Below are 110,886 nucleotides of genomic sequence, written 5' to 3'. Positions count from 1 at the left end.
TCGCGTTTCTGGAAAACTTCGTGCAACGCGAATGGGTCCTCCTTGCCTCGCAACGTGACGGCAGCGCCATCCTGCGGCTTTTCCAGGCTTCGCTGAATGCCGCGGCGCCACCTCTGAACGCTACGCAGCAATCGCGTCTTGCCGTCATGTCCGCCGCCATCGCCAGCACGGTCGCGGTCGCGCCGCCGGACGCGACACGCAGCCGTACGGAAAAGACGGTTACGATCGACACCGTGAAGCTCGATGGGTCGAACCGGGATCCGGCGGCCGATATCGCGACCGCGAACGGCATATTTGCCAGCTGCAATGTCAGGTTCGTGCCCGGAGTGCAGCAGCCTGCGACGCCCGCGGACACAACGGCGTGGATCGGGGCCGACCGCATCCTTCAGGAAGGCACCTGCGGCGCGCCAAGTGTCGAGGAACGACGACTGATCAATGGCGCAATGACAACCTTTGGCCTGTCTGCCCGGATACGCACATTCTACGTGCCGACGCTGAGCACTCATAACCGCGCCGATTCCTGTCCTCCCGGCATATCGACCGCACTGGCGAGCCGGGCCGCGTATGTGTCGAACGACGCAATGGGACGGTCGTTGGCCCATGAGATGGGTCACATTCTGCTCGATTCCGGAGCTCACCGGAAGGCCGTGACCAACATCATGACTTCGACGAACGAGGCGCCGCTCGGCGAGACGATCGACGATGGACAATGCAATACAATCTACAGGAACGCGTGAATGAACGCTCGTTCGCACAGCGGCATCGAACAGGACAGCGCGCTTATTCCGCGCACTCGACGGTCCACAACCGATCTGTTGCGCGCCGCCTCCGGCGATCCCGCGCGGCCGCTCGATACGCAGGTGCGGCGTCCGCTCGAGCAGCGGCTGAACTACGATCTCGGCCACATCCGCATTCACAGCGGCAGGGCTTCGGACGCCGCAGCCGATCGGCTGGGCGCGCGGGCCTACGCTCTGGGACGGGACATACATCTGGGTGCCGAATCGCGCGCACTCACCGCCGAGCGACGGGAGCGTTTGCTGGCGCATGAGGCGGTGCACACGGTGCAACAGGGAGGTGCCAGCGTCTCGCCGCACGATGGTCTGTGTGTCAGTCGTCCATCGGATCCAGCAGAATTGGAGGCCGCGCGCATTGCCGACACGCCGACCTCCGGCGGAACGGGCATCACTGCAGTGTCTCCCCAAGTTCAGCGAGACCTGACCGATCCGAGGAAGAGCCTGGACGGACAATTCGACCTCAACCTGAAAACGGAATCTCATCCCAACGCGAAGAGCGGAATGTCGGGCACGATCAAGTTTAGGGCGTACGACACCGCGCCCGACGCCGCAAAGATCCGGTTGCTCCAGATTGCCCGTGTCGAGGATCTGGACACCGGCAAGGAGCACGAATGGAAGGGGGATGAGGCGAACCGCATGAAGGTCATGACCAAGGTAGACGCGAAAAACGAAGTTGATCCCGGCTTCTTCGTCGACGTCGTTCACAAGAACCGCGCCCCGCGAACCGCAAAGACCGATGCGCCGGTGCTGCCCTATTACATCGACGACTATCCGGCAGCAGCGAACCCGGACAACAAGGATGGCAGCAAGCGTGGAAAGACGATCACCGAAGCGTCGCTGCGGGACTGGCCGGGCACGACCATCAGATCCCGCTTCTCGTTCGAGACGGCCGCGAAAGCGCCCGACACCGGATACGTCTACGCCGCGCTGAGGTGGGGCTTTACGCTGAGCGATCCCGCCAAGGGACTCGTCGAAAACGAGCATGCGACCGCCAGAGCTCTGGCGTCGCCGACCATGGGCGCGGCCGTCTCCGCATTTGACGACTTCTACCAGAACCCAGGCACCGCGAAGGCTCCGAAATGACAGGCTTCCCCGGTTCACCCAAGACGTTGCGCGGCGGGCTCGTGCTGGTGGACCCGTCATCCGGCGCGGTCAAGCGGGTGATCACCCTGCAGTATACCCCCGACCAGGTGTCGCGCACCTTGCAAGTGCAGGGCATCGGCGAAGCCGGCGACCGCTCCGAGGCGTTGCGGCTGAAGGGCCCGGCGGTCGAAACCTTCAAGATCGAGGCCGAGCTCGATGCCTCCGACCAGCTCGAATTCCCCAACGACAATCCGAACACGGTGAAGTTCGGACTGCATCCCCAGATCGCAGCGTTGGAATCGATGATCAACCCGTTGGCCGGAGACCTGATCGGGGAGAACTCGCAGGCGAGCTACGGGACCATCGAGATCGCGCCGACTGAGGCGCCGATGGTGCTGTTCGTCTGGAGCGCGCAACGCGTGGTGCCGGTGCGCGTCACCGAGTTCAGCGTCACCGAGGAAGCCTTTGATCCGAACCTCAATCCGATCCGCGCCAAGGTCAGCCTCGGCTTGCGCGTGCTGTCGGTGAATGACCTCGGCTTCGCGCACAAGGGCGGGGCGCTGTTCCTCGGCTACCTCCAGCGCAAGGAAATGCTGTCGTCGAAGGCGCCGTCGAGCGGGCTCGATGCGCTGGGCATCGGAGGCATCCCATGACGGACGCGGTCAAGACGCTCGACGCGTTGCTGCAGAGCTCGGCTGCCGGGGCGCAACTGTTCCCGCCGACCAGCCGCTACTACGGTCTCGACTCGACGTCGCTGACCAGCGCCGACGGTCGCACCATCAAATATTTGCGCCGCCGTTTCGTGCCGCAAGCCTCCCGCTTTGCAACGATCAAGGAGCACGTCGTCGCCGACAACGACAGGCTCGATAATCTGTCGGCCCGCTATATCGGCGACCCCGAGCTGTACTGGCGGCTGTGCGACGCCAACAATGCGATCCGTCCCGACGAATTGATCGAGACCATCGGGCGTTCGCTGCGCATCACGCTGCCGGAAGGCGTTCCTGCACCGAAAGGAGCTCGCTAGATGGCCGGCAGCATCCAGCTCTCGCTGCTGATCGGGCCCGGCGTGCCCGTGCCGGCGCTGGCCGACGTCATCAACGCGCTCGACAGCGTGCAGGTGACGAGCTCGTCCGACTCCAGCGGTTTTCAGCTCAGCTTCAAGATCGGAAAGAAGTCGCTGCTGGAAACCACGCTGCTACCCGCGGGCTATTTCGATCCGATCGTCACGCGGGTGATCATCATCGCCACCGTCAACGGCCTGCCCAACGTGCTGATGGACGGCGTCGTCACACGCCAGGAAATCTCGCCCAGCAACGACGTCGGCAAGTCGACGCTGACCATCACCGGCGAGGATCTGAGCCGGATGATGGACCTCGTCGAGATGCCCTTCATGCGCTTTCCGGCGATGCCCGTGGTGGCGCGGGTCTACGCTATCCTTGGCAAATATGCCGTGCTCGGCATCGCGCCGGTCGCGATCCCCCCGATCGTGCCCGACATGACCAATCCGCTGGAGGAGCTGCCGAGCCAGAACGGCACCGACCTCGCCTATGTCAGGGAGCTCGCCTACAAATGCGGCTACGTGTTCTATGTCGAGCCTGGCCCCTTGCCGGGATCGAGCATTGCCTATTTCGGGCCTGACATCCGCATCCCCGCGCCGCAGCCGGCGCTCAATGTCAACATGGACGCGCTGACCAATGTGGAGTCGCTGAGTTTTAGCCTCGACGGCACCGCCAAGAAGATCGTCGTCATCACCATCTTCGATCCGATAACGAAGAAGGTTCCGATCCAAATTCCGCTGCCGAACGTCAGCATCCTGCGTCCGCCGCTCGGCGCGCGGCCGACCCTGCCGAGCAAGCTCGAATTCGCCGAAGGCATGGCGTCGCTGACCCCGGACGCCGCAGCGAATTTTGCCCTGCGGATGCTGCTCTCGGCCAACGATTCCGTTACCGGCAGCGGCTCGCTCGACGTGCTGCGCTATGGACGCGTGCTGCGCTCGCGCATGCTGGTCGGCGTCCGTGGCGCCGGGCTCGCCTATGACGGGCTCTATTACGTCAACAGCGTCACGCACAACATCAAGCACGGCGAATACAAGCAGAATTTCAACCTGTCGCGCGACGGGCTCATCTCCAACACACCCGCGGTGCTGCCATGACCACGACAACGACCTCGCCGGAGATCCGCACTTACTACGGAAAATATCGCGGCACCGTCATCAACAATGTCGATCCGCTGTTGCGCGGACGACTGCTGCTTGAGGTGCCTGACGTCACCGGCCTCGTGCCGTCGAGCTGGGCCGAGCCCTGCGTGCCGCTGGCGGGTCCGAGCGGTCCGCCGATGGGTGTCTACATGGTGCCGCCGATCGGGGCGGGGGTATGGGTCGAGTTCGAGCGCGGTGATCCGTCAAAACCGATCTGGGTCGGCTGTCGCTGGGGGCTGCCATCCGACGTGCCGCCGCTCGCGCTCGCCGGTCTTCCGGTCTCGCCGAATATCTGCATGCAGACGCTCGGGCAGAACATGCTGATGCTGAGCGACATGCCACCGACGCCTGCGACCGGCGGCATCATTCTCAAGAGCCTGACGGGGGCGACGCTGGTCGTCAACGATCTCGGCATTTTCATCCAAAACGGCAAGGGCGCCTCGATCACGCTGATCGGGCCTGCCGTCGATATCAACATGGGTGCTCTGACCGTCATCTGACGGAGCGCGCGAGCGAAAGGCAGGCCGATGCCAGGACCCATTCTCCATCTCGGTGCGACCGTGCTGTGCGCGCATGGCGGCCAGGCGATGCCGACGGTGCCCGTGCCGCGGGTGACGGTGAGTGGCCAGCCGGTCGCCACCATTGTCGCGCCCTATGTGGTGGCGGGCTGTCCGTTTCCGCCGGTGTCGGGCGGCCCGTGCGTCACCGGTCAATGGGTGGTCGGCGCGGTTCGGGTGCTTGCGATGGGCCAGCCGGTGGCGATTCAGACCGGGGTCGCAGTTTGCGCGCCGACCGGAACGCCGCTGCTGCCGGTCGTCGTGCAGCCCCGTGCGATAGCGACGTGAGGCGATCATGAACCTCGCTTATCCCTATCAGCTCTCACCGCTCGGCCGTACCGCCGAGACATCAGATGCGCGGCACATCCGTGACCTCATCGAGCAGGTGCTGTTCACCATCCCGGGCGAGCGGGTGATGCGCCCGGATTTCGGCAGCGGCGTCGCCCAGCTGGTGTTCGCGCCGAACTCGGTCGAGCTCGCGAGCGCGACACAGATGCTGATCCAGGGATCGCTGCAACAATGGCTCGGTGAGCTCATCGTCGTGCAGGCCGTCCGGGTCGAAGCCGAGGACGCCGTGATGTCGATCACCGTCCAGTACAGCATTCGCAGCAACGACCAGGTTCAGGTTCAGACCTTCACCCAGCCGGCCGGGGGTGGACCATGATCTTCCACTGCTGCGATGAACTCAGGCGCGACAAGGTCGCGGCGCATCCGACGCTCAACGGCATAGATTATCTCGAGGTCATCGATCACGAGCTGCCGCTGCTCGATCCGCTGCGCCAGCGCACGCTGCTGGTCTACTGCCTCAAGCCGCTGCCGGCGGGGTTTTCGAGCGGCAACGTCGTGCTCACCGGCGGCGAGCGGGTCAGGAACATCGCGGTCGAATGGGCGGCCGTGGCGTCGCCGCTGCCGGCGCAACTCTCGGCGCCCGGCGAAGCCGCGACATCGGCGATCGTGGCGGCCAGAGCCAATCCAAAAACCATTCTGGTGGTGCGGGTGGCGGAACCCGGCGATTTCTCCACCTACACACTGCGCTTCGTCGCCTCTGCCCTGGATTCGTCGCCGCCCGCAAATTTCGATCCGCAGTTCGGCGCGATCGATTTTTCGTTCAAGGTCGAGTGCCCCTCGGACTTCGACTGCAAGCCGGTCTGTCTATGTCCGGAAGCAGAGTCGGATGAGCCCGATATCGACTATCTCGCCAAGGACTATGGCTCGTTCCGGCGACTGCTGCTCGACCGGATGTCGCAACTGGTGCCGCAATGGCGCCAGAGCAGCGTCGCTGATACCGGCATCGCACTGGTCGAGCTGTTGTCCTATGTCGGCGACCATCTCAGCTATCAGCAGGACGCGATCGCGACCGAAGCCTATCTCGACACTGCGCGGCGCCGTATCTCGCTGCGCCGGCATGCGCTGCTGGTCGACTATCCCATGCATGACGGCTGCAACGCGCGGGTCTGGATCCAGATCCAGGCGGATGCGGCAAGCTCCACGCTCACCCGCGCCGGCACGCAGTTTTTGACGCGCTGTCCAGGCTTTGCACGCGGCATCAAGAGCGGCTCCAGCGATCTGGAGCAGGCGATGCTGCTGGCGCCGACGGTATTCGAGCCCCTGCGCGACGATAATGCGCCGACCGTGTCGCTGTACAAGCTTCACAACAACATCTCATTCTACACCTGGGGCGATGAGCGGTGCTGCCTGCCGCGGGGCGCGACCAGCGCGACGCTTGCGGGATCGCTGCCGAACCTGAAAGCGGGGGATGCGCTGCTGTTCGAGGAGGTGCTCGGACCGCACACGGGCCTTCCCGGCGATGCCGATCCGCGCCATCGCCACGTCGTTCGCCTGACGTCGGTGTCGCCGCTGCCGCCGGCAACGCTCACCGATCCCCTGACCAATGCAGCCATCACCGAGATCGCCTGGGGGCAGGACGATGCGCTGCCGTTCCCGCTCTGCATATCTGCCGTCACCGACGAAGGGCACGGCTCGAAGACCCTGACCGATGTCAGCATTGCCCGCGGCAATCTGGTGCTCGCCGACCATGGCTGCACGCTGGGGGCGGAGTCGCTCGGCAGCGTGCCGGCGCCGACGCTGTTCGTCGCGCCGGATCAGGGCTGCGATGGCTGTTCGCCGGCCGCACCCATCGAGATTCCCGCGCGCTTCCGCCCGTTCCTGCAAAAGGCCCCGCTGACGCAGGCCGGCACCGTACTGGTGAAGGCGGGCTCAGGGCAAGGCACGGCCAAACGTCAACCGTTCGATCCGGCCGCTTCGGCCGCAGCCGCCATGGACTGGGACATGTCGGATGTGCTGCCGCAGATCACGCTGTCCAGCGTGACCAACGGCACGCCGGCGACGTGGCAATCGCATCGCACGCTGCTCAACAGCGCGGCTGATGCCAACGACTTCGTCGTCGAGGTCGACGATGACGGTGGCGCAGCCTTGCGCTTCGGCGACGACGACCACGGGGTCCGGCCGGAGACCGGCACGCAATTCAGCGCGGTGTATCGGATCGGCAATGGCGCCGCGGGCAATGTCGGCGGCGAGGCGATCTTCCATGTGGTCGCTACGCAGGCTGATCTTGCGGCGATTACCGGCGTACGCAACCCGTTGCCGGCGGTCGGCGGCGTCGACCCGGAAACGGCCGACGACGTCAGGCGTAACGCGCCGGAAGCGTTTCGCCGGCAGGAGAGGGCAGTCACGCCCGAAGACTATGCCGAGGTCACCGAACGCTATCGCGGCGTACAGCGGGCCGCGGTGACGACGCGATGGACCGGGAGCTGGTACACGCAGTTCATCAGCGTCGATCCGATCGCCGGCGTCGATCCGCACGCACTGTCGACCGATCTCCTGCCGTTCGTGGACCGTTATCGCATGGCGGGCGAGGATCTCGAGTTCAACGATCCGCATTACGTTTCGCTCGAGCTGAAGCTGAACGTCTGCGTGCAGCCCGATTACTTCCGCGCCGACGTCAAGGCCCGGCTGCTCGATGCGCTCAGCAACCGTGTGTTGCCGGACGGCCGCCGCGGCCTGTTCCACCCCGACGATTTCAGCTTTGGTGACAGCGTCTATCTGAGCGAGATCTACGCAACGGCCCATGCGGTGCCCGGCGTCGCTTCGGCGCAAATCGTGATGTTCCAGCGCCAGGGTACCGATGATCCGACTTTTCTCGCCAGCGGCCAGCTGCCGATCGGCCGGCTGGAGATCGCGCGACTCGAGAACAGCCTGAACTTCCCCGAGCACGGTGTGCTCCGTCTCGCACTGAGCGGAGGCAAGTAGGCCATGAGCGCGGACACCACCAGTGACTGCGGCTGCTGCTCCGGCGTCGAGGTCGATACGCCCTCGGCAAAATTCAATCGCCCCGGACTGCCCGCGATCGCGTACCGGGTCGGCACGCATGCGGATTTCAGGCAGACGCTGCTGTCACGCCTGTCGAGCACCGATTTTCCGGCGCTGGCGCCGCTGACGACGCGCGCGACGGACGACTACACCATTGCGTTGTGTGATTCCTTCGCCGTGCTGGCCGACGTGCTGACCTTCTACCAGGAGCGTATCGCCAACGAAGCCTATCTCGTCACGGCGACCGAGCGCCGTTCGGTGCTGATGCTGGCGCGGTTGATCGGATACCAGCTCGCGCCCGGCGTTGCGGCCAGCACGGCGCTGGCCTTCACGCTGGAATCGGCGCCCGGCCTGCCGGCGCTGGCGGCGCAGCCCGTCACCATTCCGGTCGGCACCCGTGCGCAGAGCATTCCCGATCCGAACCAGGATCCGCAGACCTTTGAGACGATCGCGCCGGCGGCTGCGCGCGTGGAATGGAACGCGATCCCTGCGCAGCAGTCGGAGCCGGTACTGTTCCGCTCCGGCCTCGGCGAATTGTACATCGCAGGCACGACCACGCAATTGGCGGCGGGCGATGGCCTTGTCGTCGTAGGCATCGATCGCGAAAATAACTCCACCAGCGCGCTGTGGGACGTGTGCTGGATCGCGCGCGTCGACGTCGATCTCGCCCACGATCTGACGCACATCGTGCTGTCGGAGCCGCTGAAAGCCGCGTGGGACCCGAACGATCCCGGCCCGCAGGGCATCAAGGTCTATGCCTTCAGGCAGCGCGCGGCGCTGTTCGGACACAATGCGCCGGATGCGAACCTGATCCGCACCACGAGCAACAGCCAGTTGTTCGAGCCGACCTCCGACGGAGCCACGACCTACGAATGGATAAACTTTGCGATCGACACGACGAGCAAGACGGTCGATCTCGACACCGCCTATCCCAAGGTCGTGGCGGGGAGCTGGTTCGCACTGGCTGGTAACGACGACAGCGGTAATCGGCACGTCGAGCTCTATCGGGTGATGTCCGTCGTCGAGCTGTCGCGCGGCGCGTTCGGCCTGAGCGGGAAGACCTCGCGCCTGACTCGCGACGGAACCCAGAACCTCGCCGCGTTCAACCGGCGCGAAACCCAGGTGCTGGCGCAAACCGACGAGCTGACGCCCGTCGAGCGTCCCTTGACCTATCCGGTCTATGGCAGCACGCTGGTGCTGGACGAGCTTCAGCCGCTTTTGGTGCCGGACCAGCTCATCGCCGTCAGCGGCAAGCGGCAGCGCGTCGTTATTGGTGCTGCGACATCAGGCATCTCGTTCCCGGATTTTCCGAGCCGTAAGCCGCTGCCCGGCGAATCCTTCGTCCTGCGCTCGCCGCCGGTTGTCGTCCTCAACAACGGCGTGCTGCCCGCGCCGCCGGAGTTGCTCGATCCCGCCAGAGCATCGAAGCGGCTGCTGCTGTGGCACGTGGAAGATCGCGACGGCACGGCGATCGACATCCGGGCGCCGGTCAACGCGCTAAAGCTCCAGGGCGCGTTGAAGGACGATGCCGTCGTCAGCGAGATCGCATCGATCGCCCACGGCCCATTGTCCGTCCAGAGCGACCGCGATCGCACCACGCTGACGTTGAAGGCACCGCTCAGCTATTGCTACGACCGCTCCACCGTGACTGTTAACGCCAACGTTGCGCCGGCGACCCACGGCGAGACGGTTGGTGAGATCGCAGGCAGCGGCGATGCGGCTGCGCTGAACCAGACCTTCCAGCTCAAGCAATCGCCACTGACCTACGTGTCGTCGACCGATCCCAGCGGGCGCGCATCGACTCTGCAGGTCCGCGTCAACGATCTCTTGTGGCACGAGGTGCCGTCGCTCTACGGACACGACCGGCTGGAGCGGGTCTATGCCGTCCGCCAGGACGACGACGGCAAATCGACCATCCAGTTCGGCGATGGGCGGCAGGGCGCGCGGCTGCCGAGCGGCCTGAACAATGTGCGGCTGGCCTACCGCAAGGGCATCGGCATCGCCGGCAATCTGCGTGCGGGTCAGATCTCCATGCTGCTGACACGCCCGCTCGGGGTCAAGAGCGTCGTCAATCCGAGCGCGCCGAGCGGCGGGCAGGATCCGGAGGCGCTGACTGACGCGCGCGACAACGCACCGCTGCATGTGCTCACCCTGGAGCGGGCGGTGTCGATCCAGGACTACGTCGATTTCGCACGCACCTTCTCCGGGATCGCCAAGGCCTATGGCGTCTGGATCGAGGATGTCCGTGCCCGTGGCATCTATTTGACGGTGGCGGGACCGGATGGCGCCGCGATACCGCAGGACAGCGCCACCATGACAAATCTGGTCGCAGCACTTCGGCGCTATGGCGACCGGCTGATGCCTTTGTCGGTGCAGAATTTTGGCGCCGCGACCTTCAAGCTGAAAGCAAAGGTCAAGGTCGACGCGGACGCCGACTCTGAGAAGGTATTCGCCGCGGTGACGGACGCACTACGCGCGGCCTTCGCCTTCGACAGCCGCGCCTTTGGCCAGCCGGTGACCATCGACGAGGTCTACGCGACGATCCAGAACGTTGCCGGCGTCACGGCTGTAGACATCGACCAGCTCTACCGCACCGACACGGGGCCTGCGCCCTCCGAACCGCAGGCGCGGCTGCTCGCGAGCCTCCCCGATCTCAAGGGGGGCTATGTGACCGCCGCCGAGCTCTTGATGCTTGACCACGCGCCGCTCGATCTCGGGGTGATGTCATGAAGTTCAATGCGCAGGAGATGTTCGAACTGTTGCCCGCAATCCTGCGCATCCGGGACCGCTCCCACGCGCTGGTCACGCCGGGTCTGCTCGATCCGGCCGACCGCGTCGCGCTCGCCGACCTCCTCGCCAAGGTCGCCGGCGGCACGCCGCTCACGGTCTCCGAGGCGGAGCAGCTCGACCTCCTGCAAACGAACGCGCTCGGCGGTCCGCTCGCTAGCCTGCTGGCCCTGTTCGCCGAACAGGTCGCGGTGTTGCAGGAGGATCTTGACCAGCTCTATGACGATCAGTTCATCGAGACCTGCGCGGACTGGGTCGTTCCCTATATCGGCGAGCTCGTCGGTAGCCGCGCGCTGCATGGCATTGCCGGGATAGCGAGCCCACGCGCCGACGTCGCGCATACCATCGCCTATCGGCGTCGCAAGGGAACCGTGCCTGTCATCGAGCAGGTCGCGCGCGACGTCACCGGCTGGGACGCTAGCGCGGTAGAGTTCTTCCAGCGCCTGATCGTGACCCAGTACATGAATCACATCCGGCCGCAATGCGCCGCCGTGCCGGATATGCGGCGCTGGGAGCCCCTGGAGCGGGTCGGCACCGCCTTCGATCCGATCATGCGGACCATCGATGTCCGGCGGATCGCGCGCGGGCGCGGGCGTTACAACATCAAGAACATCGGCGTGTTCGTGTGGCGGCTCAATGCCTATCCGCTGAGCAAATCGCCCGCCGCGCGGCTCGATGCCAGGCGCTGGCGCTTCCATCCGCTGGGGATCGACCAGCCGCTCTACACCCATCCTGCGACCGAGGACGACATCACCGACCTTGCGACGCCGTTGAACGTGCCGCAGCCGATCAGCCGCCGCGTGCTCACCACGCGCCTTGCGGATTACTACACCGGCGCCGACAACATCGCGCGGAGCGTCAGGTTGTATGACGACTCCTCCGGCAGCATGCAGCCGATCGACATCGCAAAAATCCGCATCTGCAACCTGTCCGACAGCGGTGCGACCTGGGCGCATCTGCCGCCCGCCGGCATCTATGTCATCGATCCCGTGCTCGGACGCATCGCCGTTCCCCCAGGTCTTCCCGCCGGCGTGCAGGTGAGGGCTGATTTCCATTACGGCTTCAGCGCGGATATCGGCGGCGGCGAGTACGAGCGCGAGGCGTCGTTCGAGACCGCGCAGACGCCGCCGCAATTGCTCCGCGTACCCGGCGATTTCGCAACGATCCAGGCCGCGCTGAATGCGCTCAGTGGCGCCGGCGTGGTCGAGATCACCGACAGCGGCCGCTATGCGGAAACGCTTAGCGGCATCAACGTCAGCGCGGACAAGCGCATCGAGTTGCGCGCGGCCAACAACCATCGCCCGACGTTGATCCTGGGCGGGCCGATGACGCTCGCAGGCGGCGCGCGTGCCGAGATCCGACTGAACGGCCTCCTGATCTCAGGCGCCGGTCTTCAGGTTCAGGCGAGTGCAGGTAACGCGTTGCGCAAGCTTGCCATCACCCATTGCACGCTGGTACCGGGCCTGTCGCTTTCGGCTGACAGCACGCCGGTCTCGCCGACACAGCCCAGCCTCACGGTTGGTGCGCTGGACCTCGAAGTCACGATCGACCACACGATCACCGGCAGCCTGCGCATCGATCCTGTCGCACAGGTGAGCGCGCGCGACAGCATCATCGATGCCACCGCGACATCAGGCGTCGCCTATGCCGCGCCTGACGGAGGCGCGCCGCCCTTGCCGGGCGCGCCGCTGTCCCTCGATGCCTGCACCGTGATCGGCAAGGTTCGTGCGCTGAGCCTGCCGCTGGTGTCGAACAGCATCGTGATCGCCGACACCGTCACCGGCGACAAATGGACGGCGCCTGTGATCGCCGAGCGGCGCCAGGAGGGCTGCATCCGCTTCTCCTATGTGCCGCTGTCGGCGCGGGTGCCGCGCCGCTATCAGTGCCTGCCGGAATCAGCGCCGAGGCCTGAGCTCGCGACGCCGCGCTTCGCGTCGCTGCGTTACGGCTTTGCGGCCTATTGCCAGCTCGCACGCTTCTCCGGCGAGCGGCTCCTGACCGGCGCCGACGACGAGGCCGAGCCCGGGGCGTTTCATTCGCTTTACCAGCCGCAGCGCGAAACCAATCTGCGCATCAGGCTGGAGGAATATGTCCGCGTCGGCCTGCAATCGGGAATTTTCTACGAAAGCTGACGCAATGATTGTCGAGCGAGGGAGTGTTCCATGAGTGGCGATTACAGCCGGCAAGCCTTCGACCCGCTGAAGAACTACAGCGCCGTGTGGCTGCAACAGGGGCGCCCGCTCACCGACCGGGACTGGAACGAGCAGAGCGCGGCCGTCAACCGGCGTGCGCAGGCCGGCACGCTCGATGCAAGCGGCCCGGTCCTGGTCTCGTCCGAGACGCCCGATGCGTTCAAGATCCTGCCGGGCCTGTCGATTGCCCGCGGCCGGATGTATGTCGACGGCCTGCTCGCCGACAATCACGGCACCGGCCTGCAGAAATGGGACACCGAGCTCGCCGAGCTCTTCGGCGTCGACGCCATTCCCTTCGACAAGCAGCCATATCTGCCCGGCGCCACGCTGCCACCCGTCACCGGCGGTCCCTACCTGATCTATCTCGACGTCTGGAATCGCGAGGTCAACCAGTTCGAGGATTCCAAGCTGGTCGAGATCGCGCTCGGGGTCGACACCACCACGCGGCTGCAAACGGTCTGGCAGGTCAAGTTTCTCGGGACCCCGGCCGGTACCACTTGCGCTACACCGGTGGACGAGATTACCGCCTGGGGCACGACGACGGCGCCATCAGCTGGACGGCTGACCACCGCGACCGCGCCGGTGCCCAATCTCGATCCGTGCCTGGTGCCGCCGGCGGGCGGCTACAAGGGCCTCGAGAACCAGCTCTACCGCGTCGAGGTGCATGCCCCGGGTCCACTCGGCACCGCGACGTTCAAATGGTCGCGCGACAACGCCTCCGTCGAGGCGCGGGTCACGCGCCTGATCGACCAGTTCAACATCGTCGTCGACAGCGTCGGCAAGGACAGCGTGCTGCGGTTTTCCGACGGTGACTGGATCGAGATCACCGACGACTTCCGCGAGCTGAATGGCCTCGCCGGCGAGCTCCACAAGATCAAGGTCGGCGGCGGCGTGGACGATGCGACGCGCAAGATCACGCTCGACAAGCAATTGACGGCCGGCTTCCTGGGCCCGGTGGACGGGCAGGGCAATCTCGACGCCACGCGCAACGCGCGCATCCGCCGCTGGGACCAGAAGGGCAAGATCCTGGCGCAGAACGGCAGCACGCAGACCGATCTCGACGCCGCCACCAGCACCGGCGCGATTCCGATCCCGACCGGCGGGCTCCAGCTCCGGCTGGAGGATGGCATCATCGTCTCGTTCTCGCTCGATCCGGCCGGCGGCAATTTTCACGTCGGCGACTACTGGGTGTTCGCGGCGCGCGCGGCGGATGCCTCGATCGAGATTCTCAACAACGCGCCGCCGCGCGGCATCCATCACCACTACACAAAGCTCGCGGTCTACACCCCGCCGTCCGGCCTGGAAGACTGCCGTCCGAAGAAGCCCGTCGACGAGGAGGCGTGCTGCTGCACGGTCGTGGTGTCGCCGGGCGAAGATATCCAGGCGGGGATCGATTCCTTGCCGGCAGCCGGCGGATGCGTGTGCCTGAAGACCGGTATTCACCCCCTTCGCAGCGGATTGCTGATCGCGCGCAGCAACGTCAAACTGGTCGGCGAGAGCCACGGTACGATCGTGCGCAGTGGCGTGTCGGGCACGGTTTTGACCATCGGCGGACCGGCCGCCGTGATCTCGGGCGTCGAAATCTCCATGGTCGCGTTCGAACAGCAGCCGGAAGGCAATGGCGCTCCTGTCGTCGCAGTAACGAATGTCCGCGCCAGCGCGATCCTCGATTGCGAGATGCGTTCGAAGGCCGGGCAGCTCGCGATCGGCATTCAATTGGCCAATGTCGCCGAATTCCGGATCGCCCGTTGCCGGATTGACGGCGTGACGACGGCGATCTTCGGGTCTGGCGTGCAGACCAACACCTTGTTCATCGATGACAATGTGATCGACATCGGGATCGAGGGAACGCCGCGGGTGCTGACCTCGGGCATCGTGCTCTCGGCCATCGGCGGCCCCTGCCGCATCGCCGGCAATTCGGTCGAGGGCGCCATCAGCGGCATCGCGGTCAACGGTCAGATCACCGACAACCCGCAGCCGAGCGCCAGCAACATTATCATCGCGCAGAACGTCATCGCCTGTCAGGCCGCGCCGGCACAGCCCGCGGGCGGCGCATCGGTATTCGGGATCGACCTTGCCGCACATTCCAGCATCGTGGCGCAGAACCTCGTCAAGATTCCGGTGGCGAGCAGCGCGCACGGCGGCATTCGCGTGACCGGCGACAATATCGACGTGGTCGACAATCAGGTTGCGTCCGACACGAAGCCGGAGAGCAGCAGCTTCTTCGGCATCATGATCGGCGACAGGGGCGCGTTGACCAACGATATCCGCGTCGCCGGCAATTATGTCGACGGCGGCCAGGCCGGGATTTTCGCCAATACGGTCACGACGCTCAGCATCGAGAGCAACATCGTTGAAACCGCCAGCGATGGAAAGAGCACGGGCATCGCCCTCGGATCGGTCAGGGACGGCTTGGTGAAAAGCAATCGCGTGACGGCGGGAGGGCTCGCAACCCTTTGCACGGCCGGCGGGCCAAACCGGCTGATGGGTAACTCGCTGTCCGACAGCGACACCGGCGTGGCGTTGCGGCGCGAAGTTGCGCCGGTCGTTACTCAGAACCGCATCGATGCCATGCGGTCTGCCGGCATTCAGTGCGGCGGCATCACCGGTCGCTGCGAGATCGTCCAGAACCGCATCACGTCCTGCGGTTTCAGAAGCACATCCGGTGCCGGCATTCAGATCACACAGGTTCAGGGTGATCTGCATATCGACGGCAACGAGATCATCGACACGGGTCTCTCGCCGGATCGTCAGACCGTCGCCCCTCTGGCGCTGGGAATAACGGGATCGCTGGTGCTGGAGGCCTGCATCTCGAACAACTATGTCGGCTACACGGATCCCGCGAGCCGCCCGGTCACTAACGAAGACCGGGCGCTGGTCATGTCGTGTCTGGAGGAAAGGCGCGATCAGTTCGGACCGGCCGGCTATCCGATCCAGATTCTCGGCAACAAGTTCGTCGGTCCGGGACGGAGCGCGTTGGTCGAGATACAGGAGCAGGGCACGGGCGACGTGCGCCCGCGTTTCGAGCGGGTGTTCTTCTCCAACAATTATTGCCTGCATAATCCGCCGTTGGGGGTCGACATCCCGCGCACCGCGGCCACCGTCAACCTGTTCGGCCGCGTTGCGACCGTGATGGGCAACCAGGTCAAGGCAATGCGAGCGACGCCGACCGGGGCGATCTTCCCGTCGTTCAATTTCAACAGCATGCCCGGCCCGTTCGTCGGCAACGTCATCTCGGGCGGCGTCACCCTGCATGCCGACTTCCCGGCGCCGCAAGCCAACTTCAACCTCACCGCCTGACGGCCGACAGGAGCACGCGATGGACCTCGAAGAGATGCTGAAGGAGCACCAGCGCTGGCTGGAGAAGGCGCACAAATCCCTGACCTCGGCCGGCGCGGCCGACCTCACGCAATCGCGCATCAATCAGCTCCATGCGGGGATAGCCGAGCTTGAACGGCAGAAGGAGCGGGAAGTGCAGCGCTACGACACGGCGATAGCCGCCTTGCAGCGCGAGCTTGCGACCGTTTCGGCGACGTCGCACGAGGGGGCGTCGAAGCCGGAGAAAAAGCCATCGAAGACCGCCAAGGCGAAGAAGGGCAAGAAGTGACGCACTGAAGTCTTGGCGACCGGTTGCGTCTCTTGTCTAGGTCATATCCGGCAGCCTTGTGTCTTTGTAGACACATCTGGAAACAAAAGACCGGTGGCTTGCAAAGCCTGGGGTTCCCGAGGCTTTGCCGGGTTCCACCGAGCGGCTATCGTCCCCGGACAATCAGGGGTTGGGGCATATAATGCAATGCAGGTGTCTGACGGCGCGCCAATGCGTTGATCGCAGCATCGCGCAATGCAGCTCTTCAAAATCCCGTCCTCCAACGCCGCGCCGATTGGCGCTCGTCATCGGACTTGCGCTTGCGGTCGTTCCAATCCACCTCGCCGGCGCCGCGGATTATTCCGCCGGCGGAGGCACCGCCAACGGGGGCGGGGGCAGCGCCACGGCGGTCGGCCAGAACGCCATGGCGACCGGCGGCTTTGCAGTGGCGCTTGGCGCCTTCTCCGCTGCGGATGGAGGGCACGCGATCGCTGTCGGCAGGGTAAGCAAGGCTGATGGGGATTTTGCGATCGCATATGGAGCCTTCTCCCACGCAGTCGGCGATCTAGCCGCAGCAGTGGGTGTGGGCGCTCTCGCAACGGGCAATAACGCTGTGGCGTACGGCAGCAGTGCGAGCGCCAGTGGTGACCAGGCCGTTGCAATCGGCGTCGTCAGTAACGCCAACGGCTTGAACGCGGTCGCGTTGGGCTCCAACGCCAGTGCGGCAGGCGCGACTGCGACCGCGCTAGGCGCAGGCGCCGGAGCGAACGGCAGTCAGGCCACTGCAGTCGGTTCGAGTGCTGCGGCTGGCGGTGTGAATGCCACGGCGATCGGCCAGAACGCGATCATCAATGGCGATAACGCAACGGCCCTCGGTCAGAATTCCTTCGTCTTCGGCGTCACCGCGACCGGGCTTGGCCAGAACAGCGTTGCCAGTGGCGCCACCGCGACCGCGGTCGGCCAGAGCGCCAATGCGGTCGGCACCGGCACCACCGCGCTCGGCCAGGGCAGCGGTGCCTTCTTCAACAATGCGACCGCGATTGGCCAGAACGCGAATGCGAACGCCGTCGGCGCCACTGCCGTCGGTCAGGGCAGTCTCGCAAGCGCCGTCAATGCGACCTCGATGGGTCTGTCGGCAAAAGCATCCGGCATCGGCGCAACCGCGCTCGGCGCCAATTCGCAGGCGACCGCCAATGGTGCGGTTGCGATCGGGCTCAGTTCAGCCGCCACCGGCGTCAATGCGATCGCGATCGGCAACGGCGCGGTTGCGACCGGTTCGGTCGCGATCGGCAATCTCGCCTCCGCCGCCAATGGCGGTGCGGCCTATGGCGACAACAGCGTGGCGACCGGCAGCAATTCGGCAGCACTCGGTCCCAACACGAACGCGACCTTCGCCAACTCCACCGCGATCGGCAACGGCGCGAGCACGAGCGCAGCCAACCAGGTGTCGATCGGCACGGCCTCGAACACCTACCGCATGCAAGGCCTCACCTCCGCGGCGAGCCTTTCGGCACAAAGCGGTGCGGTCGCGCTGGTCACGACCGATGCCGCCGGCAATCTCGCGACGACGAGCTTTTCGCCGACCGCGATCGGCTCGCTCCAGAACGACGTCACGGCGCTCCAGGGCAGCGTCAGCACGTTGCAGACCCAGATGCGGCAGGCCTTCGAAGGCACCGCGATGGCGATCGCGATGGGCGGCGGGGCGCTGCCGGCGGACAAGAGGTTCGCGATCTCCAGCAACTGGGGCACGTTCCGCGGCCAGAACGCGGCGAGCTTCGTGGCGCAGATGCGGGTCAGCGACAATGTCGTGCTCAATGGCGGCGTCGCGGCGGGTTTTGCGCAAGGCGGCGTCGGCGGCCGCGCCGGCGTGACGGTTGCGTGGTGATCATGCGTGCGTTCGCGTTATGGAGAGGGGAGGTCGGCGCGTTGCTGCTCGCCGGCCTGCTCGCCGCCACGCCCGCGCTGGCACAGCGTCCGGTGCAAGCACAGCAGGCGGCGCAGCCGCCCAAGCCCGCCAACATCGATCGCAACGGCGTCATCATCCTGGTGCGCTCGGCGCTGCTCGCGCTCGACCACGCCAACAAGACCGGCAACTACACCGTGCTGCGCGACCTCGGCGCGCCGGGCTTCCAGGTCAATAGTGCGGCGAAGCTTGGGGACATATTTGCAAAGCAGCGCAACGACAAGCTCGATCTCTCCGGCATCGCCGTGATCGAACCGCAATTGTCGCTCTTGCCGCAAATCGAATCCAACGGCCTGATGCACATGGCGGGGTTCTTTCCCTCGGTGCCGTCGCAGGTCAATTTCGAACTGATGTATGCTCCCGTCGACGGCCAGTGGCGGTTGTTCGGCATCTCCGTGTCGATCGGTCAGGCGGCTCCCGCGGCGCCCGAAGCGCCGGCCGCACCGCAAGCGGGTGCTGCGCCCCCAGCGGCTGCAAAGACGGCGGCACCGAAACAGGCGCCCAAGCAATAGGGGCGGGCGGCGAGCCGCGCCCCGAACGACGGGAAGGGGAAACATCGCATGCGCACCTTTCGGCCTCTGGCGATCTCGACGATAGCAGCCTGCCTCGTCCTGGCCGCGCAGTCCGCCATCGCCGCGACCGTGGTCGCGCTCGGCGCCAGCAACACCTACGGCAAGGGCGTCGGACGCGGCGAGGCTTATCCGGCGCAGTTGCAGCAGATCCTGCGGGCCAAGGGGCACAACGTCACCGTCGTCAATGCCGGCATCAACGGCAACACGACGGAACAGATGCTGGCGCGGTTCGACAGCGCTGTCCCGAAGGGCACCAGCGTGGTGATCCTGCAACCCGGAGGCAACGATCGGCGCAAAGGCAAGAGCGACACCAACGCGAACATCGCCGCGATCGAAAGCCGCGCAGCCGCGCGCGGCATCAGGGTCGTCATGATGTCGAATGGCATGCTGCACGGCCTGCCGCATCAAGCAGACGGCCAGCACCTCACCCCGGAAGGTTATCGCCTGCTCGCGCAGGCCATCGCGAGCCAGGTCGAGGGCGCGCTCGGGCGGTGAGGGCGCCGGTGCAAAATTGCTGAGTATTTTCCGAATCTTCTCGAGCTGTAACCGCTCGTTGCCGGTCCACGGCCGCTCTACTGTGCATGGGGTTGTTTTCGATGTTTTTGCCGGTAGGCGGCCCTTTCCCTAAAAATTTCTCTTTACAGAATTCGGATTTATGGTATTAATTTGCCGGACGCTGGCCGAGTGTCCGGAATTCCCGAGGAGCGGACATTCGATTGCTTCTCCGGTGTTGATGCGCTCTCTCGCTGGTTCAGCTCTTCGGGACCAAGAACCGGCGCCCCAGCTGCTTACCAAGAGCTTATTTTGCAGCGGCGCTTCGCACCCTGCCATGCGATACTGATCGCATCGACCCGGGAACCCCGATGCAAACTTCTCACCCAGCCTCCCTGCGCCGCGGCCTGATCGGCGCTGTGCTGCTTGCCGCGGTCACGGCAGTAGGCTGGCTCACCTACGTCCTCGCGCTCGATGGCGGCTTCGTCCGCATGCAGCGCGAGGCCAATGACCGCCTAACGCTGATCGCGAGCACCTTCGATGCGACCGTCGCGCGGTTCCGTTACCTGCCGGCGGTGCTGTCGCTCGCCGATCCGATCCGCACGCTCTATCGCGACCCACAGGACGCAGCCGCCATTGCCGCCGCCAACCATTACCTGCAATCGCTGAATCAAAAGGCGGGCGCGGCCGAGCTCTACGTGCTCGACGCCAACGGCCTTGCGCTTGCCGCCAGCAATTTCGACCAGGACTCCAGCTTCGTCGGACAAAACTACGCGTTCCGTCCCTACTTCCAGGACGCGCTGCGCGGCGGCGAGGGCCATTATTATGCCGTCGGTGCCACCACCGGACAGCCCGGCTATTTCCTCTCGCATCGGATCGAAGAGGCCGGCCGGACCATCGGCGTGGCCGTGGTGAAGATCGATCTCAGCCCGCTCGAATTGGATTGGGCGCGCGCCGGCGACCTCGTGGCGATGAAGGATGAGAACGGCGTGATCTTCCTGGCGAGCCGCGCCGACTGGAAATATCGCCCGCTGTCACCGATCCCGGCGAGCCGCATTGCCGAGCTCAATGCCGCGCGCCAGTTCGGCCAGGCGATCGACGCCGCGCCGGTGTTCGTGGTCGATGGCGACAGGTCGGGCGTCCAGGTCGGTCGCGCGCGCGGCCGCGACGATGTCGAGCCCGGCCAATACGCTCTTCAGGTCCGCGCCCTCGACCAGGGCTGGACGCTGTTGCTGTTCTCGGACGCGGCGGACGCGCGCCGCCATGCGGCCACCGTCGCCACCGCCGGCGTGCTCGCGCTGCTCGCCGCGCTACTGGTGGCCGTCGTCGCCGATCAGCGGCGGCAGGTGATCCGAGCAAAGCTCGACGCGCATGACGTGCTCGAGCAGCGCGTTGCCGAGCGCACCGAAGAGCTGCGCAAAACCCATGAAAGCCTGGTGCAGAGTGCAAAACTCGCGAGCCTCGGCCAGGCGCTGGCCGGCGTCGCGCACGAGATCAACCAGCCGCTCGCCGCGCTTAACACATACGTCGCGAGCAGCCGTGTCCTGCTTCGCCGCAACGAGGTCGAGCGCGCCACCAGCAATCTCGACGTCATGTCAGCGATCGCCGAGCGGATGATGGCGCTGATCGCGCATCTGCGCATGTTCGCGCGCAAGGAGACCGGCGCGCGCAGCGTGGTCGTGCTCGGTGCCGTGATCGACAACGCGATCCGCCTCCTGCAATACAAGATCGACAATGAGCGCATCGAGATCGTGCGCACCATGCCGGCCGAGCCGCTCCACAGTCTTGCCAATCCGGTCCGCCTGGAGCAGGTGGTCGTCAATCTGCTGTCGAATGCGATCGGCGCGATGCAGGGGTGCGAGCGACGCGTTCTCAAGGTCACGCTGGGTCGCCGCGACAGCCTGGCCGTGATCGAGATCGCCGACACCGGCGTCGGGATCGCGCCCGAACATCTGAAGTCGCTGTTCGACCCGTTCTTCACCACCAAGGAGATCGGCGAGGGGCTTGGCCTCGGGCTCTCGATTTCGTACGGAATCGTCAGGGAGCTCGGAGGAGAGATCTTGGTGGACAGCGTACCGGGCGGTGGCTCGACCTTCACGGTGGTCATTCCCGCGATCGACGGTAGCCCGGCCGCGACGCAAGCGGAACTGCAGGCATGAGCGGCGCGGTTCTCGTCGTCGACGACGAAGACATCGTCCGCGACTCCGTGCGGCAATGGCTGGAACTCGGCGGTTTTGCGGTGCGCACCGCCGCCGGTGCGGAGGAGGCGATGCGGCTCCTCAAGGAGAGCCCGCCCGACGTGGTGCTCAGCGATTTCCGCATGCCGCAGATTTCGGGGCTCGAGCTGATGCGCGAGGTTCACCGCGCCGACCCCGACATTCCCGTGGTGCTGCTGACCGCCCATGGCGACGTGCCCCTGGCGGTCGCCGCAATGCGCGAGGGCGCCTACGATTTCCTGCAAAAGCCCCATGATCCCGAGCAGCTCTCTCTGGTAATCGCGCGGGCCGTTGAGCGGCGGCGGCTGAAATTGCAACTCGGCGAGCTCGCTGGCAGGCTCGCGGCGAGTGGCGCGATCGAGAGCCGCCTGATCGGCCTGTCAAAACCGATGGCCGCGCTACGCGCCAGCGTGCTGGAGCTTGCCGGTCATGACCGCGACGTCATCGTCACCGGCGAAACTGGAACCGGCAAGGAGGTCGTGGCGCGTGCGCTCCACGATCTCGGGCCGCGCGCGAAATTCCCGTTCGTTGCGGTGAATTGCGCGGCGATCCCGGCCGAGCTGTTCGAGAGCGAACTGTTCGGCCACGAGGCCGGCGCCTTCACCGGCGCGCGGGGCAGCCGCATCGGCAAGTTCGAGCACGCCTCCGGCGGCACGCTGCTGCTCGACGAGATCGAAAGCATGCCGCTGCCGTTCCAGGCCAAGATCCTGCGGGCGCTGCAGGAACGCGCGATCGAGCGCGTCGGATCGAACAGGCTCGTGCCGATCGACGTGCGGGTCATCGCAGCCGCCAAGGGCGATCTCGCCGCCGAGAGCCGGGGCGGGCGCTTTCGTTCCGACCTCTATTTCCGCCTCGCCGCCGCCGAGCTGCAACTGCCTGCGCTGCGCGAGCGCGGCAACGACGTGCTGCTGCTGTTCGAGCATTATGCTGCGGCCGCAGCCAAGGGCGCGGGCCGAGCGCTATCGCCGCTCCGTCCCGACGATCTCGATGCGCTGCTCGCGCATGACTGGCCGGGCAATGTGCGCGAGTTGAAGAACGTCGCCGAGCGCTATGCGCTGGGGTTAGCTGCGACCGGCCGCAGCGTCGCGGAAATCCTGCGGCGCGGTGAGCCAGGCGCGCCGCGGCGCACGCTCGCCGACCGCGTCGCGGCCTATGAGCGGACGTTGATCGAGGCCGCCTTGCGCGAGCATGACTGGTCGATCGCCGACGTCACCGAGGAGCTCGGCGTTCCCCGCCGAACGCTGAACGAGAAGATGGCGAAATATTCGCTGGTCCGTCCGGGCCGCAAAGACGGTTGAGCGCAGCGGCCATCGGCGGAAATCCGCCGATTGCGCGATTTGCGTCGGCGGATTTCCGCCGACGGCCTGCCGCCGACCACGATCGTTCCCGGCGAAATCATCCAAAAACGCGGGCGAATTGCGCTGATTGAGCGCCGTGCGCCGCTGGCACGGTCGTTGCTGAAAGGGCGCGGAGACCATCTGGTCGTCCGGGACGACGTCACCTTGCGCATCAACAAGCAAGCCGGCCGTTTCCCGCAGGGAACACCAAGCCTTTGGAGGACGTCGTGAGTTCACAGGAAGCCTCGATCCAAAACCTTGCGCCAGCTGGCGCCGAGCCCCGCAGCGATCTTGCCGACATGAAACGCCGGTTGCGCGCGATCTTCGTGGGCTCCGTCGGCAATCTCGTCGAATGGTACGACTTCTACGCCTATGCGGCCTTCGCGCTTTACTTCGCCAAGGCATTCTTCCCCGACGGCGACGAGGTCGTGCAGCAGCTCAATGCGGCCCTGCTGTTTGCCGCCGGCTTTCTGGTGCGGCCGCTCGGCGGCTGGCTGTTCGGCCATCTCGCCGACAGCTACGGCCGGCGCAATGCGCTGATGCTGTCGGTGGTGATGATGTGCTTCGGCTCGCTGATCATCGCGCTGACGCCGACCTATGCGACGATCGGGATCGCCGCGCCGATCATCCTCGGCCTTGCGCGCATCCTGCAGGGCCTGAGCCTCGGCGGCGAATACGGCACCAGCGCCACCTATCTCACGGAAGTCGCCGACGAGAAGAACCGCGGCTTCTATTCCAGCTTCCAGTATGTGACGCTGATCGGCGGCCAGCTCTGTGCCATCCTCGTGCTGCTGCTGCTCCAGAAGGTGTTCTTGTCGACCGAGGAGATCCGCGCCTGGGGCTGGCGCGTGCCGTTCGCCTTCGGCGCCGTGCTCGCCGTCGTCGCCGCGTTGATGCGCAGCAATCTGCACGAGACCGACGCCTTCAAGAGCAGCCAGGCGGTGGCCAAGAAGTCGAGCTCGATCCGAGCGCTGATGAACTATCCGCGCGAGGTCTTGCTGGTGGTCGGGCTGACCATGGGCGGCACTGCGGCGTTCTACACCTACACCACCTATATGCAGAAGTTTCTCCGCCTCTCGGTGAAGCTCAACGACGACCAGACCACGATGGTGACGGCCGGCAGCCTCATCTTCGCGATGGCTCTCCAGCCGATCTACGGTGCGATCTCCGATCGCATCGGACGCAAATGGCTGCTGATCGGCTTCGGCGTGTCGGGAACGCTGTTCACCATCCCGCTGCTCACCAGCCTCCAGGCGGCGCATGACGCGTTCACCGCCTTCCTGCTGATCGCGGCGGCCTGGATGATCGTGTCGGGCTACACCGCGATCAACGCGGTGGTGAAGGCCGAGCTGTTTCCGACCAGCGTGCGGGCGACCGGCGTCGGCGTTCCCTATGCGCTCACCGTCTCGATCTTCGGCGGCACCGCGGAATCGATCGCGCTGTGGTTCAAGTCGATCGGGCACGAAAGCTGGTTCTACTACTATCTCACCGGCTGCATCGCGATCTCGCTCCTGGTCTATCTGACCATGCGCGATACCAAGAAGCTCTCGGCGATGGACCGGCACGAATAAGAGGGGCGACCGCGGCGCGGGTCTCACGTGCCTGCGCCCGGCTCCAGCGCTTCGCCCATCTCGAGCGCATGCGCCATCGCCTCGTGCAGCGCGTCGCGGTTGAGCTCGCCTTCGGAGAGGCTGATCACGACGCAGGCGACGCCGTTGCCGATCAGGTTGGTCAGCGCGCGGCACTCGCTCATGAATTTGTCGATGCCGACCAGGATCGCGATCGACTGGACCGGGATGTCGGGCACGATCGAGAGCGTGGCCGCCAGCGTGATGAAGCCGGCGCCGGTGACGCCCGAGGCTCCCTTCGAGGTGATCATGGCGATGCCCAGGATGCCGAGCTCGTGCCAGATCGTCAGATTGGTGTTGGTCGCCTGCGCCAGGAACAGCGTTGCCAGCGTCATGTAGATGTTGGTGCCGTCGAGGTTGAAGCTGTAGCCGGTCGGAATGACCAGGCCGACGACGGAGCGCGAGGCGCCGAGATGCTCCATTTTCTGGATCATTTGCGGCAGCACCGTCTCGGAAGATGAGGTGCCGAGCACGATCAAAAGCTCGTCCTTGATGTAGGCGATGAAGCGGATGATCGAGAAACCGGCCACGCGCGCGATCGCGCCGAGCACGATCAGCACGAACAGGATGCTGGTGAGATAGAAAGTGCCGATCAGGGCAGCGAGGTTGAGCAGCGAGCCGAGGCCGTAGGCGCCGACGGTGAAGGCCATCGCGCCGAATGCACCGATCGGGGCGACACGGACGATGATGCGGATGATGCCGAAGAACATTTTTGCGGCCTTGTCGATGGCCGCCGCGATCGGCTCGCCTGCCTTGCCGAGGAAGGCGATGGAAAAACCCGACAGGATGGAGATGAGGAGCACCTGGAGCAGGTCGCCGCGCGCGATCGCGCCAAGATAGCTGTCGGGGATGATCGCCATCAGATGCGAGACGATGCCTTCTTCCTTGGCTTTGGTGACGTAGGTGGCGACGGACTTCGGGTCGATCGTCGCGGGGTCGATGTTGAAGCCGTGCCCGGGCTGCAGCACCTCGCCGACCAGCAGGCCGACCGCGAGCGCCACCGTCGAGACCGTCTCGAAATAGATCAGCGCCTTCAGCCCGACGCGGCCGACGCGCTTGAGATCGCCCATCGAGGAGATGCCGTGCACCACCGTGCAGAAGATCACCGGCGCGATCATCATCTTGATTAGTGCGATAAAGCCGTCGCCGAGCGGCTTCAGCTCCTTGCCGAGGTCGGGATAGAAGAAGCCGACGAGAATGCCGAGTGCGATCGCGATCAGGACCTGGACGTAGAGGATGCGATACCAGGGCTGGTGACGGTGAGCGGCGGCCGGCCGGAACGCTTCTGTCGTCATGGGCTCTCCCCGATGGAGTTTTGAAACCATCATGGAGTGGCGCTGTTGCGGCCGACAATCACAATTTCGTCGACGTGGGATATCCGCTATGCGAGCGCCCGGATCTCCGCCTCGATGGCGTGAGCGGCTTCCATCAACATCTCGGCCACCTCTCGCTCGCGGCGCGGCTCGAGCCGCAGACTGACGGCGGAGACCGTAATGGCCGCGGCGGGGCGCGCATCATGAGCCTTGATCCACATCGATACCGATCTGGTTCCCTGCACGAGCCCGGTTTCGCGCAGATTGTAGCCCCTGCGCCGCGCGGCGGCGATCTGGGCGAGCACCGCCGGTCCGTCGGTGCGGTAGGCCGCAAATCGCGGCTCGTTGGCGGCAACGATGCGCCGCGCTTCCTGGGCGGGCAGCGCCGCGAGGATGGCAACGCCGGCACTGCTGACGCCGAGCGGCCGGCGCGCGCCGACCTCGATCGACAGCACCTGGATCGGATAGGTGCCGATCCTGCGATCCACGCAAAGCGTGTCGTTCCCGGTCCGCACGGTCAGAAACAGCGTGTCGCCGATCGCGGCGGAGGTCCGTTGCAGGACGGGATCGGCCGCCATCAGCAATGGCGAGCGCCGCGGGCGGGCCAGCGCCAGCTCGGGCACCTGATTGCCGATCGCGTAGCGTCCGCTCCTGCCGTGACGTTCGACGATCCCTTCCTCGATCAGCACGTGAATGATCCGATGTACGGTCGGTCGCGTGAGCCCGGTCGCCTGCACGACCTCGGCGAGCGGCACGCCGGCCTCGCGGCCAGCAGCAAGAATGCGCAGCACCGCGAGCGCGCGCCGGATCGCCTGCGCGCCCGGCCGCGGTTCCGTTTCGTCCGCCGCCGATCCTGTCCGTGTCTTGTCCATAATGTGGACAAGATCGGCACAATTCCATCGACAGGTAAAGGGGACGATTGAAGAATTGCGCCGGATCGAGGGGCCGCAAGCCGTCGCGATCGGCACCAACGAGAACAGGGCGGGGCAGGAATCCGCCGCAGGGTCCGGGAGGATGAGATGAAGATGCTCTGGATAGCCGCAGCTGTGATCGCAGCCGTGCTGGCAGGTCCCGCCGCTGGCCAGCAATGGCCGACACGCAACGTCAAGCTGATCGTGCCTTATCCCGCCGGCGGCAATGTCGACAGCGCGGCACGCATCATCGCCGACAAGCTCCAGGAAAAGCTCGGCCAGCCCTTCATCATCGAGAACAAGGCCGGCGCCGGCGGCATGATCGCGGGCGAAGCCTTCGCGAAATCGCCGCCAGACGGCTACACGCTGTTCGTCGGCGCCAACGGCCCGGTGTTGTTCGCGACCGAAATCAACAAGCGCGACGCCTATAGCTGGAAGAAGGATTTTCTGCCGATCTCGACGATCTCGATGACGCCGCTGGTGCTGGAAGTGCATCCGTCCGTCCAGGCCAAGACGTTCAAGGAATTCATCGACCTCGCCAAGCGCGAGCCCGGCAAGCTGACCATGGCCTCGCCCGGCCCCGGCACCACCAACCACCTGCTCAGCGAGCTGATGCAGTCCAACCTCGATCTGCAATGGGTCACCGTGCACTACCGCGGCAACGCGCCTGCCATCAATGATTTGCTCGGTGGGCAGGTGCAGTTCGCGTTCGACCAGCTCACGGTCAGCCTCCAGCACATCAAGGCCGGCCTGTTCCGCGCGCTCGCCGTCACCAGCCCGCACCGCCTGAAGTCGCTGCCTGATGTCCCGACCTTCACTGAACTCGGCTACAAGGACTTTGACGGGCAGACCTTCACCGGGCTGTTCGCACCAGCCGGCACGCCGCCTCCGATCGTCGAGAAGCTGCAGGATGCGCTCGTGACGATCCTGAAGGACCCCGCCGTGGTCGACAAGTTCGACAAGCTGGGCGCCGAGGTCGTGGCGATGACGCCGGCCGAGTTCACCGCCTATCTGGAACGCGAGGATGCAAAGTGGATCCCCGTGGTCCGCAAGGCGAACATCAAGGCCGACTGACCGATGCAGATTGATCCCGCCGATCTCGGAGCGGAGCGGATCTACCGGTTGATGACCGGCATCGTGGTGCCGCGTCCAATCGCCTGGGTAACGAGCCTTTCCGGCAAGGGCGTGCTCAACCTTGCGCCGTTCAGCGCCTTCACCTTCGTCTCGCAGAAGCCGCCGATGCTGGCGATCAGCGTCGGCCGCAAGGGCGGCGACTACAAGGACACCGCGCACAACATCCTCGATACCGGGGAATACGTCATCCACATCGCGGATACGGCGCTGATGAATGCGGTGCACGAGAGCTCGGTCGAGCATCCGCCCGAGGTCAGCGAGGTTGAACTGCTCGACCTCGCGACGCTGCCGAGCGATCGCATCAAGGTGCCGCGGCTTGCCGTTGCGCCGGTCGCGATGGAATGCGTGTTCCGGCAATGCCTCGAGTTCGGCGAGGCGCGCAGTCGCTTGATTGTCGGTGAGGTTGTGATGTTTCACATTCGCGACGGTCTCGTCAGCAACGGCAAGGTCGAAACCGAGGCGCTCGACCCCATCGCCCGCATCGGCGGGCCGCGCTATGCGCGCCTTGGCGAGATCGTGACGCTGCACACCGTCTTCCAAACCCCGAAATCGACCGACTGAAACCTGCAATCGCGCCGGCCTGCTGCGCGGCCATGAAAGATGATTGGGAACGACAATGCGTCTGGTGAGCTACCTCGTGCATGGAGAGCCGCGTTACGGCGCGGCGGTTGAGGGCGGCGTCATCGATCTGACGAAGCGGATCGGTCGCGACTTCTCTGACGTCAAGGCATTGATCGCGGCGAACGCGCTGACGAAGGCGCAGGCGGCGGTGGCCGGACAAAAGCCGGACTTTGCGCTCGACGATGTGGTCCTGCTTCCGCCGGTTCCGGCACCGGAAAAACTCTGGTGCATCGGCGTCAACTACGCCGAGCGCAACGCCGAATACAAGGACAACTCCGACCTGCCGAAATATCCGAGCCTGTTCGTGCGCAGCCCGTCCTCGATGGTTGGCTCCGGCCAGCCGATCGAGAAGCCAAAGGTATCCGAGCAGCTCGACTATGAGGGCGAGCTCGTCATCGTGATCGGCAAGGGCGGTCGCCACATTCCGCGCGAGGCAGCCTGGTCGCACATTTTCGGGATGACCCTGTGCAACGAAGGCACAGTGCGCGACTGGCTGCGCCACGGCAAGTTCAACGTCACGCAAGGCAAGAATTTCGATCGTTCCGGCAGCATCGGCCCCTGGATCGTCACGGCGGACGAGCTCGATCCGCGCGGTCCGCACGACATCATCACGCGCGTGAACGGCGAGGTGCGCCAGCAGGACACGACGGAACGGCTGATGTTCCCGTTCGATTTCCTGATCGCCTATCTCTCGACCTTCGCCACCCTGAAGCCCGGCGACATGATCGTCACGGGAACGCCGACCGGCGCGGGTGCGCGCTTCGATCCGCCGCGCTGGCTGAAGGCGGGCGACGTCATCGAGGTCGAGTCGTCACGCATTGGCGTGCTGCGTAACGTCGTTGCCGCGGAGCAATAGCATGCTCGACGCCGCCACGATCGCAGGCCTTGCGGCACGGCTGGACGAGGCTGAGCGCACCAAATCGCTGATCACCATGTTCACGCGCGACTATCCAGATCTCACGATCGAGGATGCCTACGCGATCCAGCGTGCCTGGACGAGGCTTCAGCTCGACCGCGGCCGCATCGTCAGGGGACACAAGATCGGCCTGACATCGAAGGCCATGCAGAACGCGGTCGGCATTGCCGAACCCGACTACGGTGTGCTGTTCGCCGACATGTTCTATCCGGACGCAGGTCCCATTCCCTTCGATCGCTTTCTCGCGCCGCGGATCGAGGTCGAGCTCGCCTTCGTGCTGAAGGCGCCGCTGCGCGGGCCGGATTGCACGATCTTCGACGTGCTCAATGCGACTGACTACGTGACGCCGGCGCTCGAGATCCTGGAGACGCGCATGCATCGCGTCGATCCAGAGACGGGGAAGGCGCGCAAGGTGGTGGACACGATCTCGGACAACGCGGCGAATGCCGCGCTCGTGCTCGGCGGCCGGCCGTTTCGTCCCCTTGAGGCGGATTTGCGCTGGATCGGCGCACTCTTGTTCCGCAACGGCGAGGTCGAGGAAACCGGCCTTGCCGCTGGCGTGCTCAACCACCCGGCCAACGGCATCGCTTGGCTTGCCAATCGGTTGGCACCGCATGACGAGCATCTCGCGGCCGGCGAGGTCGTGCTGGCGGGGTCGTTCACGCGCCCGGTGGACATCCGGCGCGGCGACACGTTCCACGCGGACTATGGCGCGTTCGGCTCGGTCTCATGCCAATTCGTCTGACCCGGTAAATCAGGAGGTTAGCTCATGACGGCTCATCAGCGGCGCAAGAGCATTCACATCGGCGGCTTCAAGCATGCCAACCCGATTCCAAATGCCTGCCGCATCGGCAATCTCGTGATGTCCGGCGTCATCCTGGGCCGCGATGGCGCGTGCGGAGCGATGCCGGAGAGCCTGGAGGCGCAATGCGCCAACATGTTCGCGCACATGAAGGCGACGGTGGAAGCCGCGGGCGGGACCACCGACGATATCATCAAGATGACGGTGTGGTTGAAGGACCGTTCGCAGCGCGGCCCGCTGAATGCTGAGTGGCTGAAGATGTTTCCGGACGAGCATTCGCGCCCGGCGCGCCACGCACTGCCGATGGACATGGAGGGCGGCGCACTCGTGCAGTGCGACTTCACCGCCGTCATCGATTGAGGGGACTTCGCATGCCGACCTATCTGCCGTTCGATCCCAATCCGCGCCGCCCCGCCAGGCTGCCGCCGCCGAAAACCATCGACAGCCAGTTTCACGTGCTGGGCCCGGTGGAGAAATATCCGGTACGGCCCGGCGCGGCCTACCAGATGCCGACCGCGACCTGGGAAGCGGCGCTGCGCATGCACAAGGCGCTCGGCATCGAGCGCGGCATCATCGTGCAGACCACGACCTACGGCGCCGATCATGCCGTCGTGCTCGACGGCCTTGCCGCGATGGGGCCGAATTATCGCGGCTGCGCCAATGGGCTGGTGTTTGCCGAGGCGAACGACGCTTATCTTGCGAAGCTGCACGACGCCGGCGTCCGCGGCGCGCGCTTCAGCTTCCGCCAGGAGCTCGGCGCTGTGCTGTCGGATGCGGATTTCGCTCGCGCCATCGCGCGGATCCGTGAGCTCGGCTGGTACGCAAAAATCCAGCCCGAGAAGGATGGCATCATGTCGAGCGCCGAGAAATACCAGTCGCTCGACGTGCCGGTGCTGATCGACCATATGGCGCGTCCCGAGCCCGTGCGCGGCAAGGACGATCCCAACCTGCGCAAGATGCTGGAGCTGCTCGCAAAGGGCAACTTCTGGGTGATGCTGTCGCTCGGCGAGAAGACCTCGAAGGCAGGCCCGCCATGGGACGACGTGATCCCGATCGCGCGGGCCTATATCGAGGCGGCGCCCGACCGCTGCGTCTGGGCGAGCGACTGGCCGCACCCTGTCTCGGTCGTGCAACCGCCCAACGATGCCGACCTGCTCGAGCTGATGTATCGCTACGCGCCGGATCAGGCGACGCTGGAAAAGATCCTCGTGCACAATCCCGCGAAGCTGTTTGGGTTCGACGGCTAGGGCCGGATAGCTGGTCCGGCGCGCGGGTGGGGAGCAAGGCCAGTGAACGCCTTCTGCAACGAAGATATTCGAATGGATGAGAGTTGTAGGTATTAAGTTACCATCTCTTATGCCCCGTTTGGGTCATGTCGTTCATGTGGGCATCGTCTAGGTGATTGGACGATGTGTTCATGCCGCCCCTTTGAGATGTTCGTCGCCCCAGCCGCCAGGTTGATGACGCAATGACCGCCGTTCAACCGAGCAATGTTCGGTGCGCGTGCTGCGGGGAGCACTCGTCACAAGCACTCCCACCGGCCAGCAGCGAATTCGGCGCCTGCGATCTCGATCACCGCCCGCCTGAGACGATGCGCTCCACCATGGAGAGCTGGCTCCAGGAATGTCTGCATTGCGGTTACGTCGCAGCCGACCTCGGTCAAGCCGGGGAGAGCGATCGCCGGCTGGTCAAGACCGATCGATATCAGGTGCTGCGTCACGGGCCCTATGTCTCGCGCCTGTCGGGCCGCTTTCTGCTTCGCGCGGTGCTCGACTCGCTCGGAGGCCATCGGGAGCGCGCCTTCGCCAACGCGATCTGCGCAGCGTGGGATGCGGATGATCGCGACCTCCGGGAAGCCGCGCGATCCTTGCGCAGGCGCGCGGCGAGCTACCTGAAGGGGCATGACGAAAACTCGGTCGAACTCAAGCTGAGGCTCCTGGACGTCCACCGGCGTGCTTCGGACTGGAAGAGTGCGGACCTGATGGCACGGCACCTGGCGGGGCAGGGGCTGGACACGCAGATGTCAGCAATCCTCGCGTTTCAGGTCCGGCGGATCCACGCCAAGGACGAAGCCGCTTACACCGTCGCGCACGCGCTGAGCGGCGACCTCGGAGCCGAGCACCGGCTTCGGATCCTGCGCTAGGGATTCCCGGCGCGCCGGCGGCGCGGTCGGTTTACCAAGGGGCGTATTTTCCGCTCCGCGGCCTATCGCCGAACCCGTGCCGTTGGTGTAACTTTCCCGCAACAAGAGCGGCCTTTCTGCTCGCCAAATCAAGTAAAGAGGGCTGAGAGGGAGGCCCAAAGGGAGCCCAAGGGCGAGTTATGAGTCGCGTGGGACTGGTTCCTCTGCTGGAGATACAGCCATGGTCGTGGCGGGCGTTTGCGCTCGGCGCCCTGGTCGTGATGGCGTCAGCGGTTTTTCAGGGCGTGTGCGTTCTCCTTGGCGCCGACCTTTATTTCGCGGCCTTCCTGCCCGGCATCTTCGTCGTGGGAATTCTGGTTGGCGCTCCCGCCGCGGTGTTTGCCATTCTGCTCAGCATTCCCTTGGTGTGGTGGGCGTTCATGCCGCCGTTCTTCGAGTTCAGCCCGCTGACCATTGCCTATGCGCATGACATCAACCTGTTCTTCCTGTTCAGCGTGCTGTTGATCGGCCTGGCTGACCTCTGCCGCCAGACCGTGGCGATCATCGGCCGCGGCGATCTGAACGCGACGAGCGAGAACACCGCACCGCGCTCGCGGTGACGTGGCCGGCGCGCAACAGTTCGGAAACTATCCTCCCGCTCTTCTTCCGCCGCTAACTTTTCAAAAATTGTTCTGTCGCACCTTCGGCTCCGGAATGGACGAAGGGGAGTTTGGGACATGAACGGACAAGCCATCCTGGAGAATGTGCGCCGCTACCGTGCGATCGCCTCGCTGCATCGCCAGACGGCGGCGTTCCGGCCGCGTCAGAGCTGGTCCCTTTTGGAGCAGGCCAGCGAATGGGAATCGCGCGCGCTTGCCGAGCTCGAAGCTTACTTTGCCGGCTGCGAAAGCCGCTGGTCGGCGACGGAATTGGCTGCGGCCTGACCGGCGCCCTGCCGCCGCAGCAGCAAGCGCAGCAAGACCGCAAGCAGCGCGGCCATCGCGACCCCGCCGATGGCGGGGATCAACTGATGGCTCGCAGCATCGTTCGCACCATAGAACGCCTTGAGACCCGCGGTCTGCAGCATCCCATAGGCGCCGGCGATGAAGATCAGTCCATACATGGTGCCCCGTTCGCCTGAGCTGCCCATCCGCATGAGATCGGGAAGCAGCAGCGCCAGGCCGATCCCAGCAATCGGAAGGTCGTAATCATAGGCGTAGGGGCTGAGCATCACCGACACCATGGCGGCGATGCCGAGCGCGGTGCGCGTCGACAAGTTGCGCAGCACCGCAGCGACGATGGCAAGCAGCGCGAGGCCGGCCGCGACGACCTGTCCCCAGAACGCCAGCGCCGGCGGCACGCCGAGCGTATGCAGCGCCGCGTAGACCGAGATCATCCGGAACAGCGGATAGTCGCCATGTTCGAGATAGGTCGCCGAATCCCTGACGGCGCCAAGCAGCGCGGTCCAGATCTGCGGCCCGAGCACCGCCGTGCAGAGCGCGGAGCTCGCCAGCACGCCGGTCGCGGCGACGGCCAGCGTCATCCAGCGTCGGGTGATCAGGAGATAGAACGCCATCGCCACGGCGAGATGCGGTTTGATCACCATGGCCGCAAGCGCAAGGCCGGCGAAGACCTTGTTCGACGTTTCGCGCCGCTCGCCATTGAGGCAGACGAGGCCGACCAGTCCTGCGGTCAAGAATCCGTTCTGGCCGCAGGCAAGCGTGACGGCGAGCGTAGGAAACAGCACGACCAGGACCAGCGCGAACGCGTTGCCCGCAATCGACCGCAGCGTGATCAGGAAGAAGACGAGGGTTGCGGCCGTGAACAGGAAATAAGCGAGCCCCACCGGCAGGAGCGCGAATGGCGCGATCAGCAGGCTGAATTGCGGCGGATAGGTCCATGGCATGAAGTTCGAGACGCCAAAGGCCTCGATCTGCATCTGCAGCAGGCGGTCGAGCTGATAGGCCTGATGCAGGTCGCCGAGCCAGACGCGCTGCGCGACGATGTGGAAGTCGTCGAAATCGACGAGGCCGCGCTGCTCCAGCGATCCCAATCGGGAGAACCACGCCGTCTTGGCGAGAACGCTGATCGCCACCGCCCCGAGCACGAGGCGTGTGTACATGGTACGCTTGGCTTCCGAGGATTGCGCCAGCTCTAGTGTCTTCGCAAATCCCTTGACCAGCATGAATGGATGCCCTTTTGGCAGAAATGACTGTCCGTGCTGCTGCAAGCCCCGCGCTCGCGTACAGCGCTGCGAATTGCCAATGATTGCTGGATATTTCTTAAGAGAAATGCACTTTCGGGTTGTAGAAATGGAATCTGCAACACGGGCGGACGGTTTAGGCTTAACGAAGCTCTAAAATTCTCCCGCAGAGATCGACCGGAGCAGCGCGTTGGGAACCTGCGGAACCATCCGGGCGTCGATGCGGGCGTTGCCTGACTGCGCAGCGCATATGATAGCAAAGCGCGTGGGCCGAATCGTCGGTGCATCGGCCAGGGGCGCGCAATGGCAACTTTCAACCGCATCTTCACGACGCAACGGCTGCTGCAGATCATCTTCGTGCTGACGGCAACGCTGATCATGAAACTGATGAGCTGAACGCGCCTTCGCGCTACCGCCCGCGCAGCTCCGGCACGTCGGGCAGGTAGGCAGATCCCTCGGATCCCAGGAAATCGAACATCGCCTGCGCCGGCGGCAGCAGGATCTTGTCGCTGCGGCGGATCACGTACCATTGCCGCACGATGGGCAGGCCCGCGACGTCCAGGATAATGAGCCGGCCCTCCGCGAGCTCGTGTGCGACCGTGTGCGCCGAGATGAATGCGATGCCGAGACCGGCGATGACCGCCTGCTTGATGGTCTCGTTGCTGCTCATCTCCATGCCGATGATCGGTTCGAGATCGGAGCGCTGAAACATGCCCTCCATCAGCGTGCGCGTGCCCGAGCCGGGCTCGCGGGTGAGGAAGGTCTCGTGCACGAGATCGGTGAGGTTGAGACCCCGGTCCTTGGCGAGCCAGTGTCCCTTGCGGGCGACGATGATATGCGGATTGCGGCCCAACTGGCGGACGTCGACGGTGACGTCGGCCGGTGGCCGACCCATCACCGCGAAGTCGAGATCGTAGCCGTGCATGGCCTCGCGGATTTCCTCGCGATTGCCGATGGTCAGCTTGATCTCGATCTTCGGAAAGCGTTTTGAGAACTCCGCGATCGCGTGCGGCACGAAGTATTTTGCGGTGGAGACTGCGCCGAGATGCACCGTGCCGCCGGTGCGGCCCGCCAGAAGATCGAGCGCGCCCTGGCAATCCGCGATCGCCGCCTCGACGCGATCGGCGAGCGCCAGCACCTCGCGCCCCGCAGCCGTCAGCAACATGCCGTCACCGGTCCGCTGCACCAATGGCAACCCGGCGAGATCCTGCAACTGACGGAGCTGCTGCGTCACTGCCGGCTGGGTCAGGCCGAGATGGGTCGAGGCGGCGGTCACGCTGCCCTTGGCCGAGAGCGCCGCAAGCGAGCGGAGCTGCCGGATCGTCAGATGCCGGAGCTGCGTCGCCGGGTGGGTATTATAAGAAAATTCTTTGGCGCTCATTATGAATAGAAATTTTCCTTATTAGGCCGGCTCTGTCAACTTCTTCCGTGCTGGGACCGACCGCCCACCCTCGCGAGAGCGGGGCAACCAAGGCGGCGGCCGCAAGGGGACGGACGCAGATGACCGGGCAACTCAGGCTGGACGACTATCTTCAGCGGTATTCTGAAACCGCGCCGCATGCGCTTGCCGTTGCCGCGGCGGTCGATGCCATCGCGGCGGCCGCGATCGAAATCGCCGACCTCACCAGCACGGGACAGTTTTCGGACGCGTCCGGCCTGACGACGGGACGCAACAGCGACGGCGATTTGCAGCGCGACCTCGACGTCCAGGCCGACGCCATCATCCGCCGCTGCCTCGTCAGGCAGCCGATCGCCGCGCTCGCCTCGGAAGAAATGCGCGAGCCGCAGATGATCGACCGTCAGGCCAAGATCTGCGTCGCGATCGACCCGCTCGACGGCTCGTCCAACATCGACATCAACATGACAGTGGGCACGATCTTCTCGGTCCTGCCCGCGCCGGATGATCTGAGCCTCGCGTTCCACCAGCGCGGCACCGCGCAGCTCGCGGCCGGTTTCGTCACCTATGGTCCGCAGACTTCGCTGGTGCTCACGCTCGGTGAAGGTGTCGACGTCTTCACCTACGACCGCGCGAAAAAATGCTTCCGCCTGGCGCGTCGCGGCGTGCAAATCCCTGAGACAAGCGAGGAGTTCGCGATAAACGCCTCGAACCGTCGACACTGGGATCCGCCCGTTCGGGCCTTCGTCGACGAATGCCTCGCCGGCGTCGACGGCCCCGCCAACCGCAATTTCAACATGCGCTGGATCGGCTCGCTGGTCGCGGAAGCCTACCGCATCCTCACCCGCGGCGGCGTGTTCCTCTATCCGTCCGACGCGCGGCCCGGCTATGGCGACGGCCGCCTGCGCCTGACCTACGAGGCACATCCGGTCGCCTTCATCATGGAGCAGGCCGGAGGCGTGGCCTCCACCGGGCGCGAGCGCATCTTGGATCTCGCCGCGCACAATCTGCACCAGCGTGTGCCCCTGATCATGGGATCGCACCACGAGGTGCGCCGCGTCGAGGAGCTGCATTGCGATCCGCTTCTCGTCGCCAGTGTCTCGGCGCCGCTGTTCGCGCGGCGCGGCTTCTTCCGGCTGTGAGCGAGGTGTCGCATGTCCCGAAAGCATCCGATCATCTCCATCACCGGCTCTTCCGGCGCAGGCACGACCTCCGTCAAGAAGACCTTTGAGCAGATCTTCTTCCGTGAGCGCGTCAACGCCGTCTACATCGAGGGCGATGCGTTCCACCGCTATGACCGCGCCGAGATGCGCGTGCGGATGGCGCAGGAGGCCGAGCGCGGCAACAAGCACTTTAGCCATTTCAGCCCGGACACGAACCTGTTCGAGGAACTGGAGCGGGCGTTCCGCGACTATGGCGAGACCGGCACCGCGACGACGCGGCACTACGTCCATGATGCCGAGGAATCCGCATTGCACGGCGCTGCGCCCGGCACCTTCACCGAGTGGAAGCAGCTCCCGGAGAATTCCGACCTGCTGTTCTACGAGGGGCTGCATGGCGCGGTCGTCACCGACCGCGTGAACGTCGCGCGCTATGCTGACTTAAAGATCGGCGTCGTGCCGGTCATCAATCTCGAATGGATCCAGAAACTGCACCGCGATCGCAGCGCACGGGGTTATTCGACCGAAGCGGTCACCGACACGATCCTGCGGCGCATGCCGGACTACATCCATTACATCTGCCCGCAATTCACCGAGACCGACATCAACTTCCAGCGCGTGCCGACGGTGGATACGTCGAATCCCTTCATCGCGCGCTGGATCCCGACGCCGGACGAATCGATGGTCGTGATCCGCTTCAAGAACCCGCGCGGTATCGACTTCCCCTATCTGCTCTCGATGCTACCGCAAAGCTGGATGTCGCGTGCGAACTCGATCGTGTGCCCGGGCGCCAAGCTCGACCTGGCGATGCAACTCATCCTGACGCCGCTGATCATGCAGCTCATCGAACGCAAGCGCAGCCTGAAGTGAAGAACGGGAGGATCTGATGAACATCTCGGTCCACGCCGAAGCCGATACCACCGCGGTCAGTCATCGCGATCTCGCCAACGCCGTCCGCTTCCTCGCGGTCGACGCCATCGAGAAATCGCAGTCCGGGCATCCCGGCTTGCCCATGGGCATGGCCGACGTCGCGACCGTCCTGTTCTCGCGCTTCCTGAAATTCGACTCCGCGCATCCGAACTGGCCGGACCGCGACCGCTTCGTGCTTTCGGCGGGCCACGGTTCGATGCTGCTCTACGCGTTGCTCCATCTCACCGGCGGCGCCGTCAGCCTCGACGACATCAAGGCCTTCAGGCAATGGGGCTCGAGGACGCCGGGCCACCCGGAATACGGTCACACACCGGGTGTCGAAACCACCACCGGCCCGCTGGGGCAGGGGATCGCGACTGCGGTCGGCATGGCGCTCGCCGAGCGCATGGCGAATGCACGGCATGGCGACGGTCTCGTCGATCATTTCACCTATGTGATCGCGGGCGATGGCTGCCTGATGGAAGGCATCAGCCAGGAAGCGCTCTCGCTCGCCGGCCATCTGCAATTGTCCCGCCTGATCGTGCTGTTCGACGACAATGGCATTTCCATCGATGGATCGACGTCGCTGTCGACCTCGGACGATCACCTCGCCCGCTTTGCCGCCTCGGGCTGGTCGGTGCGCCGCGTGGATGGCCACGATTCCGAGGCGGTCGCCCAGGCGATCGCTGAAGAGCGCGCGACCGAAAAGCCGTCGCTGATCGCGTGCCGCACTATCATCGGCTATGGCGCACCGGACCGCCAGGGCACCGAGAAGGCGCATGGCGCGCCGCTCGGCGCCGAGCAGACCGCGGCGGCGCGGCGGGCTTTGGAATGGGACTATCAGCCCTTCGTCGTCCCGATCCCGATCATGAAGGCATGGCGGATGATCGGGCAGCGCGGGCAGGTCGATCGCCTCGCCTGGCTTGATCGCTACGAGGACGCGACGCCTGCGCAGCGCGAGCAGTTCATCGAGGGCAAGGCGGTGGCCCTGCCTGATACCTATGCCCAGGCCTCGGCAAAATTGCGCGAGAGCTTTGCGACCGAGCGCCCAAAGCTTGCGACACGACAGGCGTCGCATCAGGTGCTTGACGGCATTGCTGCCACCATTCCGGGCCTCGTCGGCGGTTCGGCGGACCTGACGCATTCGAACCTGACGCATGCCAAGAGTCAGCATCCGGTCAAGCGCGGCGCGTTCGCCGGCGATTACATCCACTATGGTATCCGCGAGCATGGCATGGCGGCCGCGATGAACGGCCTCGCGCTGCATGGCGGCTTCATCCCCTATGGCGGCACGTTCCTCGCGTTCTCCGACTACAGCCGGCCGGCGATCAGGCTGGCGGCGCTGATGAAGCTCCGCGTCATCCATGTCATGACCCATGATTCCATCGGGCTTGGCGAGGACGGCCCGACGCATCAGCCGGTCGAGCATCTCGCCGCGCTGCGCGTGATCCCGAATCTCCTGGTGTTCCGCCCCGCCGACGCGGTGGAGACACTGGAAGCCTGGGAGTGTGCGCTGGAGGCGACGAGCCGGCCCTCGGTGCTGTGCCTGTCGCGCCAGGCCTTGCCGACCTTCCGCAGCGATGCGCGCGGCAAGAACCGCGTCGCGCGCGGAGCCTATCTGGTCGTTACGCCTGACGGCGGTCGCGATGTCACGCTGATCGCGACCGGCTCGGAGGTCTCGCTTGCGATCGAGGCCGCCCGCCTGCTTGCGACCGAGCATATCCGCGCGGCGGTGGTCTCGGCGCCGTGCTTCGCCCTGTTCGAAGAGCAGGACGACGACTATCGCGCGCGGGTGCTCGGAGTTGCGCCGCGCGTCGGCATCGAGGCGGCGGTGCCGGGCGACTGGCCGCGTTGGATCGGAGCGGACGGCGAATTCGTCGGCATGCGTGGTTTCGGGGCCTCCGCGCCGGCACCCGTGCTTTACCGCGAATTCGGCATCACCCCACAAGGCATTGCAGAAGCGGCCAGGCGTTCTGTCGCCCGTCGCACAGAGGGAAAAGCAATATGAGCTTGCGTGTCGCCATCAACGGATTTGGACGCATTGGACGCAACGTGCTGCGCGCGATCATCGAGTCCAAACGTAACGACGTCGAGGTGGTCGCGATCAACGACCTCGGCTCGGTCGAGACCAACGCGCATCTCTTGCGTTTCGACTCGATCCACGGCCTGTTTCCTGGCGAGGTGAAGGTTGCCGGCGACACTATCGATGTCGGCCACGGTCCGATCAAGGTGACGGCGGTGAAGGACCCAGCGCAACTCCCGCATCGCGCGCTCGGTGTCGACGTCGCGCTCGAATGCACCGGCCTCTTCACCACGCGCGAGAAGGCGGCCGCGCATCTTCAGGCCGGCGCGCGGCGCGTGCTAGTTTCAGCGCCGGCAACCGAAGTCGACCTCACTGTGGTGTTCGGCGTCAATCATTTGAAGCTCACGAGCGACCATATCGTGGTCTCCAACGCGTCGTGCTCGACGAACTGCCTCGCGCCGCTCGCCCAGGTGCTGGATGAGACCGTGGGCATCGAAAAAGGCTTCATGACCACGATCCACTCCTACACCGGCGATCAGCCGACGCTCGACACCTTTCACAAGGACCTCTATCGCGCCCGCGCCGCGGCGCTGTCGATGATCCCGACATCGACGGGCGCGGCCAAGGCCGTCGGCCTGGTGCTGCCGGAGCTCAAGGGCAAGCTCGACGGCGTCGCGATCCGCGTTCCCACCCCGAACGTGTCCGTGGTCGATTTCAAGTTCGTCGCGAAGCGCTCAACGACCGCGAAGGAGATCAACGACGCGGTCACGTCAGCGGCGGGTGGGCGCCTGAGGGGCGTCCTCGGTTTCACCGACGCACCCAACGTCTCCACCGACTTCAACCACGATCCGCGCTCGAGCATCGTCCATCTCGACCAGACCAAGGTCATGGACGGCAATCTGGTGCGGGTGATGAGCTGGTACGACAACGAATGGGGCTTTTCCAATCGCATGGCCGACACCGCGGTCGCGATGGGCCGGCTGATCTGAGCTGCGAGAACAAAGACAAGCGAACGGAGACCTCCCTTGGCACGCATTACCCTTCGGCAACTCCTGGATCACGCGGCGACCCATGGTTACGCCGTGCCGGCGTTCAACATCAACAACATGGAGCAGGGGATCGCGATCATGCAGGCGGCGGCGGCCGTCGATGCTCCCGTCATCATCCAGGCCTCGCGCGGCGCGCGCAGCTATGCCGGTGATCTCATGCTCTCGCATATGATCGACGCGCTGGAGCGGACCTATCCCGATATCCCGCTCTGCATGCATCAGGACCACGGCAATGACGAGGCCACCTGCGCCAGCGCCATCGCACACGGCTTCACGTCTGTCATGATGGATGGCTCGCTGAAGGCCGACGCCAAGACCGCGGCCGACTACGACTACAATGTCGCAATCACCCGCCGCGTCGTCGATCTCGCCCATTGGGTCGGCGCCTCCGTCGAGGGCGAACTCGGCGTGCTCGGCTCGCTCGAGCATGGCGGCGGCGAGCAGGAGGACGGCCACGGCGTTGAGGGCAAGGTCAGCCATGATCAGTTGCTGACCGATCCCGACCAAGCGGTGGATTTCGTCCGCGCCACCAAGGTCGATGCGCTGGCGATTGCGATGGGCACCTCGCACGGTGCCTACAAGTTCAGCCGCAAACCGGATGGTGACATCCTGGCTATGCGGGTGGTCGAGGAGATCCATCGCCGCCTGCCGAACACGCATCTTGTCATGCACGGCTCGTCCTCGGTGCCGCAGCCGCTTCAGGACATGTTCAACCAGTTCGGGGGCGAGATGCCGCAGACCTGGGGCGTGCCGGTCGAGGAGATCGTCCGCGGCATCAGGAGCGGCGTGCGCAAGGTCAATATCGATACTGATTGCCGCCTGGCGATGACGGCCGTGTTCCGCAAGGTCGCCGCCCAGACGCGCAGTGAGTTCGATCCGAGAAAATTCCTCAAACCCGCGATGGACGCGATGCGCGACCTCTGCCGCGAGCGCTTCGAGCAGTTCGGTACCGCCGGTCACGCCAGCAGGATCAAGGTCACTCCAATGAGCGAGATGGCGCGACGATACCGCGCCGGCGAACTCGATCCGCGCATCGATATCAGCGAGCCGGTCGCGGCCTAACCATTCATAGAGAGAAGAGCAGGAGAGAGCCATGAACGCACATGCAGGCACCGTCCGCGGCAAGGAGCGCTATCGCTCGGGCGTGATGGAATACAAGCGCATGGGCTATTGGGAGCCGGATTATGTGCCGAAGGACACCGACGTCATCGCGCTGTTCCGCGTGACGCCGCAGGATGGTGTCGACCCGATCGAGGCGTCGGCCGCGGTTGCGGGTGAATCATCGACCGCGACCTGGACGGTGGTGTGGACCGATCGCCTGACGGCGGCGGAAAAATATCGCGCGAAATGCTACCGCGTCGATCCGGTGCCGGGCTCGCCGGGCTCGTACTTCGCCTACATCGCCTACGACCTCGACCTGTTCGAGCCGGGCTCGGTCGCGAACCTGTCGGCCTCGATCATCGGCAACGTCTTCGGCTTCAAGCCGCTGAAAGCACTGCGGTTGGAAGACATGCGCTTCCCGGTTGCCTATGTGAAGACGTTCCAGGGACCGCCGACCGGCATCGTGGTCGAGCGCGAGCGGCTCGACAAGTTTGGCCGGCCGCTGCTGGGCGCGACGGTGAAGCCGAAGCTCGGACTCTCCGGCCGCAACTACGGCCGCGTGGTCTACGAGGCGCTGAAGGGCGGGCTCGACTTCACCAAGGACGACGAGAACATCAACTCGCAGCCCTTCATGCACTGGCGCGACCGCTTCCTCTACTGCATGGAGGCCGTCAATCGCGCGCAGGCTGCGTCGGGTGAGGTGAAGGGCACCTACCTGAACGTCACCGCGGGGACGATGGAAGACATGTACGAGCGTGCGGAGTTTGCCAAGGAGCTCGGCTCGGTCATCGTCATGATCGACCTCGTGATCGGCTACACCGCGATCCAGTCCATGGCAAAATGGGCGCGGCGCAACGACATGATCCTGCATCTGCACCGCGCCGGCCATTCGACCTATACGCGGCAGAAGAGCCACGGCGTGTCGTTCCGCGTCATCGCCAAATGGATGCGGCTCGCCGGCGTCGACCACATCCATGCCGGCACCGTGGTCGGCAAGCTCGAAGGCGATCCCAACACCACGCGCGGCTACTACGACGTCTGCCGCGAGGACTTCAACCCAATGAAGCTCGAGCATGGCCTGTTCTTCGACCAGCCCTGGGCGAGCCTCAACAAGATGATGCCGGTGGCGTCCGGCGGCATTCACGCCGGCCAGATGCATCAGCTGCTCGATCTCCTCGGCGAGGACGTCGTGCTGCAATTCGGCGGCGGCACGATCGGCCATCCCATGGGGATTGCGGCCGGCGCGATCGCCAACCGCGTGGCGCTGGAAGCGATGATCCTCGCCCGCAACGAGGGACGCGACTATGTGCACGAAGGGCCCGAGATCCTGGCCAAGGCCGCTCAGACCTGCACGCCGCTGAAGGCCGCGCTCGACGTCTGGAAGGACGTGACCTTCAACTATCAATCCACCGACACGCCGGACTTCGTGCCGACCGCGCTGGAAACCGTCTAGGGAGACGCAAGATGAAACTCACACAAGGCTGCTTTTCCTTCCTGCCCGATCTGACCGACGACCAGATCTATAAGCAGGTGCAGTACTGCCTCGCCAATGGCTGGGCGGTGAACATCGAGTTCACCGACGATCCGCATCCCCGCAACACCTATTGGGAGATGTGGGGCCTGCCGATGTTCGATCTCCAGGACGCCGCAGGTGTCATGATGGAGCTCGCTGAATGCCGGAAGGTCTATGGTGATCGCTACATCCGCATCAGCGGTTTCGACTCCAGCCACGGCTGGGAGTCGGTGCGGATCTCCTTCCTGGTCAACCGGCCGCCGCGCGAAGCCGAGTTCGAGCTGGTCCGGCAGGAAGTGGCCGGCCGCGCGATCCGTTACACCACGGTGGGAAAGCCGGCCGCATCGGCCGCGCCGTAACACCATCCGTTCTCCGCGCGGAGCTCTCCCTGCTCCGCATCCTTGGCGGACAACTGCTTCGCCGCCTCCCTCGCGGCGAAGCGCTTTTTTCAGGACGGTCCATGCTTGATGTGCCCCACGCGTCGTCGACCGACAGCAGCGAAACCGCCTTCGACCTGCGCAAGGAGGCCGAGACTGCCGGGATCACGGAGACATTGCAGCAGCTCGAGCAGGAGCTGATCGGGCTCAAGCCGGTGAAGAGCCGGGTGCGCCAGATCGCTTCGCTGCTGCTGATCGAGCGTATCCGGCAGCGGGCGGGTCTCGTGTCCGCGCCGCCGACCCTGCACATGTCCTTCACTGGCAATCCCGGCACCGGCAAGACGACGGTCGCGCTGCGCATGGCGAAGATCCTGCACGGCCTCGGCTTCGTGCGGCGCGGGCAGGTGATCTCGGTGACGCGCGACGATCTCGTCGGGCAATATATCGGCCATACCGCGCCGAAGACGAAGGAGATCCTGAAGAAGGCGATGGGCGGCGTTCTCTTCATCGACGAGGCCTACTATTTGCATCGGCCCGATAACGAGCGCGACTACGGCCAGGAGGCGATCGAGATCCTGCTTCAGGTGATGGAGAACCAGCGCGAGGACCTCGTCGTCATCCTCGCCGGCTACGGCGAGCGGATGACGAGCTTCTTTGCCTCCAACCCCGGCTTCCGTTCCCGCATCGCCCATCACATCGAATTCCCCGACTATTCGGAAGCCGAGCTGCTGTTCATCTCGGAATTGATGCTGAGAGAGCGCGGCTATCGCTTCTCGAGCCAGGCACGGGAGGCGTTCGAAAAATACATCGCGATGCGCAGGACGCAGCCGTTCTTCTCCAACGCGCGCTCGATCCGCAACGCCGTCGATCGTATCCGGCTGAGGCAGGCTGACCGCCTGGTCTCCGACCTCGATCGCATGCTCGGTATCGCCGACCTCGAAACCATCGAGTCCGCCGACGTGCTGGCGAGCCGCGTGTTTACCGGCGGAGCTGATGCCGTGAGGAGCACCAAGCCATGACCAAGGAGATCGTGATCGCACCCTCGATCCTGGCCGCGAATTTTGCACGGCTCGGCGAGGAGATCGCCGCGATCGATGCCGCCGGAGCCGACTGGATTCATTGCGACGTGATGGACGGTCACTTCGTGCCGAACATCAGCTTCGGTGCCGACGTGATAAAGGCGATCCGCCCGTTCACATCAAAGACGTTCGACGTCCACTTGATGATCGCGCCCGTGGATTCCTATCTCGAAGCCTTCGCGAAAGCCGGCGCCGACATCATCACCGTGCATGCCGAAGCGGGGCCACATCTCGACCGCTCGCTGCAAGCGATCCGCGCGCTCGGCAAGAAGGCCGGCGTCAGCCTGTGCCCGTCGACGCCGGAGAGCGTGCTCGACTATGTGCTCGACCGCCTCGACCTGATCCTCGTCATGACGGTCAATCCCGGCTTTGGCGGCCAGTCCTTTCTGGGATCGCAGATCGAGAAGATCCAGCGCATCCGCGCCATGATCGGCGATCGGCCGATCCAGCTCGAGGTCGATGGCGGCGTCACGCGCGACAATGCGGCCGTGGTTGCCGCAGCCGGTGCCGATACGCTGGTCGCGGGTTCCGCCGTGTTCCGTGGCAACAGCGGTGCCGACTACGCCAACAATATCGCCGCTATCCGTGTCGCGGCGGAGGCAGGCCGTGTTCCAAGGCGGAACCATGGTTCGGCGCCGACAGCGCGTGCCGACGAGGGCGAACTCGTCCGCTAGCCCAAGGCGGTGCCATCGCATCGGCGTGACCGGGGAACACCGTCGCTACGGCTGACCCATCCCGAAAACGAAAGAGCCGCCGGTCGATCGCCTGGCGGCTCGGTCAGTGTCGGGCTTCCGCGCTGATGCGGCGGCCCAGGTGTACCGCCGTTACCTTGTTTGCGGCCATACGCGCAAGCGTATACGCCGGGTCGCCCGATCCGGCTGTGACCTGTGCCACACACAGGGCAACTTTCTCATTCGATCGGCATTGAATCCGCGCTGCGCAAACTCTCGCGGATTTGACGCAGAGCAAAGCGACTTCGCTAACACCCATGTAAAAGCCGATTCAAACAGCCGTGCGCTGCAAATGTTTCGCACAACCGCAATGTCTCTGACGTAATCCGGAGGAATAAGCCGGACATGAGTGGGAGGGAGAGTCTCATGGAAAACGTCCGCCGTTACCGGGCACTGGCGTCTCTCTGCCGTCAGCAGGCGGCCTACCGTCCGCTACAGAGCTGGGATCTGCTCGGCCAAGCCGAGCATTTCGAACATCTCGCCGAAACGGAACTGAAGGCGCATTTCGACGCGTGCAATGCGCAACGGGCCAATGACGAGGCTGCCGCAGCGAAGTGGGAAGCCCACGCAGCGGCATGAAGACCGTTCGCCTCCCCGATCTTAGTGTGACATCAGTGTCGGCACCGTCATGGATTGCAGCATGGCGCGGGTGACGCCGCCGAGAAAGCTCTCCTGCAATCGCGAATGGCCGTAGCCGCCCATCACGAGGAGGTCGAGGGATTCGTCGGCCGCCAGTGAGAGGATGGTCGGCTGGATATCGGCGCGTACAGCCGAGAGGCTGACGATGCGTGTCGAGAGGCCAAGCCTTGCGAGATGTTTTGCAAGTGCGTCCGCCGAGGCCTCGCCGGGGGCGGACTCGGCTTCGTTCACTGCGATGATGGCAATCTCTTCGGCCCGCATCAGGAAGGGCATGGCATCGCGCACGGCGCGCGCGGCAACACGGCTGCCGTCCCAGCACACGCCGATCCGCTCCGTCTTGAATGACCCGCGATAGATATGCGGCAGGAACAGCACGGGGCCGCCCGACTGGAACAGGATCTCGCGCGACAGGTCGTTGTCGAACGAACCGTGCTCGGGATCCGGCTGCAGCACGACGCTGAGATCGTAAAGCCGCGCCATCGCGCCGACGGCGCTCGCGGCGTCCGCCGGGATTGCCCCGAGCGGAAGGCAGGAATAGGCGATGCCGGCGTTCTTGGCTTCGGACTCGAACACCGAAAGCGCCGTTGCGGCCCGCTCCATCGCGCGTTCGCGTTCCATCTCGAACACCGCCGCGACCGCAGCGCCGCCTTCCATGACGTAGGCCGTCGAGGTCGCGACATAGCCGACCGACACGGCGTCGAGATGGGCGTTGAGGTTAGCGGCCAGCGAAATCGAACCGTCGATCACGGGCCGCATCGGCCGTTCGGTCGGGATATGGACGAGGATGTCTTTGATCATGGCGCTTCTCCGGCCAGCATGTCGACCAATCATTGTCCTGCGTTGGCAGGCGCACCTTGAGCTGCGTCAAAGCCGCAAGGTGAATCTGCTTGCGGCCGCAGATCGCACCCTTCTCTTCTTTGCCAAGAATTAATCATCTGGACGGGACGCCGTAATGTCGCGCGATCCATGTTGGGGACAAGGCGACTATAGACCCAACATGGACATTTCGACATGAACGATCACGTCAATCCCGTTTCCTCCAACATGCGCAGCGTTCTCCGGCCGCGCCGACTGGCGCTTCTCGGTACAGTGGCCGCGCTCGGCGTCGCAATGCTTGCCTCAGCACCCGGCGGCAGCTTCATCAATGCGGCCGCGTTCACGTCGCCCGCTCTGGCCGCGGAAGCGAGCCAGGCTCCGGTCGGCTTTGCCGATCTCGTCGCCAAGGTGAAGCCCGCCGTAATCTCGGTGCGCGTCAAGATCGATCAGGACAACGACAAGAACGCGATGTTCCAGCAGAACCGGATGGAGTCGGACGAAGACTCGCCGTTCGACCAGTTCTCGAAGCAGTTCGGCTTCCGCGGTCCCAACGGCATGCAGCAGTTCAGGAACGGCATGCCGCAGCGCCATCGCCAGGTCACGGGTGAGGGCTCCGGCTTCTTCATCTCCGCCGACGGTTATGCGGTGACCAACAACCATGTCGTCGACCACGCCGAGTCCGTGCAAGTGACCATGGATGACGGCACGGTCTATACCGCGAAAGTGGTCGGTACCGACCCGAAGACGGATCTCGCGCTGATCAAGGTCGAGGGCAAGAAGGACTTTCCGTTCGTCAAGTTCGCGGACGCTCGACCGCGGATCGGCGACTGGGTGGTTGCGGTCGGCAACCCCTTCGGCCTCGGCGGCACGGTGACGGCAGGCATCGTCTCGGCCAGCGGCCGCGACATCGGCGCGGGCCCCTATGACGATTACATCCAGATCGACGCGCCCATCAACAAGGGCAACTCCGGCGGTCCGGCGTTCGACATGAATGGCAACGTGATCGGCGTGAACACCGCGATCTTCTCGCCGTCGGGCGGCTCGGTCGGCATCGGCTTCGACATTCCGGCGCAGACCGCCAAGCTTGTCGTCGCCCAGTTGAAGGACAAGGGCTCGGTGACCCGCGGCTGGCTCGGCGTGCAGGTGCAGCCGGTGAACGCGGACATCGCCGACAGCCTCGGCCTGAAGGACGCCAAGGGCGCGATCGTCGACAATCCGCAGGATGGCAGCCCTGCGGCGAAGGCCGGTATCGAGGCCGGCGACGTCATCACCGCCGTCAACGGCACCGCGATCAAGGATTCGCGCGAGCTCGCCCGCACCATCAGCGCGATGGCGCCGGGAAGCTCGGTGAAGCTCGACGTCTGGCACAAGGGCGCGGCCAAGACCGTGACACTCACGCTCGGCGAACTGCCGAATGAGCGTCAGGCCAAGAACGACAAGTCGGGCGGCAAGGCGGATGAAGGGCAGGCCCAGCCGGGTACGCCGCGCCTGGGCCTCGGTCTCGCGCCGGCGGGCGAGGTGCAGGGCGCCGGCCAGAAGGGTCTCGTGGTGACGCAGGTCGATCCGGAGGGACCGGCGGCGCAGCGCGGCATCCAGACCGGTGACGTCATCCTCAATGTCGGCGGCAAGGCCGTTGCCAGCGTCGCTGACGTGCGCTCCGAACTCATGCAGGCCAAGTCGGCCGGCAAGCGCAGCGTGCTCTTGCAGGTGAAGAGCTCGGACGCGACCAAGTTCGTCGCGGTGCCGCTGGCCTGATCAGGCGTGCGATCCAGCCAGGGGCGGCCTGCGGGCCGCCCCTTTCATTTGTCCGGTGGATAGCTGGTCCAGTCCCGATAACATTCGCGTTAACGTGAGTTGGTTGACTGGGTTCGGCCGAGAATCATTGCCAGATTGGAATCGGGCGCGCGCTTCCAGTCCGTGAACCGGAGCGGCGCTCGAATTTGATCGGTACCGACGATGGTTCGATTGAAACCCCGGGGCGTAGGCGCGCTGTTCGTGCTGCTCCTTGTGCTAGGCACCCAGACGGCCGCGGTGCGAAGCACGTTCGCGCGTGACGACGGGCGTTACGCGGACTCTCCCCTCAAGCCCTGGTTCGACAGTCTGCGGAGCCATCTTGGCCCGTGTTGTTCGGATGCCGACGGCGTCGCAGTCGCCGATCCCGACTGGGAATCGCATCAGGGGCACTATCGCGTGCGGCTCGACGGTCAGTGGATCGAGGTGCCGGACGATGCCGTCATCACCGAGCCCAACCGGGCCGGGCGCACCATGGTCTGGCCCGTCCGGACCGCATTCGGGATTGCGATCCGCTGCTTCATGCCGGGCAGCATGATCTGAGGCGAGTGGTCAGCGCGAACGCTTCTTCGACGTCTTCTTCTTCGAAGACTTCTTGGCCTTCTTCGGGACCTTCTTGCCCTTCTTGCGCGCCTTCGACAGGCCGATCGCGATCGCCTGCTTGCGGCTCTTCACCTTCCCGCCACGGCCACCACGACCGCTCTTGGCAGTGCCCTTCTTGTAGCGGCGCATCTCGCTCTCGACGTCTTTGCCGGCGCTGGGTGAGTAGCGGCGTTTCTTTGCCTTGCGTGCCATGAGCAAATCTCCCTCGGGGCTGGAGAAACCGCTCCTGTTGGGCAAGGTTCCCAACGAACGACCTTGCTCAGAACGAGTTCGCGAGCTGGATCTCGGCTTCCAGCGCCTGGATGCGCCGCGCGGCCTCCGTAAAACTCAGGTCCCGCGCGTACTGGCTGGGCTGATACGCCTCTTCCGAGAGCCGCCGCAGCCGCAGGCCCTGGGTGCGGGTCATCTGCTCGGCGAGCTGAATTTTGGCGTCGTATTTACCTTCCATGCGCATCTGCTCTCTCCTTCGCTCAATCGTGACTTGACTATATGTTCTTATTTTGTTCTAACAAGCCATGGACAACAGAATTAATGAAATTCGTCGCAAGATCAGCGCGTTAAGGTCTGAGATAGTCGACCTTGAGGCCTCTGTCCGCGACCTCATCACCCGTGACCAGGATTGCAGCGAAAGCGCGCACGCGCTGCTCGGCATGCGCGTGGAACTGAAGCGGCTGATCGGCGACTGGAAAGCCGCCGGCGGCGGGGATCTCCTGCCCGATATCAGGGAGCGGGTGGACCTGCGTTCCGTGAAGAAGAACGTCGGGCTGAAGCAGGCGGTCGCGCGCCGCTGACAATTTTGGGGGCTCGCCGTGGAAGAGGACCCGGACGCGTACCGGATTCTGAAGCTGCGGGCCGAAATTCTCGAACTTGGCTCGGCGATCCGCCAGCTGCAGCGCGCCGGTCTTGACGACGCCGCAGCCCAACTCCTGATCACGCGTAAGCGGGCGCTGCTGGATCATCTCGTGAAGACGGATCGGGCCTGCACGAGTCCGGTCCGGCCTTGAGGCCAATCGTCGATCCGATGATCTGAAGCAGACCATGAGCGATGTGGTCGAGGACTGGTGTCTCTTGCGACTTCGCCTCGGCGGAGAACGGTGCGGCGGCGAGGCCGCTCGCCACAAGCACGGCGAGTGGGAGCTGGATCTCCATGAGCAGCCTGTGTTGAATTGACGCAGGGGCAGTCGCTGCTCGCGGCCGTTCCGGACAAGCCGTCCGCGCGCGAGTCACGATCGCTTCAGGTTTCGTTATCTTCGGTGAGGATGAACACCACCCCGGTGAGCGTGGCGCCGATCGCAAATGTGGTCACCAGCGAGACGACGAAGACGAGAATCGCCGGACTTCCGCCATGTTGGAGCAGCGTAGCCACGAGCGGATTCATGAGGATAAGGGCTAGGCCAAAGACGAGGCCCAATGCCGCCCCCATCATCGCATGTGTCATCAGTCGGATCGCGCCTGCCGTCGAAACCAGTCCGGATGACTTCTTCGTGCGCATCAGCCACCACCATTATGGCTGCAAACGTTGGACATGCCCGCTGGTTCCAAAACGAGGGGAACTTTCCCGGGCGTGATTGCCCGTCTTCTTCATCCGACGTTCATACGCGGACTGAAAGACTCAAGGCTGGCAACCACGGGGAAGCTCGATCATGGGTCAGGTAATCTATCTCTATCGATCGCTCGCCTATCGGAATGCCGCGGCCGATATGCTGCGCAAGGCGCGCACGCTGCCGCGCGGGTCGGAACGACGCGCGGCCCGCCGCTACGCCAGAGCGCTACGCGAGTTGGCGCAAACCGAGGCATGGCTGGAAGGGCGGCTCACGGATGCGCCGACGGTGATGCAGGATGTCAGGGTGCGGGCGCGGCGCTAAAGCGCTATGGCTCTAGGTTGAATCGTCATCGCGCTTTTGCTCTTTAGTTTGAGCATGATCTTTTCGGAAACCGCTGCGCACTTTTCCGGATCATGCTCTAGCCCGAGGCGCGTTGCAGCGTGCCTGTGATGACGCTGTCGAACGTCTCAGGCGTCACCAGCGGCATCTTCCGCGTCAGCGGTACCTCGAGACGGCAGAGCAGGCCTTCGCTGCGCCAATCGAACGTGGCCTGCCCGCCGAGCTGAGACTCGACGCTTGCGAGCAGGCTTTTGGTGCCGAATCCGCGCACCTCCGGCGGACTCACCCGCGGACCGCCGGCTTCGTCCCAGGTGAGGGCCAGCATCGTGTCGTCCGCCTCCCAAGAGATGGACAGCCGACCCGATCGCGTCGACAGCGCGCCATATTTCGCTGAATTGGTGAAGAGCTCGTGCAGCGCAAGCGTCAGCGTCTGCGCGGTGACCGGCGCGAGCTGCACCTCCGGTCCGGTCAGCCGGACTTGTCCGCCGAGCGCGTAGGGCGCCAATTCCTCATCGATCAGTTTGCGCAGTTCGGCGCCTTGCCAGCTCGATAGCGAGAGGATCGTGTGCACGCGCGCCAGCGCGTTGATGCGTCCTTCGACGGCGTCGACATAGGTCTTGACGTCGTCGGCGCGGGTCAGGCGGACGATCGACTGCGCCAACGCCAGCGCGTTCTTGGCGCGGTGATCGACCTCGCGTGCGAGCAGATTTTGCCGCGCCTCCGCGCGCTTGCGCTCGGTGATGTCGACGGTGACGCCGCTCACACGCACCACGCGGCCGCTTCCGTCGAGCGTCGCCGCCGCCGTGCCGACGCACCAGCGCACGTCGCCGTCGGGCCGGTTGACGCGGAATTCCGCTTCATAGGCGTCTGCACCCTTGTTGAACGCGGCGATCGCCAGGCGGAACTGGTCGACGTCGTCAGGATGCAGCAGCGCCTGGACGTTGGCCGAGGTGACGTTGAAGGTCTCGGGCGTGACGCCGAAGATGCGATACTGCCCCTCGTCCCACATCCAGTCGCCGTTGATCCAGTCCCAGTCCCAGGATCCCATCTTGCCAGCGGCAATCGCCATGCTGCGCCGCTGCTCGCTCTCGATCAGCTTCGCCGTCGATTTCTCCAGCTCCGCGGTGCGAGCGCGCACACGGTCTTCCAGCTCCTGGTTCAGCCGCTCGAGCTCGCGGGTCTTGCGGTAGAGTTCGGCGAACACCTTGATCTTGGCGCGCAGGACTTCTGGTACCACCGGCACCGGAACGTAGTCGACCGCGCCCATCTCGTAGCCGCGCAGCCGGTCGATGTCGCTGACCTGGATCGCCGAGATGAAGATCATCGCGATCTTCTGGAAACGCGGGTGCTCGCGGATCATGGCCGCCAGCTCGAAGCCGTCGAGCTCCGGCATGCAGACGTCGACGAGGATGACGGCGATTTCGGTCTTCAGGAGGATCTCGAGCGCTTCGCGGCCCGACGACGCGATCACCAGGTTTTCCCCGAGCTCCTTCAGGATCACCTCGTAGGCGAGCAGCTTTGCGGGCTGATCGTCCACGAGGAGGATGTTGACCTTGTCATGGTCCATGGAGCGGAGCTCACTCAACGATGCAGCCACATGCGGATGGCAAGCAGCAATTGATCGGTATTGACGGGTTTGGCGAGATAGTCGGACGCGCCGGCCTCGAGGCATTTCTCGCGGTCGCCCTTCATCGCCTTCGCGGTCAGCGCGATGATCGGCAGACGGGCGAAGGCCGGATTCTGCCGGATGACGCCGATGGTCTGATAGCCGTCCATCTGCGGCATCATGATGTCCATCAGCACGATCGCGATCTCCGGATTGGATTCGACGAGCGTCACCGCTTCGCTGCCTGTGGTTGCCGTCAGCACCTTCATGCCGCGGCGTTCCAGTACGCTCGACAGCGCGAAGATGTTGCGCGCGTCGTCGTCGACGAGCAGCGCCATCTTGCCGATCAGGTCCTCGTCGGAACTGTTCAGCTTCTCCAGCATGCGCTGTTTCTCGATCGGAAGCTCCGTGATCACGCGATGCAGGAACAGCGCGGTCTCGTCGAGCAGCCGCTCCGGCGATTCGACGCCCTTGACCACGATGCTGCGCGCCATGGTGTGGAGCTCGGCGTCTTCCTCCGCCGAGAGTTCCCGTCCCGTGAAGACGACGACCGGAATGTTCGAAAGCAGTTCGTCGTTGCGGATTTCGTCGAGCACCTCGAAGCCGGTCATGTCGGGCAGGCGGAGATCGAGCACCACGCAATCGTAGGGCGCCTCGCGCAGCGTCGTCAGCGCGCCGGCACCGGTATCGGTTGCTACGATCTCGATGTCGTCGTGATGCAGCAATTCGCGGATCGAGAGTTGCTCGGCCTCGTTGTCCTCGACGATGAGTAGCCGCTTGCGGCGGGGCCTCGCATATTCCTTGATCTGCGCCAGCGCAGCAGAGACGCCTTCGGTCGTGGTCGGCTTGTTGACGAAGGAGAATGCGCCGCGCGCCAGCGCGTGCTGGCGATCCTCGTCGAGCGTGATGATCTGTACCGGGATATGGCGCGTCAGCGGATTGTGCTTGAGCTGGCTCAGCACCGTCCAGCCCAGCATATCCGGCAGGAATACGTCGAGCGACACCGCGCTCGGCTGATATTGCTTGGCGAGCTCGAGCGCCTCCGCGCCGCGCGCCGCCACCAGGACCTTGAAGCCCTTGTCGCGGGCGAGGTCGATGAGAATGCGAGCATAGTGCGGATCGTCCTCGACGATCAGGAGGATGGTATCGCCGGGCTCGAGATCGAGACGGTCGTCGGGCAGCTGCTCGATGACGCGTTCCGGTGTGGCCGCCTGCGCCTGGAGCGCGGGCGGCTGGCCGGGCGTCGGTGCCGGAGTCCGCGGCGCCAGCGTCGGGCCCGAATATTTCAGCGGCAGATAGAGCGTGAAGGCCGAGCCCTTGCCCGGCGCGCTGCGCAGATGAATCTCGCCGCCGAGCAGGCTCGCAAGCTCGCGACTGATCGCAAGGCCGAGTCCGGTGCCGCCATATTTGCGGCTGGTTCCGGCGTCGGCCTGCTGGAAGGCCTCGAAGATCAGCTTCTGCTTTTCCAGGGGGATGCCGATGCCAGTGTCGGAGACCTCGAAGGCGATCACGGCCGGCGCGCTGTTGAGCACCGGGTGATCGGGGCTCCAGCCGCCCAGTGCGGCCTCGACCTTCAGCTTGACGCCTCCCTCGGCGGTGAACTTGAAGGCGTTGGACAGGAGGTTCTTCAGGACTTGCTGGAGGCGCTTGGAGTCGGTGACGATGCTGCGTGCGAGGTTCGGATCGACGTCGATGTTGAACGACAAATTGCGGTTTTCGGCCTCGTGCCGGAACGGCCGACCGACCGTCTCAAGCAGGTTCGAGGTCAAAATCTCCTCGGCGTCGACGGTGACTGTGCCGGATTCGATCTTGGAGAGATCGAGGATGTCGCTGATGAGGTTGAGCAGATCGGTGCCGGCGCCGTGGATGGTGCGGGCGAACTCGACCTGCTTGGCCGAGAGGTTGCCGTCGGGGTTGTCGGTCAGCTGCTGTCCAAGGATCAGGATCGAGTTCAGCGGCGTGCGCAGCTCGTGGCTCATATTGGCAAGGAACTCGGACTTGTATTTCGATGTCAGCGCGAGCTCGGTCGCCTTTTCCTCGAGCGCGCGGCGGGCTTGCTCGATTTCCTGGTTCTTGCGCTCGACTTCCACGTTGCGCTCGGCGAGCTGCTGCGCCTTCTGTTCGAGCTGGTCGTTGGTCTGCTGCAATTCGCGCTGCTGGGTTTGGAGCTCGCCGGCGAGCTGCTGCGACTGCTTGAGCAGGCCTTCGGTCTGCATCGTCGCCTCGATCGAGTTGAGCACGATGCCGATGGAGTCGGTGAGCTGCTCGAGGAATGTCATCTGCGAGGTCGTGAACGATGTGAGCGAAGCGAGCTCGATCACGGCCTTGACCTGGTTCTCGAACAGCACCGGCAGTACGACGAGGTTCTTCGGAACGACGCGGAACATCGCCGAGTTGATCGGCACGACGTCTGTCGGAATTTCCGCGACCACGCGCGGCCGCTTGTCCAGCGCGCATTGCCCGATCAGGCCTTCGCCGAACTCGAGCATCCGCCGATAGGGATAGACGCCGTCGCCGGCATAGGAGGCGAGCAGCAGGAGATGCGGATTGTCCTCGTTCTCGACCTGGTAGATCACACCGGTATGCGCGTTCACCAGCGGCGACAGCTCGGAGAGCAAGAGGCGGCCGACCGTGGTGAGGTCGCGCTGGCCCTGCAGCATGTTGGTGAATTTCGCGAGGTTCGTCTTCAGCCAGTCCTGCTCGGTGTTCACGTCCGTCGTGAGACGGAGATTCGTGATCATCGTGTTGATGTTGTCCTTGAGCTCGGCGACCTCGCCGCGGGCGTCGACCTGGATCGAGCGGGTGAGGTCGCCCTTGGTCACGGCGGTCGCAACTTCCGCGATCGCGCGGACCTGCGAGGTCAGGTTGGCCGCCAGAAGGTTGACGTTGCCGGTGAGGTCCTTCCAGGTACCGGCGGCGCCGGGCACGTTGGCCTGACCGCCGAGGCGGCCTTCGACGCCGACTTCGCGCGCCACCGACGTCACCTGTTCGGCGAAGGTCGCGAGCGTCTCGGTCATGTTGTTGATGGTGTCGGCGAGCGCCGCCACCTCGCCCTTCGACTTCACCGTGAGGTTCTGCTTCAGATCGCCGTTGGCCACCGCGGTGACGACCTTGACGATGCCGCGGACCTGCTCGGTCAGGTTCGCCGCCATGAAATTGACGGTGTCGGTGAGATCCTTCCAGGTGCCGGCGACGCCGGGCACCTGGGCCTGTCCGCCGAGCTTGCCTTCGGTGCCGACTTCGCGCGCCACGCGCGTCACTTCGCCGGCGAACGCGTTGAGCTGGTCCACCATGGTGTTGATGGTGTTCTTCAGCTCGAGGATTTCACCCTTCACGTCGACCGTAATCTTGCGCGACAGGTCGCCGCGCGCCACGGCGGTGGTGACTTCGGCGATGTTGCGGACCTGCGTGGTGAGGTTCGCGGCCAAGAGGTTGACGTTGTCGGTGAGGTCCTTCCAGGTGCCGCCGACGCCTGGCACCACGGCCTGACCGCCGAGCCGGCCTTCGGTGCCGACCTCGCGCGCCACGCGCGTCACTTCGGCGGCAAAGGAGCGGAGCTGCTCGACCATCGTGTTCAGGGTGTCCTTGAGCAGCAGGATCTCGCCGCGCACGTCCACCGTGATCTTCTTGGAGAGGTCGCCGCCGGCAATGGCGGTCGCGACCTCGGCGATGTTGCGGACCTGCGCCGTCAGGTTCGAGGCCATGAAGTTGACGTTGTCGGTGAGATCCTTCCAGGTGCCGGCCACTTCGGGCACCTCGGCCTGGCCGCCGAGCTTGCCTTCGGTGCCGACCTCGCGGGCGACGCGCGTGACTTCCGAGGCGAAGGCGTTGAGCTGGTCCACCATGGTGTTGATGGTGTTCTTGAGCTCGAGGATTTCGCCCTTCACGTCTACGGTGATCTTGCGGGACAAGTCGCCGCGCGCCACGGCGGTGGTGACCTCGGCGATGTTGCGGACCTGGGCGGTGAGGTTGCCCGCCATCGAGTTCACGGAGTCGGTGAGGTCTTTCCAGGTGCCGGCGACGCCGGGCACGTTGGCCTGGCCGCCGAGGCGGCCTTCGGTGCCGACTTCGCGCGCGACGCGCGTCACCTCACCCGCGAAGCGGTTGAGCTGGTCCACCATGGTGTTCAGCGTGTCTTTGAGCTGAAGGATTTCGCCGCGCACGTCGACAGTGATTTTTCGTGACAAATCTCCGCCGGCGATCGCGGTCGCCACTTCGGCGATGTTACGGACCTGGGCGGTGAGGTTGCCTGCCATCGAGTTGACGGAGTCGGTCAGATCCTTCCAGGTGCCGGCCACGCCAGGCACGTCGGCCTGGCCGCCGAGCTTGCCGTCGGTGCCGACCTCGCGCGCCACACGCGTCACCTCGCCGGCGAAGGCGTTGAGCTGGTCCACCATGGTGTTGAGCGTCTCCTTCAGTTGAAGGATTTCACCCGACACGTTGACGGTGATCTTCTTCGATAGGTCGCCCTTGGCGACCGCGGTTGCGACTTCGGCGATGTTGCGGACCTGGCCGGTGAGGTTCGAGGCCATCGAGTTGACGGAGTCGGTCAGGTCCTTCCAGGTGCCGCCGACGCCGCGCACGACGGCCTGTCCGCCGAGCTTGCCTTCGGTGCCGACCTCACGTGCGACGCGCGTGACTTCGCCTGCGAAGGCGTTGAGCTGGTCCACCATGGTGTTGATGGTGTCCTTCAGCTCCAGGATTTCACCGCGCACGTCCACGGTGATCTTCTTCGACAGGTCGCCGCCGGCAACCGCCGTCGTCACCTCGGCGATGTTGCGAACCTGCGCGGTCAGGTTCGAGGCCATCGAGTTGACGCTTTCTGTGAGGTCCTTCCAGGTGCCGGCGACGCCGAGCACGTTGGCCTGGCCGCCGAGGCGGCCGTCGGTGCCGACCTCGCGCGCGACGCGCGTCACTTCGCCGGCGAACGCATTGAGCTGGTCGACCATGGTGTTGAGCGTTTCCTTCAACTGAAGGATCTCGCCCGAGACGTTCACCGTGATCTTCTTGGAGAGATCGCCGCTCGCGATCGCGGTTGCGACGTCGGCGATGTTGCGGACCTGGGCGGTCAGGTTCGACGCCATGAAGTTGACGTTGTCGGTGAGGTCCTTCCAGGTGCCGGCGACGCCGGGCACCTGCGCCTGGCCGCCGAGCTTGCCTTCGGTGCCGACCTCGCGCGCGACGCGCGTCACTTCGGAGGCGAAGGAGTTGAGCTGGTCCACCATGGTGTTGATGGTGTCTTTGAGCTCCAGGATCTCGCCGCGCACATCGACGGTGATCTTGCGGGACAGGTCGCCGCGGGCCACCGCAGTCGTCACGTTGGCGATGTTGCGCACCTGCGCGGTGAGGTTGCCGCACATTGCGTTCACGGAGTCGGTCAGATCCTTCCAGGTGCCGGCGACGCCGGGCACGATCGCTTGTCCGCCGAGCTTGCCGTCGGTGCCGACCTCGCGGGCCACGCGCGTCACTTCGGAAGCGAAGGAGCGGAGCTGGTCCACCATCGTGTTGATGGCTTCCTTGAGCTGCAGGATCTCGCCGCGGACGTCGACGGTGATCTTCTTGGAGAGGTCGCCGTTGGCGACCGCGATCGTCACCTCCGCGATGTTGCGAACCTGATTGGTGAGGTTGTTCGCCATCGAGTTGACGCTCTCGGTCAAATCCTTCCACACGCCGGTGACTTCGGGCACCTGCGCCTGGCCGCCGAGCTTGCCTTCGGTGCCGACCTCGCGCGCGACGCGCGTCACCTCGGAGGTGAAGACGCCGAGCTGCTTGATCATGGTGTTGACGATCGTCGCCGACTGCAAAAATTCGCCGCGCAAGGGCCGGCCGTCGACGTCGAGCTTGACGGTTTGCAGCAGGTCGCCTTGCGCCACGGCGGCAACTGCACGCGTCACCTCGCGCGTTGGCCACAAGAGATCGTCGATCAGCGTGTTGACGGAGCCTTCCATGTCGGCCCAGGAGCCGGAGGCAAGGCCGAACCTCACGCGCTGCTTGGTCCGGCCCTCGCGGCCGACAACCTCGCCGACCAGCTCGAGTTGCTGCGCCATGCGCTGGTTGGCGGCGATGATCTCGTTCAAGGTGTCGGCGATCTTGCCGTCGATGCCGAGATACTCGCCGCTCATGCGTACGGAGAAATCGCCGCTGCGTATCGCCTGTAGCGCGAGCAGCAGCTCCTGCCGCGAATCCGGCTCCTCGGCACCGTTGACTTTTCGTTTGGGGGCGCGACGACCGGATTGCGAAGCCGTTCCGGGATCAAGGTCGCTCATCTCATTCCCCCCGCAGATGCCGCTGAATCAGCAAGCAGATTTGCAAATAGAGCGTCGGAGAAATCCCAGATCAAGCGGTAACCTGGGAGTATCGAAGAAACGGAACCTACCGCGCTCAGCCCGGCGCAAATAACGAATTCGTGTGGGAGAAGTTCCAGGTGTTACGAAAGAGGCAGCCTTCAGAAGGGGTTCCGCCGAGGAACTGGAAGGCCGCCCAAGCGTTATAGACCTTCGCCCGCGTTGGCGAGCGCCGCTGCGACGTTACGATCTCGTAAGAACGGTTGCGGATCGGTTTTTTCCGTCCCACCTTTTCTCCATGAAGCAATCGGACATTTTTAGGGATAACGCCGAGAACTGCCTGCACCTCGCGGAGCGCGCCGAAGGCCAGCCGGCCTTCAAGCGTTATCAGCGGATGGCGGAGGCCTGGACGGCCCTTGCCGAGGAGCAGGATTGGCTCGACGGCGAAATCCCCCCGGTCGCGGCGCGCAAACCGCAAAGGCGGCCGGCCGCCTAGTCGCTCTCGGTTTCGTGAGTCATCGTGTGAGACCGCTCACGGAGCAGGCGCGACCTAACTTGCAATGATCGGAGACAGCAGGTCGCCGGTCAGGTCTATCGATTCCAGAAGGAGGATTGCAATGGCTCCGCGTCTGGTTCTTTTCACGCTCATCATCGCCTTCGGCATGTCGGTCGCGTTCGCGACGGTGACGACGGTTCGGCAGGTTCATTTGGCGAATTCGTCGTCGCAGAACGTGACGCATTCCTCGACTCATATTTAGCTTAGGCTTGGAGTCCTTTCGCGAGCTCTTCGCGCCCGGTGCGCTCCGGAACATTTGCCCCTCCGGTGCGTAACCGCGTTGAACCGAGAGCGAGAGGAAACGTCATGGCGCATTCCGACCACGGCATCATCAAGGACCAGCGCGGGGAAGATCAGCCGCGGGACAAGCGTCGTGCGCAAACCGTGCACAAGGCGGAGCAGAAGGGGTCGCCGTCGCGCGAAGCGACGCGGGATCCCAAGCTCGACGACGCCGGCAAGACTCCCGGCCCGGGCAGGACGCCGGATGATTCCGGCACGCCGCCGACCGGCTGACGCTTCAGGAACGAATCCTCAGCCCACGAGTCAACCACTTGCTTTCGGCTTCATTCCCCCGGTGGGCCGAAGGCTATCTCCAAGGACGACCTCGGCACGCCCGTGTCGGGGTCGTTTGCGTTTGGCCGACAGGCGTTCGTGGATCTCGCCGGATCTGATCAATCGTCGGAATTGCCGTTCTCGCCGGCCTGGATGTGCCCCTCGGGTCCGCGACCGAACACACCGAAGTCGCTCGACTTGGTTCCGGCGGACGCATCGAGGCCGATGCTTGCAAGTCCAAGCTTGAGCAGTTCGCGGACGGCCGCCGCCCGAGTCGGCATGCGGTGCTTGAATCTGAAATCGTCAACAAGGGCCAACTCTTCAGGCGACAGCATTACCTGAAGGCGCTCGGCGCGGAGATCGTTCATGGGGACCACGCAAAGTTAGCAAGTTGAGTAGTTTGCTCAACAAACCAACTTCGCAAGAGTTCCCAGGGAGTCGCGAAACACCCCAAATTAGCAAAATTACCAAATAAAATCAATAAGTTACACTTGAACAAACAGCGAGGGTCGTGCATTGTCTGACCAAGGGGTGAGGAGAGACACCATGGCGGAAGAAGTCCGACTGCCCCGCAAGCTATCCGAGGAACCGAACGCGCCCGAGCCGCGACGGCCAAGCCACCAGCAAGTCATCGAACAGCTCGACCGCTGGGCCAACAGCCCGGGCCTGCAACCGCCGAGGACAGCAGATGCGTAGGCGCTCCGAACCCCACACATTCGAACAGCGCCTCGAAGCGCAACGGCTTCGGCTCGAGCGCGAGCTTGCCCGTGCGCCGCGCGACAAGCGCGATGGCATCGTCGCCCGCATCGAGCAGCTTCAGACCGCGGCCGAGATGTATGACTTCTTGAAGCTACGAGAAGCGGCTGTGACCGTGCGCTGAGGGGGCACGCTTGACGGCGCTGCGGTGATGCGTGACGCGGAGATTTCGGCGCAGCAACCACATCGACACCGCCACGCTGCCCCAGGCGATCAGCGCGACGATGAATGCGCCGAGGACGCTGGTCGGGACCACGATGGAGAACAGCGCGGCAAACGCCACGAGGCCTGCGCTTCCCAATCCGGCACCCGCCGCATCCAATGCCGCAGCTTGCCGACCCCGCCTGTCGCCACGCAGTTCCTTCTTCTGCTTGACGCGCCGCTCATGCCGCTCGACCAGCGTCGCGCTTGCACAGAAGATGGCGGGCAGGGCGAGAAACAGTCCGCCGACGGCTGTTCCGAACCGCGCGCCCACGATTCCAGCGAGAACAGTCGCCGCACCGCCGAGCGCGAACCGAACGGCATATTCCTGCCAATGGGTCGCTTGGAGCGAGGAGAGCGACAGCTTGATCAGCATCAGCGCCCGCCTCCAAAGCCAGCGAGCAAGCCGAACGCGACGAAGAGCCAAACGGGAAGTGAGACGATCGTTGCCGGAAGTGCGTTGATGCGGCTGCGCATGAGCAGTTGGCAGACAACCAGGCTGTAGCAGGCCAGTGCGACTGCACCGTACATCATCGTCCAGCTTTCAGCGGCGGCGTATTGCGCGCCATGCCGGACGACGGCGATGCCGAGCGTCGCTAGTGCCACCGACGGCGCTGCGCCCAGCAGGCCCGCAAAACTCTTGGGCCGAAGCATGTCGCTCAAGGTTGCAAAGGCCGACACGATCAGGCCTCCGGCGATGAAGCGGATGACATACTCGGTCATTGCGATCTTCGCTCTTTGCGCGGCCGCGTCAGGGTCAGTGGGCGTAGCAGCCGTTCCACGGTGACGCCGAGCGCAAAGCCGGCCAGCACGTCGCTGGTCCAATGCGCGAGCAATGTGATGCGGGTCAGCGACAATCCAATCGCAAGGCCGCGTGCGAGGTGCCGCCGGCCGGGCGGCAGCAAACCTGCCGCGGAGGCGAGGGCACCCATATGCGTCGCGTGGCCGGATGGAAATGCGTCGCGCGCTCGTCCCGATGTCGGGATACCTCGCCAGTGGCCGCGCACCGTCAATCTGTCAGGCCTGGTCTGATCGAAGACCGATTTCAGAATGTGCGTGAGGACGGTGGTGACGAGTGATACAGCCAGCAGATGGTTCGCGATCGGCTTGGCCTCCGGTCGCCGTCTCTGCGCATACAGCCAGCCGGCAATGGAAAGTGCGAGAAGAACGTGCTCGTCCGCGCCCCAGGTGAGCGTCTGCGCGGCCCGCTCCACGCCGGGGCTCACATGGGCCGAGATCTCGTTTGCGACTGCGACGTCTGCTCTGGTTGGTTTGACGGTTGGAAAAGCCATCGTGCTTCAGCGGCAACCATTTCTCCGTGACAGTTTTGTAAAACCTGCGTGCGGAGGAATGTTCCTTTTGACCTGAACCGAGAGGCTGGTGGTGCGCTCGCACCGGGACCATTTTGTTTCTCACCGGCACGCAGGTGCGCAGAAAGGATGCTGGCGAAAGGCCGACATCTTCGTCGTCGGTTCGCGAGGTGGACGAAGGATTTTTCGATCGGGCCACCGTGTGCTAGTCGGCAGGATTGCGGCCGGTGCGCGGGTTGAGCGGATCGGTCGGCGGCCGCCGCAATCGCTCGGGCAGGAACGGCTCGCCCGGTTGCGCCGTGGGCATCGCGCGGACGTCGGCGTGACGCTGCGCCCGCTCATGCGGTGTCTGGTTGGAATCGATGCGCCACTTCACGTCGACGCCGTCGACGGGATCATTGACGCCGTGCTGGATGTCCCTGTAGTCGCTCATGGCTCACCTCATTCCTTGCCTGGCACGATGCACTCAAACATCTGTTGTGCGGCGCCCTTGATGACATTCGTTCGGATCGCCCTTGATGAGGTGCGGATAGAATTCTGCGATGCAGACGGTTGTTCCAAAGCGCCAGAGCGCACGCGGCAATCTGCGCCGGAACGATCGCATCGCGCCAAGGTTGGTCCAAGCTATTGCAAGCGAGGGAGATTTGAGATGATGGACGAGAGCGAAACGGGCACACTAATCGGTAGTGACAAGGTCGAGGGAACCTCCGTGTACGGGATCGATCGGAACAAGATCGGCTTGATCGAGCGCGTGATGATCGACAAGAAGAGCGGCCGGGTATCCTACGCCGTGCTGGGATTTGGCGGGTTCCTCGGACTCGGCAACGACCACTATCCGCTGCCGTGGCAATCGCTGAAATATGACAAGGCGCTCGGCGGCTATGTCACCGGAATCACCGAGAAGGAATTGCTGGGCGCCCCGCATTATGGCGAGCAGGCCGAATGGAATTGGGGCGACGATGCCAAGGTGCGCGCGGTGAACGCCTATTATGGCGTGCCATTCGCCTGAGGCGGTATACTGAGGAGCTTCCGATGAGTAAGGAGAAGCCGACCGACGATCCCCGCAACCAGAACGACTGGGGATCGCATGCACAGACGGACAAGCCCTGGAAGGGCAATCCGGACAAGGAGCAGCGCTCCGACGACCCGAAGCTCGATCTCGAGAAGTGGCACAAGACCAGGACGCATTGAGCGCATCAGGTCCTCGATACCGAATGGCCGGGTCCGTGCCCGGCCATTCCCATGTGCGCATGCATTCACCTCACACTCCGCCAATGCGAGCCTGTGGCCGCGCCAGTTCGAATTCTCCAAACCGTCGTCCTAGTGAAAGCCGGGACCCAGTATCCCAACTGCCAATTGTCGCGACGATTAGGACTGCCAGTTGTTCCGACAACAAAACCCTGGGGTTATGGGCCTGGCTTTCCGCCAGGACGACGTGAAGGGTATTGCACCCTGATCAGTCTGGAAAAGGAACTGATTTGAAGAGCAACGCAAATCTGCGTTTCCGTCCTCTTCCCCTCGTCTCCAATTTGACAGTTCTTTTTTGGAACTTTATGGTTGGTCGCAACATAGCCGAAACGCCGCTTGCCGTTTCCAAACGAGCGCGGCCTAAGGAGGAGGCGACCTTGTCCAAGCGCAATGCCACTGCCGCGATCATCGGTGCCGGCGATTTCATCGGCTCCGAGATTGCCAAGAAGTTTGCCGCCGAGGGCTTCACGGTCTTCGCGGGTCGTCGCAACGGAGACAAGCTGGCGCCACTCGTGAAGGATGTCGAGGCCGCCGGCGGCGAGATCCATGCGCGCTCGCTCGATGCGCGCAAGGAGGAGGAGATCATCTCCTTCCTCAATGACGCCGACAAGCACGCGCCGCTCGAGGTCTGTATCTTCAACGTCGGCGCCAACGTCAATTTCCCGATCCTCGACACCACCGAGCGCGTCTTCCGCAAGGTGTGGGAGATGGCCTGCTATTCCGGCTTTCTCGCGGGCCGCGAAGCCGCCCGGCTGATGCTGCCGCGGGGTGGCGGCAACATCTTCTTCACGGGCGCGACCGCCTCGTTGCGCGGCGGCAGCGGCTTTGCCGCCTTTGCCAGCGCCAAGTTCGGCCTGCGTGCGGTCGCGCAGGCGATGGCGCGCGAGCTGGGCCCGAAGAACATCCATGTCGCCCATCTCATCATCGATTCCGGCGTCGACACCGAATGGGTGCGGCAGCGCCGGCTCGAAGCGCTCGGGCCGAACGCGCTCGACAATCCCGACCTGTTGATGCCGCCATCGGCCGTGGCAGGCGCCTATTGGCAGCTCTATCAGCAGCCGAAGAGCGCCTGGACGTTTGAAATGGAGATCCGCCCGTTCGGAGAGAAATGGTGACCGCGGTCGGGAACAGCGGCTAGACTGGCGTCACATAACAGCATCCGGGAGGGAAACTACGTGAAGACCGCGATCACCGAACTGTTCGGCATCGAGCATCCGATCATCCAGGGTGGCATGCACTTCGTCGGCTTTGCCGAGCTCGCATCCGCCGTCTCCAATGCCGGCGGGCTCGGCATCATCACCGGACTGACGCAGCGGACCCCGGAATTGCTCGCCAAGGAGATCGCGCGCTGCCGCGACATGACGGACAAGCCGTTCGGCGTGAACCTCACCTTCCTGCCGACCTTCGCCGCGCCACCCTATCCCGAATACATCGCCGCGATCATCGAGGGTGGGGTGAATATCGTGGAGACCGCGGGCCGCAGCCCCGAACAGTACATGCCCGCGCTGAAGGCGGCCGGCATCAAGGTGATCCACAAATGCACCTCGGTGCGTCATTCGCTGAAGGCCGAGCGGATCGGATGCGATGCTGTCAGCGTCGACGGTTTTGAATGCGGCGGTCATCCCGGTGAGGACGACATCCCGAACATGATCCTGTTGCCGCGCGCGGCGGAGGAGCTGAAAATCCCCTTCGTCGCCTCCGGCGGCATGGCCGATGGCCGCAGCCTCGTCGCAGCGCTGTCGCTGGGCGCAGCCGGCATGAACATGGGCACGCGCTTCATTGCGACCAAGGAAGCCCCCGTGCACCAGAACGTCAAGAACGCACTGGTCGCGGCGAGCGAGCTCGACACGCGCCTGATCATGCGTGCATTGCGCAACACCGAGCGCGTGTTGAAGAACGCCAATGTCGATCGTCTGCTCGAGATCGAGCATGAGAAAGGCGAAAAGCTCAAGATCGACGACATCCACGACCAGGTCGCGGGCGTCTATCCAAGAATCATGCTCGAAGGCGAGATGGATGCCGGCGCCTGGAGCTGCGGCATGGTCGCAGGCCTCATCCGCGACATCCCCTCGTGCAGGGAGCTGGTCGACCGCATTATGAGCGAGGCGGACGAGATCATTCGCGGCCGCCTGATGGGCTTTCTCGACGGCAAGGCGGCCGCGCGCAAGGTCGCCTGATTCTGCATTCGACGTATGACGCTTTCGACGGGGATCGCGCTGCAAGCGCGGTCCCCGTCTTGCCGCGTGCGACGGCGATCAACAACGCGTGTCTTGCCTGACCTCGAAGCCTGCTGTTTCCTCACGGCACGGCTACCGAGTCATCTTTCCCATGCAGAGCGAATATCGAACCGTCCGGCGACGTGACCTGCTTGCACTGATCGGCACGGTCGCCGGCAGCGCGGCGATGTATCATGCGATGACCAGTCTCGGTTTCGCGTCGGAGTCGCGCTACAAGGGGCCGATCCGGCTCGAAGGCGATCCGAAAGGGACAACTGTCCTCGTGCTCGGTGCGGGCCTCGCTGGCATGACTGCGGCGCTGGAATTGCGCAAGGCGGGCTACAAGGTCCAGATCCTCGAATTCAATGCCCGCGCAGGCGGCCGCAACTGGACGATCCGCGGCGGGGACAGTTTTACCGAGCTTGGCGGATTCAAGCAGACCTGCGAATTCGAGGACGGGCTCTACATCAATCCCGGCCCGTGGCGCATTCCCCATCACCACCGCGCGCTGCTGGACTATTGCAAGCGGCTCAACGTTACGCTCGAGCCGTTCAACCAGCTCAATCACGCGGCCTATCTCCACTCCGTTCGCGCTTTCGGCGGCAAGCCGCAGCGCATCCGTGCCGTGAAGGCCGACTTTCAGGGGCAGATCGCCGAGCTGCTCGCCAAGGTGACGCAGCAGGGCAAGCTGGATGAGACCGCCTCCAAGGAAGATCAGGAGATCCTGTTGCAGGCGCTGCGCTCCTGGGGCGCGCTCGACAATGGCTATGGCTACAAGGCCAATCTGATCTCGGCGGAATTCCGCGGCTATGCCAGGGATCCCGGCGGCGGCTTGGCGGCAATGCCGGAGGCGAGCGAGCCCGTTGGTCTGTCCGAAATCCTGAAGTCGCGGCTTTGGCGCTATCTGCGCGGCTTCGCGCACTACAATTTCCAGACCACGATGTTCCAACCGGTCGGCGGCATGGACATGATCGGCAAGGCCTTTGCGAAGGAGGTGGGTGATCTCATCCGCTTCAACGCCAAGGTCACGGAGATCAAGCAGGACGATCGCGGAGTGACCGTTAGCTATGTCGATGCCGCCAAGCCGGGCGCCGTGCAGCGGGTGCAGGCCGACTGGTGCCTCTGCACGATCCCGCTCTCCATCCTCAGCCAGCTGCCGATCGATGTCAGCGCCGCCATGAAGTCGGCGATCGATGCCGTGCCTTATGCTGCCTCCGTCAAGATCGGCCTCCAGTTCAAGCGCCGGTTCTGGGAGGAGGACGAGCAGATCTATGGCGGCATCAGCTACACGGATTTGCCGATCCGCCAGATCGCCTATCCCAATTATGGCTATAACCGCGCGGGGCGCGGGGTGCTGCTGGGCGCCTACCTGTTCGAGGGACCGAACGCCTACGAGTTCACAGCGATGTCGCCCGCCGAACGCGTCGCGCGCGCGGTCGAATTCGGGGCCGCCGTTCATCCGCAATACAGGGCCGAATTCGAGACCGGCGTGGCGGTCGCCTGGCACCGGGTGCCCTTCGTGCTCGGCTGCAGCGGCGACTGGACCGAGGAGACGCGTGCCGCGCACTACGAGAACCTCTGCCAGATTGACGGCCGCATCGTGCTTGCCGGCGAGCACGCCTCCGCCTTGCCTGCCTGGCAGGAGGGGGCCATCCTGTCGGCGCTCGATGCAATCACGCGCCTGCACGACCGCGTTGTGAGGATCTGACGATGGAAGGCGCGTCGCGAAGGTCCTGGCAATGGCCCTCCCGGCTTGCAATTGCGGCGTTCGCCATGTTGTCGCCGACGGCGCTCGCGCATGACGGTCCACAAACGCGCATCTTCTCCTCAGGCTTCAATTTCGCCGAGACCACGGGCGAAGAACTGTTCGCCAACATCTGTCAGGGCTGCCACATGCCCGACGGTAGCGGCGCGTCGGGTGCGGGCGCCTATCCTTCGCTCGTCGCCGACAAGAATTTGGAGGCGCGGGGATATCCGGTCTATCTCGTGATCAACGGAAGGCGCGCCATGCCGCCGTTCGGCGCGATGATGACGGACGCGCAGATCGCAGCTGTTGTGAACTACTTGCGCACGCATTTCGACAACAACTATCAGGACGCGGTGACTGCGAGCGAAGTGAGAGACGCGCGCCGCTAACACCAGAACATAGGGGGCGATGAATGAACTTCAGGACCATGGTCGTGATCGGTGGGCTGCTCGGGGCGATGCAGGCGGGCATCGCGCAGGCAGAGGTTGTCAGGCATCCAATTCCGAACTCGACCTTTCCGATCGCCCAGGCGGTGCAGGTCACCGGCAACGCGACCACATACTATGTCAGCGGCCAGGTGCCGCCGGTCGCCAACAAGGATGCCGATCCCCAGAGCCTGCAGGCCTATGGCGACACCAAGACCCAGACCGTCGGCGTGCTCAATCGCATCAAAGCCATCTTGGACGGCCTCGGCCTGACCATGGGTGACGTCGTGAAGATGCAGGTCTTCCTGGTCCACAACGCCTCCACGCCGATGGACTTCAAGTCCTTCATGGAGGGCTACACCCAGTTTTTCGGCGGCAGCCAGCCAAACCTGCCGGCGCGGTCGGTGGTCGGGGTCGCCTCGCTCGCCAATCCAGGCTTCCTGGTCGAGATCGAGGTAATCGCCGTCAAGGATGCGAAATGAGCGGCGGAGGGGAGCACAGCATGAAAATCACGAACATGGTCGCGACCGGCATCGCCGCGCTCATTCTCAGCGGCGTCGCCACGGCCGCCGGGCTCACGCCGCCACAGCAACTCTCTTACGACGTCTACAAGGAGCTCGTCGAGATCGACACCACCACTGCGACGGGCGACACGGCCAGGCGGCCGAGGCGATGGCCGCGCGGCTGAAGGCGGCGGGCATTCCGGCAGCCGACGTGCAGGTGTTCTCGCCCGCGCCTCGCAAGGGCAATCTCGTCGCGCGCCTGCGCGGCAGCGGTGCCCGCAAGCCAATCCTCCTGGTCGCGCATCTCGACGTGGTGCCGGCCTTGCGCGAGGACTGGAGCGTCGATCCGTTCAAGCTCACGGAGCAGGATGGTCACTATTACGGCCGCGGCACCGCCGACGACAAGCACATGGCGACAGCCTTCATCACGGCGCTCATCCGCTACAAGCAGGAGGGCTACAAGCCCGACCGGGACATCATCGTCGCACTGGAGACGGACGAGGAGATTTTTGACCGCGACGGTCTCGGCATCAATTGGCTCATCAAAAACCACAAGGATCTGATCGACGCCGAATTCGCGCTGAATGAAGGTGGTGGCGTTGGCCTCAAGGGCGGCAAGCCGATCCGCAACAGCGTGCAGACCAGCGAAAAGGTTCCGGTCAGCTTCCAGTTGGAGGTGACCGATGCCGGCGGCCACAGCTCGGTGCCGCGCAAGAGCAACGCGATCTACAGGCTCGCCGAAGGTCTCGTGCGGCTGTCCAAGTTCAACTTCCCGATCAGGCTCAACGACACCACGCGCGGCTATTTCGAGAAGTCGGCGCAATTCGAGAACGAGCAGACCGCTTCCGACATGCGCACGGTGATGTCGGACAAGCCCGATCTCTCGGCGATGTCGTTCGTGCGGCTCGCCGCCAATCCGGTCTTCAACGCGCAGCTCCGCACCACCTGCGTCGCGACCCAGTTGCAGGGTGGCCACGCCATCAATGCGCTGCCGCAGTCGGCCATCGCCAAGGTCAATTGCCGGATGATGCCGGGCGAACCGGTCGAGGAGGTCAGGGCGACGCTTGAGCGCGTGCTGGCCGATGACCAGATCAAGCTGACGCAGATCGATACGCCGGTCCTGAGCGCACCGTCCGCGCTGCACGAGGAGATCATGGGTGCGATTGAAAAGCTCTCGGGCGAATTCTTCCCCGGCGCGGTTGTGATGCCGGTGATGAGCTCCGGTGCGACTGACGGCTCCTATCTGCGCAACGCCGGAATTCCGACCTACGGCCATTCCGGCATGGCGATCGACGTCGGCGAAGGCCGCATCCACGGCAAGGACGAGCGGGTTCCGATCGCGTCCTTCTACAATGGGCAGGAATACCTTTACCGTCTGGTCAAGGTGCTCGCCGGCGGGTCCTGAAAGGCCCTGATTCCCTGATCGTTTTCGGCGGCCGGTAACCCTGATGACATTCGGCCGCTGGAAATCCGCCGTCCGCCTCCTAAATAAGGGTAAATTGCCCTTAATTGGTTTCAGGAGGCGTCAGTGGTCCTGAAGAGCTTTTCCGTCGGCCTCGTCACCGCCCTCGCGCTAGCATGGGGTGGCGCAGCTTTGGCCGACGACTACCGTGCCGGCGACTTCCTCGGCATGGATTTGTCCAAGGCGGTTTTGTCGCCGAAGCGCCTGGGTCCGCCGACCGAATTCGCGCCCTTGGCGGTCGAGGCCAAGAGCGACATGAAGAGTGACGCTCAGGCGCGTGCCGTGACCGGTGACGTGCCTAAGAAGGTTGCGACCGAACGCGTTCGCACGCCGGCAGCCAAGATAGCTCACACGCAGCCCCGTGGCGCTGCCCGCGCAAAGCTCGCGCATCGCAACGGCAGTCCGCTGGACGCGCAGGCCATGGATACGCGCATCCAGACCTGGCCGTGCAGATCGGGCGGCATCTGCAACTGGAAGCGCTGAGATCAGCGTCATCCTTCGGTCGCAAAACCGTAGGCACAGAGTCAAAAAACCGTAAGCCTCAAGTCAAGGAGCGCAGGCACCTTTCGTCGCGATTCGACGAAGGTTTCCTGAATGGCAACGCTCCGCGCCTCGCGCGCATGGACCCGACGGCAGTTTCTGGTCCGCTCTACGTCCTCGCTCGCGCTCGCCGGCCTCGGCACTCTCGCAAAACCCTATCTCAGCCGTGCCGCCGATCGCCCGCTCATTGCGGGCGGCATCCAGTCGGGCGACGTCTCCGATGGCTCCGCGGTGGTCTGGGCGCGCGCCGACCGTCCCGCGCGCATGCAGGTCGAGTGCTCCACGGTCGAGAGTTTCAGGACGATCCTCGGCACGGCATCGACCGACGCACTGCCGGAGGCCGATCTCACCGCAAAGGTGCTGGTGCGCGGACTGCCGCCCGGACAGGACATCTTTTATCGCGTGCGCTTCGACGACCACGCGTCTGGCCTAGGCGGCGAAACGCGGATCGGGCACTTCCGCACGGCCCCGGAAACCGGGAAATCAATTTCGTTCGTGTGGTCCGGCGACACGGCCGGACAGGGCTGGGGCATCGACACCTCGCGCGGGGGTTATCGCAGCTACCGCACCATGCTCGACAATCGTCCGGATTTCTTCATCCACTCCGGCGATCACATCTACGCCGATTGCACCATCCCGTCAGAGCAGAAGCTGCCGAATGGCGAGATCTGGCGCAATCTGGTCACGGAGGAAAAGTCCGAGGTCGCGCACACGCTGGCGCAGTTCCGCGGCAACTACAAATACAATCAACTCGACGAGAATTTTCGCGCCTTCCACGCCGCGGTGCCGATGTTCGCGCAATGGGACGATCACGAGGTGACCAACGACTGGTCGCCCTCAGGCAGCATCGACGAGACCGGCCATGACGAGGACGGCACCTCGCGCCTGGTCGCGCGCGCCCGCCGCGCCTTTCTCGAATTCATGCCGATCCGCGAAGTGCCTGCGCGGGAAGGGCGGATCTATCGCCGCATCGGCTATGGGCCGCTGCTCGACGTCTTCATGATCGACATGCGCAGCTATCGCGATTCCTCGTGGAACAGGGGCGAGGATCGCAACGGCTGGATTCTCGGACCAGAGCAGCTCGGCTGGTTGAAGCGCGAGCTGGCCGCCTCGCGCGCCACCTGGAAGGTGATCGCAGCGGATCTGCCGATCGGCCTGATCAGCCTGGATGCGGTGGCGCTCGGCGATGGTCCGCCCGACCGGCGCGAGCACGAGATCGCCGATCTCCTGTCCTTCATCAAGCGCGCCGGTGTGCGCAACATCGTCTGGCTGACCGCCGACATGCACTACACGGCTGCGCACTACTACGATCCCAACCGCGCGGTGTTCTCCGATTTCGAGCCGTTCTGGGAGTTCGTCTCGGGTCCGCTGCATGCCGGCAGCTGGGGGCCGGGCGAGCTCGACAACACCTTTGGGCCTGTGGCGATGTACCAGAACGGGTGCAGCGCGGAGCAGGGCGAGAACCTCGCGCCCTGCTTCGGCCTTCAGTTCTTCGGCCGCGTCGACATTGATGGCCACAGTGAGGTCATGACTGTGACGCTCAAGGACGTCGACAATCGCGACCTCTGGTCCGTTGATATCCTGCCGCAGCCGCAGGCGCGCCCGGCCTTGGTGGCGCAGCGCTCCTAAGGGGAGCGCAGACCGATGCCGCCGCGCACAGGTCGGGCCGCGGGACGCGGGGCTTCCGCGCGTGCGTTCATCCATGCCGGCACCTGCGGCATGGCGGTCTGCCGAATGAAGAATTCGCCCTGCTTGGGTGAGCCCGTATAGGCAAAACCGTCGGCATGCGCCGGCACGACGTCGGCAACAGCGGTCGCCAGGATCGCTGTCGTCAAAATCGTCTTCATGATCGTCTCCTTGTCGCGGGCGGCCGGAATGGCCGCGATGGTTGAATGCTGACAGGAGGAGACGGTCATCTGAAATGCCGTTTGGCTGTCACCGCGATGCCTGCCGGCTATCTTGCTAACCTGATCTTGATTGGCCTCGTTTGGGGCGGCGCGCTAGAGTGCACGCTCCCGCCACCCTTTTTTCCATCATCGAAAATGTCTGCCCAAGCGGTGTCGCCGCCTGCGCGTTTGGCGGGCCGGAATTCGTCAGGAGCTTACCGATGGATAATCTGAAGACCCAGGGCATCAGCATGCCCAAGCTCGGCCTCGGCACTTTCCGCATGCAGGGCGATGCTTGTCGCGCCGCGGTCGAGAGCGCGCTCGCGCTCGGCTATCGCCACATTGACACGGCCGAGATGTACGCCAATGAGGAGCCGGTCGGTGACGCCCTTGCTGCCTCGCGCGTGTCGCGGAGCGAACTGCATCTCACGACAAAGGTCTGGCACGAAAACCTGACGCCAGACGCGATCCGCCGCGCCTTGGATGCCAGCCTGAAGAAGCTCCGCCTCGATCAGGTCGATCTCTATCTCGTGCATTGGCCGTCGCGCAGCGCCAATTGGGGTGCGGTGTTCGAGACGCTGTTGAAGCTGAAGGAGGAGAAGCGCGTCCGCGCCATCGGCGTCGCCAACTTCACCACGGCGCTGCTCAAGATCGCAGTCGAGGACGTCGGGGCGCCGATCGCCTGCAACCAGATCGAGTATCATGTGATGTTCGACCAGTCGAAGGTCCTGAACTATCTCGCGGCCAAATCGATTCCGCTGGTCGCTTATTGCCCGTTGGCGCAGGGCCGCGTCGCCGCCGATCCGGTCCTGGCCGAAATCGGCAAGAAGTACGACGCAACGGCCGCGCAAGTGGCGCTGAAGTGGCTGCTCGACCACGAGGGTGTCGCTGCGATCCCGAAGGCATCGCGGCGCGAGAGCCAAAAGGCCAATCTCGATGCGCTGAAGATCACGCTTGATGACGTCGACCGCAAGAAGATCGCGGCGCTGCCGAAGGACAAGCGCTGCGTCAATCCCGGCTTCGCGCCGCATTGGGATTGATCCTCCCGGCGATCAATGGAAGCACGCAAAGAAATGGCCCGTGAGGGGCCATTTCCGCATGCGGGGGTTAGTCGTAGTGATGGTGACCGCGCTTGATCACGACGACCCGGTCGGCGTGATGATGGCGCCAGCCACGATGCCAGCCGTTGTCACGATGCTCGCGGAATTCGGCGCGCGCGCCATAGGGGCCGTGGTGATGATAGCCCTTTTTGATCACCACCGTTTCGGCGTTCGCCATCGACGGTGCGACGATCGCGAGCGCACCGAGCGCCGCAACGACATAGCCAAGCTTCTTCATGATGTCCTCCTCCAAATCAATGCAATTGAGAACCTCGCATGTGTACGAACGTTCCGGAGGAACTGCAGGAGAATTCTGAACGGCTGTTCAGCTATAAACTCATCCGCGTCAGGTGCTGTTGCCGCAGCGGCGCTGCGCAAGCGTCGGCTCACCCGTCCGCACGAACTTGCCGTCCCTGATGGAATAGCCGCCGCGCTGATCGCGATTGTAGATCGCGCGCAGGCTGCCGTCCTTCTGGAGCCTCAGGCCGAATTCGCGGGTCTGATGCAGGGAGGGAAAGAACACCATGATGTTGAGCACGCCGTCGGCATCGGTCGATGCTGCGACCACCTCGTTCTCGTCCTTGGCGTCGCCAAAGTTACGCTGGTACACGACACGACCGTCCTGCTTGATCTCGTAGGTGAGAACCGCGCCTCTGTCGCGATCGGGCGGCAACGAGCAGTCGATCGCCCAGGAGCCGAGCAGGCCCCATCGGATCACCGTCGTCGACAGTGTTTCGGCGCCGGCGGCGGGCGTTAGCACAGCCCAAAGAAGCGCAGCCGTCGCAAAGCGGCCCAAGCCGTAAGTCATGTTTTTTGGAAGCCCCAGCCCAACGAGGCCCAAGTCTAGCATCCCCCTCTCTGCCGTCTACCGGTCCGACTATCGTTCCGCTATTTGATCCGGGTCAATGAAGCCGCCGGAAACCTGTTCATAGTGTGGGGTTCGGGAGGCGATCGTGGATAGATCAATGCTGGAAGAAGTCGTCGATTTTGCAGGCGAGGCGCTGCCCGGCGCGAGCGCCGTTCCCCCTTATTCCGAGACCGAATTCCTGGCCGAACTCGGCGAGCGGGTGCGCTCTTCGCGCATGCGCTGCGACCTGTCGCGCCGGGAGCTGGCCCGGAGGTCGGGAATATCCGAGCGCTACATCGCCCAGATTGAGGGCGGCAAAGGCAACGTCTCGGTCGTGCTGTTGCTGCGCCTGGCCTCGGCGATTCATCGCAGTCAACGACAGGCCGCCTGACGCTCACTTGTAGAGACCGCCGCAATGGGACAGCTCGTTCTGGCGGCCAAGGTCACTCATGTCCCGTCGCTGATGCTGTCGGAGGTGCCGGGAAGCCCGCTGCGCGCCGCGCGCGAGCAGGCGGTCAATTCGCTGCGCGAGCTCGGCCGCCGAGCCAGGGAGCGCGGCGTCACCACCTTCGTGGTGTTCGACACCCACTGGCTTTCCAATTTCGGCTACCACATCAATGCCAATGCGCGGCATCGCGGCTCGTTCACGAGCCACGAGGCGCCACACATGATCCAGGATCTCCGCTACGACATGCCGGGTGACGCTGATCTGGCCAAGGCGATCGCGAGCAGCGCCGCGGATGCCGGCCTCAACGTCATCGCGCATGAGGTCGCGAGCCTCGGGCTGGAGTACGGCACGATCGTGCCGATGCACTACATGAATGCCGACGGCTGGGCGAAAGTGGTCTCGGTTGCCTCGCCGCTTTTCACCTCAGTCGAGGAGAGCCGGATCCTGGGCGAGGCGACCCGCCGCGCAATTGCGGTCTCCCGCGAGCGGGTGGCGATCCTCGCCTCCGGCTCGCTGTCGCACCGGCTGTGGCCGAACAAGAAGCTCGGACCGGAGGCCTGGACCAGCGTGGCGAGCGAGTTCAACCGCCAGGTCGATCTGCGCGTGCTCGAGCTCTGGCAAAGCCGCCGCTACCGCGAGTTCCTCGACATGCTTCCGGACTACGCCACCAAATGCAACGGCGAGGGCGGCATGGCCGACACCATCATGCTGTTCGCAGCGCTCGGCTGGTACGACTATCGCGGCGCTGCCGAGCAGCTCTGCGACTATTTTCCGTCGTCCGGCAGCGGCCAGGTGAACGTGGAGTTTCACGTCGAGGCGTAAACTCCTTCGATTTCAAGCCTGCGCCTTCTCCACATTGGCGCTTCGCGCCGGCACGCCAAACTCCTTGCGGCAGACTTCGGCGAGCACCGAAACGCCCTCGCGGATCTGCTGGTGCGTGGGGCTGGCAAAGCACAGCCGCAGGCGCGAGCAGGCGTATCCCTTGCTGGTCGACCATTCCGGGCCCGGATTGATTGAGACCCCGGCGGCAAGCGCCGCCTGATAGAGCTTCAACGTGTCGACATTGTCGGGCAGCTTCACCCAAAGGAAGATGCCGCCCTTGGGCTCCTCGAATTCCGCTGACGTGCCGAACTGCTCGTCCAGTGCCTCCATCAGCGTATCAAGCTTGGTGCGCAGCGCCTTGGTCAACGCCGGCACATGGGTGGCGAAATGCGGCTTGCAATATTCGGCGAGCACCATCTGCTCCAGCGCGCCCGAGCCGGCATCGGTCTTCAGCGCCAGCATCCGCGACATCACATTCCAGGGCGCGACGATGAAGCCGACGCGCAGCGCCGGCGCGATCGATTTCGAGAACGAGCCGATATGGATGACGCCGCCATTGGGGGCCATCGCGTAGATCGCCGGCGGCCGCTCGCCCGACCAGACGAGGTCGGCATAGCAATCGTCCTCGAAGATCGGCACGCCGAATTCGGCGGAGAGCTTCAACAGCTCGGCGCGGCGGCTCGCCGGCATGATGGACCCGGTCGGGTTCTGCACGGTCGGAATGGTGTAGATGTATTTTGGCCTGGTGCCGCGGCTCCTGAGGTCGGCGAGCGTCGGGGCCAGCACGTCCATCCGCATGCCGTCGTCATCAAGGGGAATGCCGATGGTGTTGACGCCGAGCCGCGTCAGCCGGTTCAGCGCTCCCTGATAAGTCTCCTGCTCGACGATCACGGTGTCGCCGCGCGCCAGCAGCGTATGGTTGACGAGATCGAGCGCCTGTAACGAGCCGGAGACGACCATGAGATCATCGACCGTGCAGGCGATGCCGGCATCGCGCTTCAGCTTTGTGCTCAAGAACTCGCGTAGCGGCAGGTAGCCCTGCGGGCCGTGCGCCAGGCCGTAGGTCGCGAGCGTCCGGCCCTCGCGCCGCAGGACGCTGTCGACCGCCGCGATCAACTCGTCCACCGGCACCTGCTCGGAGTCGTTGTTGCCGCCGACAAAACTGTATTTGGCAAGCCCCGTCCAGCGCGCAGAGGGAGCCGGCAGCCCCGGCGGGAACAGGGGCGCGAAATCGAAGCTGGACGACATGGACGTTTCCTCGTTCTGTTCTTGTTGAGCAGCCGGCGTTGCACCGGCCGCCTGTTACTTCTTGCCGGCCATCCGGGTCGGACGGCCCTGGCTGACGAAAGCGTAGTGCGCATTGGCGATGCCGCCAACCATCAAGGCTTCGACCACGGGCTCGGTGATCTCGCCCGTTGCCGCCCAGTCGACAATGAAATTGGCTCCGGTTCCGCCGCGGACGTCGTCGGTCGGGATGAAGACGGAGATCGTCGCCAGCGGCTTCAGCGCGACCGGTGCCTTCAGATAGCTCTCGACCATCTTGCCGGCGGTGTCGAAATAGGAAATCCGCTTCACGACCAGCGGCTGAGTCTCGGAGGCGTTGTGCACGCTCAAAGTCACCGAGAAATCGACGCGCAGCTTGCCCTGGCTCATCGCGACGCTGGAATAGGCCGGCACGTAGAAGCCGCCGGAGGTGCTCAGCTCCGCCTTCGGCATTGCCGTGAGCGAATCGGCAAAACTTTGCTCGATATTGACCTTGGATTGTGCGATTGCCGGTATCGCCAAGCCGAGCGAACATGAAAGGCCGGCTATCAAATAGAGCACGATTCGCATGTGACGAATTGCTCGCTTGCAGCCCCGGGGCTCGCCTCTAGGGTGCGGCAAAACGGACTGTTTGGACATGCACGAGCTCATTCGCGACATCACCCTCTGTATCCTGTTTGCCTGGATGCTGGGGCTTCTGGCCCATTTCTCCCGACAACCGCTGATCCTGGCCTACCTTATCGCCGGCTTTTGCATAGGTCCATTCGGTGCTGGCTGGGTCAAGTCGCAGGAATCAATCACGGTCATTTCCGAGCTCGGCCTGATCTTCATGCTGTTCATGATCGGGCTGGAGATCGACCTGAAGAAGATCGTGCGGGCCGGGCGGGTGATCCTGTTCGCGGCCGGCGGCCAGCTCATCGGTGGTTGTCTGCTCGGCATCCTGTTCTTCGTCGGCATCGGCCTGTCGCTCGGCGGCGGCCATTTCGACGCGGTCTATCTCTGCGTCGCCTGCGCGCTCTCCAGCACCGTCATCATCGTCAAGGTGCTCTACGAAAAGCGGGAGCTCGATACGCTGCCCGGGCGCATCACGCTCGGCGTCCTCGTGCTGCAGGACATCTTCGCGATCCTGTTCCTGGCGGTGCAGCCGAGCCTTGCGAACCTTCAGGTGACGGTCATCCTGCTCTCGATCGTCCGCGTCGCGGTGCTGGTGGCGGCCGCGCTTCTGGTCAGCCGCTATGTGCTGCCGCGCCTGTTCCACCAGATCGCCCGCCGCCCCGAGCTGATCCTGCTCGGCGCGCTCGCCTGGTGCTTTCTGGTCGCCGAGACCGCCGAGCGGCTGTCGCTGTCCCGCGAGATGGGCGCGTTGATTGCCGGCGTCTCGCTCTCGACCTTTCCGTATGCGCTGGACGTCACCGCAAAAGTCACGACGCTGCGGGACTTCTTTATCACGCTGTTCTTCGTCGCGCTCGGTATGACCATTCCGATCCCGAACATGTCCGTGATCGGGCTTGCCTTGACGATCGCGGCCTTCACGGTGGTCAGCCGCGTGGTCACGACGTTCCTGCCACTCTATTTGATGAAGCAGGGCCTGCGCGCGAGCCTCTTGCCTGCGATCAATCTGGCGCAGATCAGCGAGTTCTCGCTCGTCGTGATCCAGACCGGCGTCACCGACAACCACATTTCGACGCAGACCGCGAACGCGGCCTCCTTCGCCTTCGTGGTGCTGGCCGTGCTCTCGACCTTCGTGATGACGCGCAGCGACGAGATCACGCGCTGGGCGATCGGTCCGTTGAAGCGGATCGGCCTGCGCGATCTTGACCACGACCACGCGCAGGGCGAGGAGGGGCATGAAGGCGGCCATGGCGAGGCCCGCCGCATCGTCATCCTCGGCTTCTTCCGCGCCGCCAGCGCGTTGCTCGCGGAGATCGAGCGGCAGAACCCGCTGCTGCTGGAGCAGATCACGGTGATCGATTTCAACCCCAATGTGTACCAGACCCTGCTGGCGCGGGGCCTGCACGTGGTCTATGGCGACATCAGCAATGTCGACACGCTCGTGCACGCCGGCGTCGCCAAGTCCGAGATGATCGTTTTGAGCGTGCCGGATTCGCTGCTGAAGGGGGCCACCAACGAGAAGCTGGTCCGCCACGTCCGTACACTGAACCCGGATGCCCTGATCGTGGCCACCGCCGACCTCTTGTCCGACGTCGGCGAGCTCTATGCAGCCGGCGCGAGCTACGTCACCGTCACCCGGCTCAGCGATGCGCACGAGCTCTTCACGGTGCTGGAGGCGGCCCAGGCCGGCCTCCTCGAGGACAAGCGGGCCGAGCTCGATCTGCGTCTCAGCGAGCGTCGCGAAGTGTTGCCGTAAGCCCGTCTGGCGTCTTCCGCGGGCCCGGGCAGGGCCTATATGGCTGGTATGTTCGGTGCAAGCCTCGCCACGCCCGCTTCATGCCGCCCGGCGGCATGAGCCGTTGCGTCCGGGACACTAGCGCCGGGGCTTAAGTCCGGCTAAGCCTCCGGCCCATAACAGCCAGAGACTGGGAAATGCCCGATACCGTTCAGGAAGTTTTGCAGGCCTTCGCCAAGGGTGAGCTCGTCGTCGTGACCGACGACGAGGACCGGGAAGGCGAGGGCGATCTCATCGTTGCGGCCTCGCTTTGCACCGCCGAGAAGATGGCCTTCATCATCCGCCACACCTCCGGCATCGTCTGCGCGCCGGTCACGACCGAAGACGCGCGGCGCCTGCGGCTCGACCCGATGGTCGCCCATAACGACTCCGCCCACACCACGGCCTTCACGGTCTCGATCGACTACAAGCCCGACGGCGGCACCGGCATCTCGGCGGAGGAGCGCGCCTCGTGCTGCCGCGCGCTGTCCAATCCCAATGTCGGCGCCAGTGATTTCGCCCGTCCCGGTCACATCTTCCCGCTGATTGCCAAGGATGGCGGCGTGCTGCTGCGCTCGGGCCACACCGAGGCCGCAGTGGATCTCTGCAAGCTCTCCGGCCTCCCACCCGTTGGCGTGATCAGCGAACTGATGAACGACGACGGCAGCGTGATGAAGGGCGAGCAGGTCGCCCGCTTCGCCGCGCAGCACAAGCTCAAGCACGTCACGATTGCGGACATGATCGCTTATCGCCAGGCGCGCGAGAAGCTGATCGAGCGGGTCTCGACCTTCGTGACCGAAAGCCCGATCGGGCCGCTGCAGGGCTATGCCTACCGTTCGCCGTTCGATTCCATCGCCCATGTCGCCTTCGTCTACAACGGTGTCGGCGACGGCAAGAGGGTGCTGACGCGCTTCCACAAGCCGAACATCGTCAAGGAGATTTTTACCGGCCCGAAGCGCATTCAGGCCGTGCTCGAGCAGTTCAAGAAGGAAGGCCGCGGCGTCTTGATTTACTTGCGCGATGGCGCCGCCGGGGTACCGGTCGAGCCCTTGCCGAACGAGACATCGGCGGAGGCCGACCGCAACCGACAGTGGCGCGAGATCGGCGTCGGCGCGCAGATCCTGCGCGATCTCGGGGTGACCTCGATCCGCCATCTCACCTCGTCGGTGCACGACTACAAGGGTCTGTCCGGCTTCGGCATCGAGATCGTCTCGAACGAGCAACTGGAGAACTGACGGCCGCGCCCATAGGTGCAACGCAATTGCACTTGGCGCCGCGGCGTTTTAATTTGTCGGTCAATTTTTTGACGGAACCAGACGCGAAAGGACGTTTCATGAGCGTGCGCCCTCAGGCCAAGGACAAGCCGGCTGCGGCTTCTTTCCAGTGGGACGATCCGTTCCTGCTCGATGAGCAGCTTACCGAAGACGAACGCATGGTGCGCGATACCGCGCGCGCCTATGCCCAGGACAAGCTCCTGCCCCGCGTTACCAAGGCCTACCTGGAAGAGAAGACCGATCGCGAGATCTTCAACGAGATGGGTGAGCTCGGCCTGATCGGCATCACGCTGCCTGAGGAATATGGCTGCGCCAATGCGAGCTATGTCGCCTACGGCCTGGTCGCGCGTGAGATCGAGCGGGTGGACTCGGGCTATCGCTCGATGAACTCGGTGCAGTCCTCGCTGGTGATGTATCCAATCTACGCCTATGGCGACGAGAACCAGCGCAAGAAGTACCTGCCGAAGCTGGCGAGCGGCGAATGGGTCGGCTGCTTCGGCCTGACCGAGCCGGATGCCGGCTCCGATCCCGCCGGGATGAAGACCCGCGCCGAAAAGGTGTCGGACGGCTACCGTCTTACTGGCAGCAAGATGTGGATCTCGAACGCGCCGATCGCCGACGTGTTCGTGGTCTGGGCCAAGTCGGCCGAGCACGACAACCAGATCCGGGGCTTCGTGCTGGAGAAGGGCATGAAGGGCCTCTCCGCGCCCAAGATCGGCGGCAAGCTGTCCTTGCGCGCCTCCATCACCGGCGAGGTCGTGATGGACGGCGTCGTGGTTCCCGAGGATGCGCTGCTGCCCAACGTCTCCGGCCTGAAGGGGCCGTTCGGCTGTCTCAACCGCGCCCGCTACGGCATCTCCTGGGGCGCGCTGGGGGCTGCGGAAGACTGCATGCACCGCGCCCGGCAGTACACGCTCGACCGCAAGCAGTTCGGCAAGCCGCTCGCCGCGACCCAGCTCGTGCAGAAGAAGCTCGCGGACATGGAGACCGAGATCGCGCTGGGCCTGCAGGCCTCCTTGCGGGTCGGCCGGCTGATGGACGAGGGCAAATTCGCGCCCGAGATGATCTCGATCGTCAAGCGCAACAATTGCGGCAAGGCCCTCGACATTGCTCGCGTCGCCCGCGACATGCACGGCGGCAACGGCATCTCGATCGAGTATCACGTGATGCGCCACGTCCATAACCTCGAGACGGTCAACACCTATGAGGGCACCCACGACGTCCACGCCCTGATCCTGGGCCGCGCGATCACGGGCATTCAGGCGTTTTTCTAACTACGTTCTCCGTCATTCCGGGGCGCGCAAAGCGCGAACCCCAATTCGCAGTTGCGAATTGTGGAATCTCGGACTGCATCGCTCCTGTTCATCGAGATTCCGGGTCTGACCCTGACGGGTCATCCCGGAATGACGTCCAAGAACAACGAAGAAGCCATGTCCGATAACGACGACGTCCCGTTCAACCGCAACTTCCCGCTCAAGCCAGGCATCGTCGAAGAGGTGCGTCCCGGCGTGCGGCGCGTCCTCTGCAACAATCCGAGCCCGTTCACCTTCACCGGCACGGTCAGCTACATCGTTGGCACCGGCAAGGTCGCGATCATCGATCCCGGCCCGGACGATGCGGCGCATGCGGCGGCCCTGCTTGATGCGGTCAAGGGTGAGACCGTCACCCACATCCTCGTGACCCACACCCATCGCGACCACTCGCCCAACACCTCCCGGATCAAGCAGGCGACCGGCGCGACGGTCTACGCCGAGGGCCCGCACCGCGCCTCGCGCCCGCGCTTCGAGAGCGAGAAGCACAATCCGGAGTCGGGCTCCGACCGCGACTTCGCACCCGACGTGAAGGTGGCGCATGGCGACGTCATCGAAGGCGCCGGCTGGCGGCTCGAGGCTGTGGCGACGCCCGGCCACACCGCCAACCATCTCGCCTTCGCCTGGCCCGAGCGAAAGTTCAATTTCGTCGGCGATCACGTGATGGGCTGGTCGACCTCGATCGTGGCGCCGCCCGATGGTTCGATGATCGACTACATGGACTCGCTCGACCGGCTCGCCGCGCGCGAGGAGGATCTGTATTTCTCCGGCCACGGCGCGGAGATTCCGGAAGGGCCGCGCTACGTGCGCTTCCTGATACGCCACCGCAAGGCACGCGAGGCCTCGATCCTGCATCGGCTCGCCAAGGGCGAGGCCGACATCCCGACCATGGTGCGGGCGATCTATATCGGCATCGATCCGAGGCTGACCACCGCGGCGGGCTATTCCGTGCTGGCGCATCTGGAAGACCTCGTCGCCCGCGGCGTTGTGGCGACGGATGGCGACCCCGTAATCGGCGGGACGTACCGAATGGCGTGACGCTATCGCGTCACTTCTTCACCGTCTTGGCGGCCGGCTTGGCCGGCGCCACCGGCGTCTTCTTGACCGGCTTGAGGGCGTCGGCATCGGCGGCGGTGTTGAGATCGTCGATGAACTTGCTGACCCGCGCGGCGTTGCTGCCGAGGTCGCTCTCGAAATAGCGCGAGGCGGAGCGGATATCGACGCGGGAATCCTCGCCGTCGGCGACCACCCGGATCGAGACGTCCTCGCGAAAGCCCATGATCGGCGATCGTGCTACCGCCTCGATGCGGCCGACTCGGCGCGGCGGCTGCGGCGCGCGCTCGTCGATGACCAGCCATTTGCGCTTGTTGACGAGTTGCAGCGCGATCGCATAGGCGCGGTCGGCGGAAATCTCGAGCTCGACCGGCTCGATCTCGGGATAGAAATGACGCTGCTGCTCGGCCGAATAGAGGCCGGCATAGACCGCCGGGTTGGCGCCTTCGCCGGTGCGCAAGCGCGCCAGCGCCTCAAACCGCGGCGGGTCGATCGGGTCGGTGGTGATGTCGTGGATCGCCGGCAGCTTGCGGTATTGCAGGGCAAGGTAGGCGGGATAGGCGAGGATCAGCCCGTTGATCAGAAAGGCGAGCAGGATGCGCGCCATGCCGCGCGAGCCGTTCTGCCAGATCGCGGCAAAGCCCGCGAGCCCGAGCAGGATGGAGAGCGCGGCGATGGCCAATCCGCCGAAGAAGGTCGCGAGCGCCGGCTTGATCTCCAGAAAGCCGAAGCGGACGATGATGACGGAGACCACCACAGCCACCACCGCGAACACGGCCAGGTTTCGCGACCAGGTCGCGAGACTGGACACGGGCTCCGATTGGTAGGGAGCGGAAAACCTGCGGGCCATCGATCGAGCTCTGCTGGGGGGTTAGGTCGCTGCCGCGCGAAATCTCCGGGGCGGCCATCTGGCCAGTTGAGACCATGCCCGGACGGCAAATTCAAGGGATTCGGGCTGCCGCACCCTGTCATTCCGGGGCGGCTCGAAGAGCCGAACCCGGAATCTCGAGATTCCGGGTCTGGTCCTTCGGACCATCCCGGAATGACGATGGATGTTGCGTCTTACGCCGCCGCGTTCGGGAAGCGGTAATCCTTGAACTGGTCGCGGAGCGCCGTCTTCAGGATCTTGCCGGTCGCGGTGTGCGGAATGCCGTCGACGAAGGCGACGTCATCGGGCATCCACCATTTCGCGATCTTCCCGTCCATGAACTTCAGGATGTCCTCGCGCGTGGCCTGCTGGCCCTGCTTGAGCTGCACGATCAGGAGCGGGCGCTCGTCCCATTTGGGGTGGTAGACGCCGATTACGGCGGCTTCCGCCACGGCGGGGTGGCCGACTGCCAGGTTCTCCAGATCGATCGAGGAGATCCACTCGCCGCCGGACTTGATCACGTCCTTGGAACGGTCGGTGATCCGCATATAGCCGTCCTGGTCGACGGTGGAGACGTCGCCGGTGTCGAAGAAGCCCTCGCCGTCGAGAATGCTGGCGTCGAGGCGGTAATAGGCCTTGGCAACGGCCGGACCCGAGACCTTGAGGCGGCCAAAAGTCTTGCCGTCCCAGGGCAGCTCCTTGCCGGCATCATCGGTGATCTTCATGCGCACGCCGAAGGGCGGGTAGCCCTGGGTCTGGAGCACGTCGAGCCGCGCATCGCCGGACGTCTCGGCGAACGGCGGTTTGAGCGCGGCCACCGTGCCGATCGGGCTCATCTCGGTCATGCCCCAGGCGTGGCGCACGCCCACGCCCATGTCGACGAAGGACTTGATCATCGAGCGCGGCATCGCCGAGCCGCCGCACACCACCATCTTCAGATGCGGCAGCTTCAGATTGTTGGCGGCCATATGCTGGAGGAGCATCAGCCACACCGTCGGCACGCCGGCGGTATGTGTCACTTTCTCGGTCGAGAGCAGCTCGTAGACGGAGGCGCCGTCGAGCTTGGCGCCGGGCATCACGAGCTTGGTGCCCTGCGAGGGCGCGGAGAAGGCGATGCCCCAGCTATTGGCGTGGAACAGCGGCACCACCGGCAACATCGCCTCCGAGGCACTGGTGCCCAGGGCGTCGACATTGTTGGCCATCAGGGCGTGCAGCACGTTGGAGCGGTGCGAGTACAACACGCCCTTGGGGTCGCCCGTCGTGCCGGACGTGTAGCACATCGCGGCCGCGGTGTTCTCGTCAAAGTCCTTCCAGGTGAACTTGCCGTCGGCTTGCGCGATCCAGTCCTCATAGGCCACCGCGTTCTTCAGCTTGGTCTCCGGCATGTGCGCCTTGTCGGTGAGGACGACGTAGCGCTCGACGCTCGGCAGCTTGTCGGCAAGCTTCTCCAGGACGGGAACGAAGGTGATGTCGGTCATCACGATGCGATCCTGCGCATGGTTGATGATCCAGGCGATCTGCTCGGGGAAAAGCCGCGGGTTGACGGTGTGGCAGATGGCGCCGATGCCCATGATGCCGTACCAGACCTCGAGGTGACGCCAGGTGTTCCAGGCGATGGTGGCGACACGGTCGCCGAGCTTGATGCCGTCGCGCTCCAGCATCTGCGAGACCTTGAGCGCGCGGGTGTGGATCTCGGCATAGTTGGTGCGATGGATCGGTCCCTCGACCGAGCGGGTGACGACCTCCTGCTTGCCATGAATTTTTGCGGCGTGTTCGATGATCCGGTGGCAAAGCAGGGGCCAATCTTGCATCAAACCAAGCATTCCGACGTTCCTCCGATTATTCGCTGGACTTGTTATCGCCCTCAGCGCAGGCCAAAAACTTGTCATGAATTTTAGCCTGCGGAACCATCGCCGCAAATGGTCTTGTCGCGGCTTTATGTCCGCCGGTGCGGCAATGGTTACCGTTGCGCTGGGCGCGGCCGTGGCGCTGACAGAGCCGGCGCAGGCGCGAAAATATACCGCGCCGCTCGACCTGTTCGGCTTCGGCGCACCCAAGAGCACGCCAATGCGGCGCGGGGCGGTTCACACCGCGAAGATTCCGCTGCCGCGGCCGCGCCCGGCGGAGGCGCCGAAGGCCGTTCCGCACGCTCCCGCAGAAGAAGAGAGGCCCGCGGCCGAGAAGCCGTCGGAACCGGCCGCGCCTGCCGAGCGGCAGCTATCTGCCTGCCGGCAGGCGCTGACCGAAGACATCGCCGTCGCGCCCTCCATCCCCGACATCAAGGGGCCCGGCGGCTGCGGCGGCGAGGATTTGGTGCGGCTGGAAGCGATCGTGCTGCCCGACAAGCGGAAGGTGTCGGTCAAGCCCGCGGCGGTGCTTCGCTGCACCATGGCGTCGACGATTGCCGACTGGGTGCGGTCCGACATGGCGCCGCTTGCGGCAAGCCTGGGCTCCACCATCAGCGACCTCGACAATTTCGACTCCTTCGAGTGCCGCGGCCGCAACCGCATCGCCGGCGCGATGCTGTCGGAGCACGGCCGCGCCAATGCGCTCGACGTGCGCGCCTTCAAGCTCGCCAACGGACAGTCGATCAACCTGACCGATCGCAACGTGGCGCGGGACGTGCGCGAGCGCGTGCTGCATTCGGTCTGCTCGCGCTTTTCGACCGTGCTGGGGCCGGGATCGGATTGGTATCACGAGGACCACATCCATCTCGATCTCATGCAGCGGCGCAACGACTACCGCATCTGCCAGTGGAACGTCTGGGATCCGCTACCGCAGGTCGCGCCGCGCCTGCCGGCCGAGCGGCCGGAGGAGGCCCCGCCGCGCGAGGTTGCCGCCAAAACTGACGGGGCGAAGGCGGACGGGGCGAAGGACGGCGCCGATTTGCCGGCTGCCAAGCCGGACGCCACGCCGAAGGAGGCGCCTGCGGACGAGCCCGAGCCGTCACGCAAGCCGGCAACAAAAAAGCGCCGGTGAAAACCGGCGCTTCTGGGAAATCTTCAGGACCGTTCCAGCTAGAAGGAATTGGTGCCGCCACCCTGCAGCGCGAGCCGCGAATTGTAGGGGGAGTCGCCGTGCTTCGGCTCGAGCACGACCACGATGGTGCCGACCTTGACGCGGTTGTAGAGGTCGATCGCGTCCTCATTGGTCATGCGGATGCAGCCAGATGAGATCGAAGCGCCAATATATTCAGGCTGGTTGGTCCCGTGGATGCGGAACAGCGTGTCCTTGCCGCCCGAGTAGAGATACATCGCGCGGGAGCCCATCGGATTGTCCGGGCCCGGCGCCACGAAGGTCGGCACGCCCAGGCGCGAGATTTCGCTCGGGGTCGGGTGCCAGGCCGGCCACTCGGTCATGCTGCCGATCTTGGCAATGCCCGACCAGGCCATGGCTTCTTCGCCGACGGTGATGCCGTAGCGGATCGCCTTGCCGCCATCCATCACGTAGTAGAGGTAGTGATTGTCGGAATCGACCACGATCGAACCGGGCGACTCCTTACGGTGATACTCCACGATCGCGCGGCGGAAGGGCTCCGCAACCGGCGTCTTCACGTAGCTCACCTTGGAGAGCAAATCCTTGTCACGCGGCTTGAAGTTCTGCGTGTTAGTTGCCTCATAGGTTGTGGCCTGCATGCAGCCTGACAACATCAGGCCGGTGGCCACAATCCCAAACGTAACTTTCAGCGACGACATGGTTTGGTTCCAATCGAAACAAGCCGCTCGCAAAACCTGAGTTTCGCACCCAAGTTCCACGACTCCGTTAATCCCCGCATTATCGTCGAATTCTGCCACAATTCCAGCGTTTAGGGCCTTTTCCCGCGCTGCAAGACGCCAGCTGTGGCTTTTTTGCCGCAAGTTTTTCGACTCCGGGCAGTTTTTTGGGCAAGAGATGCCCAACTGTCGAAACCGTGCCACGCTTGCGCCGCTTGGCCGCCACAAATGCGAATGCTCCGTTAATGTGGCTGTCATCTTGGACTTGTCAGAATCGGGCTAAGGGCTCTTGGTCATCGCGCGCGGCCCTTGGTTGGAGTTGTTCATGTTTTCGGTGTTTGTTCCCTCCGAGTCCTCCCTGAAGAAGGTGGTCGTCGATAATCTCGCGGCGATGCCTGAGAATGCGGTGTGGATCGACCTGGTCAGTCCAACGGCCGCGGAGGACAAGGCGGTCGAACGGCTCGCGGGCATTGCCATCCCGACCCGGGAAGACATGCAGGAGATCGAGATCTCCAGCCGCCTCTATATTGAGAACGGCGCGCGCTACATGACGGCGACGCTGATGTGCCAGTCCGACACCGACATGCCCCGAACCACGGCCGTCACCTTCATCCTCGGCGACCACCGCCTGGTGACCGTCCGCTACGATCAGCCCAAGCCGTTCTCGCTGGTCGAAGCCAAGCTTGCCCGGTCCTGCACGCCGGCCCTCACGGGTGAGATGGTGCTGATGGAACTCCTGGACGCGGTGATCGACCGCTGCGCCGACATTCTCGAGCGCTGCGGGGCCGAGATCGACCAGGTCTCGCACGACATCTTCGAGCCTGAGAGCGAGCGCCATGGCCATGCCAAGCAATATTCCCAGATTCTGATCGCGATCGGCCGCAAGGGCGACCTGACCTCCAAGGTTCGCGAAAGCCTGGTCTCGATCGGCCGCGTCGTCGCGTTCCTTTCGGCGATCGTGGAGGGCGTGAAATGGTCCAAGGACATGCGCGAGCAGCTCAAGACCATGCAGCGCGACGTGAGCTCGCTGACCGATCACGCCTCTTATCTCTCCAACAAGATCACCTTCGTGCTCGACGCCATGCTCGGCGTCGTCAATCTCGAGCAGAACAACATCATCAAGCTGTTCTCGGTCATGGCTGTTGTCCTGATGCCACCGACGCTGATCGCCTCGATCTACGGCATGAACTTCAAGATGATGCCGGAACTCGAATGGGTCCACGGCTATCCGATGGCGCTGGTGATGATGCTGATCGCGGCGATCGTGCCGTACTGGATCTTCAAATGGAAGAAGTGGCTCTAGAGCATCACCCGGAACCGATGCGCTAACGCAAGTGTGCAGCGGTTCTCTCGCGCGACAAATGCCGAGCGCGTTTGCGCGGAGATCATGCTCAAACAAAGATAGTGACCGAGACCTTACGCCCGTCGCAGAGAGACGGCGGATGGTGTCGCAGAATAGATCGGGATTCTGGCCGCGCGGTGACGCGTCACAGTCGCCCCAATTCCTCCGGTAAAATTTGAGCGGTGGGCTGAACGTTTGGGCGAAACTTGTCTGCGATAAGCAGGGTGTAGCCGCGAGGAACAGCCATGGTTGAAAAACACATAACGTCGCCCCGCAACGTCATCGATCTGGCAAGCTATCGTCAGGTCGTGGCGAGCGGCAAGGCGCCGTCGTTGTCGGCACGGCTGTGCCGGCACTGTGGTGCACCGCTGCTCGACGGCGAGAACGACGACGACTGCTCGACTGCGTTCAACATGGCCGCTCCGCGGCTGCGGGAACCGTCGCGTCGTATTCGCGCCGATTGAGAGACGGAAGGGTCAAGGCAATCCAGGTCTTGCGGCGGCCTTGTCTGGATTGCCTTGCTTCCGTGTTCCGCGGCAAATCCTCTAGCGCTTGATGATCTGCGCCGTTGACACGATGGTCTCGGCGATCAGGCCGTCGCGGCTGAAGGAAGCCAGGCATTCCCTGACATCGCGCAGCATGGCCTCGACATTGTCGCCCAACACCTCCGGCGAAGACGACGAGTAGGTGAGGGTGCGCCGTACCAGGTCCTCGACGTTGACCGCGTGGCTCGTCTCGACCGTGACGAGCTCGGCAGGCTGAAAGGCGCTGCTACGAAAGAACGCGGGAAGGTCGCGGTGGGCCCGCGTGCCGCGGCCGGCCTCTTCCCAGAGGCGAGCCGGAGACCAGCGGCGGCGGACTTCATTGTAGCCATCAAGCCAGGGGTTGCGACCATCGGTGGCTGAGAAGGATGCGCAGATCAGAATCGCGCCGTCGCTCGCGACCAGCCGCTCCAGCAGCGCAAGCGTCGGCTCCCGATCCATCCAATGCAGCGCGCGGCCGATCGTCACGACGTCAAAGCTGCCGATGCCGGAGGCAAGCGTCTCGGCCTTGCCTTCGATCAGCGTGAGCGCGTGGCCTGCGCGCGCGGCCGCGTGTCGCGCCGCATCGAGCATTTCGGGTTCAGGGTCGACGCCGACGATGCGGCCGACATAGGCAGCGAAGCCAAGTGCCAGCAGTCCGGGTCCGGTGCCCAGATCGATCAGGGCGCATCGTTTGGAGAGGCCGAGCTCTTGCGCGACGCTGCGAAAGAACTCGGGCGGGTAAGGCGGCCGCAACTCCTCATAGAGTGATGCCGTGCTCGCAAACCGGCCCATGCTTTGCCTGCGATCCGCCTAAACGTGCTGCCCGCCGTTGATGTGGATCTCGGCACCATTCACGTAGGACGACGTCTCTGTACACAGCACGTAGATGATCTTGGCGACCTCGTCCGGTGTGCCGAGCCGGTGCATCGGGATCTGTTGGTCGACAATCTTCTCGGTGCCGGGCGACAGGATCGAGGTGTCGATCTCGCCCGGGGCGATCGCATTGACGCGCACGCCGACGCGGCCGAAGTCCGAGGCCATCTCGCGCGTCAGTGCTGCGAGCGCGGCCTTGGAGGTGGCGTAAGCGGCGCCCGCGAATGGGTGCACGCGCGAGCCGGCGATCGAGGTGACGTTCACGACCGAGCCCTTGGCGGCCTTCAATTCCTCGATCAGGCCACGCGCGATCATGATTGGTGCGAAGAAGTTGACGTGAAACACATGCGTCCAGGTGTCGAGGTCGGTATCGACGGAGCCGAGCCGCGAGCCGCCTGGACCCTTCGGCGAGATCGCGGCGTTATTGACCAGCGCGTGCAGCGCGCCGCCTTCGAGCCGGTTGCGGATGTCGGAGATCGCGCGCGCGGTGTCCTCGGGGTCGGCAAGGTCGACCTGGATGTGATCCTCAGGCCCCGCGTCCCACGGGCAATCTTCCGGAAACGGATGCCGCGAGCAGGTGATGACGCGCCAGCCGGCGGAGGAGAAGCGGATCACGGTGGCATGGCCGATGCCGCGGCTGGCCCCGGTCAGGAGCAGCGTGCGTCGGGGCACGTTGGATGCATGCGGCATTGAGGTCTTTCAGTTCACAACTCTACGGATACATCCGCGTCTTGGACCACGGCTGGCCGGCCGCGTCACGGCGAAATTCGATGCGGTCGTGCAAGCGGAACGGGCGGTCATGCCAGAACTCGATGCGCGACGGGGTGACGCGCCAGCCGCTCCAGCCGGGCGGCCGCGGCACCTCGCCGATGACGTATTTGGCGGCGACCTTAGCAATCGCCTGCTCGAAGGCGAAGCGGCTCTCCAGCGCTTGCGACTGCTTGCTCGCCCAGGCGCCGATCTGCGCCTGCTTGGGGCGGGTGGCGAAATAGGCGTCGGCCTCGGCGTCGGTGACGGGCGACACGTTGCCGCGGATGCGCACCTGACGGCGCAGCGACTTCCAGTGAAAAAGTAACGCCGCCTTAGGATTTGCGGCGAGTTCGCGGCCCTTTTGGCTGGCGATGTGGCTGTAGAAGACGAATCCGTCGGAATCGAAGCCCTTCATCAGCACCATACGCACGTCCGGCAGCCCGTCCGAATCGACGGTCGCGAGCGCCATGGCGTTCGGATCGTTCGGTTCGCTCTTGATCGCCTCGTTCAACCAGGCCTCGAACAGCGCAAACGGTTCCTCGGCAGCGGTGAAATCACCGGATGTTAAGGGTGTCTGGTGTTTCATCGAGGTCGTGTCGGTCATGTCTGGAGTCCGAGTTGCGTACCGCGGCCCAAAGCGCGCTGTTGTCCACTATCGCCTTATATAGGGCATGGGGACGCGTTGGCCTATCGGCGATCCGGCCCTCCGGCCTCGTCATGACGATGATTCTGATCGGGCTCGGCACCGGCGGCTGCAGCTTCTCGCGCAACGACGGCTCGCAGCTTGCCAAGGGACTTGAGAAGGGACCGATGGCCAAGATGGACGACGGCGACGTCACCGCGTCCATCCCGGAAAAAGAGGCGCCCCCGACCGACAGCGACCTGGCCTTTACCCGCAACGCCGCCTCCGACGTCCTGAGCAAGGGCGACAAGGATTCCAGCCAGCATTGGGAGAATCCGGAGACCGGGGCGCGCGGCTCGGTGACCCCGATCGCGCAGTCCTATGCCGCCGAGGATGGCCGCAAATGCCGGGATTTCCTGGCGAGCTACGTCAACGGCCGCACCGAAAGCTGGCTCCAAGGCGCCGGCTGCCAAGCTGGCCATGGCCGCTGGGAGATTCATACGCTAAAGCCGTGGCGTAGCTAGTTTAGCCCCGAAGGCTAGTTGCAAAAATGCCACGGCAACCCCAGATGAAGCCAAGGGTGGGGCGGGGAGCCCCTTTGGAACAATCGATTTCCCTGAAGGAGACGTGACGGATGCGCGACCCCTATGAGGTCTTGGGGGTGCCGCGGAGCGCCAGCGCTGCCGCGATCAAAAGCGCCTATCGCAAGCTCGCCAAGAAGCATCATCCCGACAGCAACAAGAACGATCCGAAGGCGGCCGAGCGCTTCGCCGAGCTCAACACGGCCAACGAGATCCTCGGCGACGAGGACAAGCGCAAGCAGTTCGACCGGGGCGAGATCGATGCTGACGGCAAGCCGCGCTTCCAGGGTTTTCCGGGCGGCGGTTCGCGCGGGCGTGCAGGCCCAGGCGGGTTCGAGAGCTATACGTTCCGCTCCGGCGGCGCCGGCCCCGGTGGCGGCGGCGCGTTCGAGGACATTCTCAACAGCATGTTTGGCGGCGGAGCGCGCGGTGGGCGTACTGGCGCCGGCGGTCCCCACTTCGAGTTTGACACCGGGGGGATCGGGGTCGATCTCGACCTGAACGTCGCCATGACCGTCTCTCTGGAAGAGGCGGTTCAGGGCGGCGAGAAGCGCGTCCGGCTGCCGACCGGCAAGGAGCTCAACGTCAAGCTTCCGGCCGGCGTCACCAGCGGCCAGCAGATCCGGCTGAAGGGGCAGGGCGAGACCGCGCCCGGTCACCCGCCCGGCGACCTCCTGATCACGATCACGGTTGGCCCGCATCCCTTCTTCAAGGTCGATGGCGCCGACTTGCGGATCGACTTGCCGATCACGCTTTACGAGGCCGTGCTCGGCGGCAAGGTCCGCGTGCCGACGCTGGGCAACGCGGTGGAGCTGACGATCCCGAAAAACACCTCGTCGGGCCGCACCTTCCGCCTCAAGGGCAAGGGCCTGCCGAAGACCGGCGGGACCGGCGACCTCTTCGTTACCATCAGGATTATGCTACCGGACGGGAACGATGCCGAGCTTGAGGCATTGATGGAAAAGTGGCGGGACCAACACCCCTACAATCCGCGTAGCGGGCTCGGATAGGCACGAGCTGCGGCTACCTCAGGGCATTTCCAGCAGGTGAATGCTCAACGAACGCCTGGAGCGCGATGGCGCTTCGACGCTATCGTGTCCGGCGTGTCGGCTGCTTGGCCAGATCGGCTTGGCAGTCGCCGATAAGGTGCGGCCTCGAGAGGGGGACCAGCGCGGTACCAAAAACCCCAATCGAGGCCGCCCGCGTCGATCGGCGGATCGAACGCTGCTCATTTTCGCGTGATCATCCGGTGCGATAATGAGACGCGTCCATGACGTGATTCCAAATTTTCAATGACCGAATCTGGGCGGCGTGATCGCGCGGTTGTCTAGATGCCGTTTTTCTCCGCCTGGTCGTAGACGGCGCGCGCCACCTTGGTGAGCCGGTCGCGATCTCCGCCGCCGCTCACGACATAGCCGACGCCGCGGTCGGTCCAGAACAGAGCGCTGTCCTTATCCGTCGTCGCGTAGCGCATCTGCGTTTCGCCGCTTTCGGTCTTGGCGGTGTAGATCGTGAAGCGCTCGCCCGAGGCGCCCTCATACATCAGGAAGGACGCAGGCCCGTTCGGCCCCGGCAGCAGCCTGCCGCCAACGAGCTTCAGCCCGCTCGCCTCCAGATCGGGTGCGAACACGGTCCAGCCGCAGCGCTTGGTCAGCCAGGCCTGGAGATGGGCGCGCTCATTGCCGGGCACCTCGACGGGATGCCGGACCTCGACGACATAGAGGCGGTGGGCGTCGAGCGCATCGACGGTGAAGGCCTGGAAGACCGACGGCTTGCTGGCGGCGCCATGCGCCACCCAGCCGGTCGCGCCGCCGGCGACGAAGGCGACCAGGGCGGCGGCAGCCGCGCCGTAAATCCATTGCCGCGGCCGGCGCACCAGCCGCTCGATCTCGAGCCGCTTCGGTACCGGCTCCTGCGCGATTGCATCGTAGCGGGCGTGCAGCAGCTCGGCCATGGTCCGCCAGGACTGCACCCGCTCGGCCTCCTCGGGATGGGCGGCAAGCCAGGCCTCGACGTCGGCCCGGCGCTCGGCCGGCAGCTCGCCGTCGACATAGGCGTGCAATTCGTCTTCGGTGACTGAAATCTTGCGGTCGTCGGTCATCGCGGTCGTCTCTGGCTCGTCGGCCCAAATTCTCGTCTGCGGCTCAAATCCGTTGGTCCCTTGTCGGTGCACAGGACCTGCACCATGCCTTGCATGAACCCTGCCATCATTTCACCCGTTTCAGCGCCGGGCGCGTTCCTTCGAGCGCCGCCTTGATGTGGGCCCGGGCGCGCGCGAGCCGCGACATCACGGTGCCGATCGGCACGCCCTGGATGTCGGCGACCTCGCGATAGCTCAGTCCCTCCAGCATCACGAGCAGCAGCACCGAGCGCTGCTCCTCGACCAGCGTTGCCAGCGCCTTTTCGATGTCGCGTCCTTCCGCCTCGGTGCCGCTGGCGTCGGGATTGTTCTCCGACAGCGGCATGAATTGCGGGCGCCGCGCCAGCGACCGGCGGCGGTTCTTGTTGAGGTTGGTCAGGATCGTGTAGAGCCAGCTCCTGACGTCGCCGCCGAGAAACAACCGTTCAGAGCGCAACGCGCGCACCAGCGTGTCCTGCACCAGATCGTCGGCGACGTCGGCGTCGCGCGCCAGCGCACGCGCATAGCGGCGCAGTGCCGGGATCATGGCCTCCACACTCTGGCGAAACGCACTCATGCCGCCTCGATTCGACTGGTTCGGCGCGAGCGCCTTACCCATCATAACCCCTGAATGGAACGGCTATTCCGGCACCCGAAACAGCGTTAACGCCGCGGATTAGGACTGTACCGCAATGGAGGGCTGGTGTACCTCCAGAGCTGAAAAATCCGGCACGATTGGACAGAGAGATGGCGCAGAATTCCGGTCTGATGCAAGGCAAGCGCGGGGTCGTCCTCGGCGTTGCCAACAACCGCTCGATCGCCTGGGGCATCGCCAAGGCATGCCACGCGGCAGGCGCCGAACTCGCCTTCACCTATCAGGGCGATGCGCTCAAGAAGCGCGTCGAGCCGCTCGCCGCCGAGATCGGCGGCCTCGTGCTCGGTCATTGCGACGTCACCGATGCTGCGACGATCGACGCTGCGTTCGCGGTGTTGAAGGAGAAGTGGGGCAAGATCGACTTCTTGGTGCATGCGATCGCCTATGGCGAGCAGCTCGAGGGCCGCTATGTCGACACCACGCAGGAAAACTTCACCAAGTCGATGCTGATCTCCTGCTATTCGTTCACGGCGGTGGCACAGCGCGCCGAGAAGCTGATGACCGATGGCGGCTCGCTCATCACGCTCTCTTATTACGGCGCCGAAAAGTGGATGCCGCATTACAACATCATGGGCGTGGCAAAGGCGGCGCTGGAAGCCAGCGTCCGCTATCTCGCCGCCGATCTCGGCGAGAAGAACATCCGCGTCAACGCGATCTCGGCAGGCCCGATCAAGACGCTCGCGGCCTCCGGCATCGGCGATTTCCGCTATATTCTGAAGTGGAACGAATACAACGCGCCGCTGCGGCGCAACGTCTCGACCGAGGACGTTGGTGGCAGCGCGCTGTATTTCTTGTCCGACCTGTCGCGCGGCGTCACCGGCGAGGTGCATCACGTCGATTCCGGCTATCACGTGCTTGGCATGAAGCGGCCGGAGGCGCCTGATATCTCGCTCGGCGGGAAGGACTGATCTTCAGCTTCCGAAAATGCCCGCGCCAACGATCTATTATCTTCGCCACGGCGAAACCGAGTGGAATGCGCTCGGCCGGCTGCAGGGCACCAGGGACATCGCGCTGAATGCGCGCGGCCGCGCGCAGGCGGTTCAGGCCGCCGGCATTCTCGCCGATCTGTTCGCGCGCGATGGCCGCGCCAAGACTTCGCTGCCTTATGTGTCGAGCCCGCTCGGCCGCGCGCGCCAGACCATGGAGATCGTGCGTGGCAAGCTCGAGCTGCCGGTCGCCGATTATGCGCTCGACGATCGCCTGCGCGAAATCGGCTATGGCGCGTGGGAAGGGCTGACGCTGGCCGAAAGCGACGCGGCCGATCCGGACGTGTACGCCCGGCGCTTGGCCGACAAGTGGACGGTGGCGCCTGCGGGCGGCGAGACCTATGCCGATGTGCAGGTCCGCATGCGCGACTGGTACAATTCGCTGCACGGCGACACGGTCGCGGTCGCCCATGGCGGCACCGCGCGGGCCCTGATGGTCTCGCTCGGCCTGGAGACGCCGGCCAGCGCCGCCGAGCTCTATATCGAGCAGGGGACCGTTTACGTATTCCGCGACGGCCGCCTGGCGAAGTATAGTTAACCCAATGCACCGTCATTCCGGGGCGCCCGAAGGGCGAACCCGGAATCTCGAGATTCCGGGTTCGGTGCTGCGCGTCGCCCCGGAATGACGATGTACTTGTTTGACCGCCGTGCGCCTGCGCGTTACCACACGCCGGAACCGAGCTAGCGAGCAAAAATGTCCTTCAACACCTTCGGCCATATGTTCCGCGTCACCACGTTCGGCGAGAGCCATGGGGTGGCGATCGGCTGCGTGGTCGACGGCTGTCCGCCGCTGATCCCGCTCACCGAGGCCGACATTCAGCGCGACCTCGATCGCCGCCGTCCCGGCCAGTCGCGCTTCACCACCCAGCGCCAGGAGCCGGACCAGGTCAAAATCCTCTCCGGCGTGATGGCCCATCCCGAAACCGGCGTGCAGGTCACGACGGGCACGCCGATCGGGCTGTTGATCGAGAACACCGACCAGCGCTCGAAGGACTATTCCGAGATCAAGGACAAGTTCCGCCCAGGTCACGCCGACTTCACCTATGAGGCGAAGTATGGCCTGCGCGACTATCGCGGCGGCGGGCGCTCCTCGGCGCGCGAGACCGCGATGCGCGTCGCGGCCGGTGCCATCGCGCGAAAGGTGATCCCCGACGTGAAGGTGCGCGGCGCGCTGGTGCAGATCGGCCCGCACAAGATCGATCGCGACAAATGGGACTGGGACGAGATCGCCAACAATCCGTTCTTCTGCCCGGACAAGGACAAGGCCGCGTTCTTCGAAACCTATCTCGACGGCATCCGCAAAAGCGGCTCGTCGATCGGCGCTGTCATCGAGGTGGTGGCCGAGGGCGTGCCGGCCGGCTTGGGCGCACCGATCTATGCAAAGCTCGATTCCGATCTCGCTGGCGCGATGATGACCATCAACGCGGTGAAGGGTGTCGAGATCGGCGCCGGTTTTGGTGCGGCCGAACTCACCGGCGAGGAGAATGCCGACGAGATGCGGACCGGCAATGACGGCACGCGCTTCCTGTCCAACCATGCCGGCGGCGTCCTGGGTGGCATCTCCACCGGGCAACCGGTGGTGGTGCGCTTTGCCGTAAAGCCGACCTCATCGATCCTGCAGCCGCGCCTGACCGTCGACCGCAAGGGCGCCGACACCGAGATCATGACCAAGGGCCGCCACGACCCCTGCGTCGGCATCCGTGCGGTGCCGGTCGGCGAGGCCATGATGGCCTGTGTGCTGGCCGACCACTTTTTGCGCGACCGCGGGCAGGTCGGGCGTTAGCGTCGCGATACTAACCTTCGGCATGGCTTGACGGGCCGAACCGTTCGCCCACAAATTGTGTGGCCATGAAGACAGCCGATATAGACGCTCTGACCGACTGGCTGATCGACGGCGCGCGCTCGGCCGCGACGCCGAGCGACATGATGGCCGAGTGTTGCGAGCGCCTGGTCGCGGCCGGGCTGCCGCTGTGGCGGGTCGGCGTCTTCATCCGCACGCTGCATCCCGAAATCTTCGGCCGCAACTTCATCTGGAAGCAGGGCGCGGCCGAGGTCGAGGTCGGCACGGTCGATTTCGAAATCCAGGAGACGCCTGAGTTCAAGCGAAGCCCGCTGAGCCTCGTGTTCAATCAGGGGCTCGAGGTCCGGGGCGATCCCAACGGGCTCGACGTCGAACGTTTTCCGTTTCTCCATGATCTGCGCAACGAGGGCGCCACCGACTATCTCGCGCTGCCGCTGCGCTTTCTCGACGACACCGTCAATGCGATGACCTGGACGACCAAGCGTCCCGGCGGCTTCAGCGATGAGCACGTCGCGGTGATGCGCGCGATCGCAAAACCCCTAACGCGCATGACGGAGATCATCACGCTCCGCCGCACGGCGACGATGCTGCTCGACACCTATGTCGGCAACCGCGCCGGCGAGCGCATCATGGGCGGCCAGATCCGCCGTGGCCACAACGATACCATGCAGGCCGCGATCTGGCTCTCTGACCTGCGCGGCTTCACCGCGTTGTCGGATCGGCTGCCGGCCGAGACGGTCGTCCAGATCCTCAATCACTATTTCGACTGCCAGGTCGCCGCGATCCGGGCGCATGGCGGCGAAGTCCTGAAATTCATGGGCGACGGCCTGCTCGCCGTGTTCCCGATCAACGAGTATGTCGGCGACGCAGGCCAGGTCTGTGCCCGGGTGCTCGAGGCCGCGCGCGAATCCCGCGCCAGCGTCGAGACACTCAGCTTCCCCGTCGGTGACGCGATCGAGCGCTTCCGCTTCGGCGTCGCCCTGCATGTCGGCCACATCCTCTACGGCAATATCGGCGGCGGCAACCGGCTCGACTTCACCTGCATCGGCCGCGCCGTCAACCTCGCGGCACGGCTGGAGAAGATCACGGGCCGGTTCGGCCGCACCATCGTGGCGTCCAAAAATTTTGTCAGCGTCTGCAACGTCGGCTGGACCGAGCTCGGTGAATTCCCGATCGCGGGGTTTTCGGAAGCCCAGCGCGTCTATGGGTTGGCCGAGGAGATGCCGGTCATGATGGCCTAACGCGTCTGGCGTATAGCCTTCATGTGCGGGCATGATGGCTTGCAGCGCAGGCCTGCGTTACCATCGATCAACAACGGGAGTGAAGCGATGGAATATCGACGCTTGGGTTCGTCAGGGCTTTCGGTTCCGGCCTTGAGTCTCGGCACCGGCACATTTGGCGGTGTTGGCCGGCTTGCAGCCTGGGGCACGACCGATGCGACCGAAGCGCGGCGCCTCCTCGATATCTGCCTCGATGCCGGCGTGTCGATGTTTGACACCGCCAATGTCTATTCGCTTGGCGAATCCGAGCGCGTGCTCGGCGAGGCGATCAAGGGACGGCGCGACAAGGTTCTGATCTCGACCAAGGCGACATTCCGCTTCGGCGACGGGCCCAATGACGTCGGCTCGTCGCGGCAAAATCTACTTTCGGCCATCGACGGCTCGCTTCGGAGGCTCGGGACCGGCTATATCGACTTGTTCCAGCTCCACGGCTTCGATGCCATGACGCCGCCCGAGGAGGTGCTCGCGACCCTCGATGGCCTCGTGCGCGCCGGCAAGATCCGCTATGTGGGCGTTTCGAACTTCTCGGGCTGGCACCTCATGAAGTCGCTCGCCATTGCCGACAGATACGGCTATCCGCGCTACGTCGCCAACCAGACCTATTATTCGTTGATCGGGCGCGACTACGAATGGGAGCTGATGCCGCTTGGTCTCGACCAGGGTCTTGGCGCGGTCGTGTGGTCGCCGCTCGGCTGGGGGCGTCTGACCGGAAAAATCCGTCGCGGTCAGCCGCGCCCCGAAGTCAGCCGCCTGCCCAAGACCGCCGAGTTCGGCCCGCCCGTTCCGGACGAGCACGTCTATCGCGTCGTTGATGCGATCGACGAGGTCGCGAAAGAAACGGGCAAGAGCGTATCGCAGATCGCGTTGAATTGGCTGCTGCAGCGCCCGACGGTCTCGACACTCATTATTGGCGCCCGCAACGAGGCCCAGCTCCGCGAAAATCTCGGCGCGGTCGGCTGGTCACTGACCAAGGATCAGATTGCCAAGCTGGATGCAGCCAGCAAGGTGACGCTGCCTTATCCGTACTGGCACCAGCGGGTGACGTTCAGCGATCGCAATCCGCCGCCGGTCTAGGGCGCCGTGCGGCTCCGCGTTATCATTGCGGTCGTCGTCATTTCGGATTGGTCGGCCTGTCAGGCACGAACGACTTGTCGATGATCTTGTCTGCGTCGACCTCGGCGTCGACCATCTTCTGCGCCTTGAACCAGGCGATCTGCCGCGCGATATCGGCGCTGTCGAGCGCGGGGTCGACCACGGCGAGTCCCAGCCGCAACGCCTCGATCTTCTGCTCGGTGTATCTGGAAACGATCGCGAGGATCGCGTCGCCCTCGTCGCTGCGGACGAACTTGCCGTCGCCGTCGCGCTTGAGCAGCACGCGGGCATACTCCTCGGCACCGCGCCGGTAGACCGCGAGCACCTTCTCGATCAGCTTGCGGTTCTTGTCGATCGTGGCGGTCGAGGCCACGACACAGCCGAGCATCCACGGCGTTTCGTCGCCGACGAAGCCGAGCACGAAGGCGTCGCCCGAGGCGATCACCGGGCTGATCGTGGTCGTGGCGGTCAGCGCGGCGTCGAGCTGGCCGCCCTTGATGGCGGCGGCGACATTGGGCAGCGATTGCAGCGGCACGACCTTGACCGAGCCGATGTCGAATTTCAGCTTGTCGGCGATCAGGCCGAGCGAATAGTGGAAGGTCGAGCCGACCTGCGTGATGCCGACGGAATGTCCGGGCAGGTCCTTGAGCGTCTTCAGGCCGGCCTCATGGGCGCGCTTGGAGGCGACGTAAGCCGTGTTCTGGAAGCCGGGTGCTTCGCGCGCTGTGCCGGCGATGACCTTCAGCCCGCCCTTGCCGGCGAGATTGTAGAAGGCGGCGGTAAAGCCGGTGAAGCCGATATCGATATCGCCGGAAACCGCGGCCACCGCGATCGGCACCGCCGCGTCAAAAAACTTGAAATCGACGTCGATGCCTTCCTGCTCGAAATAGCCGCGGTCCTTGGCGAGGTACAACGGCGCGGCCGAGGAGAGTTTTAACAGCCCGATGCGCACCTTGTCGGCGGCCTGCGCGCCGTTCGCCAAAGACATGAGTGTTGCTAAGGCCAAGACCCCCGCGAAGACCAGCCGGCCCCTCATCGCGAGGCCTTTCTCCGTTGCGCCCATCCCGTCGTTTCCCGCTTCTTTTGCCTCCCGGCTGATGCCGGCTTGGCTACATTCTCCGTGATCCCGCAGCCGAATGCAAAGCGCGAAAACGTCGGGCGGCTATTCCTGCGGTGAAGGCATTGGGCTAGTCGGCGCGGACGTAGGACTGCCTCAGGCCGAGGGTCAGGATCGTCAGGGTGAGCCACAGCCGGAGCATCGCAAAGGAGAAGATGAAGCAGAAATAGATCAGGTTCTTGGTGAACTGGCTGGCGGCAGAGGTCTGCCAGAAGTTCCAGATGGCGCTGCGAACCAGCTCCTGTCCGAAGCCGAGCGCGATGTTGAGCAGGCCGAGCACGACCACGGCGGCGCCGAGCCAGAGCCCGCGCCGTCCGAACTCTGCGATTGCGGCGAACAGCGCAATCTGGCCATTGCTGCGCTCGGCACGGACGATCATGAGCAGCACGAGTGTGGCGATCGACGCGCTCCAGAAGCGGCCGAGATGCGTGAACTGGTCGAAGGCCACGCCGTCGAGCCCGGACATCAGGTGCCGCGCGGAGGTGGTCCGGCCGACCAAGTCGACGCCGATCGTCGCTGCAATCATCAGAAGCGCAATCCGCCAGAAGATCGCAAGGGAGAGCTTGAACTGCTCGCCCATGGTCAGTTCGCCGAGCGACGACTGGCCGCCGGCAACCTCGATCGACCGCTGCGCGGTGGCAAAGAAGGCCAGCAGGATCGAGAGATCGGAGACGATGGTCGCCGGCAGCGCCACGCCGCCGCCGAAGGCGATCACCCGCATGGCTGCGGCCAGGATCAGCCAGGGCAGGGCGTGCAGCAGCTTGAAGGGGCCGAACGAGGTCTCGGGGCGGGCGGGCTGGAGCTCGAGTTGCTTGCGCAGTGCGATTGTCATCGCACGGTCGTGCCACACGAGATTAAACCAGAGGTAGCGGCGATCGCTAAAATTGCGCGCATGCGCCGTCGTCTTGCCGCCGCGCCGCTATTCCTCCGGCTCAGTGGTAAACAAGAGCGGATAGCCCTTGGCGCGGCCGGCGTCGGTGGCACGCGTCGCCTTGGTCTCGGCGACGTCCTTGGTGAAGACGGCGACCACACAGGCGCCGAGCTTATGCGCTGTTATCATCACCTTGTAGGCCTGGTCCTCTGTCATGCGGAACTCGGCCTTCAGCACCATGGTAACGAATTCACGTGGCGTGTAGTCGTCGTTGATCAGGATGACCTTGTGCAGCCGCGGCCGTTCGACCTTGGTCTTCGTCCTGGTTTTACGCTTGGTGACGGTCTCGCTCATTCCGCCTCCTGAAACACCACCGGTTCAGCCGCAGCGCTCAGCCAGCGGCCTTCTCACCATATTGCAGGACCTGGACCTTCTCCAAGGTGATCAGCCCGCTCGACATCATGCCGTCCAGGATGGGCAGGAATGCATTGATGTTGTCCTCGCTGTCCACGATCTCGATCAGGAGCGGCAAATCCTCCGACAGCCGCAGGATCTTTGAGGTGTGCAGCCGGCTCGACTTGCCAAAACCCATGGGGCCGCGCAGCACGGTGGCGCCGGCGAGATGCTGCTCGCGCGCCTTGATCACGATCGCTTCATAGAGCGGCTTGCCGTCGAAATGATCGCTCTCGCCGATGAAGATCCGCAGCGACACGGCCTGACTGGGAATCTGCATGATCAACTCCTCTTCAAGCGATTGTAGCGGGCCGCCATCATGTGGCCGAGCCACACCGACACCAGCCAACAGATCAGCGATGCGCCGATATAGGCGAGCGCAGTGTACTTCATGCCGGTGTGGAACAGGCGGAAGGTTTCCAGGCTGAAGGTCGAGAAGGTGGTGTAGCCGCCGCAGAAGCCGGTCATGACGAACTGCCGGTGCTCGGGCCGCGCCAGCACGCGCCCGTCCGGGCCGGTCAGCGTCGCGTAGAAACCGATGATCAGCGAGCCGAGCGCGTTGATGAACAGCGTGTTCCAGGGGAAGCCGGGCCCGGTGTCGAGCGCGAGCCCGGTGAGGTAGCGTGCAAGCCCGCCGACAATGCTGCCGGCGGCCACCCACGCATAGAGCACGGCGCTGCGCCAGCGATCAGCGGAGGAGAGGGCGGTCATCGCGTTCTAGCCCCCAAGACTGTCGGCGAGGAGGAAGCCGCAACTGACCGCGGCAAGGCACAATCCGACCGAGGCGAGGATGTTGCCGACCGCGTGGAGCTGCTCGCCGGTGCGCGCGAGCGTCAGTGTTTGCAGGCTGAACGAGGACACGGTGGTGTAGCAGCCGAGGAGGCCGGTCACCGCGAACAGCCACGGATTGGGCGCGGCAAACAGCGAGCCGGGATGGGTGGCGAGCGCGCCGAAGACGCCGATGATGAACGCCCCGGTGACGTTGATGGTGAGCGTCCCCCAGGGAAAGGTCTCGCCCATCCGGCGGGCAATGGCGCCGGAGATGAAATAGCGCGCGCATCCGCCGAGCACGCTGCCGATCATGATCGCGATCAATCCGCTCAGCACGTCCCGATATCTCCCATTATTGCTTCTCCGCCGCGCTGGCGGCTTGCGTGATTCCATTGCCGATCGCAAGCAGCCCGGCGAGGGAGACCAGCGCAAAGCCGAGCCCCGCGAGGAATGTGACGGCCGGGCCAAAATTGTCCCACAGCGCACCCGCAATGATGCTCGCCGCGAGCATTGCAATCCCGGTGAACAGGTTGAAATAGCCGAACGCGGTGCCGCGCAGGCTGGGCGGCGCGCTGTCGGCGACCAGCGCGGCGAACAGACCCTGCGTCAGCCCCATGTGCAAGCCCCACAGCACGACCCCGAGAGCGAGGCCGGCAAGGCTCGGCAGCAGCGCCAGCGCCAGATCGGCGCCCGCGAGGAACACCAGGCCAAGGGCGAGCAGCCCGGTCCGGTTGATCCGGTCGGAGAGCACGCCGGCCGGATAGGCCGACAGGGCGTAGACGATGTTCATCAGCACCAGCACGGCCGGCACCCACATCGCGTTGAGCCCGATGTTCTGCGCCCGCAGGATCAGGAAGGCTTCGCTGAAGCGCGCCAACGTGAAGACGATGCCGACGGCCACGATGCGCCAATAGACCGCGCCGAGCTGCCGCATCGCGGCGAAGTTGAGCGGGTTTCCCGTTGCCTCCTGCCCGGCTGCCGGCTCGGGCTCGCTGACCGCGAACGCGATCAGGGCGAAGGACAGGAACGCCGGCAGCACCGCGACCCAGAACACGGCCGTGAAATTGTCTGATGTCCACCACATCAGGAGAATGGCGAGCAGCGGCCCGACGAAGGCGCCGATCGTGTCGAGCGACTGGCGGAGCCCAAAGCTTGCGCCGCGCAGCCCTGCGGGCGCGATGTCCGCGATCAGCGCATCGCGCGGTGCGCCGCGGATGCCCTTGCCGACGCGGTCGATGAAGCGCGCCGCCACCAGCCAGCCTGCGCTGGGCGCGAGCGGAAACAGCGGCTTTGTCAGCGCCGCGAGACCGTAGCCTAGCGCCGCCAGCACCTTGCGCTTGCCCAGCCAATCCGACAGCGCACCCGAGAAGATCTTTGTGATCGAGGCGGTTGCCTCCGCAATGCCCTCGATGAAGCCGACGGTGAGCGTCGAGGTGCCGAGCACGGTGACGAGATAGACCGGGAGCAGGGCGTGAATCATCTCGGAGGAGATATCCATCAGCATCGAGACGAAGCCGAGCACCCAGATCCCCTTGGGGATCCGGGCGCGGGATGGATTTGGCTCGGTCGTCGTCACGTCTTGCATCTCGCGCTTAGGCAACAAAAAACCCGCCAACGGCGGGTTGTCCATGCTCCCGCCAAAGGCAGAGGCCTCTTGTTGCCTCACCTCAAGCAGGAGTCATCAGCCCAATACGATCAAGTTCGTCGCCGGGCGGTTGTCGGGGGACTCCATCCCCATCTGCGTCGCAAGCCTAGCATGGAAATCGCGCCGCACAATAGGGCGGCCGGCGCGCGCGCCCCGCTTTCAACGCTTTGTCGCCGCGCTCTGGCCGCGCGGCTGTTCCGAACGCACAGACGTTACGCGCGGGCTAACTCGAATGTGAAGCTGAACTCATCTTCGCACTTTGCGGAAGCGCGATTGCGTGTCACCATTGCGACATACGACGGGAGGGCGCGATGCGCTTGTTGTTCTCGATCGGGGCTGTGCTGGTGGCCGGTATGCTTGCCGGGAGCGACGTCGCGGGCGTCGCTGCACCGGGGCCAAAGTACCAGCCACAGCGGCTGGCGGCCGAGAAGGACGCGCAGGCGGTCGACGTCGAGCTGATCCTCGCGGTCGACGTCTCCTACTCCATGGACATGGACGAGCTCGCGATCCAGCGCGAAGGCTATGCGCAGGCGATCCAGTCGAAGGAATTCTTGCAGGCGCTAAAGGCTGGCCCGAACGGCCGCATCGCCGTGACCTATTTCGAATGGGCGGCATCGAGCGACCAGAAGATCATCATCCCCTGGCGGCTGATCGACGGCCCCGAGACCGCGGATGCGGTCGCGGCCGAGATCATGAAGACGCCGATCCGTCGGGCCTCGCGCACCTCGATCTCCGGCGCCATCAACTTTGCGATGCCGTTGTTCGACGAGGATCCCTATCGGGGCCTGCGCCGCGTCATCGACATTTCCGGCGATGGCCCCAACAACAATGGCGGCCCGGTCACGGTGTCGCGGGATGCGGCGCTGGAGAAGGGCATCGTCATCAACGGCCTGCCGATCATGGTCAAGGAGCCGTCCTACTCGACCATGGATATCGACAATCTCGACTATTACTACGAGGACTGCGTGATCGGCGGTCCCGGCTCATTCGTGGTCTCGATCAAGGACCGCGAGAAGTTCAAGGAAGCGATCCGCACAAAGCTCCTGCTGGAAGTCGCCGGCCGCACGCCCGACCGTCCGGTGATGCGCGTCGCCGACAAGGAGCCGCGGGTAAACTGCCTGATCGGCGAGAAGATCTGGCAGGACCGCTGGGGGCGGTAGTCCCTCCTACCATTTCGGCGCGCGCTTTTCCACGAACGCCCGAAGCCCTTCCTGCGCCTCGTCGGTGGCCGCGACGTTGCAAAAATCCTCCACCGCGCTGGCGATGCTGCGCCGGTAGTCGAGGTCGATCTGGCGCATGAAGGCGGCGCGGCCCATCCGCACCACGGCTTCCGACTTCGCCGCGAATTGCGCCGCGAGCCCCACCACCTCGGCCTCCAGCTCGGTGTCGGGAACGACGCGGTTCACGATGCCGATCTCGCAGGCTTCCACCGCGCTGAAGGCGCGGCCGGTGAACAGCAGCTCGAAGGCGCGGTGCCGCCCGACGATGCGCGGCAGATGCGCATAGTGGATCGAGGGAATGACACCGACCTCGATCTCGGGATAGCCGAAAGTGGCGCTTTCGCTTGCAAGCACCACGTCGCAGGACACCGCCATGGTCATGCCGCCGCCGCGCGCGGCACCGCCCACCGCCGCGATCGACGGCTTTCCGAGATGATACTGCGCGTCAAACAGGTCGATGTAGAGCGCCTGCAGAAATTCGCGGACGTCAGCGCCGGACTTGCCCATGAGGATGTCGAGGTCGAGCCCGGCCGAGAACCGTTTGGCGAGCGCGCTAGCCAGCACGACCACGCGCGCGCCGGGATCGGCGGCGGCGCGGCGGAAGCCCGCGACCACGCTGCGGATCACCTCCAGGCTCAGCGCGTTGACCGGTGGCCGGGCCAGTGTGATGCGCGCGACGTTGCCGACGAGTTTGTAGCTGACGATGTCGGCTGGCTTTTCCGCGCTCATCGATGGATCCCTGGTTGGCATTACTTGGCGAGCACCGGCCGCGGCGGCAAGTCGTCGTTTCCGCCGGCATGGTAATCAGCGCCAAACTTACGTCGCGGAGCGGGCGAAACAAGGGAGCTCTGCGCCCATGCTCTCCTTCACAGACCGCCGTCGACCTGGATGCACTGGCGCGTGATGCGCTGGCTGTCGTCGGACGCCAGGAACAGCGCGAACTGCGCGATGTCGTCGGGCGTCACCGCGTCAGGGACGGCCTGGCGGGCGCGCATCTCGGTGATTTGCCGCCCGTCCGGATACCACAGCCGGCGCTGGCGTTCAGTGATGACCATGCCGGGCGCGATGGCATTGACGCGGATGCGGTCGGGGCCGACGATCCGGGCCAGCGAATTGGTGAAGCCGACGATCGCCGCCTTCGCCGCGGCATAGGTCGGCAGCGCCGGCGCGCCGCGCATCCATGCAATCGAGGACATGTTGATGATCGAGCCGCCGCCGCGCGCGCGCATCTGCGGCACCACTGCCTGCGCGGCGAAGAAGACGTGCTTGAGGTTGACGCCGATCGTCCAGTCGAATTGTTCGGGCGTGACCTCGGCCAGCACCTGCCGCTGGTCGTTGGCGGCGTTGTTCACGAGTACGGCGGCGTCCCCAAGCGCCCCATGAACGCGATCGATCGCCGCACGCAGCGCCTCGATGTCGAGCAGGTCACAGGGCACGAACAGCGGTGCAGAGCCGGACGTCCCGGTCACCTCGCGCGCCAGCGCCTCGCCGGCGTCGGTGTCGATGTCGAGAAAGGCGACTCGGGATCTCTGGGCGGCAAAGGCCCGCACGAACGCGGCGCCGATGCCGCTGGCGCCGCCCGTGATCAGGACGACGCGACCCGCAAGGCCGGAATAGCTTGATTCAGTCATGCGATCAGCCGCTCCGTCTCAGGGTCGAACAGGCAGATGCGGCGCGTGTCGAGCGCGAAGGAGGCGCGTTCGCCCGGCACCGGCCGCACGTCCGGCGAAATGCGCGCCTGTGCGGTCTCCCCGCCGAGCCGCAGCAGCACGATGGTCTCGGCTCCCGTGGGTTCAACCATCTCCACCGGCGCATCGACAACAATCGGCGCGCCCGATCCGGACGAAAACACGCGGCCGCCCTCGGCAATGCATTCCGGCCTGATGCCCAGCACCACGTCGCGGCCGACATAGGATGCGGCAGCGTCGTAGCCGTTGAGGCGCAGCCGCACTTCATCCGGCCGTCCTGCGCCGATCACCACCACCGGGCCACCGTCGTCCGCCACCAGCCTCGCGGGCATCGTGTTCATCGGCGGCGAGCCCATGAAGCGCGCGACGAACAGATTGGCGGGATAGCGGTACACCGTATCGGGGTCGGCGAACTGCTGCACGGCGCCCTGATGCATCACCGCGATCCGCGTCGCCATGGTCATCGCCTCGATCTGGTCGTGGGTGACGTAGACGATGGTGGCGCCGATCCGCTGATGCAGCCGCTTGATCTCCATCCGCATCTCGACCCGCAGTTTTGCGTCGAGGTTGGAGAGCGGCTCGTCGAACAGGAAGAGCAGAGGATCGCGCACCAGCGCACGCCCCATCGCTACGCGCTGGCGCTGGCCGCCCGAGAGCTGCGACGGCTTGCGTCCCAGCAGCGGTTCGATCTGGAGCAGACGCGCCACGTTCGCCAGCGCCGCCTCCTGCTCCGCCTTCGGCACGTTGCGGCATTCCATTCCGAAGGTGATGTTCTGGCGCACCGTCATCGACGGATAGAGTGCGTAGGACTGGAACACCATGGCAATGTCGCGGTCCTTCGGCTCGACGTCGTTGACGACGCGTCCGCCGATCTCGATGGTGCCGGAGCTCGGACGATCGAGCCCGGCGACGATGTTGAGCAAAGTGGACTTGCCGCAACCGGACGGACCGACCAGCACCGTAAACTCGCCGCTCTCGATGTCGAGATTGATCCCCTTCAGCACCTCCAGATTGGCGTAACGCTTCGACAGGGTACGAATGCTCAACGCTGCCATGACTTCCCCTTCATTTCACGGCGCCGGCGGTAAGCCCGCGTACGAAGTATTTGCCACCGATCAGGTAGATCAGCAGGGTGGGCAGGGCCGCGATCATCACCGCGGCGCTTTGTACGCCATGCTGCGGGATATCGGCGACCGCGGCCGAGAGCGCAATCAGCGCGGCCGTGACCGGCTGCTGTTGGCCGGTCGTGAATGTCACGCCATAGAGGAACTCGTTCCAGATATGCGTGAACTGCCAGATGATGGTGACGACCAGGATGGGCGGCGAGAGCGGCAGGATGATGCGCCAGAAAATCCGGAAGAACCCCGCGCCGTCGATGCGCGCGGCCCTGATCAGCTCCTGCGGGATCGACACGTAGTAGTTCCGGCAGAACAACACGGTGAAGGAGAGCCCCTGGATCGTGTGGATCAGCACCAGGCCCGTCAGCGTATTCATCATGCCGGTGTCGCGCAGCACGATGGTCCAGGGCAGCAGGCGCATCTGCTGCGGCAGGAAGATGCCGAGCGTAACGATGCCATAGATCCACTGATCGCCGCGAAAGCGCCAGAGCGAAATCGCGTAACCGGCGACCGCACCGAGCAGGGTGGAGAAGATCGTCGCGGGAATGGTCACGAGTGCGGAATTCAGCATGTAGGGACGGATGCCGGCGCAGGTCTGCGCAACGCAGAAGTTGGACCAGGCCGTGAGGTAGTTGCGAAAGGCCCACTGCAGCGGCCAACCGATCATCGAGGTCTGCGCGATCTCCTCGTTGCTGCGCAGCGAGTTCAGGATGACGATGATCAGCGGCACGAGCCACGCGACCGCGACCAGCAAGACGAAGAGATAGATGAGCATGCGGCTCGGCGTGAAGCTCCGGTCACGCATGGTTGGCCCGCCGTCGCTGGAGATGTCGCCACGCTGCATAGGGCAAGAGCACAGCGAGAAGAATCAGCAACATCAGCACGGCCGCCGCCGCGCCGCGACCGAGCAGGCCGCGCTGGAACATCAGGTCGTAGACCACGAGCGCCGGCAGCTGCGTCGCGATTCCAGGTCCGCCATTGGTCAGCGCGCGGACGAGGTCGAAGGTCGAAATGGCGAACTGCAGCTGGATCACGATGACCGTGATGGTGATCGGCCAGAGCGTCGGCAGGATGACGCGCCGGTACATGCGGACCGGCCCGGCGCCGTCGATCTGCGCGGCCTTGACAAGGTCGGCATCGACGGACCGCAGGCCGGCGAGGAAGAGCGCCATGGCA

General features: G+C 64.6%; 117 protein-coding genes and 1 riboswitch (2 of these 118 only partly in view). Of the genes, 77 read left to right on the top strand and 40 right to left on the bottom strand.

Translation table 11 applies throughout. The annotated features are described in order from the left end of the window. The 20 genes from JQ632_RS06240 to JQ632_RS06145 all read left to right on the top strand — a co-directional run. Positions 1–737, top strand: the end of a protein-coding gene (locus JQ632_RS06240) for a DUF4157 domain-containing protein (protein ID WP_212401409.1). Its footprint begins 1,321 nt before the window's first position; 737 of the gene's 2,058 nt are visible here — the last part of the coding sequence; its start codon lies off the left edge, out of view; the stop codon is at positions 735–737. Continuing rightward, positions 738–1,877, top strand: coding sequence for a DUF4157 domain-containing protein (locus JQ632_RS06235; protein ID WP_212401408.1), 1,140 nt, complete (start codon positions 738–740; stop codon positions 1,875–1,877). Beyond that, entirely contained in the window at positions 1,874–2,530 is a 657-nt protein-coding gene (locus JQ632_RS06230; protein ID WP_212401407.1) for a hypothetical protein, read from the top strand. The genes JQ632_RS06235 and JQ632_RS06230 overlap by 4 nt, the downstream gene beginning before the upstream one ends. Continuing rightward, the gene (locus tag JQ632_RS06225) at positions 2,527–2,901 is read left to right on the top strand and encodes a hypothetical protein (RefSeq protein ID WP_212401406.1); all 375 of its coding nucleotides are present in this window, start codon (positions 2,527–2,529) and stop codon (positions 2,899–2,901) included. Before JQ632_RS06230 ends, JQ632_RS06225 begins: the two co-directional genes overlap by 4 nt. Beyond that, a complete protein-coding gene (locus JQ632_RS06220; RefSeq protein ID WP_212401405.1) occupies positions 2,902–4,029 on the top strand; it encodes a hypothetical protein in 1,128 nt (375 codons plus the stop codon). It abuts the gene before it with no gap. Continuing rightward, positions 4,026–4,574, top strand: coding sequence for a phage baseplate assembly protein V (locus JQ632_RS06215; RefSeq protein ID WP_212401404.1), 549 nt, complete (start codon positions 4,026–4,028; stop codon positions 4,572–4,574). The genes JQ632_RS06220 and JQ632_RS06215 overlap by 4 nt, the downstream gene beginning before the upstream one ends. A 27-nt stretch (positions 4,575–4,601) precedes the next feature. After that, entirely contained in the window at positions 4,602–4,919 is a 318-nt protein-coding gene (locus JQ632_RS06210; protein ID WP_212401403.1) for a hypothetical protein, read from the top strand. A 7-nt stretch (positions 4,920–4,926) separates the two neighbouring features. Continuing rightward, complete coding sequence (locus tag JQ632_RS06205; RefSeq protein WP_212401402.1) at positions 4,927–5,295, top strand: GPW/gp25 family protein; 369 nt, start codon at positions 4,927–4,929, stop codon at positions 5,293–5,295. Continuing rightward, a complete protein-coding gene (locus JQ632_RS06200; protein ID WP_212401401.1) occupies positions 5,292–7,901 on the top strand; it encodes a putative baseplate assembly protein in 2,610 nt (869 codons plus the stop codon). Before JQ632_RS06205 ends, JQ632_RS06200 begins: the two co-directional genes overlap by 4 nt. A gap of 3 nt (positions 7,902–7,904) precedes the next feature. Next, positions 7,905–10,691: a putative baseplate assembly protein gene (locus JQ632_RS06195; protein WP_212401400.1), complete on the top strand. Its 2,787-nt coding sequence runs from the start codon at positions 7,905–7,907 to the stop codon at positions 10,689–10,691. Further along, positions 10,688–12,880 (top strand): hypothetical protein, encoded by a 2,193-nt coding sequence (locus JQ632_RS06190; protein ID WP_212401399.1) that lies wholly within the window; start codon positions 10,688–10,690, stop codon positions 12,878–12,880. The genes JQ632_RS06195 and JQ632_RS06190 overlap by 4 nt, the downstream gene beginning before the upstream one ends. A 30-nt stretch (positions 12,881–12,910) precedes the next feature. Continuing rightward, positions 12,911–16,240, top strand: a complete 3,330-nt coding sequence (locus JQ632_RS06185) for a DUF6519 domain-containing protein (RefSeq protein WP_212401398.1) — start codon at positions 12,911–12,913, stop codon at positions 16,238–16,240. A 19-nt stretch (positions 16,241–16,259) separates the two neighbouring features. Then, positions 16,260–16,547 carry a hypothetical protein gene (locus JQ632_RS06180; RefSeq protein WP_212401397.1) on the top strand — a complete coding sequence of 96 codons (288 nt, stop codon included), beginning with the start codon at positions 16,260–16,262 and terminating at the stop codon, positions 16,545–16,547. A gap of 274 nt (positions 16,548–16,821) precedes the next feature. Further along, a complete protein-coding gene (locus JQ632_RS06175; RefSeq protein WP_212401396.1) occupies positions 16,822–18,411 on the top strand; it encodes a YadA-like family protein in 1,590 nt (529 codons plus the stop codon). Between the two features lie 2 nt (positions 18,412–18,413). After that, on the top strand, positions 18,414–19,001 hold the full coding sequence (locus JQ632_RS06170) for a hypothetical protein (protein WP_212401395.1): 588 nt from the start codon (positions 18,414–18,416) through the stop codon (positions 18,999–19,001). A gap of 48 nt (positions 19,002–19,049) precedes the next feature. Continuing rightward, entirely contained in the window at positions 19,050–19,556 is a 507-nt protein-coding gene (locus JQ632_RS06165) for a GDSL-type esterase/lipase family protein (protein WP_212401394.1), read from the top strand. 368 nt (positions 19,557–19,924) lie between these two features. Further along, entirely contained in the window at positions 19,925–21,712 is a 1,788-nt protein-coding gene (locus JQ632_RS06160) for an ATP-binding protein (RefSeq protein WP_212401393.1), read from the top strand. Then, on the top strand, positions 21,709–23,067 hold the full coding sequence (locus JQ632_RS06155) for a sigma-54 dependent transcriptional regulator (protein ID WP_212401392.1): 1,359 nt from the start codon (positions 21,709–21,711) through the stop codon (positions 23,065–23,067). Before JQ632_RS06160 ends, JQ632_RS06155 begins: the two co-directional genes overlap by 4 nt. Positions 23,068–23,097: 30 nt before the next feature. Beyond that, positions 23,098–23,337 carry a hypothetical protein gene (locus tag JQ632_RS06150; RefSeq protein WP_212401391.1) on the top strand — a complete coding sequence of 80 codons (240 nt, stop codon included), beginning with the start codon at positions 23,098–23,100 and terminating at the stop codon, positions 23,335–23,337. Positions 23,338–23,405: 68 nt separating this feature from the next. Beyond that, entirely contained in the window at positions 23,406–24,677 is a 1,272-nt protein-coding gene (locus tag JQ632_RS06145) for an MFS transporter (protein WP_212401483.1), read from the top strand. Positions 24,678–24,700: 23 nt separating this feature from the next. Here JQ632_RS06145 and JQ632_RS06140 read toward each other — a convergent pair whose 3' ends face one another. Together JQ632_RS06140 and JQ632_RS06135 are read right to left on the bottom strand one after the other, a co-directional pair. Then, positions 24,701–26,029, bottom strand: coding sequence for a dicarboxylate/amino acid:cation symporter (locus tag JQ632_RS06140; RefSeq protein WP_212401390.1), 1,329 nt, complete (start codon positions 26,027–26,029; stop codon positions 24,701–24,703). Between the two features lie 86 nt (positions 26,030–26,115). After that, on the bottom strand, positions 26,116–26,919 hold the full coding sequence (locus JQ632_RS06135; protein ID WP_212401389.1) for an IclR family transcriptional regulator: 804 nt from the start codon (positions 26,917–26,919) through the stop codon (positions 26,116–26,118). A gap of 147 nt (positions 26,920–27,066) precedes the next feature. On the opposite strand from JQ632_RS06135, the gene JQ632_RS06130 reads away from it, so the two are divergent. The 9 genes from JQ632_RS06130 to JQ632_RS06090 all read left to right on the top strand — a co-directional run bounded on the left by JQ632_RS06130 (position 27,067) and on the right by JQ632_RS06090 (position 33,497). After that, positions 27,067–28,032 (top strand): tripartite tricarboxylate transporter substrate binding protein, encoded by a 966-nt coding sequence (locus JQ632_RS06130; RefSeq protein ID WP_212401388.1) that lies wholly within the window; start codon positions 27,067–27,069, stop codon positions 28,030–28,032. A gap of 3 nt (positions 28,033–28,035) precedes the next feature. Then, positions 28,036–28,653 carry a flavin reductase family protein gene (locus JQ632_RS06125; protein ID WP_212401387.1) on the top strand — a complete coding sequence of 206 codons (618 nt, stop codon included), beginning with the start codon at positions 28,036–28,038 and terminating at the stop codon, positions 28,651–28,653. Between the two features lie 55 nt (positions 28,654–28,708). Then, a complete protein-coding gene (locus JQ632_RS06120) occupies positions 28,709–29,569 on the top strand; it encodes a fumarylacetoacetate hydrolase family protein (RefSeq protein ID WP_212401386.1) in 861 nt (286 codons plus the stop codon). A gap of 1 nt (position 29,570) precedes the next feature. Further along, positions 29,571–30,374, top strand: coding sequence for a 2-oxo-hept-4-ene-1,7-dioate hydratase (gene hpaH, locus JQ632_RS06115; RefSeq protein ID WP_212401385.1), 804 nt, complete (start codon positions 29,571–29,573; stop codon positions 30,372–30,374). A 24-nt stretch (positions 30,375–30,398) separates the two neighbouring features. Beyond that, complete coding sequence (locus JQ632_RS06110) at positions 30,399–30,791, top strand: RidA family protein (RefSeq protein WP_212401384.1); 393 nt, start codon at positions 30,399–30,401, stop codon at positions 30,789–30,791. 11 nt (positions 30,792–30,802) lie between these two features. Then, positions 30,803–31,678: an amidohydrolase gene (locus JQ632_RS06105; protein ID WP_212401383.1), complete on the top strand. Its 876-nt coding sequence runs from the start codon at positions 30,803–30,805 to the stop codon at positions 31,676–31,678. 221 nt (positions 31,679–31,899) lie between these two features. Continuing rightward, the gene (locus JQ632_RS06100) at positions 31,900–32,574 is read left to right on the top strand and encodes a hypothetical protein (protein ID WP_212401382.1); all 675 of its coding nucleotides are present in this window, start codon (positions 31,900–31,902) and stop codon (positions 32,572–32,574) included. 179 nt (positions 32,575–32,753) lie between these two features. Further along, a complete protein-coding gene (locus JQ632_RS06095; RefSeq protein ID WP_212401381.1) occupies positions 32,754–33,173 on the top strand; it encodes a DUF4118 domain-containing protein in 420 nt (139 codons plus the stop codon). A gap of 117 nt (positions 33,174–33,290) precedes the next feature. Beyond that, positions 33,291–33,497, top strand: a complete 207-nt coding sequence (locus tag JQ632_RS06090) for a hypothetical protein (protein WP_212401380.1) — start codon at positions 33,291–33,293, stop codon at positions 33,495–33,497. On the opposite strand, the gene JQ632_RS06085 is transcribed toward JQ632_RS06090, so the two are convergent. After that, a complete protein-coding gene (locus JQ632_RS06085; protein ID WP_212401379.1) occupies positions 33,443–34,738 on the bottom strand; it encodes a glycosyltransferase family 87 protein in 1,296 nt (431 codons plus the stop codon). The genes JQ632_RS06090 and JQ632_RS06085 overlap by 55 nt on opposite strands. A 427-nt stretch (positions 34,739–35,165) precedes the next feature. After that, the gene (locus JQ632_RS06080; protein WP_212401378.1) at positions 35,166–36,137 is read right to left on the bottom strand and encodes a LysR family transcriptional regulator; all 972 of its coding nucleotides are present in this window, start codon (positions 36,135–36,137) and stop codon (positions 35,166–35,168) included. Positions 36,138–36,256: 119 nt separating this feature from the next. Between JQ632_RS06080 and JQ632_RS06075 the strand changes: the two genes are divergently transcribed. From JQ632_RS06075 to JQ632_RS06030, 10 genes are all read left to right on the top strand, one after another. Further along, positions 36,257–37,294, top strand: coding sequence for a class 1 fructose-bisphosphatase (locus tag JQ632_RS06075; RefSeq protein WP_212401377.1), 1,038 nt, complete (start codon positions 36,257–36,259; stop codon positions 37,292–37,294). A 12-nt stretch (positions 37,295–37,306) separates the two neighbouring features. Continuing rightward, positions 37,307–38,182 (top strand): phosphoribulokinase, encoded by an 876-nt coding sequence (locus JQ632_RS06070; protein ID WP_212401376.1) that lies wholly within the window; start codon positions 37,307–37,309, stop codon positions 38,180–38,182. A 16-nt stretch (positions 38,183–38,198) separates the two neighbouring features. After that, entirely contained in the window at positions 38,199–40,229 is a 2,031-nt protein-coding gene (gene tkt / locus JQ632_RS06065; protein ID WP_212401375.1) for a transketolase, read from the top strand. Further along, complete coding sequence (gap, locus tag JQ632_RS06060) at positions 40,226–41,233, top strand: type I glyceraldehyde-3-phosphate dehydrogenase (protein ID WP_212401374.1); 1,008 nt, start codon at positions 40,226–40,228, stop codon at positions 41,231–41,233. The genes tkt and gap overlap by 4 nt, the downstream gene beginning before the upstream one ends. Before the next feature lie 36 nt (positions 41,234–41,269). Then, positions 41,270–42,355 (top strand): class II fructose-bisphosphate aldolase, encoded by a 1,086-nt coding sequence (fba, locus tag JQ632_RS06055; protein WP_212401373.1) that lies wholly within the window; start codon positions 41,270–41,272, stop codon positions 42,353–42,355. A gap of 31 nt (positions 42,356–42,386) precedes the next feature. Continuing rightward, the gene (locus tag JQ632_RS06050) at positions 42,387–43,847 is read left to right on the top strand and encodes a form I ribulose bisphosphate carboxylase large subunit (RefSeq protein WP_212401372.1); all 1,461 of its coding nucleotides are present in this window, start codon (positions 42,387–42,389) and stop codon (positions 43,845–43,847) included. Between the two features lie 11 nt (positions 43,848–43,858). Next, positions 43,859–44,266 carry a ribulose bisphosphate carboxylase small subunit gene (locus tag JQ632_RS06045; protein ID WP_212401371.1) on the top strand — a complete coding sequence of 136 codons (408 nt, stop codon included), beginning with the start codon at positions 43,859–43,861 and terminating at the stop codon, positions 44,264–44,266. Positions 44,267–44,367: 101 nt separating this feature from the next. Continuing rightward, on the top strand, positions 44,368–45,303 hold the full coding sequence (gene cbbX, locus JQ632_RS06040; RefSeq protein ID WP_212401370.1) for a CbbX protein: 936 nt from the start codon (positions 44,368–44,370) through the stop codon (positions 45,301–45,303). Further along, on the top strand, positions 45,300–46,037 hold the full coding sequence (gene rpe, locus JQ632_RS06035) for a ribulose-phosphate 3-epimerase (protein ID WP_212401369.1): 738 nt from the start codon (positions 45,300–45,302) through the stop codon (positions 46,035–46,037). Before cbbX ends, rpe begins: the two co-directional genes overlap by 4 nt. A gap of 423 nt (positions 46,038–46,460) precedes the next feature. Beyond that, positions 46,461–46,673, top strand: coding sequence for a hypothetical protein (locus JQ632_RS06030; RefSeq protein ID WP_212401368.1), 213 nt, complete (start codon positions 46,461–46,463; stop codon positions 46,671–46,673). Between the two features lie 21 nt (positions 46,674–46,694). On the opposite strand, the gene JQ632_RS06025 is transcribed toward JQ632_RS06030, so the two are convergent. Next, a complete protein-coding gene (locus JQ632_RS06025; RefSeq protein WP_212401367.1) occupies positions 46,695–47,531 on the bottom strand; it encodes a universal stress protein in 837 nt (278 codons plus the stop codon). Positions 47,532–47,744: 213 nt separating this feature from the next. Here JQ632_RS06025 and JQ632_RS06020 point away from each other — a divergent pair, with 213 nt between their 5' ends. Together JQ632_RS06020 and JQ632_RS06015 are read left to right on the top strand one after the other, a co-directional pair. Continuing rightward, positions 47,745–49,304: a Do family serine endopeptidase gene (locus tag JQ632_RS06020; RefSeq protein ID WP_212401366.1), complete on the top strand. Its 1,560-nt coding sequence runs from the start codon at positions 47,745–47,747 to the stop codon at positions 49,302–49,304. Positions 49,305–49,505: 201 nt separating this feature from the next. Then, positions 49,506–49,883, top strand: a complete 378-nt coding sequence (locus tag JQ632_RS06015) for a hypothetical protein (RefSeq protein WP_409363469.1) — start codon at positions 49,506–49,508, stop codon at positions 49,881–49,883. A gap of 9 nt (positions 49,884–49,892) precedes the next feature. On the opposite strand, the gene JQ632_RS06010 is transcribed toward JQ632_RS06015, so the two are convergent. Both JQ632_RS06010 and JQ632_RS06005 read right to left on the bottom strand, forming a co-directional pair. Continuing rightward, positions 49,893–50,135: a DUF6496 domain-containing protein gene (locus JQ632_RS06010; protein WP_212401365.1), complete on the bottom strand. Its 243-nt coding sequence runs from the start codon at positions 50,133–50,135 to the stop codon at positions 49,893–49,895. A 67-nt stretch (positions 50,136–50,202) separates the two neighbouring features. Beyond that, positions 50,203–50,397: a DUF3072 domain-containing protein gene (locus tag JQ632_RS06005; protein WP_212401364.1), complete on the bottom strand. Its 195-nt coding sequence runs from the start codon at positions 50,395–50,397 to the stop codon at positions 50,203–50,205. A 61-nt stretch (positions 50,398–50,458) separates the two neighbouring features. On the opposite strand from JQ632_RS06005, the gene JQ632_RS06000 reads away from it, so the two are divergent. Both JQ632_RS06000 and JQ632_RS05995 read left to right on the top strand, forming a co-directional pair. Beyond that, positions 50,459–50,734, top strand: a complete 276-nt coding sequence (locus JQ632_RS06000; protein ID WP_249151441.1) for a hypothetical protein — start codon at positions 50,459–50,461, stop codon at positions 50,732–50,734. Between the two features lie 18 nt (positions 50,735–50,752). After that, the gene (locus JQ632_RS05995; protein ID WP_212401363.1) at positions 50,753–50,947 is read left to right on the top strand and encodes a hypothetical protein; all 195 of its coding nucleotides are present in this window, start codon (positions 50,753–50,755) and stop codon (positions 50,945–50,947) included. Between the two features lie 230 nt (positions 50,948–51,177). Here JQ632_RS05995 and JQ632_RS05990 read toward each other — a convergent pair whose 3' ends face one another. Continuing rightward, a complete protein-coding gene (locus JQ632_RS05990; protein WP_212401362.1) occupies positions 51,178–51,435 on the bottom strand; it encodes a hypothetical protein in 258 nt (85 codons plus the stop codon). A 151-nt stretch (positions 51,436–51,586) separates the two neighbouring features. Here JQ632_RS05990 and JQ632_RS05985 point away from each other — a divergent pair, with 151 nt between their 5' ends. Continuing rightward, on the top strand, positions 51,587–51,808 hold the full coding sequence (locus JQ632_RS05985) for a hypothetical protein (protein WP_212401361.1): 222 nt from the start codon (positions 51,587–51,589) through the stop codon (positions 51,806–51,808). Positions 51,809–51,905: 97 nt separating this feature from the next. On the opposite strand, the gene JQ632_RS05980 is transcribed toward JQ632_RS05985, so the two are convergent. Both JQ632_RS05980 and JQ632_RS05975 read right to left on the bottom strand, forming a co-directional pair. Beyond that, the gene (locus tag JQ632_RS05980) at positions 51,906–53,393 is read right to left on the bottom strand and encodes an HWE histidine kinase domain-containing protein (RefSeq protein WP_212401360.1); all 1,488 of its coding nucleotides are present in this window, start codon (positions 53,391–53,393) and stop codon (positions 51,906–51,908) included. Positions 53,394–53,407: 14 nt separating this feature from the next. Further along, positions 53,408–59,698, bottom strand: coding sequence for a HAMP domain-containing protein (locus JQ632_RS05975; RefSeq protein ID WP_212401359.1), 6,291 nt, complete (start codon positions 59,696–59,698; stop codon positions 53,408–53,410). Positions 59,699–60,014: 316 nt separating this feature from the next. Here JQ632_RS05975 and JQ632_RS39285 point away from each other — a divergent pair, with 316 nt between their 5' ends. From JQ632_RS39285 to JQ632_RS05960, 3 genes are all read left to right on the top strand, one after another. Continuing rightward, a complete protein-coding gene (locus JQ632_RS39285; RefSeq protein ID WP_249151439.1) occupies positions 60,015–60,212 on the top strand; it encodes a hypothetical protein in 198 nt (65 codons plus the stop codon). Positions 60,213–60,333: 121 nt separating this feature from the next. Beyond that, positions 60,334–60,474, top strand: coding sequence for a hypothetical protein (locus tag JQ632_RS05965; RefSeq protein WP_212401357.1), 141 nt, complete (start codon positions 60,334–60,336; stop codon positions 60,472–60,474). Between the two features lie 104 nt (positions 60,475–60,578). Continuing rightward, positions 60,579–60,785 carry a hypothetical protein gene (locus JQ632_RS05960; RefSeq protein ID WP_212401356.1) on the top strand — a complete coding sequence of 69 codons (207 nt, stop codon included), beginning with the start codon at positions 60,579–60,581 and terminating at the stop codon, positions 60,783–60,785. A gap of 158 nt (positions 60,786–60,943) precedes the next feature. On the opposite strand, the gene JQ632_RS05955 is transcribed toward JQ632_RS05960, so the two are convergent. Further along, positions 60,944–61,192, bottom strand: coding sequence for a hypothetical protein (locus JQ632_RS05955; protein WP_212401355.1), 249 nt, complete (start codon positions 61,190–61,192; stop codon positions 60,944–60,946). Between the two features lie 320 nt (positions 61,193–61,512). Between JQ632_RS05955 and JQ632_RS05950 the strand changes: the two genes are divergently transcribed. Next, positions 61,513–61,704 carry a hypothetical protein gene (locus JQ632_RS05950; RefSeq protein ID WP_212401354.1) on the top strand — a complete coding sequence of 64 codons (192 nt, stop codon included), beginning with the start codon at positions 61,513–61,515 and terminating at the stop codon, positions 61,702–61,704. On the opposite strand, the gene JQ632_RS05945 is transcribed toward JQ632_RS05950, so the two are convergent. From JQ632_RS05945 to JQ632_RS05930, 4 genes are all read right to left on the bottom strand, one after another. Next, complete coding sequence (locus tag JQ632_RS05945) at positions 61,675–62,157, bottom strand: hypothetical protein (RefSeq protein WP_212401353.1); 483 nt, start codon at positions 62,155–62,157, stop codon at positions 61,675–61,677. The genes JQ632_RS05950 and JQ632_RS05945 overlap by 30 nt on opposite strands. After that, positions 62,157–62,504, bottom strand: coding sequence for a DUF3147 family protein (locus JQ632_RS05940; RefSeq protein ID WP_212401352.1), 348 nt, complete (start codon positions 62,502–62,504; stop codon positions 62,157–62,159). The genes JQ632_RS05945 and JQ632_RS05940 overlap by 1 nt, the downstream gene beginning before the upstream one ends. Further along, positions 62,501–63,073, bottom strand: a complete 573-nt coding sequence (locus tag JQ632_RS05935; protein WP_212401351.1) for a phosphatase PAP2 family protein — start codon at positions 63,071–63,073, stop codon at positions 62,501–62,503. The genes JQ632_RS05940 and JQ632_RS05935 overlap by 4 nt, the downstream gene beginning before the upstream one ends. Before the next feature lie 223 nt (positions 63,074–63,296). Beyond that, complete coding sequence (locus JQ632_RS05930; protein ID WP_212401350.1) at positions 63,297–63,524, bottom strand: hypothetical protein; 228 nt, start codon at positions 63,522–63,524, stop codon at positions 63,297–63,299. Between the two features lie 216 nt (positions 63,525–63,740). Between JQ632_RS05930 and JQ632_RS05925 the strand changes: the two genes are divergently transcribed. The 11 genes from JQ632_RS05925 to JQ632_RS05875 all read left to right on the top strand — a co-directional run bounded on the left by JQ632_RS05925 (position 63,741) and on the right by JQ632_RS05875 (position 72,861). Then, complete coding sequence (locus tag JQ632_RS05925; protein ID WP_212401349.1) at positions 63,741–64,100, top strand: PRC-barrel domain-containing protein; 360 nt, start codon at positions 63,741–63,743, stop codon at positions 64,098–64,100. A gap of 23 nt (positions 64,101–64,123) precedes the next feature. Then, a complete protein-coding gene (locus tag JQ632_RS05920; protein ID WP_212401348.1) occupies positions 64,124–64,282 on the top strand; it encodes a hypothetical protein in 159 nt (52 codons plus the stop codon). Positions 64,283–64,716: 434 nt separating this feature from the next. Beyond that, positions 64,717–65,454 carry an SDR family oxidoreductase gene (locus tag JQ632_RS05915; protein WP_212401347.1) on the top strand — a complete coding sequence of 246 codons (738 nt, stop codon included), beginning with the start codon at positions 64,717–64,719 and terminating at the stop codon, positions 65,452–65,454. A gap of 60 nt (positions 65,455–65,514) precedes the next feature. Further along, a complete protein-coding gene (locus JQ632_RS05910) occupies positions 65,515–66,516 on the top strand; it encodes a nitronate monooxygenase family protein (protein WP_212401346.1) in 1,002 nt (333 codons plus the stop codon). Between the two features lie 151 nt (positions 66,517–66,667). Beyond that, positions 66,668–68,263, top strand: a complete 1,596-nt coding sequence (locus JQ632_RS05905) for an NAD(P)/FAD-dependent oxidoreductase (RefSeq protein WP_212401345.1) — start codon at positions 66,668–66,670, stop codon at positions 68,261–68,263. 65 nt (positions 68,264–68,328) lie between these two features. After that, complete coding sequence (locus tag JQ632_RS05900) at positions 68,329–68,691, top strand: cytochrome c (RefSeq protein WP_212401344.1); 363 nt, start codon at positions 68,329–68,331, stop codon at positions 68,689–68,691. Positions 68,692–68,714: 23 nt separating this feature from the next. After that, entirely contained in the window at positions 68,715–69,209 is a 495-nt protein-coding gene (locus JQ632_RS05895; RefSeq protein ID WP_212401343.1) for a RidA family protein, read from the top strand. A gap of 20 nt (positions 69,210–69,229) precedes the next feature. Then, a complete protein-coding gene (locus JQ632_RS05890; protein ID WP_212401342.1) occupies positions 69,230–69,415 on the top strand; it encodes a hypothetical protein in 186 nt (61 codons plus the stop codon). Further along, a complete protein-coding gene (locus JQ632_RS05885) occupies positions 69,400–70,635 on the top strand; it encodes a M20/M25/M40 family metallo-hydrolase (protein WP_212401341.1) in 1,236 nt (411 codons plus the stop codon). The genes JQ632_RS05890 and JQ632_RS05885 overlap by 16 nt, the downstream gene beginning before the upstream one ends. Positions 70,636–70,758: 123 nt before the next feature. Beyond that, complete coding sequence (locus JQ632_RS05880) at positions 70,759–71,175, top strand: hypothetical protein (RefSeq protein ID WP_212401340.1); 417 nt, start codon at positions 70,759–70,761, stop codon at positions 71,173–71,175. A gap of 111 nt (positions 71,176–71,286) precedes the next feature. Then, a complete protein-coding gene (locus JQ632_RS05875) occupies positions 71,287–72,861 on the top strand; it encodes an alkaline phosphatase (protein ID WP_212401339.1) in 1,575 nt (524 codons plus the stop codon). Here JQ632_RS05875 and JQ632_RS05870 read toward each other — a convergent pair. Next, positions 72,858–73,079 (bottom strand): hypothetical protein, encoded by a 222-nt coding sequence (locus JQ632_RS05870; protein WP_212401338.1) that lies wholly within the window; start codon positions 73,077–73,079, stop codon positions 72,858–72,860. The two genes, JQ632_RS05875 and JQ632_RS05870, sit on opposite strands and share 4 nt — an antisense overlap. 260 nt (positions 73,080–73,339) lie before the next feature. Here JQ632_RS05870 and JQ632_RS05865 point away from each other — a divergent pair, with 260 nt between their 5' ends. Beyond that, positions 73,340–74,158 carry an aldo/keto reductase gene (locus JQ632_RS05865; RefSeq protein ID WP_212401337.1) on the top strand — a complete coding sequence of 273 codons (819 nt, stop codon included), beginning with the start codon at positions 73,340–73,342 and terminating at the stop codon, positions 74,156–74,158. 67 nt (positions 74,159–74,225) lie between these two features. On the opposite strand, the gene JQ632_RS05860 is transcribed toward JQ632_RS05865, so the two are convergent. Both JQ632_RS05860 and JQ632_RS05855 read right to left on the bottom strand, forming a co-directional pair. Continuing rightward, positions 74,226–74,456: a hypothetical protein gene (locus JQ632_RS05860; protein WP_212401336.1), complete on the bottom strand. Its 231-nt coding sequence runs from the start codon at positions 74,454–74,456 to the stop codon at positions 74,226–74,228. Positions 74,457–74,564: 108 nt separating this feature from the next. Continuing rightward, entirely contained in the window at positions 74,565–75,026 is a 462-nt protein-coding gene (locus JQ632_RS05855) for a hypothetical protein (protein ID WP_212401335.1), read from the bottom strand. A gap of 157 nt (positions 75,027–75,183) precedes the next feature. Here JQ632_RS05855 and JQ632_RS05850 point away from each other — a divergent pair, with 157 nt between their 5' ends. Next, on the top strand, positions 75,184–75,456 hold the full coding sequence (locus JQ632_RS05850) for a helix-turn-helix domain-containing protein (RefSeq protein WP_212401334.1): 273 nt from the start codon (positions 75,184–75,186) through the stop codon (positions 75,454–75,456). A 24-nt stretch (positions 75,457–75,480) separates the two neighbouring features. Beyond that, positions 75,481–76,335 (top strand): 3,4-dihydroxyphenylacetate 2,3-dioxygenase, encoded by an 855-nt coding sequence (hpaD, locus tag JQ632_RS05845; protein WP_212401333.1) that lies wholly within the window; start codon positions 75,481–75,483, stop codon positions 76,333–76,335. A 12-nt stretch (positions 76,336–76,347) separates the two neighbouring features. Here hpaD and JQ632_RS05840 read toward each other — a convergent pair whose 3' ends face one another. Together JQ632_RS05840 and JQ632_RS05835 are read right to left on the bottom strand one after the other, a co-directional pair. Then, positions 76,348–77,583, bottom strand: coding sequence for a PLP-dependent aminotransferase family protein (locus JQ632_RS05840; RefSeq protein WP_212401332.1), 1,236 nt, complete (start codon positions 77,581–77,583; stop codon positions 76,348–76,350). A 54-nt stretch (positions 77,584–77,637) separates the two neighbouring features. Continuing rightward, on the bottom strand, positions 77,638–78,168 hold the full coding sequence (locus JQ632_RS05835) for a DUF3124 domain-containing protein (RefSeq protein WP_212401331.1): 531 nt from the start codon (positions 78,166–78,168) through the stop codon (positions 77,638–77,640). Positions 78,169–78,235: 67 nt separating this feature from the next. Here JQ632_RS05835 and JQ632_RS05830 point away from each other — a divergent pair, with 67 nt between their 5' ends. The 4 genes from JQ632_RS05830 to JQ632_RS05815 all read left to right on the top strand — a co-directional run bounded on the left by JQ632_RS05830 (position 78,236) and on the right by JQ632_RS05815 (position 83,606). Next, positions 78,236–79,966, top strand: a complete 1,731-nt coding sequence (locus tag JQ632_RS05830) for a cation:proton antiporter (RefSeq protein ID WP_212401330.1) — start codon at positions 78,236–78,238, stop codon at positions 79,964–79,966. Positions 79,967–80,142: 176 nt separating this feature from the next. Continuing rightward, on the top strand, positions 80,143–81,219 hold the full coding sequence (gene ribB, locus JQ632_RS05825) for a 3,4-dihydroxy-2-butanone-4-phosphate synthase (protein ID WP_212401329.1): 1,077 nt from the start codon (positions 80,143–80,145) through the stop codon (positions 81,217–81,219). A 98-nt stretch (positions 81,220–81,317) separates the two neighbouring features. Further along, complete coding sequence (locus JQ632_RS05820) at positions 81,318–82,532, top strand: acyl-CoA dehydrogenase (protein ID WP_212401328.1); 1,215 nt, start codon at positions 81,318–81,320, stop codon at positions 82,530–82,532. 156 nt (positions 82,533–82,688) lie between these two features. Beyond that, entirely contained in the window at positions 82,689–83,606 is a 918-nt protein-coding gene (locus tag JQ632_RS05815; RefSeq protein WP_212401327.1) for an MBL fold metallo-hydrolase, read from the top strand. A 10-nt stretch (positions 83,607–83,616) separates the two neighbouring features. Here JQ632_RS05815 and JQ632_RS05810 read toward each other — a convergent pair whose 3' ends face one another. Both JQ632_RS05810 and JQ632_RS05805 read right to left on the bottom strand, forming a co-directional pair. Next, positions 83,617–84,471, bottom strand: a complete 855-nt coding sequence (locus JQ632_RS05810; RefSeq protein ID WP_212401326.1) for a DUF1499 domain-containing protein — start codon at positions 84,469–84,471, stop codon at positions 83,617–83,619. A gap of 212 nt (positions 84,472–84,683) precedes the next feature. Then, positions 84,684–86,312: a fatty-acid--CoA ligase gene (locus tag JQ632_RS05805; RefSeq protein ID WP_212401325.1), complete on the bottom strand. Its 1,629-nt coding sequence runs from the start codon at positions 86,310–86,312 to the stop codon at positions 84,684–84,686. Positions 86,313–86,376: 64 nt separating this feature from the next. Between JQ632_RS05805 and JQ632_RS05800 the strand changes: the two genes are divergently transcribed. Then, positions 86,377–87,468, top strand: coding sequence for an extensin family protein (locus tag JQ632_RS05800; RefSeq protein ID WP_212401324.1), 1,092 nt, complete (start codon positions 86,377–86,379; stop codon positions 87,466–87,468). Between the two features lie 38 nt (positions 87,469–87,506). Here the strand turns inward: JQ632_RS05800 and JQ632_RS05795 are convergent, their stop codons facing one another. Beyond that, the gene (locus tag JQ632_RS05795; RefSeq protein WP_212401323.1) at positions 87,507–88,184 is read right to left on the bottom strand and encodes a L,D-transpeptidase; all 678 of its coding nucleotides are present in this window, start codon (positions 88,182–88,184) and stop codon (positions 87,507–87,509) included. Positions 88,185–88,527: 343 nt separating this feature from the next. Here JQ632_RS05795 and JQ632_RS05790 point away from each other — a divergent pair, with 343 nt between their 5' ends. Then, positions 88,528–89,505, top strand: a complete 978-nt coding sequence (locus JQ632_RS05790; protein ID WP_212401322.1) for a magnesium transporter CorA family protein — start codon at positions 88,528–88,530, stop codon at positions 89,503–89,505. Positions 89,506–89,789: 284 nt separating this feature from the next. Next, on the top strand, positions 89,790–90,008 hold the full coding sequence (locus JQ632_RS05785; RefSeq protein ID WP_212401321.1) for a hypothetical protein: 219 nt from the start codon (positions 89,790–89,792) through the stop codon (positions 90,006–90,008). Between the two features lie 81 nt (positions 90,009–90,089). Here JQ632_RS05785 and JQ632_RS05780 read toward each other — a convergent pair whose 3' ends face one another. From JQ632_RS05780 to pdxH, 3 genes are read right to left on the bottom strand one after another with little or no spacing between them, the layout of a single operon-like run. Then, positions 90,090–90,860, bottom strand: coding sequence for a class I SAM-dependent methyltransferase (locus tag JQ632_RS05780; protein WP_212401320.1), 771 nt, complete (start codon positions 90,858–90,860; stop codon positions 90,090–90,092). Between the two features lie 18 nt (positions 90,861–90,878). Beyond that, on the bottom strand, positions 90,879–91,631 hold the full coding sequence (locus tag JQ632_RS05775; protein ID WP_212401319.1) for an SDR family NAD(P)-dependent oxidoreductase: 753 nt from the start codon (positions 91,629–91,631) through the stop codon (positions 90,879–90,881). Between the two features lie 22 nt (positions 91,632–91,653). Then, entirely contained in the window at positions 91,654–92,295 is a 642-nt protein-coding gene (gene pdxH / locus JQ632_RS05770; RefSeq protein WP_212401318.1) for a pyridoxamine 5'-phosphate oxidase, read from the bottom strand. A 113-nt stretch (positions 92,296–92,408) separates the two neighbouring features. Here pdxH and JQ632_RS05765 point away from each other — a divergent pair, with 113 nt between their 5' ends. Together JQ632_RS05765 and JQ632_RS05760 are read left to right on the top strand one after the other, a co-directional pair. Next, entirely contained in the window at positions 92,409–92,837 is a 429-nt protein-coding gene (locus JQ632_RS05765) for an RT0821/Lpp0805 family surface protein (RefSeq protein WP_212401317.1), read from the top strand. A 110-nt stretch (positions 92,838–92,947) separates the two neighbouring features. Beyond that, a complete protein-coding gene (locus JQ632_RS05760; protein WP_212401316.1) occupies positions 92,948–93,904 on the top strand; it encodes a DnaJ C-terminal domain-containing protein in 957 nt (318 codons plus the stop codon). A gap of 317 nt (positions 93,905–94,221) precedes the next feature. Here the strand turns inward: JQ632_RS05760 and JQ632_RS05755 are convergent, their stop codons facing one another. Both JQ632_RS05755 and JQ632_RS05750 read right to left on the bottom strand, forming a co-directional pair. Then, entirely contained in the window at positions 94,222–94,995 is a 774-nt protein-coding gene (locus JQ632_RS05755) for an anti-sigma factor (protein WP_212401315.1), read from the bottom strand. Between the two features lie 106 nt (positions 94,996–95,101). Beyond that, positions 95,102–95,590: an RNA polymerase sigma factor gene (locus tag JQ632_RS05750; RefSeq protein ID WP_212401314.1), complete on the bottom strand. Its 489-nt coding sequence runs from the start codon at positions 95,588–95,590 to the stop codon at positions 95,102–95,104. A 170-nt stretch (positions 95,591–95,760) separates the two neighbouring features. Here JQ632_RS05750 and fabI point away from each other — a divergent pair, with 170 nt between their 5' ends. The 5 genes from fabI (at position 95,761) to JQ632_RS05725 (ending at position 100,809) form a co-directional block, all read left to right on the top strand. Then, the gene (gene fabI, locus JQ632_RS05745; protein ID WP_212401313.1) at positions 95,761–96,576 is read left to right on the top strand and encodes an enoyl-ACP reductase FabI; all 816 of its coding nucleotides are present in this window, start codon (positions 95,761–95,763) and stop codon (positions 96,574–96,576) included. A 16-nt stretch (positions 96,577–96,592) separates the two neighbouring features. Beyond that, on the top strand, positions 96,593–97,192 hold the full coding sequence (locus JQ632_RS05740) for a histidine phosphatase family protein (protein WP_212401312.1): 600 nt from the start codon (positions 96,593–96,595) through the stop codon (positions 97,190–97,192). A gap of 156 nt (positions 97,193–97,348) precedes the next feature. After that, complete coding sequence (aroC, locus tag JQ632_RS05735; protein WP_212401311.1) at positions 97,349–98,437, top strand: chorismate synthase; 1,089 nt, start codon at positions 97,349–97,351, stop codon at positions 98,435–98,437. A 65-nt stretch (positions 98,438–98,502) separates the two neighbouring features. Continuing rightward, the gene (locus tag JQ632_RS05730) at positions 98,503–99,696 is read left to right on the top strand and encodes an adenylate/guanylate cyclase domain-containing protein (RefSeq protein WP_212401310.1); all 1,194 of its coding nucleotides are present in this window, start codon (positions 98,503–98,505) and stop codon (positions 99,694–99,696) included. Between the two features lie 87 nt (positions 99,697–99,783). After that, complete coding sequence (locus JQ632_RS05725; protein WP_212401309.1) at positions 99,784–100,809, top strand: aldo/keto reductase; 1,026 nt, start codon at positions 99,784–99,786, stop codon at positions 100,807–100,809. 37 nt (positions 100,810–100,846) lie between these two features. Here JQ632_RS05725 and JQ632_RS05720 read toward each other — a convergent pair whose 3' ends face one another. From JQ632_RS05720 to JQ632_RS05690, 7 genes are all read right to left on the bottom strand, one after another. Continuing rightward, positions 100,847–101,815 (bottom strand): ABC transporter substrate-binding protein, encoded by a 969-nt coding sequence (locus JQ632_RS05720; protein WP_249151435.1) that lies wholly within the window; start codon positions 101,813–101,815, stop codon positions 100,847–100,849. A gap of 199 nt (positions 101,816–102,014) precedes the next feature. Next, the gene (locus JQ632_RS05715; protein ID WP_212401307.1) at positions 102,015–102,776 is read right to left on the bottom strand and encodes a hypothetical protein; all 762 of its coding nucleotides are present in this window, start codon (positions 102,774–102,776) and stop codon (positions 102,015–102,017) included. A gap of 87 nt (positions 102,777–102,863) precedes the next feature. Further along, positions 102,864–103,169 carry an ATP-dependent Clp protease adapter ClpS gene (gene clpS, locus JQ632_RS05710; protein ID WP_212401306.1) on the bottom strand — a complete coding sequence of 102 codons (306 nt, stop codon included), beginning with the start codon at positions 103,167–103,169 and terminating at the stop codon, positions 102,864–102,866. A 37-nt stretch (positions 103,170–103,206) separates the two neighbouring features. Continuing rightward, positions 103,207–103,548 (bottom strand): DUF190 domain-containing protein, encoded by a 342-nt coding sequence (locus JQ632_RS05705; RefSeq protein WP_212401305.1) that lies wholly within the window; start codon positions 103,546–103,548, stop codon positions 103,207–103,209. A gap of 2 nt (positions 103,549–103,550) precedes the next feature. Beyond that, on the bottom strand, positions 103,551–103,979 hold the full coding sequence (gene crcB, locus JQ632_RS05700) for a fluoride efflux transporter CrcB (RefSeq protein ID WP_212401304.1): 429 nt from the start codon (positions 103,977–103,979) through the stop codon (positions 103,551–103,553). A 6-nt stretch (positions 103,980–103,985) separates the two neighbouring features. Continuing rightward, the gene (crcB, locus tag JQ632_RS05695) at positions 103,986–104,432 is read right to left on the bottom strand and encodes a fluoride efflux transporter CrcB (protein WP_212401303.1); all 447 of its coding nucleotides are present in this window, start codon (positions 104,430–104,432) and stop codon (positions 103,986–103,988) included. Continuing rightward, positions 104,392–105,624, bottom strand: coding sequence for an MFS transporter (locus tag JQ632_RS05690; RefSeq protein ID WP_212401302.1), 1,233 nt, complete (start codon positions 105,622–105,624; stop codon positions 104,392–104,394). The genes crcB (JQ632_RS05695) and JQ632_RS05690 overlap by 41 nt, the downstream gene beginning before the upstream one ends. Positions 105,625–105,704: 80 nt before the next feature. Next, positions 105,705–105,784: riboswitch (Fluoride riboswitch) on the bottom strand. 211 nt (positions 105,785–105,995) lie between these two features. Between JQ632_RS05690 and JQ632_RS05685 the strand changes: the two genes are divergently transcribed. Further along, a complete protein-coding gene (locus JQ632_RS05685; protein WP_212401301.1) occupies positions 105,996–106,844 on the top strand; it encodes a DUF1194 domain-containing protein in 849 nt (282 codons plus the stop codon). A 6-nt stretch (positions 106,845–106,850) separates the two neighbouring features. Here the strand turns inward: JQ632_RS05685 and JQ632_RS05680 are convergent, their stop codons facing one another. From JQ632_RS05680 to JQ632_RS05660, 5 genes are all read right to left on the bottom strand, one after another. Beyond that, positions 106,851–107,633 (bottom strand): enoyl-CoA hydratase/isomerase family protein, encoded by a 783-nt coding sequence (locus JQ632_RS05680; protein WP_212401300.1) that lies wholly within the window; start codon positions 107,631–107,633, stop codon positions 106,851–106,853. A 137-nt stretch (positions 107,634–107,770) separates the two neighbouring features. Beyond that, a complete protein-coding gene (locus JQ632_RS05675) occupies positions 107,771–108,535 on the bottom strand; it encodes an SDR family NAD(P)-dependent oxidoreductase (protein WP_212401299.1) in 765 nt (254 codons plus the stop codon). Beyond that, a complete protein-coding gene (locus tag JQ632_RS05670; RefSeq protein WP_212401298.1) occupies positions 108,532–109,647 on the bottom strand; it encodes an ABC transporter ATP-binding protein in 1,116 nt (371 codons plus the stop codon). Before JQ632_RS05670 ends, JQ632_RS05675 begins: the two co-directional genes overlap by 4 nt. A gap of 10 nt (positions 109,648–109,657) precedes the next feature. Further along, positions 109,658–110,515, bottom strand: coding sequence for a carbohydrate ABC transporter permease (locus JQ632_RS05665; RefSeq protein WP_212401297.1), 858 nt, complete (start codon positions 110,513–110,515; stop codon positions 109,658–109,660). Further along, positions 110,508–110,886 carry the final stretch of a carbohydrate ABC transporter permease gene (locus tag JQ632_RS05660; protein WP_212401480.1) on the bottom strand. It continues 494 nt past the right edge of the window, so the window shows 379 of its 873 coding nt (coding positions 495–873); its start codon lies off the right edge, out of view; its stop codon occupies positions 110,508–110,510. Before JQ632_RS05660 ends, JQ632_RS05665 begins: the two co-directional genes overlap by 8 nt.

The organism is Bradyrhizobium liaoningense, from assembly GCF_018130955.1.
Taxonomy (GTDB): Bacteria; Pseudomonadota; Alphaproteobacteria; order Rhizobiales; family Xanthobacteraceae; genus Bradyrhizobium; species Bradyrhizobium liaoningense_C.
This window is presented reverse-complemented; position numbering and strand designations above follow the sequence as displayed.

Coding starts and splice junctions, on each gene's coding strand:
- JQ632_RS06235 (WP_212401408.1), top strand. CDS start 738: ATGAACGCTCGTTCGCACAGCGGCATCGAACAGGACAGCGCGCTTATT.
- JQ632_RS06230 (WP_212401407.1), top strand. CDS start 1,874: ATGACAGGCTTCCCCGGTTCACCCAAGACGTTGCGCGGCGGGCTCGTG.
- JQ632_RS06225 (WP_212401406.1), top strand. CDS start 2,527: ATGACGGACGCGGTCAAGACGCTCGACGCGTTGCTGCAGAGCTCGGCT.
- JQ632_RS06220 (WP_212401405.1), top strand. CDS start 2,902: ATGGCCGGCAGCATCCAGCTCTCGCTGCTGATCGGGCCCGGCGTGCCC.
- JQ632_RS06215 (WP_212401404.1), top strand. CDS start 4,026: ATGACCACGACAACGACCTCGCCGGAGATCCGCACTTACTACGGAAAA.
- JQ632_RS06210 (WP_212401403.1), top strand. CDS start 4,602: ATGCCAGGACCCATTCTCCATCTCGGTGCGACCGTGCTGTGCGCGCAT.
- JQ632_RS06205 (WP_212401402.1), top strand. CDS start 4,927: ATGAACCTCGCTTATCCCTATCAGCTCTCACCGCTCGGCCGTACCGCC.
- JQ632_RS06200 (WP_212401401.1), top strand. CDS start 5,292: ATGATCTTCCACTGCTGCGATGAACTCAGGCGCGACAAGGTCGCGGCG.
- JQ632_RS06195 (WP_212401400.1), top strand. CDS start 7,905: ATGAGCGCGGACACCACCAGTGACTGCGGCTGCTGCTCCGGCGTCGAG.
- JQ632_RS06190 (WP_212401399.1), top strand. CDS start 10,688: ATGAAGTTCAATGCGCAGGAGATGTTCGAACTGTTGCCCGCAATCCTG.
- JQ632_RS06185 (WP_212401398.1), top strand. CDS start 12,911: ATGAGTGGCGATTACAGCCGGCAAGCCTTCGACCCGCTGAAGAACTAC.
- JQ632_RS06180 (WP_212401397.1), top strand. CDS start 16,260: ATGGACCTCGAAGAGATGCTGAAGGAGCACCAGCGCTGGCTGGAGAAG.
- JQ632_RS06170 (WP_212401395.1), top strand. CDS start 18,414: ATGCGTGCGTTCGCGTTATGGAGAGGGGAGGTCGGCGCGTTGCTGCTC.
- JQ632_RS06165 (WP_212401394.1), top strand. CDS start 19,050: ATGCGCACCTTTCGGCCTCTGGCGATCTCGACGATAGCAGCCTGCCTC.
- JQ632_RS06160 (WP_212401393.1), top strand. CDS start 19,925: ATGCAAACTTCTCACCCAGCCTCCCTGCGCCGCGGCCTGATCGGCGCT.
- JQ632_RS06155 (WP_212401392.1), top strand. CDS start 21,709: ATGAGCGGCGCGGTTCTCGTCGTCGACGACGAAGACATCGTCCGCGAC.
- JQ632_RS06145 (WP_212401483.1), top strand. CDS start 23,406: ATGAAACGCCGGTTGCGCGCGATCTTCGTGGGCTCCGTCGGCAATCTC.
- JQ632_RS06140 (WP_212401390.1), bottom strand. CDS start 26,029: ATGACGACAGAAGCGTTCCGGCCGGCCGCCGCTCACCGTCACCAGCCC.
- JQ632_RS06135 (WP_212401389.1), bottom strand. CDS start 26,919: ATGGACAAGACACGGACAGGATCGGCGGCGGACGAAACGGAACCGCGG.
- JQ632_RS06130 (WP_212401388.1), top strand. CDS start 27,067: ATGAAGATGCTCTGGATAGCCGCAGCTGTGATCGCAGCCGTGCTGGCA.
- JQ632_RS06125 (WP_212401387.1), top strand. CDS start 28,036: ATGCAGATTGATCCCGCCGATCTCGGAGCGGAGCGGATCTACCGGTTG.
- JQ632_RS06120 (WP_212401386.1), top strand. CDS start 28,709: ATGCGTCTGGTGAGCTACCTCGTGCATGGAGAGCCGCGTTACGGCGCG.
- hpaH (WP_212401385.1), top strand. CDS start 29,571: ATGCTCGACGCCGCCACGATCGCAGGCCTTGCGGCACGGCTGGACGAG.
- JQ632_RS06110 (WP_212401384.1), top strand. CDS start 30,399: ATGACGGCTCATCAGCGGCGCAAGAGCATTCACATCGGCGGCTTCAAG.
- JQ632_RS06105 (WP_212401383.1), top strand. CDS start 30,803: ATGCCGACCTATCTGCCGTTCGATCCCAATCCGCGCCGCCCCGCCAGG.
- JQ632_RS06100 (WP_212401382.1), top strand. CDS start 31,900: ATGACCGCCGTTCAACCGAGCAATGTTCGGTGCGCGTGCTGCGGGGAG.
- JQ632_RS06095 (WP_212401381.1), top strand. CDS start 32,754: ATGAGTCGCGTGGGACTGGTTCCTCTGCTGGAGATACAGCCATGGTCG.
- JQ632_RS06090 (WP_212401380.1), top strand. CDS start 33,291: ATGAACGGACAAGCCATCCTGGAGAATGTGCGCCGCTACCGTGCGATC.
- JQ632_RS06085 (WP_212401379.1), bottom strand. CDS start 34,738: ATGCTGGTCAAGGGATTTGCGAAGACACTAGAGCTGGCGCAATCCTCG.
- JQ632_RS06080 (WP_212401378.1), bottom strand. CDS start 36,137: ATGAGCGCCAAAGAATTTTCTTATAATACCCACCCGGCGACGCAGCTC.
- JQ632_RS06075 (WP_212401377.1), top strand. CDS start 36,257: ATGACCGGGCAACTCAGGCTGGACGACTATCTTCAGCGGTATTCTGAA.
- JQ632_RS06070 (WP_212401376.1), top strand. CDS start 37,307: ATGTCCCGAAAGCATCCGATCATCTCCATCACCGGCTCTTCCGGCGCA.
- tkt (WP_212401375.1), top strand. CDS start 38,199: ATGAACATCTCGGTCCACGCCGAAGCCGATACCACCGCGGTCAGTCAT.
- gap (WP_212401374.1), top strand. CDS start 40,226: ATGAGCTTGCGTGTCGCCATCAACGGATTTGGACGCATTGGACGCAAC.
- JQ632_RS06050 (WP_212401372.1), top strand. CDS start 42,387: ATGAACGCACATGCAGGCACCGTCCGCGGCAAGGAGCGCTATCGCTCG.
- JQ632_RS06045 (WP_212401371.1), top strand. CDS start 43,859: ATGAAACTCACACAAGGCTGCTTTTCCTTCCTGCCCGATCTGACCGAC.
- cbbX (WP_212401370.1), top strand. CDS start 44,368: ATGCTTGATGTGCCCCACGCGTCGTCGACCGACAGCAGCGAAACCGCC.
- rpe (WP_212401369.1), top strand. CDS start 45,300: ATGACCAAGGAGATCGTGATCGCACCCTCGATCCTGGCCGCGAATTTT.
- JQ632_RS06030 (WP_212401368.1), top strand. CDS start 46,461: ATGGAAAACGTCCGCCGTTACCGGGCACTGGCGTCTCTCTGCCGTCAG.
- JQ632_RS06025 (WP_212401367.1), bottom strand. CDS start 47,531: ATGATCAAAGACATCCTCGTCCATATCCCGACCGAACGGCCGATGCGG.
- JQ632_RS06020 (WP_212401366.1), top strand. CDS start 47,745: ATGAACGATCACGTCAATCCCGTTTCCTCCAACATGCGCAGCGTTCTC.
- JQ632_RS06015 (WP_409363469.1), top strand. CDS start 49,506: ATGGTTCGATTGAAACCCCGGGGCGTAGGCGCGCTGTTCGTGCTGCTC.
- JQ632_RS06010 (WP_212401365.1), bottom strand. CDS start 50,135: ATGGCACGCAAGGCAAAGAAACGCCGCTACTCACCCAGCGCCGGCAAA.
- JQ632_RS06005 (WP_212401364.1), bottom strand. CDS start 50,397: ATGCGCATGGAAGGTAAATACGACGCCAAAATTCAGCTCGCCGAGCAG.
- JQ632_RS06000 (WP_249151441.1), top strand. CDS start 50,459: ATGGACAACAGAATTAATGAAATTCGTCGCAAGATCAGCGCGTTAAGG.
- JQ632_RS05990 (WP_212401362.1), bottom strand. CDS start 51,435: ATGCGCACGAAGAAGTCATCCGGACTGGTTTCGACGGCAGGCGCGATC.
- JQ632_RS05985 (WP_212401361.1), top strand. CDS start 51,587: ATGGGTCAGGTAATCTATCTCTATCGATCGCTCGCCTATCGGAATGCC.
- JQ632_RS05980 (WP_212401360.1), bottom strand. CDS start 53,393: ATGGACCATGACAAGGTCAACATCCTCCTCGTGGACGATCAGCCCGCA.
- JQ632_RS05975 (WP_212401359.1), bottom strand. CDS start 59,698: ATGAGCGACCTTGATCCCGGAACGGCTTCGCAATCCGGTCGTCGCGCC.
- JQ632_RS39285 (WP_249151439.1), top strand. CDS start 60,015: ATGAAGCAATCGGACATTTTTAGGGATAACGCCGAGAACTGCCTGCAC.
- JQ632_RS05965 (WP_212401357.1), top strand. CDS start 60,334: ATGGCTCCGCGTCTGGTTCTTTTCACGCTCATCATCGCCTTCGGCATG.
- JQ632_RS05960 (WP_212401356.1), top strand. CDS start 60,579: ATGGCGCATTCCGACCACGGCATCATCAAGGACCAGCGCGGGGAAGAT.
- JQ632_RS05955 (WP_212401355.1), bottom strand. CDS start 61,192: ATGAACGATCTCCGCGCCGAGCGCCTTCAGGTAATGCTGTCGCCTGAA.
- JQ632_RS05950 (WP_212401354.1), top strand. CDS start 61,513: ATGCGTAGGCGCTCCGAACCCCACACATTCGAACAGCGCCTCGAAGCG.
- JQ632_RS05945 (WP_212401353.1), bottom strand. CDS start 62,157: ATGCTGATCAAGCTGTCGCTCTCCTCGCTCCAAGCGACCCATTGGCAG.
- JQ632_RS05940 (WP_212401352.1), bottom strand. CDS start 62,504: ATGACCGAGTATGTCATCCGCTTCATCGCCGGAGGCCTGATCGTGTCG.
- JQ632_RS05935 (WP_212401351.1), bottom strand. CDS start 63,073: ATGGCTTTTCCAACCGTCAAACCAACCAGAGCAGACGTCGCAGTCGCA.
- JQ632_RS05930 (WP_212401350.1), bottom strand. CDS start 63,524: ATGAGCGACTACAGGGACATCCAGCACGGCGTCAATGATCCCGTCGAC.
- JQ632_RS05925 (WP_212401349.1), top strand. CDS start 63,741: ATGATGGACGAGAGCGAAACGGGCACACTAATCGGTAGTGACAAGGTC.
- JQ632_RS05920 (WP_212401348.1), top strand. CDS start 64,124: ATGAGTAAGGAGAAGCCGACCGACGATCCCCGCAACCAGAACGACTGG.
- JQ632_RS05905 (WP_212401345.1), top strand. CDS start 66,668: ATGCAGAGCGAATATCGAACCGTCCGGCGACGTGACCTGCTTGCACTG.
- JQ632_RS05900 (WP_212401344.1), top strand. CDS start 68,329: ATGTTGTCGCCGACGGCGCTCGCGCATGACGGTCCACAAACGCGCATC.
- JQ632_RS05895 (WP_212401343.1), top strand. CDS start 68,715: ATGAACTTCAGGACCATGGTCGTGATCGGTGGGCTGCTCGGGGCGATG.
- JQ632_RS05890 (WP_212401342.1), top strand. CDS start 69,230: ATGAAAATCACGAACATGGTCGCGACCGGCATCGCCGCGCTCATTCTC.
- JQ632_RS05885 (WP_212401341.1), top strand. CDS start 69,400: ATGGCCGCGCGGCTGAAGGCGGCGGGCATTCCGGCAGCCGACGTGCAG.
- JQ632_RS05875 (WP_212401339.1), top strand. CDS start 71,287: ATGGCAACGCTCCGCGCCTCGCGCGCATGGACCCGACGGCAGTTTCTG.
- JQ632_RS05870 (WP_212401338.1), bottom strand. CDS start 73,079: ATGAAGACGATTTTGACGACAGCGATCCTGGCGACCGCTGTTGCCGAC.
- JQ632_RS05865 (WP_212401337.1), top strand. CDS start 73,340: ATGGATAATCTGAAGACCCAGGGCATCAGCATGCCCAAGCTCGGCCTC.
- JQ632_RS05860 (WP_212401336.1), bottom strand. CDS start 74,456: ATGAAGAAGCTTGGCTATGTCGTTGCGGCGCTCGGTGCGCTCGCGATC.
- JQ632_RS05855 (WP_212401335.1), bottom strand. CDS start 75,026: ATGACTTACGGCTTGGGCCGCTTTGCGACGGCTGCGCTTCTTTGGGCT.
- JQ632_RS05850 (WP_212401334.1), top strand. CDS start 75,184: ATGCTGGAAGAAGTCGTCGATTTTGCAGGCGAGGCGCTGCCCGGCGCG.
- hpaD (WP_212401333.1), top strand. CDS start 75,481: ATGGGACAGCTCGTTCTGGCGGCCAAGGTCACTCATGTCCCGTCGCTG.
- JQ632_RS05840 (WP_212401332.1), bottom strand. CDS start 77,583: ATGTCGTCCAGCTTCGATTTCGCGCCCCTGTTCCCGCCGGGGCTGCCG.
- JQ632_RS05835 (WP_212401331.1), bottom strand. CDS start 78,168: ATGCGAATCGTGCTCTATTTGATAGCCGGCCTTTCATGTTCGCTCGGC.
- JQ632_RS05830 (WP_212401330.1), top strand. CDS start 78,236: ATGCACGAGCTCATTCGCGACATCACCCTCTGTATCCTGTTTGCCTGG.
- ribB (WP_212401329.1), top strand. CDS start 80,143: ATGCCCGATACCGTTCAGGAAGTTTTGCAGGCCTTCGCCAAGGGTGAG.
- JQ632_RS05820 (WP_212401328.1), top strand. CDS start 81,318: ATGAGCGTGCGCCCTCAGGCCAAGGACAAGCCGGCTGCGGCTTCTTTC.
- JQ632_RS05815 (WP_212401327.1), top strand. CDS start 82,689: ATGTCCGATAACGACGACGTCCCGTTCAACCGCAACTTCCCGCTCAAG.
- JQ632_RS05810 (WP_212401326.1), bottom strand. CDS start 84,471: ATGGCCCGCAGGTTTTCCGCTCCCTACCAATCGGAGCCCGTGTCCAGT.
- JQ632_RS05805 (WP_212401325.1), bottom strand. CDS start 86,312: ATGCTTGGTTTGATGCAAGATTGGCCCCTGCTTTGCCACCGGATCATC.
- JQ632_RS05800 (WP_212401324.1), top strand. CDS start 86,377: ATGAATTTTAGCCTGCGGAACCATCGCCGCAAATGGTCTTGTCGCGGC.
- JQ632_RS05795 (WP_212401323.1), bottom strand. CDS start 88,184: ATGTCGTCGCTGAAAGTTACGTTTGGGATTGTGGCCACCGGCCTGATG.
- JQ632_RS05790 (WP_212401322.1), top strand. CDS start 88,528: ATGTTTTCGGTGTTTGTTCCCTCCGAGTCCTCCCTGAAGAAGGTGGTC.
- JQ632_RS05785 (WP_212401321.1), top strand. CDS start 89,790: ATGGTTGAAAAACACATAACGTCGCCCCGCAACGTCATCGATCTGGCA.
- JQ632_RS05780 (WP_212401320.1), bottom strand. CDS start 90,860: ATGGGCCGGTTTGCGAGCACGGCATCACTCTATGAGGAGTTGCGGCCG.
- JQ632_RS05775 (WP_212401319.1), bottom strand. CDS start 91,631: ATGCCGCATGCATCCAACGTGCCCCGACGCACGCTGCTCCTGACCGGG.
- pdxH (WP_212401318.1), bottom strand. CDS start 92,295: ATGACCGACACGACCTCGATGAAACACCAGACACCCTTAACATCCGGT.
- JQ632_RS05765 (WP_212401317.1), top strand. CDS start 92,409: ATGACGATGATTCTGATCGGGCTCGGCACCGGCGGCTGCAGCTTCTCG.
- JQ632_RS05760 (WP_212401316.1), top strand. CDS start 92,948: ATGCGCGACCCCTATGAGGTCTTGGGGGTGCCGCGGAGCGCCAGCGCT.
- JQ632_RS05755 (WP_212401315.1), bottom strand. CDS start 94,995: ATGACCGACGACCGCAAGATTTCAGTCACCGAAGACGAATTGCACGCC.
- JQ632_RS05750 (WP_212401314.1), bottom strand. CDS start 95,590: ATGAGTGCGTTTCGCCAGAGTGTGGAGGCCATGATCCCGGCACTGCGC.
- fabI (WP_212401313.1), top strand. CDS start 95,761: ATGGCGCAGAATTCCGGTCTGATGCAAGGCAAGCGCGGGGTCGTCCTC.
- JQ632_RS05740 (WP_212401312.1), top strand. CDS start 96,593: ATGCCCGCGCCAACGATCTATTATCTTCGCCACGGCGAAACCGAGTGG.
- aroC (WP_212401311.1), top strand. CDS start 97,349: ATGTCCTTCAACACCTTCGGCCATATGTTCCGCGTCACCACGTTCGGC.
- JQ632_RS05730 (WP_212401310.1), top strand. CDS start 98,503: ATGAAGACAGCCGATATAGACGCTCTGACCGACTGGCTGATCGACGGC.
- JQ632_RS05725 (WP_212401309.1), top strand. CDS start 99,784: ATGGAATATCGACGCTTGGGTTCGTCAGGGCTTTCGGTTCCGGCCTTG.
- JQ632_RS05720 (WP_249151435.1), bottom strand. CDS start 101,815: ATGTCTTTGGCGAACGGCGCGCAGGCCGCCGACAAGGTGCGCATCGGG.
- JQ632_RS05715 (WP_212401307.1), bottom strand. CDS start 102,776: ATGACAATCGCACTGCGCAAGCAACTCGAGCTCCAGCCCGCCCGCCCC.
- clpS (WP_212401306.1), bottom strand. CDS start 103,169: ATGAGCGAGACCGTCACCAAGCGTAAAACCAGGACGAAGACCAAGGTC.
- JQ632_RS05705 (WP_212401305.1), bottom strand. CDS start 103,548: ATGCAGATTCCCAGTCAGGCCGTGTCGCTGCGGATCTTCATCGGCGAG.
- crcB (WP_212401304.1), bottom strand. CDS start 103,979: ATGACCGCCCTCTCCTCCGCTGATCGCTGGCGCAGCGCCGTGCTCTAT.
- crcB (WP_212401303.1), bottom strand. CDS start 104,432: ATGGAATCACGCAAGCCGCCAGCGCGGCGGAGAAGCAATAATGGGAGA.
- JQ632_RS05690 (WP_212401302.1), bottom strand. CDS start 105,624: ATGCAAGACGTGACGACGACCGAGCCAAATCCATCCCGCGCCCGGATC.
- JQ632_RS05685 (WP_212401301.1), top strand. CDS start 105,996: ATGCGCTTGTTGTTCTCGATCGGGGCTGTGCTGGTGGCCGGTATGCTT.
- JQ632_RS05680 (WP_212401300.1), bottom strand. CDS start 107,633: ATGAGCGCGGAAAAGCCAGCCGACATCGTCAGCTACAAACTCGTCGGC.
- JQ632_RS05675 (WP_212401299.1), bottom strand. CDS start 108,535: ATGACTGAATCAAGCTATTCCGGCCTTGCGGGTCGCGTCGTCCTGATC.
- JQ632_RS05670 (WP_212401298.1), bottom strand. CDS start 109,647: ATGGCAGCGTTGAGCATTCGTACCCTGTCGAAGCGTTACGCCAATCTG.
- JQ632_RS05665 (WP_212401297.1), bottom strand. CDS start 110,515: ATGCGTGACCGGAGCTTCACGCCGAGCCGCATGCTCATCTATCTCTTC.